72 protein-coding genes and 1 riboswitch (1 of these 73 only partly in view) are annotated in these 85,490 nt (G+C 70.6%); of the genes, 51 read left to right on the plus strand and 21 right to left on the minus strand.

The genetic code is table 11. From position 1 onward, the window contains the following. Together ctaD and ACFWHU_RS12210 are read left to right on the plus strand one after the other, a co-directional pair. Nucleotides 1-1,664, plus strand: partial view of a cytochrome c oxidase subunit I gene (gene ctaD, locus ACFWHU_RS12205; RefSeq protein WP_385803808.1) — the 3' portion only. Its footprint begins 106 nt before the window's first position; the window shows 1,664 of its 1,770 coding nt (coding positions 107-1,770); its start codon lies off the left edge, out of view; it ends in the stop codon at nucleotides 1,662-1,664. Further along, the gene (locus ACFWHU_RS12210) at nucleotides 1,661-2,011 is read left to right on the plus strand and encodes a hypothetical protein (RefSeq protein WP_387224769.1); all 351 of its coding nucleotides are present in this window, start codon (nucleotides 1,661-1,663) and stop codon (nucleotides 2,009-2,011) included. Before ctaD ends, ACFWHU_RS12210 begins: the two co-directional genes overlap by 4 nt. A 42-nt stretch (nucleotides 2,012-2,053) precedes the next feature. On the opposite strand, the gene ACFWHU_RS12215 is transcribed toward ACFWHU_RS12210, so the two are convergent. The 3 genes from ACFWHU_RS12215 to ACFWHU_RS12225 all read right to left on the minus strand — a co-directional run bounded on the left by ACFWHU_RS12215 (nucleotide 2,054) and on the right by ACFWHU_RS12225 (nucleotide 3,913). Next, nucleotides 2,054-2,560 (minus strand): DUF4396 domain-containing protein, encoded by a 507-nt coding sequence (locus tag ACFWHU_RS12215; protein WP_387224770.1) that lies wholly within the window; start codon nucleotides 2,558-2,560, stop codon nucleotides 2,054-2,056. Between the two features lie 118 nt (nucleotides 2,561-2,678). Then, entirely contained in the window at nucleotides 2,679-3,338 is a 660-nt protein-coding gene (locus ACFWHU_RS12220) for a DUF305 domain-containing protein (RefSeq protein WP_387224771.1), read from the minus strand. Nucleotides 3,339-3,409: 71 nt separating this feature from the next. Then, nucleotides 3,410-3,913 carry a DUF6153 family protein gene (locus tag ACFWHU_RS12225; RefSeq protein WP_387224773.1) on the minus strand — a complete coding sequence of 168 codons (504 nt, stop codon included), beginning with the start codon at nucleotides 3,911-3,913 and terminating at the stop codon, nucleotides 3,410-3,412. 195 nt (nucleotides 3,914-4,108) lie between these two features. Between ACFWHU_RS12225 and ACFWHU_RS12230 the strand changes: the two genes are divergently transcribed. Continuing rightward, entirely contained in the window at nucleotides 4,109-4,480 is a 372-nt protein-coding gene (locus tag ACFWHU_RS12230; protein WP_387224774.1) for a BlaI/MecI/CopY family transcriptional regulator, read from the plus strand. Then, complete coding sequence (locus ACFWHU_RS12235; RefSeq protein ID WP_387224775.1) at nucleotides 4,477-5,391, plus strand: M56 family metallopeptidase; 915 nt, start codon at nucleotides 4,477-4,479, stop codon at nucleotides 5,389-5,391. The genes ACFWHU_RS12230 and ACFWHU_RS12235 overlap by 4 nt, the downstream gene beginning before the upstream one ends. 17 nt (nucleotides 5,392-5,408) lie before the next feature. Here ACFWHU_RS12235 and ACFWHU_RS12240 read toward each other — a convergent pair whose 3' ends face one another. The 6 genes from ACFWHU_RS12240 to gcvT form a co-directional block, all read right to left on the minus strand. Continuing rightward, a complete protein-coding gene (locus tag ACFWHU_RS12240; protein ID WP_387224776.1) occupies nucleotides 5,409-5,801 on the minus strand; it encodes a type II toxin-antitoxin system VapC family toxin in 393 nt (130 codons plus the stop codon). Then, nucleotides 5,798-6,070, minus strand: a complete 273-nt coding sequence (locus tag ACFWHU_RS12245; RefSeq protein ID WP_387224778.1) for a hypothetical protein — start codon at nucleotides 6,068-6,070, stop codon at nucleotides 5,798-5,800. Before ACFWHU_RS12245 ends, ACFWHU_RS12240 begins: the two co-directional genes overlap by 4 nt. Before the next feature lie 132 nt (nucleotides 6,071-6,202). After that, complete coding sequence (locus tag ACFWHU_RS12250) at nucleotides 6,203-7,585, minus strand: L-serine ammonia-lyase (protein WP_385803824.1); 1,383 nt, start codon at nucleotides 7,583-7,585, stop codon at nucleotides 6,203-6,205. A gap of 131 nt (nucleotides 7,586-7,716) precedes the next feature. Continuing rightward, complete coding sequence (glyA, locus tag ACFWHU_RS12255; protein ID WP_385803826.1) at nucleotides 7,717-8,985, minus strand: serine hydroxymethyltransferase; 1,269 nt, start codon at nucleotides 8,983-8,985, stop codon at nucleotides 7,717-7,719. Nucleotides 8,986-9,001: 16 nt separating this feature from the next. Further along, complete coding sequence (gene gcvH / locus ACFWHU_RS12260) at nucleotides 9,002-9,379, minus strand: glycine cleavage system protein GcvH (RefSeq protein ID WP_078074962.1); 378 nt, start codon at nucleotides 9,377-9,379, stop codon at nucleotides 9,002-9,004. 79 nt (nucleotides 9,380-9,458) lie between these two features. After that, nucleotides 9,459-10,622: a glycine cleavage system aminomethyltransferase GcvT gene (gene gcvT, locus ACFWHU_RS12265; protein WP_385803828.1), complete on the minus strand. Its 1,164-nt coding sequence runs from the start codon at nucleotides 10,620-10,622 to the stop codon at nucleotides 9,459-9,461. A gap of 157 nt (nucleotides 10,623-10,779) precedes the next feature. Continuing rightward, nucleotides 10,780-10,877: riboswitch (glycine riboswitch) on the minus strand. A 228-nt stretch (nucleotides 10,878-11,105) separates the two neighbouring features. On the opposite strand from gcvT, the gene ACFWHU_RS12270 reads away from it, so the two are divergent. From ACFWHU_RS12270 to ACFWHU_RS12345, 16 genes are all read left to right on the plus strand, one after another. After that, nucleotides 11,106-11,780 (plus strand): AAA family ATPase, encoded by a 675-nt coding sequence (locus ACFWHU_RS12270; protein WP_387224779.1) that lies wholly within the window; start codon nucleotides 11,106-11,108, stop codon nucleotides 11,778-11,780. A gap of 282 nt (nucleotides 11,781-12,062) precedes the next feature. Next, nucleotides 12,063-12,812, plus strand: coding sequence for an enhanced serine sensitivity protein SseB (locus tag ACFWHU_RS12275; protein ID WP_385804753.1), 750 nt, complete (start codon nucleotides 12,063-12,065; stop codon nucleotides 12,810-12,812). Nucleotides 12,813-12,944: 132 nt separating this feature from the next. After that, complete coding sequence (locus ACFWHU_RS12280) at nucleotides 12,945-13,739, plus strand: enhanced serine sensitivity protein SseB C-terminal domain-containing protein (RefSeq protein ID WP_078074958.1); 795 nt, start codon at nucleotides 12,945-12,947, stop codon at nucleotides 13,737-13,739. A gap of 388 nt (nucleotides 13,740-14,127) precedes the next feature. After that, on the plus strand, nucleotides 14,128-15,126 hold the full coding sequence (locus ACFWHU_RS12285; RefSeq protein ID WP_023538500.1) for an ABC transporter permease: 999 nt from the start codon (nucleotides 14,128-14,130) through the stop codon (nucleotides 15,124-15,126). Nucleotides 15,127-15,208: 82 nt separating this feature from the next. Next, the gene (locus ACFWHU_RS12290) at nucleotides 15,209-16,966 is read left to right on the plus strand and encodes an ABC transporter substrate-binding protein (protein ID WP_385804750.1); all 1,758 of its coding nucleotides are present in this window, start codon (nucleotides 15,209-15,211) and stop codon (nucleotides 16,964-16,966) included. 108 nt (nucleotides 16,967-17,074) lie between these two features. After that, nucleotides 17,075-18,088 carry an ABC transporter permease gene (locus ACFWHU_RS12295; RefSeq protein ID WP_385802492.1) on the plus strand — a complete coding sequence of 338 codons (1,014 nt, stop codon included), beginning with the start codon at nucleotides 17,075-17,077 and terminating at the stop codon, nucleotides 18,086-18,088. Beyond that, nucleotides 18,085-19,218 carry an ABC transporter ATP-binding protein gene (locus ACFWHU_RS12300; protein WP_387224780.1) on the plus strand — a complete coding sequence of 378 codons (1,134 nt, stop codon included), beginning with the start codon at nucleotides 18,085-18,087 and terminating at the stop codon, nucleotides 19,216-19,218. The genes ACFWHU_RS12295 and ACFWHU_RS12300 overlap by 4 nt, the downstream gene beginning before the upstream one ends. 35 nt (nucleotides 19,219-19,253) lie before the next feature. After that, entirely contained in the window at nucleotides 19,254-20,495 is a 1,242-nt protein-coding gene (locus tag ACFWHU_RS12305) for an ABC transporter ATP-binding protein (protein ID WP_387224781.1), read from the plus strand. A 289-nt stretch (nucleotides 20,496-20,784) separates the two neighbouring features. Beyond that, nucleotides 20,785-22,455: an ABC transporter substrate-binding protein gene (locus ACFWHU_RS12310; protein ID WP_387224782.1), complete on the plus strand. Its 1,671-nt coding sequence runs from the start codon at nucleotides 20,785-20,787 to the stop codon at nucleotides 22,453-22,455. Between the two features lie 165 nt (nucleotides 22,456-22,620). After that, nucleotides 22,621-23,625 (plus strand): ABC transporter permease, encoded by a 1,005-nt coding sequence (locus tag ACFWHU_RS12315; protein WP_385802476.1) that lies wholly within the window; start codon nucleotides 22,621-22,623, stop codon nucleotides 23,623-23,625. Between the two features lie 19 nt (nucleotides 23,626-23,644). Continuing rightward, complete coding sequence (locus ACFWHU_RS12320; protein ID WP_385802490.1) at nucleotides 23,645-24,598, plus strand: ABC transporter permease; 954 nt, start codon at nucleotides 23,645-23,647, stop codon at nucleotides 24,596-24,598. A gap of 6 nt (nucleotides 24,599-24,604) precedes the next feature. Beyond that, on the plus strand, nucleotides 24,605-25,675 hold the full coding sequence (locus tag ACFWHU_RS12325) for an ABC transporter ATP-binding protein (RefSeq protein WP_385802474.1): 1,071 nt from the start codon (nucleotides 24,605-24,607) through the stop codon (nucleotides 25,673-25,675). Beyond that, the gene (locus ACFWHU_RS12330; RefSeq protein WP_385802472.1) at nucleotides 25,672-26,757 is read left to right on the plus strand and encodes an ABC transporter ATP-binding protein; all 1,086 of its coding nucleotides are present in this window, start codon (nucleotides 25,672-25,674) and stop codon (nucleotides 26,755-26,757) included. The genes ACFWHU_RS12325 and ACFWHU_RS12330 overlap by 4 nt, the downstream gene beginning before the upstream one ends. Before the next feature lie 117 nt (nucleotides 26,758-26,874). Then, entirely contained in the window at nucleotides 26,875-27,549 is a 675-nt protein-coding gene (locus ACFWHU_RS12335) for a trimeric intracellular cation channel family protein (protein WP_385802470.1), read from the plus strand. Nucleotides 27,550-27,587: 38 nt separating this feature from the next. Next, entirely contained in the window at nucleotides 27,588-28,454 is an 867-nt protein-coding gene (locus tag ACFWHU_RS12340; RefSeq protein ID WP_385802468.1) for a thioesterase family protein, read from the plus strand. Nucleotides 28,455-28,526: 72 nt separating this feature from the next. Then, the gene (locus tag ACFWHU_RS12345; protein WP_387224784.1) at nucleotides 28,527-29,507 is read left to right on the plus strand and encodes a helix-turn-helix transcriptional regulator; all 981 of its coding nucleotides are present in this window, start codon (nucleotides 28,527-28,529) and stop codon (nucleotides 29,505-29,507) included. Here the strand turns inward: ACFWHU_RS12345 and ACFWHU_RS12350 are convergent. Both ACFWHU_RS12350 and ACFWHU_RS12355 read right to left on the minus strand, forming a co-directional pair. Continuing rightward, nucleotides 29,467-30,300 carry an alpha/beta fold hydrolase gene (locus ACFWHU_RS12350; protein WP_387224785.1) on the minus strand — a complete coding sequence of 278 codons (834 nt, stop codon included), beginning with the start codon at nucleotides 30,298-30,300 and terminating at the stop codon, nucleotides 29,467-29,469. The two genes, ACFWHU_RS12345 and ACFWHU_RS12350, sit on opposite strands and share 41 nt — an antisense overlap. 256 nt (nucleotides 30,301-30,556) lie before the next feature. Beyond that, nucleotides 30,557-31,108 (minus strand): DinB family protein, encoded by a 552-nt coding sequence (locus ACFWHU_RS12355; RefSeq protein ID WP_387224787.1) that lies wholly within the window; start codon nucleotides 31,106-31,108, stop codon nucleotides 30,557-30,559. Nucleotides 31,109-31,316: 208 nt separating this feature from the next. Here ACFWHU_RS12355 and ACFWHU_RS12360 point away from each other — a divergent pair, with 208 nt between their 5' ends. After that, the gene (locus tag ACFWHU_RS12360) at nucleotides 31,317-32,480 is read left to right on the plus strand and encodes a cysteine desulfurase family protein (RefSeq protein WP_385802460.1); all 1,164 of its coding nucleotides are present in this window, start codon (nucleotides 31,317-31,319) and stop codon (nucleotides 32,478-32,480) included. 496 nt (nucleotides 32,481-32,976) lie between these two features. On the opposite strand, the gene ACFWHU_RS12365 is transcribed toward ACFWHU_RS12360, so the two are convergent. Then, complete coding sequence (locus ACFWHU_RS12365; protein WP_387224788.1) at nucleotides 32,977-33,738, minus strand: N-acetylmuramoyl-L-alanine amidase; 762 nt, start codon at nucleotides 33,736-33,738, stop codon at nucleotides 32,977-32,979. Nucleotides 33,739-33,798: 60 nt separating this feature from the next. Between ACFWHU_RS12365 and mnmA the strand changes: the two genes are divergently transcribed. From mnmA to ACFWHU_RS12380, 3 genes are all read left to right on the plus strand, one after another. Further along, a complete protein-coding gene (mnmA, locus tag ACFWHU_RS12370; protein WP_381905513.1) occupies nucleotides 33,799-34,929 on the plus strand; it encodes a tRNA 2-thiouridine(34) synthase MnmA in 1,131 nt (376 codons plus the stop codon). Nucleotides 34,930-35,215: 286 nt separating this feature from the next. After that, nucleotides 35,216-37,765, plus strand: coding sequence for a beta-galactosidase (locus ACFWHU_RS12375; RefSeq protein ID WP_387224789.1), 2,550 nt, complete (start codon nucleotides 35,216-35,218; stop codon nucleotides 37,763-37,765). 212 nt (nucleotides 37,766-37,977) lie between these two features. Then, the gene (locus tag ACFWHU_RS12380; protein ID WP_387224791.1) at nucleotides 37,978-38,901 is read left to right on the plus strand and encodes an acetamidase/formamidase family protein; all 924 of its coding nucleotides are present in this window, start codon (nucleotides 37,978-37,980) and stop codon (nucleotides 38,899-38,901) included. Nucleotides 38,902-38,991: 90 nt separating this feature from the next. Here ACFWHU_RS12380 and ACFWHU_RS12385 read toward each other — a convergent pair whose 3' ends face one another. Both ACFWHU_RS12385 and ACFWHU_RS12390 read right to left on the minus strand, forming a co-directional pair. Then, nucleotides 38,992-39,777 (minus strand): alpha/beta fold hydrolase, encoded by a 786-nt coding sequence (locus tag ACFWHU_RS12385; protein WP_387224840.1) that lies wholly within the window; start codon nucleotides 39,775-39,777, stop codon nucleotides 38,992-38,994. A gap of 121 nt (nucleotides 39,778-39,898) precedes the next feature. Next, complete coding sequence (locus ACFWHU_RS12390) at nucleotides 39,899-40,228, minus strand: DUF427 domain-containing protein (RefSeq protein ID WP_387224792.1); 330 nt, start codon at nucleotides 40,226-40,228, stop codon at nucleotides 39,899-39,901. 125 nt (nucleotides 40,229-40,353) lie between these two features. Between ACFWHU_RS12390 and ACFWHU_RS12395 the strand changes: the two genes are divergently transcribed. From ACFWHU_RS12395 to ACFWHU_RS12450, 12 genes are all read left to right on the plus strand, one after another. Then, the gene (locus ACFWHU_RS12395) at nucleotides 40,354-40,893 is read left to right on the plus strand and encodes a TIGR00730 family Rossman fold protein (RefSeq protein ID WP_385802450.1); all 540 of its coding nucleotides are present in this window, start codon (nucleotides 40,354-40,356) and stop codon (nucleotides 40,891-40,893) included. An 84-nt stretch (nucleotides 40,894-40,977) separates the two neighbouring features. Continuing rightward, the gene (locus ACFWHU_RS12400; protein WP_385802448.1) at nucleotides 40,978-41,667 is read left to right on the plus strand and encodes an SDR family oxidoreductase; all 690 of its coding nucleotides are present in this window, start codon (nucleotides 40,978-40,980) and stop codon (nucleotides 41,665-41,667) included. Nucleotides 41,668-41,753: 86 nt separating this feature from the next. Beyond that, nucleotides 41,754-42,707: a methionine synthase gene (locus ACFWHU_RS12405; protein WP_385802486.1), complete on the plus strand. Its 954-nt coding sequence runs from the start codon at nucleotides 41,754-41,756 to the stop codon at nucleotides 42,705-42,707. A gap of 70 nt (nucleotides 42,708-42,777) precedes the next feature. Then, the gene (gene ligA / locus ACFWHU_RS12410) at nucleotides 42,778-45,042 is read left to right on the plus strand and encodes an NAD-dependent DNA ligase LigA (RefSeq protein WP_385802484.1); all 2,265 of its coding nucleotides are present in this window, start codon (nucleotides 42,778-42,780) and stop codon (nucleotides 45,040-45,042) included. 235 nt (nucleotides 45,043-45,277) lie between these two features. Continuing rightward, a complete protein-coding gene (locus ACFWHU_RS12415; protein WP_385802446.1) occupies nucleotides 45,278-47,404 on the plus strand; it encodes a putative bifunctional diguanylate cyclase/phosphodiesterase in 2,127 nt (708 codons plus the stop codon). Between the two features lie 141 nt (nucleotides 47,405-47,545). Then, the gene (gatC, locus tag ACFWHU_RS12420; RefSeq protein WP_015036350.1) at nucleotides 47,546-47,842 is read left to right on the plus strand and encodes an Asp-tRNA(Asn)/Glu-tRNA(Gln) amidotransferase subunit GatC; all 297 of its coding nucleotides are present in this window, start codon (nucleotides 47,546-47,548) and stop codon (nucleotides 47,840-47,842) included. Nucleotides 47,843-47,847: 5 nt separating this feature from the next. Next, entirely contained in the window at nucleotides 47,848-49,353 is a 1,506-nt protein-coding gene (gene gatA, locus ACFWHU_RS12425) for an Asp-tRNA(Asn)/Glu-tRNA(Gln) amidotransferase subunit GatA (protein ID WP_385802444.1), read from the plus strand. Continuing rightward, entirely contained in the window at nucleotides 49,350-49,592 is a 243-nt protein-coding gene (locus ACFWHU_RS12430; RefSeq protein ID WP_147873715.1) for a hypothetical protein, read from the plus strand. The genes gatA and ACFWHU_RS12430 overlap by 4 nt, the downstream gene beginning before the upstream one ends. A 26-nt stretch (nucleotides 49,593-49,618) precedes the next feature. Beyond that, on the plus strand, nucleotides 49,619-51,136 hold the full coding sequence (gatB, locus tag ACFWHU_RS12435; protein WP_385802441.1) for an Asp-tRNA(Asn)/Glu-tRNA(Gln) amidotransferase subunit GatB: 1,518 nt from the start codon (nucleotides 49,619-49,621) through the stop codon (nucleotides 51,134-51,136). 463 nt (nucleotides 51,137-51,599) lie between these two features. Continuing rightward, on the plus strand, nucleotides 51,600-52,847 hold the full coding sequence (locus ACFWHU_RS12440; RefSeq protein ID WP_387224794.1) for an SLC13 family permease: 1,248 nt from the start codon (nucleotides 51,600-51,602) through the stop codon (nucleotides 52,845-52,847). After that, entirely contained in the window at nucleotides 52,844-53,308 is a 465-nt protein-coding gene (locus ACFWHU_RS12445) for a universal stress protein (protein WP_387224795.1), read from the plus strand. The genes ACFWHU_RS12440 and ACFWHU_RS12445 overlap by 4 nt, the downstream gene beginning before the upstream one ends. 38 nt (nucleotides 53,309-53,346) lie before the next feature. Continuing rightward, on the plus strand, nucleotides 53,347-53,892 hold the full coding sequence (locus ACFWHU_RS12450) for a tetratricopeptide repeat protein (protein WP_387224796.1): 546 nt from the start codon (nucleotides 53,347-53,349) through the stop codon (nucleotides 53,890-53,892). A 10-nt stretch (nucleotides 53,893-53,902) separates the two neighbouring features. Here ACFWHU_RS12450 and ACFWHU_RS12455 read toward each other — a convergent pair whose 3' ends face one another. Beyond that, nucleotides 53,903-54,520 (minus strand): NAD(P)-dependent oxidoreductase, encoded by a 618-nt coding sequence (locus ACFWHU_RS12455; RefSeq protein ID WP_387224799.1) that lies wholly within the window; start codon nucleotides 54,518-54,520, stop codon nucleotides 53,903-53,905. Between the two features lie 299 nt (nucleotides 54,521-54,819). Here ACFWHU_RS12455 and ACFWHU_RS12460 point away from each other — a divergent pair, with 299 nt between their 5' ends. From ACFWHU_RS12460 to ACFWHU_RS12485, 6 genes are all read left to right on the plus strand, one after another. After that, nucleotides 54,820-56,967: a phosphocholine-specific phospholipase C gene (locus ACFWHU_RS12460; protein ID WP_387224800.1), complete on the plus strand. Its 2,148-nt coding sequence runs from the start codon at nucleotides 54,820-54,822 to the stop codon at nucleotides 56,965-56,967. 172 nt (nucleotides 56,968-57,139) lie between these two features. After that, on the plus strand, nucleotides 57,140-59,422 hold the full coding sequence (locus ACFWHU_RS12465) for an MMPL family transporter (protein ID WP_387224801.1): 2,283 nt from the start codon (nucleotides 57,140-57,142) through the stop codon (nucleotides 59,420-59,422). Nucleotides 59,423-59,445: 23 nt separating this feature from the next. Beyond that, entirely contained in the window at nucleotides 59,446-60,006 is a 561-nt protein-coding gene (locus ACFWHU_RS12470) for a GNAT family N-acetyltransferase (protein WP_387224802.1), read from the plus strand. 46 nt (nucleotides 60,007-60,052) lie between these two features. Further along, complete coding sequence (locus ACFWHU_RS12475; RefSeq protein WP_385802425.1) at nucleotides 60,053-60,703, plus strand: hypothetical protein; 651 nt, start codon at nucleotides 60,053-60,055, stop codon at nucleotides 60,701-60,703. Nucleotides 60,704-61,061: 358 nt separating this feature from the next. Beyond that, entirely contained in the window at nucleotides 61,062-61,235 is a 174-nt protein-coding gene (locus ACFWHU_RS12480; protein WP_387224803.1) for a hypothetical protein, read from the plus strand. 124 nt (nucleotides 61,236-61,359) lie between these two features. After that, nucleotides 61,360-64,401 (plus strand): AAA family ATPase, encoded by a 3,042-nt coding sequence (locus tag ACFWHU_RS12485; RefSeq protein WP_387224804.1) that lies wholly within the window; start codon nucleotides 61,360-61,362, stop codon nucleotides 64,399-64,401. A gap of 105 nt (nucleotides 64,402-64,506) precedes the next feature. Here ACFWHU_RS12485 and ACFWHU_RS12490 read toward each other — a convergent pair whose 3' ends face one another. Both ACFWHU_RS12490 and ACFWHU_RS12495 read right to left on the minus strand, forming a co-directional pair. Next, nucleotides 64,507-65,715: a PQQ-dependent sugar dehydrogenase gene (locus ACFWHU_RS12490; RefSeq protein WP_387224805.1), complete on the minus strand. Its 1,209-nt coding sequence runs from the start codon at nucleotides 65,713-65,715 to the stop codon at nucleotides 64,507-64,509. Nucleotides 65,716-65,753: 38 nt separating this feature from the next. Further along, a complete protein-coding gene (locus tag ACFWHU_RS12495; RefSeq protein WP_385802417.1) occupies nucleotides 65,754-66,746 on the minus strand; it encodes an aldo/keto reductase in 993 nt (330 codons plus the stop codon). Nucleotides 66,747-66,905: 159 nt separating this feature from the next. Here ACFWHU_RS12495 and ACFWHU_RS12500 point away from each other — a divergent pair, with 159 nt between their 5' ends. The 6 genes from ACFWHU_RS12500 (at nucleotide 66,906) to serA (ending at nucleotide 76,872) form a co-directional block, all read left to right on the plus strand. Further along, nucleotides 66,906-67,844, plus strand: a complete 939-nt coding sequence (locus ACFWHU_RS12500; protein WP_387224806.1) for a 2-hydroxyacid dehydrogenase — start codon at nucleotides 66,906-66,908, stop codon at nucleotides 67,842-67,844. A gap of 378 nt (nucleotides 67,845-68,222) precedes the next feature. Then, nucleotides 68,223-71,138, plus strand: a complete 2,916-nt coding sequence (locus tag ACFWHU_RS12505) for a putative bifunctional diguanylate cyclase/phosphodiesterase (RefSeq protein WP_387224807.1) — start codon at nucleotides 68,223-68,225, stop codon at nucleotides 71,136-71,138. Nucleotides 71,139-71,349: 211 nt separating this feature from the next. Beyond that, entirely contained in the window at nucleotides 71,350-73,236 is a 1,887-nt protein-coding gene (locus tag ACFWHU_RS12510) for an acetolactate synthase large subunit (protein ID WP_385802411.1), read from the plus strand. 35 nt (nucleotides 73,237-73,271) lie between these two features. After that, complete coding sequence (ilvN, locus tag ACFWHU_RS12515) at nucleotides 73,272-73,799, plus strand: acetolactate synthase small subunit (RefSeq protein WP_078074922.1); 528 nt, start codon at nucleotides 73,272-73,274, stop codon at nucleotides 73,797-73,799. A gap of 152 nt (nucleotides 73,800-73,951) precedes the next feature. Next, nucleotides 73,952-74,953, plus strand: coding sequence for a ketol-acid reductoisomerase (ilvC, locus tag ACFWHU_RS12520; protein WP_355185896.1), 1,002 nt, complete (start codon nucleotides 73,952-73,954; stop codon nucleotides 74,951-74,953). Nucleotides 74,954-75,267: 314 nt separating this feature from the next. Then, nucleotides 75,268-76,872: a phosphoglycerate dehydrogenase gene (serA, locus tag ACFWHU_RS12525; protein WP_385802408.1), complete on the plus strand. Its 1,605-nt coding sequence runs from the start codon at nucleotides 75,268-75,270 to the stop codon at nucleotides 76,870-76,872. 301 nt (nucleotides 76,873-77,173) lie between these two features. Here serA and ACFWHU_RS12530 read toward each other — a convergent pair whose 3' ends face one another. The 3 genes from ACFWHU_RS12530 to ACFWHU_RS12540 all read right to left on the minus strand — a co-directional run bounded on the left by ACFWHU_RS12530 (nucleotide 77,174) and on the right by ACFWHU_RS12540 (nucleotide 80,591). Further along, complete coding sequence (locus ACFWHU_RS12530; protein WP_387224808.1) at nucleotides 77,174-78,424, minus strand: NAD(P)/FAD-dependent oxidoreductase; 1,251 nt, start codon at nucleotides 78,422-78,424, stop codon at nucleotides 77,174-77,176. Nucleotides 78,425-78,628: 204 nt separating this feature from the next. Next, the gene (tal, locus tag ACFWHU_RS12535; protein WP_385802404.1) at nucleotides 78,629-79,747 is read right to left on the minus strand and encodes a transaldolase; all 1,119 of its coding nucleotides are present in this window, start codon (nucleotides 79,745-79,747) and stop codon (nucleotides 78,629-78,631) included. A gap of 34 nt (nucleotides 79,748-79,781) precedes the next feature. Beyond that, nucleotides 79,782-80,591 carry a helix-turn-helix transcriptional regulator gene (locus ACFWHU_RS12540; protein ID WP_387224810.1) on the minus strand — a complete coding sequence of 270 codons (810 nt, stop codon included), beginning with the start codon at nucleotides 80,589-80,591 and terminating at the stop codon, nucleotides 79,782-79,784. Nucleotides 80,592-80,717: 126 nt separating this feature from the next. Between ACFWHU_RS12540 and folE the strand changes: the two genes are divergently transcribed. After that, on the plus strand, nucleotides 80,718-81,374 hold the full coding sequence (gene folE / locus ACFWHU_RS12545) for a GTP cyclohydrolase I FolE (protein WP_387224811.1): 657 nt from the start codon (nucleotides 80,718-80,720) through the stop codon (nucleotides 81,372-81,374). Between the two features lie 38 nt (nucleotides 81,375-81,412). On the opposite strand, the gene ACFWHU_RS12550 is transcribed toward folE, so the two are convergent. After that, on the minus strand, nucleotides 81,413-82,555 hold the full coding sequence (locus ACFWHU_RS12550) for a PucR family transcriptional regulator (RefSeq protein WP_387224812.1): 1,143 nt from the start codon (nucleotides 82,553-82,555) through the stop codon (nucleotides 81,413-81,415). A gap of 175 nt (nucleotides 82,556-82,730) precedes the next feature. Between ACFWHU_RS12550 and ACFWHU_RS12555 the strand changes: the two genes are divergently transcribed. Both ACFWHU_RS12555 and pruA read left to right on the plus strand, forming a co-directional pair. Beyond that, the gene (locus tag ACFWHU_RS12555) at nucleotides 82,731-83,657 is read left to right on the plus strand and encodes a proline dehydrogenase family protein (RefSeq protein WP_387224813.1); all 927 of its coding nucleotides are present in this window, start codon (nucleotides 82,731-82,733) and stop codon (nucleotides 83,655-83,657) included. A 77-nt stretch (nucleotides 83,658-83,734) separates the two neighbouring features. Beyond that, entirely contained in the window at nucleotides 83,735-85,366 is a 1,632-nt protein-coding gene (pruA, locus tag ACFWHU_RS12560; protein WP_385802393.1) for an L-glutamate gamma-semialdehyde dehydrogenase, read from the plus strand. Nucleotides 85,367-85,490: the final 124 nt, after the last annotated feature.

The following is an 85,490-nucleotide window of genomic DNA, read 5'->3' on the forward strand; positions in this document are numbered from 1 at the left end:
TCACGTGGCTGACCAGCACCGACCACAAGACGATCGGGACGCTCTATCTGGTCACGTCGTTCGCGTTCTTCGTGATCGGCGGAGTGATGGCGCTGGTCATGCGCGCCGAGCTGGCGCGTCCCGGACTTCAGATCGTGTCGAGCGAGCAGTTCAACCAGGCGTTCACGATGCACGGCACGATCATGCTGCTGATGTTCGCGACACCGCTGTTCGCCGGATTCACCAACTGGATCATGCCGCTCCAGCTCGGCGCGCCGGATGTGGCGTTCCCCCGGCTGAACATGTTCGCCTACTGGCTCTATCTGTTCGGCTCGACCATCGCGGTGGCCGGATTCATCACCCCGCAGGGCGCCGCCGACTTCGGCTGGTTCGCCTATTCGCCGCTGTCGGACGCGGTCCGTTCACCGGGCATCGGCGCCGACCTGTGGATCATGGGCCTGGCCTTCTCCGGATTCGGCACCATTCTCGGTTCGGTCAACTTCATCACCACGATCGTCTGTATGCGCGCACCCGGCATGACGATGTTCCGGATGCCGATCTTCTGCTGGAACGTGCTGCTGACCGCCGTACTGGTCCTGCTCGCCTTCCCCGTCCTCGCCGGTGCGCTGCTCGCGCTGGAGGCCGACCGGAAATTCGGGGCGCACATCTTCGACGCCGCCAACGGCGGGGCGCTGCTGTGGCAGCACCTGTTCTGGTTCTTCGGGCATCCGGAGGTGTACATCATCGCCCTGCCGTTTTTCGGAATCGTCACCGAGATCATTCCGGTGTTCAGCCGCAAGCCGATCTTCGGCTATATCGGGCTGGTCGGCGCGACGATCGCCATCGCGGGTCTCTCCGCCACGGTGTGGGCGCACCACATGTTCGTCACCGGCGGGGTGCTGCTGCCGTTCTTCTCGTTCATGACGTTCCTGATCGCGGTGCCGACCGGTGTGAAGTTCTTCAACTGGATCGGCACGATGTGGAAAGGCTCGCTGTCCTTCGAGACACCGATGCTCTGGTCGATCGGATTCCTCGTCACATTCCTTTTCGGTGGTCTGACGGGTGTCATCCTGGCGTCGCCGCCGATGGACTTCCATGTCTCCGACTCGTACTTCGTGGTCGCGCACTTCCATTACGTCGTCTTCGGCACGGTGGTGTTCGCGATGTTCGCCGGCTTCCACTTCTGGTGGCCGAAGATGACGGGCAAGATTCTCGACGAACGGCTCGGGAAGATCACCTTCTGGACGCTGTTCGTCGGTTTCCACGGCACGTTCCTGGTGCAGCACTGGCTCGGCGCCGAAGGTATGCCGCGCCGTTACGCCGACTATCTCGCCGCCGACGGTTTCACCACGCTGAACACCATCTCCTCGATCAGCTCGTTCCTACTCGGCCTCTCGATGCTGCCGTTCTTCTACAACGTCTGGAAGACCGCCAAGTACGGGAAGAAGGTCGAGGAGGACGACCCGTGGGGCTACGGCCGTTCGCTCGAATGGGCGACTTCGTGTCCGCCCCCGCGGCACAACTTCATCACGCTGCCCCGGATCCGCTCCGAATCCCCGGCGTTCGACCTGCACCACCCGGAGGTGTCCGCCCTCGACGAAGCGCACAACGAGGGCCGGCGGGATGTCGTGGAACCCAATAAGGGCGCGGCGGCTCCACTGGGAGACGACAAGGGCCGGTCGTGATCGGCGAGTCGGCGCCGTCGCCCGGCGAGGCGTCTTCCGGTATCCAGCAGTTGGAGGGCTACCTGCTGGCGCAGAGCAGGGTGCGGGAGGCCCGTACGCATGCCGTGATCTTCGCCGACCGCATGCCCTGGCTGACCAGCGCGCAGCACGAGGAAATCGTCAGCCTCTACACCCAGGACCACATCGCGATGTCCCGCCGGGCGCTGGAAGCGGTCGTGACGCGCGCGGGCGAGCTGAGGGCGGAGTACACGGCGCGCTACGAACTGCTCAAGCGACGGCTGCTGTGCGCCTACCTCGCCGCTCTGATCGGCCTCGGGTGCGTGTTCCTGTGGCACTTCCCGCGCTGACGGTCCGGCCGGTCCGACGCCCTGCGCCGGGGCGGCTCGTGGTCAGTGCAGTGAGTGGACCACCGCGTGGCCCTTGCCGCGGCCGATCATCCACTTGTTGACCGGAGTCGTGATCAGGAACGCGACGGCGAAGCCGCCGAGGAGCGCGTACCAGAACAGTCCGTCGGGCAGATGCGCGTCCATCGCTCCGGGAGTGAGGGCGATGATGCCGTTGTCGACGAGTTCCATGACGGCGATGGACACGGTGTCGGCGGCCAGCGCGATCTTGATGGCCGACCTCCAGTCGAGGCCGGCCCTGCGGACCGCGAACAGGGTGAAGGAGTAGCCGAAGACGAAGGCGAGGGAGATCGCCAGGGCCATGGTGGGGACGTTGCCCCACAGCAGGGCGGTGCCGATGACCATGCCGAGGATCTCGCCGATGGCGCAGCCGGTCAGACAGTGCAGCGTCGCCTTGACCGCCATGCCCCAGGACGCGCCGCCGGCGGAGCCCGTTCCGGCCGCCGCGTGTCCTGCGTGTCCCGCGTGGTCGCTGTGATCGCTGTGGTCCATGGGTCCCGACCTCTTTCCGGTTCCGTGGGGAGGCCCCGTCGTGGCCCGACACGGCCCGACTATATACCCCCCTGGGGTATCTTCAAAGTGATACCCCAGGGGGATTCGGTGGAAAGGATCAGAGTCGGTCGAGGATCGCGTTCAACTGCTCGACCTCGGCCGACTGGGCCTTGATCACATCGGCGGCGAGCTTCTTGGCCGTGGCGTTGTCACCCTTCTTCCGCTCGTCCCGGGCCATGGCGATCGCCCCGTTGTGGTGCTCGATCATCAGCCGGGCGAACTTCTCGTCGAAGTCGGCACCCTTGGCGGCGGTCAGCTCCCGCATGTCCTGGTCGGACATCATCCCGGCCGTATCGCCCGAGTCGGGCGTGCCGTCCGAGCCGTCCGTGTCGCCCGAGCCGTGGTCCATGCCGGGCATGCTCCCCTCGGCCGGCTCCGGCTCGCCCCACGCCTTGAGCCAGGAGCGCATCGTCGTGATCTCCGGGCCCTGAGCCTTCTCGATCTCCCCGGCCAGGGCCTTGATCTCCGCGCCGGACGCACGGTCGTCGGCCAGTTCGGCCATCTCGACGGCCTGCTGATGGTGCGGGATCATCCCCTGCGCGAAGGCGACGTCCGCGTCGTTGAACGCGGCGGGGGCGGACTCGCCCCCGTGGTCCATGCCGGCCATGTCGCCGTCGCTGCCGCACGCGGCGAACAGAAGGGCGGTGGCGGTGATCGCGCCCGCGACGGCGAGGCGGCGCTTCAGAGGGCGTCGGGGGGCGCGCTTGACGGAACTCATGTCGGTACACCTTGTGGTCGGTCTTACGGATGTGTGCGTACGCGGCTTCGGGTCCGTGAGGACGGCCCGGCCTATATCCGCAAAACTGACAGCGACGCCAAGTCCGGTGTACGGGGCGGGGAGTTGGACCGCGGCTCGACGGTGACCCCCGCGAGAGGGCCGGTGAACCGCCCCGGCCGCCGGGCGAACGCCGCCGGCTGCGGCGCCGCGAGTGCCCACGTACCGAGCACCGCCACGCAGAGCGAGGCCATGTCCATGCCCATGCCGTCCATGCCGCCCATGTCGTCCATGCCCATGACCTGCTCGGCCGCCGGGGCCGGGTGGGGGAGGGGCCGATCCGGTGGAGGCGCCGCTTCGGCGGAGGCATGGGTCATCGGACCCGGCCCCGAGCCGTAGGCCTCGTCGGGATGCCCGACCGTGTGCATGGCGAACACGCCGAGCGCGACCGCGACGACCAGCAGCAGGCGCGCGCTCGCCACCGAACCCGGTCTGTTCCGGGGCGAGTTCGGCTTCATCCGCGTAGCTCGTTCGCAGAGCTTGTCGGCCTGGACCTCGGAGCGGCGGTGGGACGCCACGCGCTCAACTCCTTCCGCCTCCTGTGCCCGCCACCTCCCTTCGGTGGCCGGCCGCCACGACGGGCGAGTCAGAGCGTAACTGCTAAGCAGTTTAGTGGCAACGCGAGACGGGGGAGGAGACATAGGATGGGCCGTCGCGGTCACCGACGACGGAGGGCCGTACGGCCGGCGGGCCGGGGCGAGGGGAGTGGGGCGTTGCGTCAACTCGGTGAGCTGGAGGCGGAGATCATGCATCGCCTGTGGTCCTGGGGTCGGCCCGCGACCGCGCGCGACGTGCTCACGGACATCAACACGCAGCGGCCCATCGCCTACAGCACCGTCAAGACCGTGGCCGACATCCTGTACCGCAAGGGCATGCTCCGGCGCGAGAAGGAGGGGCGGGCCTGGCTGTACGAGCCGACCTGCACGCGCCAGCAGTACACCGCGGCACTCATGCAGGAAGCACTCGGCTCCAACCCCGACCCCGCGGGCGCCCTCCTCAGCTTCGTCGAGCGGATCTCACCGGGCGAGGCCGACGCGCTCCGCGAAGCGCTGCGGGTGGCCAGGCGGCGCGGAGGCACGCGGTGACCACGGCCGCCGTGCTCACCGGCTACGCCCTCCTGACCGGGACCGCGGCCCCGTACCTCCTGGCGCGGGCCCGGTGGCCGCACCGCGCCCCGGCGGCCGCGATCACCGCCTGGCTGGGGCTGGCCGCGACGTTCGTCGTCTCCGGCGCGCTGGCCTGCTACCACCTGCTGCTGACCGGGCCGCATGTGCACGACGGTCTCGTGGGCCTGCTCACCGCGTGCGGCCTGGTGACGGGCGGCCCGACACGGGACACCCCGCCGACGCCGGGCGACCTCGCGGCGGTCCTGCTCCCGGCGGCCCTCGTGCTGCTCCCGGCCCTCTGTCTGACGCGGATCTCGTGGCGTGCGCACCGGACCCGGCGCCGCCAGCGCGACATGCTCGCCCTGGTCGGCACTCCCTCGCCCCGGTACGGCGCGACGATCGTGGAGCACGGGGTGCCCGCCGTCTACTGCCTGCCCGGCCGCGCCCCGCGCATCGTCATCACCAGCGGCGCGCTACAGGCCCTCTCCGACGAGCAACTGCGCGCCGTACTCGCGCACGAGGACGCCCACATCAAGGGGCGCCACCATCTGGTGCACGCCGCCGTGGCGGCCTTCGCGCGGTCCTTCCCGGGCCTGCCGCTCGCGCGGCTGGCCAAGGAACAGACGGCGCTGCTCCTGGAGATGGCGGCGGACGACCGGGCGCTGCGCTGCCACCCACGAGAAGCGCTCGCCGCGGCCATGTACGAGGTCGCGGCCGGCCAGACCCCGCACCTCGCGATGGGCGCGGGCGGCTCCGGCTCGCTCATCCGCATGCGCCGCGTCCTGGACCCGCCCCCGAAACCCCGCCGCGCGACAACCCCGGCGGTCGTCCTGGCCTCGGCCACCGCCCCTCTGCTCCCCCTGCTGATCGCCTGCGGCCCGATGCCCTGACCCCAGGGCGAGCCGCGTCAGACTTTGATCACGCGGACGCCGGGGCCGCACAACATGACGAGGTCCTCGGGGCCCGACGTCAGGACAGTCACGGGGGAGGGCGAGGCGAGCGCGGTTGCGGCCACGATCGCGTCGAGGGCGTACTTGTGACCGTGCAGGCCCGCCGCCGCGAGTAGTTTGCTGGCACGGCGTGCGACGGCTTCGGTGGGCGGGATGATGTTCACGCGGGAGACGGCGTGGTCGAAGCGGGCCTGGTTCGTCCTGGGGTCGCGTGCCTCGACAAGAGTCACCGAGCTGATGATGACGCGGATGTCCTCCGCTTCGGCCGCGGCCAGCCACTCGGTGAGGTCAGGTGTGCGTTGTACGAGAGCTGACAGGCCTTCGCAGTCCAGGACGAGTGTTCCGCTCACGCGGCATCCGCCGAGCCGATCGCGTCGCCCCGCAGGATCGCTCGTTTGGCGTCGACGGCGCTCTGGTCGGACGGTCCGTGTTCGGCTTCCGCGTCCTCGATGAGCTCTCGCAGCCGGTCCCGCTCCAGCTGTCGCTGGATGAGGGCTTCGACGTAGGCGGACATGCCTCGTTTGCCGGTCCGCGCTTTGAGAGCGGAGATGGTGCCTTCGTGGAGTGAGACGGAAACCGGGCGGACGGGGCCTTCGCCGGGAGCTGGGGGGCTAGCCATACGGCGAGTTTAACAAACTTATTGATATTGGGTGCGGGGAGTGTGCGCCGACGCCGTCACGGAAGTTCTGTCCGTCCAGCGACGTCCGAGGGGCATTCGACGTGACGAACACATCGATCAGGACGCGGTTCGTCAGCACTCGATGATGTTCACCGCGAGCCCGCCCCGTGCGGTCTCCTTGTACTTGACCGACATGTCGGCGCCGGTCTCCTTCATCGTCTTGATGACCTTGTCCAGGGACACCTTGTGGCTGCCGTCGCCGCGCAGCGCCATCTTCGCCGCCGTCACCGCCTTGACCGCCGCCATGCCGTTGCGTTCGATGCACGGGATCTGTACGAGGCCGCCGACCGGGTCGCAGGTCAGGCCGAGGTTGTGTTCCATGCCGATCTCGGCGGCGTTCTCGACCTGTTCGGGGCTGCCGCCCAGGACCTCCGCTAGGGCGCCCGCCGCCATCGAGCAGGCCGAGCCGACCTCGCCCTGGCAGCCGACCTCGGCGCCCGAGATGGAGGCGTTCTCCTTGAAGAGCATGCCGATCGCGCCCGCGGCGAGCAGGAAGCGGACGATGTCGTCGTCCTTCTCGGCGTCCGTGTGACCGGCCGCGGCGAAGTTCAGGTAGTAGTGCAGCACCGCCGGGATGATGCCCGCCGCGCCGTTGGTGGGGGCGGTGACGACCCGGCCGCCCGCCGCGTTCTCCTCGTTGACCGCCATCGCGTAGAGGGTGATCCACTCCATCGCGCGCGCCGCCGGGTCACCCTCGGCGCGCAGCTGCCGGGCCGAATTCGCCGCGCGGCGGCGGACCTTGAGGCCGCCGGGCAGGATGCCCTCGCGCGCCATGCCGCGCGACACGCACGCCCGCATGGCCCCCCAGATCTCCAGCAGACCCTCACGGATCTCGGTCTCCGTGCGCCACGCCTTCTCGTTCTCCATCATCAGCGCGGAGATCGAGAGCCCGGTCTCGCGGGCCAGCCGCAGCAGTTCGTCGCCGCTGCGGAAGCGGTACGTCAGCACCGTGTCGTCCAGCTTGATGCGGTCCTCGCCCACCGCGTCCTCGTCCACGACGAAGCCGCCGCCGACCGAGTAGTACGTCTTCTCCAGGAGGGTTCCGCCGTCGGAGTCGTAGGCGAAGACCGTCATGCCGTTCGCGTGGTACGGCAGCGCCTTGCGCCGGTGCAGGATCAGGTCCGCGTCGAAGTCGAAGGGGATCTCGTGCATCCCGAGCAGACTGATCCGGCCGTCGGTACGGATGGCCTCCACCCGGGCGTCGGCGGACTCGATGTCGACCGTACGGGGGGACTCGCCCGCCAGACCGAGCAGCACCGCCTTGGGTGTGCCGTGGCCGTGCCCGGTGGCGCCGAGCGAGCCGAACAGCTCGGCGCGTACGGAGGCGGTGTGGACCAGCAGGCCCTCGTTCTTCAGCCGCCGGGCGAAGAGGCCGGCGGCGCGCATGGGGCCCACGGTATGTGAGCTGGACGGGCCGATACCGATCGAGAACAGGTCGAAGACCGAGATGGCCACGGTGGAACTCCTTGCTGGTGGTAGACGCCGTTGTCTGCCGGGGTGGTGCGGAGAACGTACGTACGGGGTGGAACGGTGCGGGGCACCGCGCGCACCGGTCGGGTGCGCGCGGTGCCCCCTGGCCGGTGCGACTACAGGCCGGGGTACAGCGGGTGCTTCGCCGCCAGCGCCTTCACGCGCGCCGCCAGGGCGTCACGGTCGAACTCCGGCTTCAGCGCCGCCGCGATGACGTCCGCGACCTCGGTGAAGTCCTCGGTCGTGAAACCGCGGGTGGCGAGCGCCGGGGTGCCGATCCGCAGGCCGGAGGTGACCATCGGCGGGCGCGGGTCGTTCGGGACGGCGTTTCGGTTGACCGTGATGCCGATCTCGTGGAGCCGGTCCTCGGCCTGCTGGCCGTCCAGCTCCGAGTTCCGCAGGTCGACCAGGACCAGGTGCACGTCCGTACCGCCGGAGAGGACGGAGACGCCGACCTCGGTGACGTCGTCCTGGACCAGACGCTCGGCGAGGATACGGGCGCCGTCCAGCGTGAGCTGCTGGCGCTCCTTGAACTCGTCGGTCGCCGCGACCTTGAAGGACACCGCCTTCGCCGCGATCACATGCTCCAGCGGACCGCCCTGCTGTCCCGGGAAGACCGCGGAGTTGATCTTCTTCGCGAGCTCCTGGGTGGAGAGGATCACGCCGCCGCGCGGACCGCCGAGGGTCTTGTGCGTGGTGGTGGTGACGACGTGCGCGTGCGGCACCGGGTTCGGGTGCAGGCCCGCGGCGACCAGACCGGCGAAGTGCGCCATGTCGACCATCAGATAGGCGCCGACCTCGTCGGCGACCCGGCGGAACGCGGCGAAGTCGAGCTGACGCGGGTACGCGGACCAGCCGGCCACGATGAGCTTCGGGCGCGACTCCTTGGCCAGGCGCTCGACCTCGGCCATGTCGACCTGGCCGCTCTCGTCGTCGACGTGGTAGGCGACGACGTTGTAGAGCTTGCCGGAGAAGTTGATCTTCATGCCGTGCGTCAGGTGACCGCCGTGGGCGAGGTTCAGGCCCATGATCGTGTCGCCGGGCTTCAGCAGCGCGAACATCGCCGCGGCGTTGGCCTGCGCGCCGGAGTGCGGCTGCACGTTGGCGTGCTCGGCGCCGAACAGCGCCTTGACGCGGTCGATCGCGATGTTCTCGATCACGTCGACGTGCTCACAGCCGCCGTAGTAGCGGCGGCCCGGGTATCCCTCGGCGTACTTGTTGGTCAGGACGGAGCCCTGCGCCTCCATGACGGCGACCGGAGCGAAGTTCTCCGACGCGATCATTTCGAGCGTCGACTGCTGGCGGTCGAGTTCGGCGTCGACGGCGGCGGCGACGTCGGGGTCGAGCTCGTGGAGAGAGGAGTTGAGAAGCGACTTCGAAGACATCACAGTCCCTGGGGTCTCAGTTGCCGGAGAATTCCGTGTACTCGTCGGCGGAGAGCAGGTCCTTCGGCTCCTCCGCGACGCGTACCTTGAACAGCCAGCCGCCCTCGAAGGGTGCGGAGTTCACCAGCGAGGGGTCGTCCACGACGTCCTGGTTCGCCTCGGTGACCTCGCCCGTCACGGGGGAGTACAGGTCGCTGACCGACTTGGTCGACTCCAGCTCGCCGCAGGTCTCGCCCGCGGTCACCGTGTCACCGACCGCGGGGAGCTGGGCGTACACGACGTCGCCGAGGGCGTTCGCCGCGAACTCCGTGATACCGACCGTCGACACGCCGTCATCGGCGGTCGACAGCCACTCGTGCTCCTTGCTGTAGCGCAGCTGCTGGGGGTTGCTCATGTCGTGAATTCTCCTGTACGCGGGGGAGTGGTGGTGAACACGTGTCTTGCGGACTGAGATGCGGTGCGGTACCCGAGGGTCACTTCCGGCGCTTGTAGAAGGGCAGCGCCACGACCTCGTACGGCTCGATCGAGCCCCGGATGTCAACCCCGACGCCCGCCGTGCCCGCCGCGGCGTGCGACGCGTCCACGTAGGCCATCGCGATCGGCCGGCCGAGCGTCGGCGACGGCGCGCCGGAGGTGACGTGGCCCACCACCTGACCGTCGGCCACGACCGGGTAGCCGGCGCGCGGCACCCGGCGGCCCTCGGCGACGAGCCCGGTCAGCTTGCGCGGCGGCGCGCTCTCGGCGCGCTCGGCGGCCGCCTCCAGCGCCGTACGGCCCACGAAGTAGCCCTCCTTCTCGAACTTGACGACCCGGCCGAGGCCCGCGTCGAAGGGCGTGAGGCCGGTCGTCAGCTCCTGCCCGTACAGCGGCATACCGGCCTCCATACGGAGGGTGTCGCGGCACGAGAGGCCGGCCGGTACGAGTCCGGCGGACGCGCCCGCGGCCATCAGGGCCTGCCACAGCCCTTCCGCGTACCGGGGCTCCACGAACAGCTCGAAGCCGTCCTCACCCGTGTAGCCGGTACGGGCGATCAGCGCGGGCACCCCGGCGACCACGCCCGGCAGCCCGGCGTAGTACTTGAGCCCGGCCAGATCGGCGTCCGTGAGCTGGGCGAGGATGCCGGGCGAGTTGGGGCCCTGGACGGCCAGCAGCGCGTACGCGTCGCGGTCGTCCCGCACCTCGACGTCGAAGTCCGCGGCGCGGCCGGTCAGCTCGTCGAGCACCACCTGGGCGTTGGAGGCGTTCGCGACGACCATGAACTCGGGGGCGCCGTGGGTGTCGAGGCGGTACACGATCAGGTCGTCCAGGATCCCGCCGTCCTCCTGGCAGATCATGGTGTAGCGGGCGCGGCCCACGGCGAGGGAGCCGATGTTGCCGACCAGCGCGTAGTCCAGTGCCTCGGCCGCCTGCGAGCCGGTGACGGTGATCTCGCCCATGTGCGAGAGGTCGAAGAGCCCGGCCTTCGTACGGACGGCGAGGTGCTCCTCACGCTCGCTGGCGTAGCGCAGCGGCATGTCCCAGCCGGCGAAGTCGGTCATCGTGGCGCCCAGTGAGCGGTGCACGGCGTCGAGCGCGGTGAGGCGCGGGGCGTCGGGACCGGCCGCTTCGGGGGCGGGGGTGTGAGACGTATTGCTCATAGGTGTGGCTCCCAGGGCATGACAGAGAGGACAATCCTCCCCATCTGTCATCGGAACCTGAGAGGTTCATCACGACCGCACGTACACATACGCATACGGAGTCACGACTTGCACCTTGGGTGGAAGCGCCTGACGGCGATTCGCTTTTCAGATCTGCCTCGTCCGCGCGGTACTGGGCCTGAGAGATTCAAGGGAGGAACTTGCTCCTTCGGCGCCCGGCACCCACGGTGACCAGGACTCTCCCGCGCGGATTCGAACGGCCGGTATGGAGTTGGCGCGCACATCATCGCACGCGTCGGCCTCCGGAGGGAGGGAGGGCGGCGGGGACGCCGGCGAAGGCACCGCCGGGGACATCACCCCCGGTCGGGCGGACGGGGCCGACGGGGCCGTGATCAGCAAAACGCTTGTGCCGCATTACCAGGTCTTTACACTTCATGGGCAAGGGTCATCGGCGATGACGATGGACCCGACAGGGGGAGGGCGATGACGTTGCAGCGGTCCCGTGCAAGTGCCTACGCGACGACCGCGGAGGTGCCCGCCCAGCCGGAAGCGGTACGCCGCAAGGCCCTGGCGGCCGTCCCGCCGGTCGTCCGCGACCTGCGGGAGCGGGGGCGCCGGGGGCCCCGACGCCTGGTGTTCGGGGACGGCGACGTGGTCGTCGTCTCGGGCCTGCCGGGCAGCGGGAAGTCCACGCTGATCGGCCGGACGGCCGCCGGCCGGGGGATCGACTCGCAGGACACCCGCGACCGCTGGGCGAGGCGGCTGCCGGAGCGGCTGCCGTACGCCGTCTACCGGCCGCTCGTCCGCCTCGCGCACTACGCCGGGCTGCGGCGGGCGCTGCGCTCCGGCGAGAGCGTCGTCGTGCACGACTGCGGCACCCAGGCGTGGGTACGGCGCTGGCTGGCGCGCGAGGCGCGCAGACGCGGCAGACGGCTCCATCTCGTGCTGCTGGACGTGACCCCGAAGACCGCCCGCGCGGGCCAGCGCGAGCGCGGGCGCGGGGTTTCCGGGTACGCCTTCGCGCGCCACCGGCGGGCGGTGTCCCGGCTCGTCGCGGACGCGGAGACGGGCCGGCTCCCGGCGGGCTGCGCCTCGGCGGTCCTCCTGGACCGCGACGGCGCGGGCGCGCTGACGGGGATCGACTTCCCGGGCACCTGAGCAGCGAGGCCCGATACGGGCCGGCGCCTGGCAAGGCGCGGCAGCGGCATCGTCGGCCCTCGGGCCGGCGTTCTTCCTCGATCGCACGGACGGGCCGCACATGCGGCCCGTCCGTGCGATTGAGGACGAACCGCCCATCGGGGGGCGGGCTGCGGCGCACCGGCCGTTCCGGCCGCGGCAGGCGGCGGACCGCGGAGCCGCCGTCGGCGTCGCCCGGCCACGCCCCACCGGCGTTAGGGTTTCCGCGGCGCGCAGTACGCACGGGCGGACACGGGAGAGTCAGTGAACACAGCATGGCCGGGCAACGAGCTGGAAGAGGTGCTCGCCGCCTCGCTCGGGAACGCCTCGGCGGGCGGGCGGCTGGTCGAGGTCCTCGGCCGCAGTCAGCTCTGGGTGCCACTGCCCAACGGCGGCGGACCCGACAGCCCCGGACTCGATCTGCCGACCATGGAGATCGAGGGCGTGCCGTACGTCCCCGTCTTCAGCTCCGAACAGCAGTTCCTCCAGTGCGTCGGGGCGCACATGCCCTTCACCGTCGCCCCGGCCCGTGAGTTCGCCCGCGGTCTGCCCCCTCGCCTCGGTATCGCAGTGAACCCCGGCGGCATGGTCGGGGCGCCGCTGCCGCCGCTCGCCGTCGCGGAGCTGTGCCGGGTGGGCCGTACGCCGCTGGACGGCCCCGCCAGCGGTGGCCGGGTACGGCTGTTCGAGCCGGACTGGCAGGAGGACCCCGTCGACTTCCTCACGGCGGCGGCCGAGGAGTTCGAGGCGTCCGGCGTCGTCCTCACCGCGCGCCGCGGCCTCGCGAGCATCGAGGGCGAGTCCCCGGTGCTCTTCGTCGGTGTCCAGCTCTCCTCCTGGGAGGCCGCGGAACGCAACGCGCCCATGGACGCGCTCGGCAGGGCGCTCGGCCGGGTCCAGGTCGGCTGGCCGGTCAATCTCGTCCTGCTGGACGCCACCCAGGACCCCGTCGGCACCTGGATGCTGGAGCGGGTGCGGCCCTTCTACCAAAGGACGGCCGCGCCGCCCGCGTAACACGCCGTGGCACGTCAGCCCCGGAACCGGCAATGACCCACCGGACTAAGCTGGTTTGATGGCCTGGCCGGCACGGGCCCGAAGCGGGGGAGGCCGGTCCGGATGGTGGATCGACGAGGGGCGGGACCAAGAGTGAGCGCGTCAGGCACCGCGGCGACGGGGCAGGTCGAGCACATGCTGCGCCAGGTGACGCCAGGACGCTACGACGCCTACGAGGCGCTGCTCCAGGCACTCGCCGACAGCACCGCCGGCCAGGTGTGGATGCTGCTCTGGCACGGCCGCGCGGGCTCGCCCGACGCGCAGTACGGGAACATGGAGGTCGACGGCCTCGGCTACGCGCCGTGCGTCACCTCCGCGCAGGAGCTCTCCGTCAGTGGCTGGAACCGCGCGCACGAGGTCGTCACCGGCCGCGACATCGCCCGCGCCCTCTACCCCGAGCGCTGGGGAATCTGGCTCAACCCGCACGCGCCGGGCGGCGGCGTCGGCATCCCGTGGCTCGACCTGCGCCGGATCGCCACGGGTCTCGACCGGATGCCGGCGGGACCGCTGCGTCTGTCCGAACCGGCCGTGGAGATCCCGCAGTTCTACGCGCTGCTCACGCAAAACGCCCACCGCACCCCCGCCGTACGGTCGTTGCGCCGTGCGTGGGTCCACCCCGCGCTCGGCGCGCCGTATCTCACCATCGGTCTGGATCTGTACGACACGAGCCCGGCGTCCGTCGACGCCGTACGCGCGATGATGCAGCAGTCCATCGGCGCGGTCCCCGAAGGGCTGCCGGTGTCCACCGTCGCCATGTCCGACGAGTACGACCCGGTCACGATGTGGCTGCGAGCCAACTCGCGGCCGTTCTACGACCGGGAGGCCCACGGGGCGCCGCAGGCCGCTTCCGGTTACGGCTACCCGCCCGCCGCGCCGCGCGCCTACTGACCCGCCTCCCGGCGTACTGACCAGTACCGGCACCTCACGGCGGTACGTCCTCCGGACGGCGCGAGCCGTACCGAAACGTAGCGAAAACGGCCCTCCGTTCCGCTCACGCGATCACAACGTCCGGATAACGGTAGGTGTCTGACTCCATCACGTTTGGGCAAACATTCCCCTAGGTCACTGGCGGGTGATCACTACCGCCATGAAGACTCCCCGGCAGCGGGGACCGTCGGTCCTCTGTGCGAGCAGCCCAGCATCGCTCCACGGGAAGCCCTTTGACAGGATCTTCCGCGACACCAGCGCCGAAGCGTGCGCCAACTGATGCGAGACAGGCCGTTACAACGGCGGGTACGGGGCCGGCGAGCGCCGGCCAGGAGGGGTCGAAGACGTTGTGACCGCACCGATCGAGACCACCAAGTCGGCTGCCGAAGTGCAGCCGGAGGCAGTGCTCACGGGCGCCAAGCAGAGCCAGATCGAGGGTCGTTCGCTCGGACGAATAGCCTGGACGCGCTTCAAGCGCGACAAGGCCGCCGTGGCCGGCGGCATCGTTGTCATTCTTCTGGTCCTGCTCGCGATACTGGCCAAGCCCATCCAGGCCGTCTTCGGTCTCGACCCCAACGCGCTCAACCAGGACCTGGTGGACCCGCAGCTCCTCGCCCCCAAGGGCGCCTGGGGCGGCATGAGCTGGGACCACCCGCTCGGCGTGGAGCCCGGTCTCGGCCGTGACCTCCTCGCCCGCATCATCGAGGGCTCCTGGGTCTCGCTCCTCGTCGCCGCCGGAGCCACCCTGCTCTCCGTGGCCATCGGTACCCTCCTCGGCGTCATCGCCGGTTACTACGGAGGCTGGGTCGACGCCGTCGTCAGCCGGCTGATGGACACCTTCCTCGCCTTCCCGCTGCTGCTCTTCGCGATCTCGATTTCCGCCGCCCTCCAGGACGGCGCGTTCGGGCTCAGCGGACTTCCCCTGCGGATCGGTGTGCTGATCTTCGTGATCGGCTTCTTCAACTGGCCCTACATGGGCCGGATCGTGCGCGCGCAGACCATGAGCCTGCGGCGCCGCGAGTTCGTCGACGCGTCCCGGAGTCTGGGCGCCAGAGGGCCGTTCATCCTCTTCCGGGAACTGCTTCCGAACCTCGTCGCGCCGATCCTCGTCTACTCGACGCTGCTGATCCCCACCAACATCCTCTTCGAGGCCGGTCTCAGCTTCCTCGGAGTGGGTATCGCCCCGCCGCAAGCCTCGTGGGGCGGCATGCTCACCACCGCGGTGGACCTGTACGAGGTCGATCTGCACTACATGTTCGTGCCAGGCATGGCGATCTTCATCACCGTGCTGGCATTCAATCTGCTGGGTGACGGGCTGCGTGACGCACTCGACCCCCGCAGCAAGTGACCCCCGGTTCCACCCGGCACCATCCACAGCGGCCGACCTTGAGCTCCGTGCCGTATCCATTGATAGAGGGGCTTTCCTCAGGATGAAGACCAAGAAAGCGACAGCTGTCCTGGCGACAGCCATCGTGCTGGCGCTCAGCGCGTCGGCGTGCGGCGGCTCGGACAGCAAGGACAACGACAGCAAGGGCGGCGGGGCGGGCATCGACGCCGGTCTGACGTCGGTCGTCAACAAGTCCGACAAGAAGGGGGGCACCGTCACCTTCGAGCACTCGGACGTGCCGGACTCCCTGGACCCGGGCAACACCTACTACGGCTGGGTGCAGAACTTCTCCCGCCTGTACGGCCGTACGCTCACCACCTTCAAGCCGGCCGCCGGCAAGGAAGGCCTGGAGGTCGTCCCCGACCTCGCCGAGTCGCTGGGTGAGCCGAGCGCGGACGCCAAGACGTGGACGTACAAGCTCCGCAAGGGCGTCAAGTTCGACGACGGCAGCCCGGTCACGTCCAAGGACGTCAAGTACGCGATCGAGCGCAGCAACTTCGCGCCCGAGGCCCTCTCGCACGGTCCCACCTACTTCAAGGCCTACCTTGAGGGCGGCGACAAGTACAAGGGCCCGTACAAGGACAAGTCCGCCGAGGGTCTGAAGTCCATCGAGACCCCGGACGACCAGACGATCGTCTTCAAGCTCAACAAGCCGTTCGCCGACTTCGACTACCTGGCGACCTTCTCGCAGACGGCCCCCGTGCCGCAGGCGAAGGACAAGGGCGCCGAGTACGTCAAGGCGATCTCGTCGTCGGGCCCGTACAAGTTCGAGTCGTACAACGAGGGCCGCAGCGCGACCCTCGTGCGCAACCCGCACTGGGACAAGGCCACCGACCCGATCCGCCCGGCGCTCGCCGACAAGATCACCATCAAGTTCAAGGTCAACCCGACCACGGTCGACCAGCACCTGATGAGCGACAACATCACGGTGGACGCCGCGGGCACCGGCCTTCAGACGAAGACCCAGCCCAAGGTCCTCACCAAGCAGAGCGAGAAGGCGAAGACGGACAACTCGTACGCCGGCGCCACCTCGTACCTCGCGCTGTCGACGAAGGTGAAGCCCTTCGACAACGCCGACTGCCGCAAGGCCGTCCACTACGCGATCGACAAGGCGTCCGTCCAGGCCGCGCTCGGTGGCGACACCAAGGGCGACGTGGCGAGCACGCTGCTCCCGCCGACGGTCAACGGGTACCAGAAGTTCGACCTGTACCAGACCGAGGGCAACAAGGGCGACGTCGCGAAGGCCAAGGCCGCGCTCGCGGACTGCGGTCAGCCGAACGGGTTCAAGACCAACCTGACGGCCCGCTCCGACCGTCCCGACGAGGTGCAGATGGCGACCGCCATCCAGGCCTCGCTCAAGAAGGTCGGCATCGAGGCCGAGATCAAGCAGTACCCGTCGGGCAAGTACTTCGGTAACTTCGCCGGTGTCCCCAGCTACGTCCACGAGCACAAGCTCGGCATGATGATGATGGCGTGGGGCGCCGACTGGCCGACCGGCTTCGGCTTCCTCGACCAGATCGTCAACGGCTCCGCCATCAAGCCCTCGGGCGGCAACAACCTGATGGAGCTGGACGACCCGAAGATCAACAAGGCGCTGTCGGACGGTATCGCGCAGACCGACGACGCCGCCCGCACCAAGGCGTGGGGCGAGGTCGACAAGCTCGTCCTGGAGAACGCCTCGGCCGTGCCGCTGATCTACCGCAAGAACCTGCTGTACCGCCCGGACTCGGCGACCAACGTCACCGTGACCCAGGCGTACCTCGGTATGTACGACTACCTGCTGATCGGCTCCACCACCTAATCCAGCGGTAGAGCTTTCCCAACCCCCCGAAATGCCTGAAAGGCAGGTGAAGGCTTCGGGTCCGCCGGCCGGGTCAACCCCGGCCGGCGGACCCGGCGCCGATCGGCTGTGACTGCGTACATCATCCGACGCGTGATCGCCGCGGTAATGCTGTTGCTGGTGGTCAGCGCAGTCACCTTCGCGATCTTCTTCCTTGTTCCACGGCTCGGTGGGCAGACGATCGACCAGCTGGCAGTCCAGTACGTCGGTAAGGACGCCAACCCCGACTCCATCGCCGCCGTCAAGGCGAACCTGGGGCTCGACCAGCCCCTCTACACGCAGTACTACGACTTCATCAAGGGCATCTTCGTCGGCGCCGAGTACAACTTCGGCCCCGACCCGTCCATGTGCAACGCGCCCTGCTTCGGCTACTCGTTCAAGACGCACGTCGAGGTCTGGCCCGAGCTCATGGACCGGGTGCCGATCACGTTCTCCCTGGCCATCGGTGCCGCGGTGATCTGGCTGCTCTCCGGTGTGGCCATCGGCGTCCTCTCGGCGCTCAAGCGCGGTTCGATCTTCGACCGTCTCGCCATGACGCTGGCCCTCGCCGGCGTCTCGCTGCCGATCTTCTTCACCGGCATGCTCGGTCTGGCCCTGTTCACCGTCCAGTGGCCACTGTGGTCGGACGGCGTCAACTACGTCCCGTTCGCGGACAATCCGGCGGACTGGGCCTGGAACCTGATCATCCCCTGGTGCAGCCTCGCCTTCCTCTACTCCGCCCTGTACGCCAGGCTCACCCGGGCCGGCATGCTGGAAGTGATGGGGGAGGACTACATCCGTACGGCGCGGGCCAAGGGTCTGCGGGAGAGCACGGTCGTCGCCAAGCACGGACTGCGGTCCGCGCTGACGCCCATCGTCACGATCTTCGGTATGGACTTCGGCCTGCTGCTCGGCGGCGCCGTCATCACCGAGCAGGTCTTCTCCCTCCAGGGCATGGGCTCGTACGCGATCCAGTCGGTGAAGGACGCCGACCTGCCGATCGTGATGGGCGTGACCCTGTTCGCCGCATTCTTCATCGTCTTCTGCAATCTGCTGGTGGACCTGGTGTACGCCGCCATCGACCCCAGGGTGAGGTACTCGTGAGCGAGGTTTCCAAGGAGCAGTCCGCCGTACGGGTTCCGGGTCCCGCCTCCGCGCCGGGCGAGCCGGTGGTCTCCAAGGCCGCCGGGGCCCCCGGTTCCGGTGGCCTCGGCGAGCCCTTCCTCTCCGTACGCGACCTCCGTATCCACTTCAGCACCGATGACGGTCTGGTGAAGTCGGTCGACGGCGTCAGCTTCGACGTCCACGCCGGCAAAACCCTCGGCATCGTGGGTGAGTCGGGCTCCGGCAAGTCGGTCACCTCGCTCGGCGTGATGGGCCTGCACCGCTCCGCCAACGCCGCGATATCCGGCGAGGTCTGGCTGGACGGCGAGGAGCTGGTGGGGGCCGACCCCGACCATGTACGGCGGCTGCGCGGCCGGAAGATGGCCATGATCTTCCAGGACCCGCTGTCCGCGATGCACCCGTACTACCGCATCGGCGCGCAGATCGTGGAGGCGTACCGCGTCCACCACAAGGTCAGCAAGAAGGTCGCCCGCGCACGGGCGGTCGAGATGCTCGACCGGGTCGGCATCCCCGAGCCGCACAAGCGCGTGGACAGCTATCCGCACGAGTTCTCCGGCGGTATGCGCCAGCGCGCGATGATCGCGATGGCCCTGGTCAACAACCCCGAACTGCTCATCGCCGACGAGCCGACGACCGCCCTGGACGTGACCGTCCAGGCGCAGATCCTCGACCTCATCAGGGATCTGCAGAAGGAGTTCGGCTCCGCCGTCATCATGATCACCCATGACCTGGGCGTCGTCGCCGAGATGGCGGACGACCTGCTGGTCATGTACGGCGGCCGGTGCATCGAGCGCGGACCGGCCGAGAAGGTGTTCTACGAGCCGCAGCACCCCTACACCTGGGGTCTGCTCGGCTCGATGCCCCGGATCGACCGTGAGCAGACCGACCGGCTCATCCCCGTCAAGGGCCAGCCGCCGTCGCTCATCAACGTGCCTGAGGGCTGCGCCTTCAACCCGCGCTGCCCGTACGCGGATGTGCCCAAGGGCGGCATCACGCGCACGGAGCGCCCCGAGCTGAAGCAGGTCGGCACCGGGCACCACTCCGCCTGTCATATGTCGCAGGAGGAGCGGACCAAGATCTGGACCGAAGAGATTGCGCCGAAGCTGTGAGCGCCGACGCCGTGAGCAACGCAAAGGATCCCGCTGTGGCGGACAGGCCGGTAGAAGCGGTAAAGGACAAGGCGGGTGAGCCCCTGCTGAGGGTCGAGGGGCTGGTCAAGCACTTCCCCGTCAAGAAGGGGCTGTTGCAGCGCCAGGTCGGCGCCGTCAAGGCGGTCGACGGGCTGTCCTTCGACGTCCAGGCCGGTGAGACGCTCGGCATCGTCGGCGAGTCCGGGTGCGGCAAGTCGACCATGGGCCGGCTGATCACGCGGCTGGACGAACCGACCGCCGGGCGCATCGAGTTCCAGGGCCACGACATCACGCACATGTCGGCGGGCAAGATCCGTCCGCTCCGCCGTGACGTGCAGATGATCTTCCAGGACCCGTACTCGTCCCTGAACCCGCGCCACACGATCGGCACGATCGTCGGCGCGCCGTTCAAGCTCCAGAAGGTGGAGCCCGAGGGCGGGGTCAAGAAGGAGGTCCAGCGGCTGCTGGGCCTGGTGGGTCTGAGCCCCGAGCACTACAACCGCTATCCGCACGAGTTCTCCGGCGGCCAGCGCCAGCGCATCGGTATCGCGCGGGCCCTGGCGCTCAGCCCGAAGCTGGTCGTCGCCGACGAGCCCGTCTCGGCGCTGGACGTGTCGATCCAGGCGCAGGTGGTGAACCTGCTGGACGACCTCCAGGACGAGCTGGGGCTCACGTACGTGATCATCGCGCACGACCTCTCGGTCATCCGCCATGTCTCGGACCGGATCGCCGTGATGTACCTCGGCAAGATCGTCGAGCTGTCGGACCGCAAGTCGCTGTACGAGCGGCCGATGCACCCGTACACGAAGGCGCTGCTGTCCGCCGTGCCGGTGCCGGACCCGAAGCGGCGCGGGGTCAAGAGCGAGCGGATCCTGCTCAAGGGCGACGTGCCGTCGCCGATCTCGCCGCCCAGCGGCTGCCGGTTCCACACCCGTTGCTGGAAGGCGACGGAGGTGTGCCGGACGGTGGAGCCGCCGCTGATCCAGCTGGAGCCGGGCCACGAGGCGGCCTGTCACCACCCGGAGAACGCGCCGGACCAGATTCCGGACGACACGAACGTGCTCGCGTCGGCGCGCGAGGCGATCGCGCTCGTGGGGGACGCGGTGGCTACCGGGGCCGCCGCGGCTGCCGAGACCTCCGAGGCTCCCGCGTCGGGGGCCACCGCGTCGGGGACCTCCAAGGAGACCCCCGCGGGGAGCGCCCGGGCCACCTCCTCGGAGACCTCCGAGGCGCCCAAGGGGCTCGCCAAGGAGTAGCCCGCCCCGCACCGCACAGAGACGCACGCCCCCGGTCAGCATGGTCCACCATGCGGACCGGGGGCTTCTGCGTCGTACGAGAGGTTCACCCGGTTCGCCCACCCAACTGCGGCTCACCTGGCACGGCTTGACCCGTAGGGGTGAGATGTCCCGGAGTCGGGTCATTTGTCGAGTGTCCGGATCTCAGGTCTGCAACTCCGCATTGCGACCTGTTCATTTGGCACTTTCTTGACTGTAATGTTCGGCCGTCAAGACCGAGCCCTGACTCGTCGGACCCCTGGGGTGGACCATGCGAATAATCAAGTCCCGAGCCGCTGGAGCGATCGTTACGGCCCTGGCCGTCACGCTGATCGCCACCGGCTGCTCCAGCGAGCGCGACGGGGAAGGTGACTCGGGCGGCGCGAAGGACACCTTCGTCTTCGGCGGCCCCGGTGACCCCGGCTCGCTCGACCCGGCGCTCGCGAGCGACGGCGAGACCTTCCGGGTCACCCGTCAGGCCTTCGAGGCGCTGCTGGAGCACGAGTCGGGCGGCAGCGAACTGGCCCCCGGCCTCGCCGAGAAGTGGTCGAGCAACGAGGCCGGTACGGTCTGGACGTTCAACCTCCGCAAGGACGTGACCTTCCACGACGGCGAGAAGTTCAACGCCGCCGCCGTGTGCGCGAATTACGACTACTGGTTCAACTGGACGGGCACCTACCAGTCCAGCGCGGTCTCCTACTACTGGCAGACCATCATGGGCGGCTTCGCGAAGAACGAGGACCCGGAGACGCCGAAGGCGAACTACAAGTCCTGCACCGCGACTGACGACAGCACCGCCGTCATCGAGGTCAACGAGCCCTCCGCGAACCTGCCGGGCGGCTTCTCCCTCCAGGCGCTGGCGATCCACTCGCCGAAGGCCCTGAAGGAGTACGCGAAGCAGGAAGCCACCGCCAAGGGTGACGCGATCACGTACCCCAAGTACAGCCAGGTGGCCGGCACGGTCGCGGGCACCGGCCCGTACAAGATCAGCGAGTGGAACAAGGGCAACAAGGAAGTCTCGCTGCAGCGTTACGACGACTACTGGGGCACCAAGGCGAAGATCAAGAATCTGGTCTTCCGCACCATCGACACCGAGGACGGCCGCCGTCAGGCCCTCCAGGCCGGTGACATCGACGGCTACGACCTCGTCGCACCCGCCGATGTGAAGACGCTGGAGAACGGCAAGTTCCAGGTCCCCACGCGTGACGTCTTCAACATCTTCTACGTCGGCATGAGCCAGGGTAAGAACGCGGCGCTGAAGAAGCCCGAGGTCCGGCAGGCCATCGCGCACGCCATCGACCGCGAGAACCTGGTCAAGACCCAGCTGCCCGAAGGCGGAGTCGCCGCCACGCAGTTCATGCCCGACACGGTCGCCGGCTACTCGGACGCCGTGAAGACGTACCCCTTCGACACCGCCAAGGCGAAGTCGCTGCTCAAGGACGCCGGTGAGAGCGCCCTGAAGGTCGAGTTCTGCTACCCGACCGAGGTCACCCGCCCGTACATGCCCGCTCCGCAGGACATGTTCGAGCTGATGAAGGCCGACCTGGAGAAGGCCGGCATCACCGTCACCCCCAAGCCCATGAAGTGGGCCCCGGACTACCTGGACGCCACCGAGGCGGGCAGCTGTGCACTGCACATGCTCGGCTGGACCGGTGACTTCAACGACGGTTACAACTTCATCGGCACCTGGTTCGCCGAGTTCGACACGCAGTGGGGCTTCAAGGACAAGGGCGTCTTCGACGCGCTGAAGGCCGCGTCGATCGAGACCGACCCGGCCAAGCGGACGGACCTGTACAAGAAGGCCAACGAGACGATCATGGCGTACCTGCCGGGTGTGCCGATCTCCTCCTCGCCGCCGGCGATCGCGTTCGCCGCGAACGTCAACCCGCCGAAGGTCTCCCCGCTGACGCAGGAGTACTTCGCCGAGGTGTCCTTCAAGTAAGGACAGCGCGCACGCCGGGTCCGCCCGGTCGCGGAGCACGTCCCGACCGCGACCGGGCGGACCCGTCTCGCTGACGGCCCGTCCCACACACGGACGACCTGAACACAGACGGACGAACACAGATGAACAACGCCAGGAGTACGCAATGAGAAAGGGGCACGCGGGGTGCTGCGACTCGTCGCACGACGACTGCTACAGCTGATACCCACCCTGCTCGGTCTGTCGGTTCTGCTCTTCCTTTGGCTGAACCGGCTGCCCGGCGGACCCGCTTCGGCGATCCTGGGCGAGCGGGCGACCGATGCCGAAGTGGCCCGGATCAACCGGGCGCTGGGGCTCGACGAGCCGGTCTGGGTCCAGTACTGGCGGTTCATCAAACGGATCTTCGAACTGGACCTGGGCACCTCCACGCAGACCGGCCAGCCGGTGTGGGAGGAATTCACCCTGCGCTTCCCGGCGACCGTCGAACTCAGCGTCGCCGCGATACTCATCGCGGTCGTGGTCGGCGTCCCGCTGGGCTACTTCGCCGCCCGGCGCCGCGGCAGCTGGCTCGATGTGAGCGCGGTCTCGGGCTCGCTGCTCGGCATCTGTATCCCGGTCTTCTTCCTGGCGCTGCTCCTCAAGGGGCTGTTCGCCGTCAGCCTCGGGATCTTCCCGAGCTTCGGCCGGCTGTCGACCGGCATCGACGCGACGAAGGTCACCGGATTCGCCGTCCTGGACGGCCTGTTGACCGGCGAGTTCGACGCGTCCTGGGACGCGATCATGCATCTGGTGCTGCCCGCCGTCGCGCTCGCCTCCATCCCGCTCGCCGTCATCGTGCGGATGACCAGGGCCAGCGTGCTCGAAGTGCTGGGGGAGGACTACGTACGTACGGCGGAGTCCAAGGGCCTGGAGAAGCGTGTCGTACGCGGCCGGCACGTCCTGCGCAACGCGCTGCTGCCGGTGATCACCGCCGTCGGTCTGCTGACCGGCAGCCTGCTCTCCGGCGCCGTCCTCACCGAGTCGGTCTTCAGCTTCGGCGGGATCGGGCAGTTCATCCGTACCTCGATCGACGCCCGCGACTATCCCGTGCTCGTCGGGTTCATCCTCTTCATCGCGCTGGTGTACGTGCTGATCAATCTGCTGGTCGACGTGGCGTACAGCCTCATCGACCCGAGAGTGCGGGTGCACTGACGTGAACGCCATCCCGAACATGACGAAGAAGGCCGACAAGATCGACCGGCTCGCGCAGCTCACCGAGCGGACCGAGGCCACCTCGGGCGCCGGGCTGTGGCGCGAGGCCTTCCGGCGGCTGCGCACCAGCAAGACCGCGATCATCGGCGGCATCGTGATCGGCCTGTTCGTGCTGATCGCGATCGTCGGCCCGTGGCTCGCCCCGTACAGCCCCACCGCGCAGGACTGGCGCGGCGAGGTCTTCCCCAACCAGGGCCGCTTCGTCGGACCTCGCGGCGAGAACTGGTTCGGCCTGGACCATCTGGGCCGCGACGAGTTCTCCCGGATGCTCGTCGGTGCCCGCCAGACCCTGCTCGTCGGCGTCGTGTCGATGCTCATCGGCCTGGTGGCCGGCGCGATCGTCGGCGCCGTGTCGGGCGCGGCGGCAACGCTCGGCGGGGAGCCGGGCAAGCGCGTGGACACCGTCATCATGCGCGTCACCGACATGATGCTGGCGCTGCCCTCGCTGCTGCTGGCGGTCTCCGTCGCCGCCGTGCTCGGCCAGTCGCTGACCACGGTGATGATCGCGGTCGGCGTGGTCCAAGTGCCGGTGTTCGCACGGCTGCTGCGTGGCTCGATGCTCGCGCAGGGCAACTCGGACTATGTGCTGGCCGCCAAGGCGGTGGGCATCCGCAAGCGCCGTATCGTCCTGACCCAGATCCTGCCCAACTCGCTCAGCCCGGTGATCGTCCAGGCGACGCTCAGCCTCGCCACCGCGATCATCGAGGCCGCCGCCCTGTCCTACCTGGGCCTCGGCAGTCCGGACCCGGCGATCCCGGAGTGGGGCGTGATGCTGTCACAGGCACAGCGCTTCTTCGACAACGCGCCGATGATGTCGGTCTATCCGGCGGTCGGGATCATCGTCACCGCCCTCGGCTTCACGCTGCTCGGTGAGGCGATGCGGGAAGCTCTCGATCCGAAGCTGCGAGGCTGAAGTCCCATGTCACTTCTCTCAGTTGACGCACTGTCGGTCACCTTTGCCGGGCACGCGACGGGCCGGGGCACGGGACGCGACACCAGGGCCGTCGACGGCGTCTCCTTCGACGTCGCCGAGGGCCAGGTCGTGGGCCTGGTGGGCGAGTCGGGCTGCGGCAAGTCCGTGACCGCTCTCGCCCTGATGGGTCTGCTCCCGCGCAAGGGGGTGAGCGTCGGCGGGCGCGCCGAGTACGACGGCGCGGACCTGCTGTCCATGGACGAGAAGAAGATCCGCGACCTGCGCGGCAGCCGGATCGCGATGATCTTCCAGGACCCGCTCTCCTCGCTCAACCCGGTCGTCCCCATCGGCATCCAGGTCACCGAGATCCTGACCCGCCACCGAGGGCTGAAGGGCGAGCCCGCCCGTAAGGAGGCCGCCTCGCTGCTCGACCGCGTCGGCATCCCCGACCCGAACAGGCGGCTCAAGGAGTACCCGCACCAGCTCTCCGGCGGAATGCGGCAGCGCGCGCTCATCGCCATGGCGGTCGCGTGCGCGCCTCGCCTGCTGATCGCGGACGAGCCGACGACGGCGCTCGACGTCACCATCCAGGCCCAGATCCTCGAACTCCTCAAGGAGTTGGTGGACCAGGAGGGCACGGCGCTCCTGATGATCACTCATGACCTCGGCGTCGTCGCCGGGCTGTGCGACCAGGTGAACGTGCTCTACGCGGGGCGCGCGGTGGAGACGGCGGGCCGCCGTGAACTGTTCGCGCACCCCACCCATCCGTACGCGCACGGCCTGCTCGGCTCCATCCCGCGCCTCGACGCACCGCGCGGTGAGCCGCTCAGGCCGATCCGCGGCTCGATCAACGACAAGATCGCGTGGGCCGACGGCTGCGCGTTCGCGCCGCGGTGCGACTTCTACACGATGGAGTGCCTGACGGGCACCCCGGAACTCACCGAACCGCGTGCGCCCGGCCACCAGGTGCGCTGCGTCAACCCGGTCCTGCCGGCGGCACCCGCCGACGCGGCGGCCGGGGTGGCGGCGGCCGACCCGATCGATCCGGTCGAACCCACGGCGGAGGTCTCCTCATGAGTCTGCTCGAACTCGACGGCGTCAAGGTCCACTTCCCCGTCAAGAAGGGCGTCTTCTTCGACCGTACCGTCGGTCATGTGTACGCCGTCGACGGTATCTCGCTGAAGGTCGAGGCGGGCCAGACGTACGGCCTGGTGGGGGAGTCGGGCTGCGGCAAGACCACCCTCGGCCGCGCCGTCCTGCGCCTCGTCGACATCACCGAGGGCGAGGTCCTCTTCGACGGCACGGATCTGGCGAAGCTGCCCGAGGAGGAGATGCGCAAGATCCGGCACCGCCTCCAGATGGTCTTCCAGGACCCGCTCGGCAGCCTCAACCCCCGGCAGAACATCGAGTCGATCCTCTCCGAGGGCATGGCGGCGCACGGTATCGGCGCCGACCAGGAGGAGCGCCGCGAGCGGATCAAGAAGATCCTCGCCGAGGTCGGCCTGCCGACCAACGCGCTCTCCCGCTACCCGCACGAGTTCTCCGGCGGCCAGCGCCAGCGCATCGGCATCGCACGGGCGCTCGTCCTGGAACCGGACGTGATCATCTGCGACGAGCCGGTATCCGCGCTCGACGTCTCCATCCAGGCGCAGGTGATCAACCTCCTTGAGGAACTTCAGGAGTCCAAGGGTCTGACGTATCTCGTCATCGCCCACGACCTGGCCGTGGTCCGCCACATCTCGGACGTCATCGGGGTCATGTATCTGGGCTCCCTGGTCGAGGAGGCCCCGAGCGACGCGCTGTACGCCGAGCCGAGGCACCCGTACACGAAGGCGCTGATGTCGGCGGTACCGGTGCCCGACCCGGAGGTGGAGGACCACCGCGAACGGATCCTGCTCCGCGGCGACCTCCCCTCCCCGGCGGCGCCGCCGGCCGGCTGCCGCTTCCACACGCGCTGCCCGTGGAAGCAGGAGACCCGGTGCGCGACGGAGCGCCCGGAGCTGACGGTTCTGGGCGACGGCCACCGGGTGGCGTGCCACTTCGCCGCGGAGATCGAGGCGGGCACGGTGGAGCGTACGAGGGCGACGGGCATCGAGGCGGTGACGGACACCGGGGCCGGGGACGGAGCCGGGGCAGAGGCGGTGTCGGAGCCCGTCTGAGGCGGGCCCCGACGAACCGGTGACGGGGCGGGCCGGGCGCGGCCCCGCCCCGGCCGTCGCGGTCGCCCATCGGCAGGCGCCTGTCCGGCGTTCACCCGCCCCAGGTAGAACTGTCGGGTGTTCCAGGAACTGTTCAGCCCCTCCGTCCAGCACTCGCTCGACCTCGCCGGCATCTTCGTCTTCGCGATCTCCGGCGCCCTGCTCGCCGTCCGTAAGAACTTCGACGTCTTCGGCATCGCCGTGCTCGCCGAGGTCACCGGGCTGGGCGGTGGGCTGATCCGGGACCTGATCATCGGAGCCGTACCGCCGGCGGCCTTCACCGATCTCGGGTACTTCACCATGCCGCTGGTGGCCACCGTGCTGGTGTTCTTCCTGCATCCGCATGTCGAGCGCATCCAGGGCGCGGTCAACGTCTTCGACGCGGCGGGGCTCGGGCTGTTCTGTGTGACCGGCACGGTGAAAGCGCACGAGTACGGGCTCGGCCTCACCGCGTCCGCCGCGCTCGGGCTCGCCACGGCGGCGGGCGGCGGTGTCCTGCGCGACGTGCTCGCCAACGAGGTGCCGTCGCTGCTGCGCTGGGACCGTGATCTGTACGCCGTCCCCGCGATCGTCGGGGCGACGATGGTGGTCGTCTGTATCCGTTTCGACGCGCTGAACGGGCTGACGAGCGGACTCGCCGTCGTCACCGCGTTCGCGCTGCGGCTGCTGGCGATGCGCTTCCACTGGCGGGCGCCGCGCGCGTACAACCGCCGCTCGACGGCGGCCGAGGAGCCGACGGGACCGAACATATAAGCTACCGCTCAGTAATGCATTGTTGTACCGTGCTTCTCATGGCACAGGCAGCGCAGGCATCCACCGCGGACAGCGAGTTCGACCGCGACACCTCCGTCACCCTCCGCGAACCGGGTGTCTACGACGCGGACCTCTCCGAGGGCTGGGCGATCCTCTCCGCCGTCAACGGCGGCTATCTGCTGGCGATCGTGGCCCGCGCCCTGCGCGACGCCCTGCCGCACCCCGACCCCTTCACGGTCACCGCCCACTATCTGACCCCGTCCCGCCCCGGCCCGGCCGTCGTGCGGACCGAGACCGTACGGAGCGGACGCACCCTCGCCACCGGCCAGGCGTCGCTCTTCCAGTACGAGCCCGACGGCACGGAGGTCGAACGCGTCCGGGTCCTCGCGGCGTACGGCGCGCTGGACTCCCTCGACGACGACGTCCGCACCTCGGTGAAGCCGCCCACGCTGCCGCCGCCCGAGGAGTGCCTGGGTACGGAGGACGGCCCGGCCGCCTTCCCCGCCGACTCCGGCTTCACCCGGCGCGTGGTGGTCAAGCTGGCTCCCGAGACCACGGGTTGGGCGGTCGGTGAGCCGTCGGGGAAGGGCGAGGTGCGCGGCTGGTTCTCGCTGGCCGACCCGCGCGAGCCCGACCCGCTCTCCCTGCTGCTGACGGTGGACTCGTTCCCGCCGACCGCCTTCGACCTCGGCCTCACCGGCTGGACCCCGACGGTCGAACTGACCACGCACATCCGGTGCCGCCCGGCTCCCGGACCGCTGAGGGTCTTCGTGACCACGCGGAACCTGGCGGGCGGCTATCTGGAGGAGGACGCCGACGTCTGGGACAGCGCGGACCGGCTGGTTGCCCAGTCCCGCCAACTGGCCAGGGCACCACGGGCACCCAGGGTCCCCGGAGCGCGGTAGCCGGGCGCCGCGTATACGGGAGTCCGTACCCCGGCCCGCGCGGTCCGCGCCCCCGTGGGCGATCCTGGCCGGGTGAAGGCCGACCGACTCCTCTCGATCCTGCTGCTGCTCCAGACGCGAGGGCTCGTGCCGGCCACCGAGCTGGCCGAGCGCCTCGAGGTCTCCGTACGCACCGTCTACCGCGACGTCGAGGCGCTGTCGGCCGCGGGCATCCCCGTCTACGCCGAACGCGGCAGACACGGCGGCATCGCCCTGCTGCCCGGCTTCCGTACGGACGTCACCGGCCTGACCGCCGACGAGTCCCGCGCCCTGTTCGTCCTCGCCGCCGAGGGCGCCCACTCCGCCCTCGGTCTCGACCGGGCGCTCGGTTCGGCCCTGCGCAAGGTGATGGCCGCGCTGCCCGCCCCGTACCGCCCCGCGGCCGAACAGACCAGCCGCCGCATCATCGTCGACCCGGAGCGGTGGATGCGCGCCGGGCGGCCCGCCGTCGACCTGGACATCCTGAACACGGCGGTCTTCGCCGACCGCCGGCTGCGGCTGACCTACCGGCACAGCGGCACCACGGAAGCAAGGACGTACACGGTCGACCCGTACGGACTCGTCCTCAAGGCGGGCGTCTGGTACCTGATCGCCGACCACCGGGGCGTGCCCGGTCTCTACCGCGCCGACCGCGTGCGGCGCGCGACCCTGACCGATGCCGCCGTACTCCGCCGCGAGGGCGTGGAACTTGGCGACGTCTGGGAGGCGTTGCGCCGGAAGGTGGAGCTGCGCCCGACCGCCGTCGAGGTGACCGCCCGGGTCCGCGTCGCACGGCTGGACATGTTCCTCCGTATCCAGGCGGCCCAACTGACCGACGAGGAGCCGGTCATGGAGGCGTCGGGGGAGTGGGCACGGGTCACCCTCGCCTTCACCGAACTGCGGGCCGTCCGCGCGCTGCTCGCCTTCGGCGAGAACGTGGAGGTGCTGTCACCGCCCGAGGCCCGCGACGTACTCGCCGGGGCCGCGGCCGCTGTCACCGAGCTGTACGGAGGAAGTCGCCCAGCGCCAGGGTGAGTTCGGCGGGGGCGTCCTCCTGTACGAGATGGCCCGCGCCCGCGACGGGACGCAGCTCGGCACCGGGGATCAGCTCGGCGAGCTGCCGGCCCTTCGCCGGCGGGATCCAGGTGTCCTCCTCGCCCCAGCAGATCAGCACCGGCAGTTCCAACTCGCCGTAACGGCCCTCGATCTCGTCGGTGAAACGCTGGTCGTTCTGCGCGATCTGCCGGTAGAACGCGGCCTGCCCCGCCTCCGTGCACCACGGCTCCACCAGCGCGTCCAGGATGTCGGCGTGCAGCCCGGGGTGGCTGGCCGAGCCGACGTACTCCCGCAGGAGCGCGCGGTGCAGCTCGGTCGGCAACCGCGAGAAGACATCGCCGTGTTCGCCCAGCAGCCGGTACGTGGGCGAGCCCCAGGGCGCGAGCGCCACGGGATCCACCAGGGCCAGCCGTTCGTACGCCGCGCCGTGCAGCAGCGTCGCGCGCAGAGCGACGCATCCCCCGAAGTCGTGCGCGACGACGGCGGGCCGCTCCAGCCCCCAGTGCGCCAGCAGTTCGCCGAAGACGCGTGCCTGCGCGCCCAGCGACACGTCCTGCCCCTGCCGCATCTCCGACGCGCCGAACCCCGGCATGTCCCACACGTACACCCGGTGCCGCCCCGCGAGGGCGCGCGCGACGCCCCGCCACACGTACGACGAGAACGGCGTCCCGTGCAGCAGCACGACGGGCGGCCCGCCGACGGGCCCGAGGGCGGCCCACCGGACCTCACCGGCGGAGCTGTTGAACGTGCGGTCGAGAGTCCATCCATCCATGCGCGCCAGGCTAGGGCCTGTCGTTCGGATCTTGCCGGGCTCGCGGTCCCTGGCACGCGCGCCCGCCGCGTTGTCGTCGGTCGCCAACGCCCCGCGTTGTCTCCCTCCTCCGCCTTGCGACCGCACGCACCAACGCGGACATCAGCCGCCGGCGCGGCGGGCGCTCCCTGATCCGGCCTGATCCAAACGACAGGCCCTGATTCCCGGCTCGGACATCCCCCCGGAGCACGGACGCGGGACAGCGCCCCGCGACAGTTCACAGCCCCCGCGCCCCGTCGATCCGCTCGCGGAGCAGATCGGCGTGGCCGTTGTGCCGGGCGTACTCCTCGACCATGTGGACCAGCACCCAGCGCAGCGACACCGTGCCGCGCCACGCGTCCTCGCCCACGACGTCCAGGCCGGGCGCCGCCGCGACGAAGCGGTCTGCGAAGGCCACCTCCGCGCGCCAGGTCCGCCACGCGGCGGTGATCACGTCCGGATCGGGGACCGCGCCGTCGAAGTCCCCGTCCGGGTGCGCCGGGGAGGAGAACCGGGGCGGCGCGTCCTCCCCGGCCATGACGCACCGGAACCAGCGGCGCTCCACGTCCGCCAGATGCCGCACGAGGCCGAGCAGCGAGAGCGTCGACGGGCCTACGGCGCGCTGCGACAGCCTCAGGCCCAGGCCACCGCACTTCATCTCCAGCGTGGCCCGCTGGGCCCCGAGGAAGTCCCTGAGCATCGCGCGCTCGTCGCCGGTGGTCCGGGTGTCGGACCGCCGGTCCGGCCCGGTGGTGACGAACATCTCGGCTCTCCTGCTGCGACCGGTCATGCCGCCATCATTCCGGTGGCGGGTCCCGCCACCCGTACCGCCCCCATCAGGGACCGGACCGGGAGCCGGACCGGGACCGGGCCAGGGCCGGACCAGGGCCGGACCGGTACCGGACCGGGACCGCGAGCACCGTCCGGGGGGCCCGTGCCGCCGCCACCCCCGCCCACGGCGATCCCCACCCGGCACGGCTCGTAGAATCGTCAGCACCATGGCCTATCTCGACCACGCCGCGACCACCCCGATGCTTCCCGAGGCGATCGAGGCGATGACCGCTCGGTTCGCCGACGTCGGGAACGCGTCCTCGTTGCACGCCGCCGGGCGGCGGGCCCGGCGTACCGTCGAGGAGGCGCGCGAAGAGCTCGCCGAATCCCTCGGCGCGCGGCCCAGCGAGGTCGTCTTCACCTCCGGCGGTACGGAGGCCGACAACCTCGCCGTGAAGGGCCTCTACTGGTCCCGCCGCGACGCCGACCCGGCCAGGACGCGCGTGCTCGCCAGCCCCGTGGAACACCACGCCGTCCTCGACGCCGTCGACTGGCTCGGCGAGCACGAGGGCGCGAACGTCGAGTACCTGCCCGTCGACCGCTACGGCAGGGTCTCCCCGGGAACGTTGCGGGAGGCCATCGAGCGCAACCCCGACGACGTCGCGCTGGCCACCGTCATGTGGGCGAACAACGAGATCGGCACGATTCTCCCGGTACGCGAACTGGCCGAGGTGGCCGCCGAGTTCGGCGTCCCGCTGCACTCGGACGCCGTACAGGCCTTCGGCCAGACCGAGGTCGACTTCGCCGCGTCCGGACTCGCCGCGATGACCGTCACCGGTCACAAGATCGGCGGCCCCTACGGCGTCGGCGCGCTTCTCCTCGGCCGGGAGTACACCCCCGTCCCCGTCCTGCACGGCGGCGGCCAGGAACGCCATGTGCGTTCGGGCACCCTCGACGTCCCCGCGATCGCGGCGTTCGCCGTCGCGGGGCGGCTCGCCGCCGAACGACGGGGCGAGTTCACCCGCGACATCGGCGCCCTGCGCGACGAGTTGATCGCCTCCGTACTGAAGGCCGTGCCGGACGCGATCCTCGGAGGCGACCCCGTCGACCGCCTCCCCGCCAACGCCCACTTCAGTTTCCCCGGCTGCGAGGGCGACTCCCTGCTCCTGCTGCTGGACGCGCAGGGCATCGAGTGCTCGACCGGATCGGCCTGTACGGCGGGGGTCGCGCAGCCCAGCCACGTACTGCTGGCCACCGGCACCGACCCCGAACTGGCGCGCGGCACACTCCGCTTCTCCCTCGGCCACACCTCTACAGAGGCTGACGTCGAAGCGGTCGCCTCGGCGATCGGCCCGGCGGTGGAACGGGCGCGAACGGCCGGCCTGAGTTAGGGCCTGTCCGCGCCTGCGTCTGCGGGCCGTTGTGGCCTCAATCGCCGGCCGGGCTGGGGGTGGTTGCGGTTGTCGGTCGTGGGCGGGGTGCGGGGTCTCCGGACGGGTATGTCCGGACGGCGTGATTTACGGTGCGTGCCGCGTTCGTTGGATCTGCTGACCCGGCTTGTTCACGCGCCACAAATCAGCCCAAGTGTCCGAACACACCCCTCCTGCGACCCCGCCCCCCTCACGCCGGCGACCGCAACGGTCAGCGACTGCCGTCCCCCTCCTGCGGGTTGGAAGGGGGACGCGCAGGGGTCGTGGCCGGACACTTGGGTTGATTTGTGGTGCGTGGACAGCCCGGTTCCTCTGAGGCCAACGAGCGTTGCACGCGGCGTAAATCACGCCGTCCGGGCATGACCCCGGAGCGGCCCACGGCCCCCGGCCCGCGCCAATTAAGCCCGGCCGGCGATTGAGGCCGAAACGGCCCGCCGCCGCGGACGGCCCCGCGGGCTCACCCCGCCGCCTCCGCCGTCTCCAGCTCCGCCCGCGCCGCCCGCACCAGCTTCATGTAGCGGTCCCAGTCCCAGTGCGGCCCGGGATCCGTGTGGTCCGTCCCCGGCACCTCCACGTGCCCGATGATGTGCTTCCGGTCGACCGGTATCCCGTGCCGCTCACAGATGCCCGCGGTCAGCCGCGCCGACGAGCGGTACATCGCGTCCGTGAAGTCCTCCGGCCGGTCCACGAACCCCTCGTGCTCGATGCCGACACCGCGTTCGTTGTAGGCGCGGTTCCCCGCCTGGTACGCCACGTCCAGCTCACGGATCATCTGCGCCACGTGCCCGTCCTTGCGCACCACGTAGTGCGTGGCCGCCTGGTGCGCGGGGTCCTTGAAGACCTTGAGGGCCGTGCTGTAGCTGCCCTGCACGACATGGATGATCACCATGTCCACGGTGTAGTCGTCCGGCCGGTCCGCCCGGCGCCAGTTCGCCGACGACGCCGCCACCCACTCGGCGCCCGCGTGATCCAGCTCACCCGGCTTGCGCGGCTTCTCCACCCCCGGCACCCGGTACCAGAGCCGAGTCGCCTGGTCCTGCCCCGCCACGATCGCCGCCGCCCCGCCGCCCACCACCACGGCCGCGCCGCCGATCAGCAGCCTGCGCCGCCCGATCCCCGATCCGTCTCCGGCCGGTGCCCCGCCCGTGCCGGAGCTCTCCGCACCGGAGGTGTCACCGCCCGCACCGCTGCTCGCGGCGCCCCGCTTCCTCTTGCCCATGGACCGACAACGGATACTCGCGCGACTCTGGTTCCCCGGCACCCTTACGCTTGTGGGGCTATGACTCAGACACCCCAGCGCCCCCTCCGTGTGCTCGCCGCCATGTCCGGCGGTGTGGACTCCGCCGTCGCGGCCGCCCGCGCCGTAGAAGCCGGTCACGACGTCACCGGCGTCCACCTCGCTCTCTCCGCGAACCCGCAGTCGTTCCGTACGGGCGCGCGGGGCTGCTGCACCATCGAGGACTCGCGCGACGCGCGACGGGCCGCCGACGTCATCGGCATCCCCTTCTACGTATGGGACCTCGCCGAGCGCTTCCGTGAGGATGTCGTCGAGGACTTCATCGCCGAGTACGAGGCGGGCCGCACCCCGAACCCGTGCCTGCGCTGCAACGAGAAGATCAAGTTCGCGGCGCTGCTCGACAAGGCCGTCGCGCTGGGCTTCGACGCCGTCTGCACCGGCCATTACGCGACGGTCGTCACCGGCCCCGACGGGGCGCGTGAGCTGCACCGCGCGAGCGACATGGCCAAGGACCAGTCGTACGTACTGGGCGTGCTCGACGAGCGCCAGCTCGCGCACGCCATGTTCCCGCTCGGGGACACCCTCACCACGAAGGACGAGATCCGCGCGGAGGCGGAGCGCCGCGACCTGGCCGTCGCGAAGAAGCCCGACAGCCACGACATCTGCTTCATCGCCGACGGCGACACCCAGGGATTCCTCGCCGCCCGGTTGGGCAAGGCCGAGGGGGACATCGTGGACGAGTCGGGGTCCAAGGTCGGCACCCACGACGGCGCGCACGGCTTCACCATCGGCCAGCGCAAGGGCCTGCGGATCGGCCACCCGGCACCGGACGGCAAGCCGCGCTACGTGCTGGACATCTCGCCCGTCGACAACACCGTGACGGTCGGCCCCGCCGCCGCCCTCGACGTCGGTGCCCTGACGGCCATCAGGCCCCGCTGGTGCGGCGGCACGGCCCCGTCCGGGCCCGGCGCCTACACGGCGCAGCTGCGCGCCCACGGCGACGAGACGCCGGTCAGGGCCGAACTGGTCGACGGCACCCTGCACGTCGAGTTCGCCGAGCCGGTACGAGGCGTGGCTCCGGGCCAGGCGATCGTGCTCTACGACGGCACCCGCGTGGTCGGCTCGGCCACGATCGCGACGACGGAGCGCCGTACGGGAGCCCTCGCCGGCTGACGGGCCCGACCCGTCTCGCCGTCCCACCGACGCGATTCGCGTTGCCCGCTGATCGGCTGACCTGCCCCGTCGGCTCCTGGAGGGCCGCCTCCTGAGGAGAGTCGGCCGCGCCGCGCGGGGGCTTCGGCCTGTCACGCCCGTTACCCAAGCGTAATCAAGCGGACTCTTGTGGCCCGTGAGGGGCTGCTCCAGGGTGCATGTATGCGCATACAGACAGCGCATACATGACGCCCCCACTCCGTCGAGCCGCCCCCGTTCTGCTCTCCCCCCAAGGAAGTACGACGCCATGACGCATGCCCCCGCCCCACGCCGCCGCACCGTTCTGGGCGGGGCCGCCCTCGGTACGCTCGCCACCGCGGGCCTGTCCGTGCAGGAGGCCCAGGCCGCCCCGGCGGCCCCCGTCGCCCCTGCCCCGCCCGGCGACACCGCACCGGCCGGCGCGGTCTCGTACCGGAACAAGCAGATCCTCGTCGGCGGCAAGCCCGCGCTTGTACTCGCCGGAGAGATCCACTACTTCCGGCTGAAGAAGGCGGACTGGCAGTCCAGGCTCGACAAGGCCAAGGCCGCCGGCCTCAACACCATCGCCACGTACATCCCCTGGATGTGGCACGAACTGCCCGACGGCACCATCGACGTCACCGGCCGTACCCGCCCCGAGCGCGACCTCGGCGCCTTCATCGACCTCTGCCACCGCAACGGCTTCCTCTTCATAGCCCGCCCCGGCCCCTTCACCATGGCCGAGTTGAAGGGCGAGGGCGTCCCCGAGCGGGTGCGGAAGGACCACCCCGAGATCGTCTCCACCGGCTGGAACGACGCTCCCGCCACCACACCCACCGTCGACTACCTCGCGCCCGCGTTCCTCAAGGAGATGCGCCACTGGTACGCGGCGGTCATGCCGGTACTCGCGGAGCGGCTGCACGGCAGTGGCGGCCCCGTCATCTCCGTACAGCTCGACAACGAGATCGGGATGCTGGCCTGGGTCAGCAACTCACCCGACCTCACCGATCACTTGACGGCCGACTTCGACGGCTGGCTGCGCGAGGAGTACGGCGACGGTCTCGCCAAGCGCTACCCCTTCACCGGCGAGGACCTGGCCGGGCGGCGCAAGGCGATCCGTAACCCGGAAGAGGCGTACGGCGCGGCCCTGATGCACGATCTCGGCCGCTTCATGCGCGGCCGCTTCGCGCGCTACGTCACCGAACTGCGGTCGGCCGCAGAGGAGTACGGGATCACCGGCATCCCGTTCGTGATCAACATCCACGGCACCTCTGACAGCCGCGCCGAGCCGTTCCCCATCGGCATCAGCCAACTGATGGAAACCTACGGGGGGATCGAGGGGACGATCTCCGGCGCGGACTTCTACCTCGGCGACCTGACCCTGCGCAATGTCACCGACCTGTATCTCATCAACGCCTTCATGGACGCGACCAACGACAAGGACCAGCCGGTCACGGCGCTGGAGTTCGACGCCGGCCACGCCGACTACGGTCAGAACCTGGACAGCCAGACCAGCCCGTCGGGCGTCGATCTCAAGACCCGTCTGTGTATCGCGCAGGGCGCCAAAATGCTCAACTACTACCTGTTCGCGGGCGGGTTCAACCCCAAGCTCGACAAGCCGACGGGCGACGGGAACGACCGGATCGGCATCACGGGCGAGCGGCACGGCTTCGCCGCCCCGGTCGATCCGGAGGGCCGGCCGGGGGTCAGCTACGCGCCGACGCGGCAGACCGTGCGTGCGATGGGTGGTCTCGCCGATGTCCTCGCGCCGATGCGCGCGACGTACGACGACGTGGTGCTCGGCTTCGTACCCGATCACTATCTGACCGAGTACCACCCGCCGAAGCTCGCGTCCGTACAGCGCGTACTGGACGAAGCGGTGAACACGCGCGGCGCCGGCCCGCGCGGCTCCCTGGCCCGCGCGATGCTGCTCGGCGGCTTCCGCTACCGGAGCGTGAACCTCCAGGCGGGCGATCTCGACCCGAAGGCCGTACCGGTGCTCGCGCTGGCGACGGGAGAGCACCTGGGGGCCGAACTCCAGCGGCGCCTGGTCCGCTACACCGAGGCGGGCGGCAAGCTGCTGCTGTCCGGGAGGCTGCCGGTCAAGGACATGGCCGACAAGAGCTGCACCGTCCTCGCGGACGCGCTGGGCCTCAAGGCCGGCACCACGCTCACCGACGCGAACCGCTTCTGGCTCTCCGTCACCGCGCACGGCTGGGCGGCGCCGCTCCCCGAAGTACGGCTGTCACGCACCCAGTTGTGCGAGCCCTCGCGAGGCACGACCGTGCTGCGCGAGCTGTCCACGGGCAAGGGCTGCGGCTTCGACATCCCGCTCGGGCGGGGGCGGGCCGTCGTGATCACCACGGACTACCAGTGCGACCTGACCTTCTGGGACCGTGCCTTCCGCGCCCTGGACGCCGCCCCCGCCCTCCGGCACAGCGCGACCGATCCGGGAGTCTTCCTGCTGACGACGGCGGACGACGAGCGCGGACGGCTGCTGCACGCCTTCAACGTCTCCTCGGGCTACGACCAGGACTTCACCGTCACGGAGAACGGCAAGCCCCTCTTCGGCGGCGAGAAGCTGCACCTGCCCGGTCGTACGGCGGCGATCCTGCCGCTCGGCCTGACCGCGGGCGGCCTGCGCATCGCGTACGCGACGGCGGAACTCACCGGCGCCGCCGACGGCCGGGCGACGTTCCGCGCGCTCGGCGCTGCCGGCGGGGAATCGGTGGTCGTGGTGGAGGGCGCGGCGCGGTGCGACGGCGCGCGTACCTCTACCGAGGGCGGCCGGACCGTACTGCGCGTACGCCGAGCGGAGTTCACCGTACGCCGAGGCTGACGCGAGACCGCGCGGCCCGGGGGACTCCCAGCCCCCGGCCGCGCGGTGGCGTCCCGTGGGGGTTGTCACGGGCCGGAGCGCGGGGCGGACTACGGTGGCGGGACACCGGTCACGGGCGCCGTGCCCGCACCGTATGTACCCACCGCCCCGCGCCGCACGTACCGATCACCCCGTACCGACCGCGCCCGCCGCTCCGACGGAAGGAAGCCCCCGTGGCCGAGCACATCCTGGACTCCGTGCCCGGCACGGTGAGCGACGTCTTCTCGCGCGAACTGCCCCCGGTGCTGACCGTCGACCCCGGGGACACCCTCACCGTCCACACGCTCGACTGCACGGGCCATCTGGAGCGCCGGCGCACGGCGGACGAGAACGTGGCGCGCATGTTCGACGAGCGGCGCGGTCACTGCCTGGTGGGCCCGATCGCCGTACGCGGCGCCGAGCCGGGCATGGCCCTCTCCGTACGACTGGAGTCACTGCGCCCCGACGACTGGGGCTTCACCGCGGCGGCGACGTCCGACACCCCGCTCGCGCGCCGGCTGGGCATGACCGCCGAGGACGCGGAGTGGCTGCTGTGGGACCTCGACGCGAACAAGGGCACCGGGACCGACCAGTACGGTCACACGGTCTCCCTCGCGCCCTTCCTCGGCGTCATCGGCACACCCCCCGACGAACCGGGCGAGCACTCCACGACCCCGCCCCGCACCCTCGGCGGCGGGAACATCGACTGCCGCGAACTGGTCGCCGGATCAACCCTGTTCCTGCCGGTCACCGTGCCGGACGCGTTGCTCAGCATCGGTGACGGCCATGCCGCGCAGGGCGACGGCGAGGTATCCGGCACGGCGGTCGAATGCGGTATGACGACCCGCCTCACCGTCGGCCTCCAGACCTCCCCGCCGATCCCGACACCGCACGCGATCACCCCGGCGGGCCGGATCACCTTCGGTTTCGACGCGGACCTCAACGAGGCTTCGGCGCGGGCCCTGGACGCGATGCTGACGTGGATGACGTCGCTGTACGGGGTGAAGCGCGGGACGGCGCTGGCTCTGGCGAGTACGATGGTCGATCTGCGGGTGACGCAGGTGGCCAATCAGGTGTGGGGCGTGCACGCGGTGCTGCCGGACGGCGCGATCCGCTGAAGCCCACGCGCCCGTGCCGGTAGCGGGCGTGCGAGGCGAGCACGCCGCCGGTCACCGTTCTCGGCGTTGGCGGTCCCGGTGTCATCGTGCTCACGCCGCCGCGGCGAAGTACTCGGCGAGGACCGGCGCCAGCACATGCGGCGCCACCTCGTGCACCTGGCCCGTCAGGGTGCGGTGCCGCCCACGCGGCAGCGCGGCGGCCACCGCCCGCGCCGCCACCCGCATGGGCGGCGGGCTCGCGCCCCCGTCCACGACCATCACCCGCGCGGTGATCCGCGCGAGCCGCTCCGTCGGGACCGGGCCGGGACCCATCACGGCGTTGTCGTACGCGAGGGTGTGCGCCAGCGCCGTCATGCCCCGCCACATCGTCGCCCGGCGCATCCGCGCCACCACGTCGGGCGGCACCCCGACCATCGACAGGAACAGCTCCACGGCCTCGTCCCGCCGCCCCCGCACCAGCAGGTCGTCGAGCCGCGCCGTGTACGCCGCGCCGTCCGTGACATCCGCCGCGACGGTGTCGTACGGAGGCTCGTACACGGCGAGTTGGGTGATCGGCAGCCCCGCCGCAGCCGCCTCCAGCGCCAGGGCCGCGCCCGACGACATGCCGTACACCGAGGCGCTGCCGCCCGCCTCCGTAAGGAGGGCGGCGATGTCCTCGACCTCGCGCTCCACCGCGTAGGGCGCCGTGTCGCCGCTGCCGCCGCGCCCCCGCCGGTCGTAGGTGATCACACTGAAGCGCGGTGCGAGGAGCGCAGCCAGCGGTGCTTCCGCCTCCGCCGTGCTGAACGCCCCTCCCACCATGATCACCGGTGGTCCGTCGCCGCTCGTCCGCCGGTACGCGATGAGGGTGCCGTCACCCGACTCCGCCTTGCCCACTTGGTCCATACGCTTATGGACCGGCGGGCTCACCGGAACTCATCGCCGGTGAACGGAAATCGGAGAAGTTTTTTCCGGCCGGTCCTCCGGCACCGCCTCGCGGCCCGGCCGGGCCCGCCGCTCAGCCGCCGACGACCTCTGTCTCGTAGAAGCAGAAGTGGTCCTTGATCTGCGCCACTTCGTCCTTCGGCTCGGGATACGCCCAGACCAGGTCCGGCGCGCCGGGCAGCGACCAGTAGGAGGCGTCGCCCTTGAACGGGCAGTGGGTCGTGGTGTCCGACGCGCTCAGCAGCTCCGTACGCACGTCCTGCGGCGGCAGGTAGTAACGGACGGGCAGCCCGGTCTCGTGCAGCAGCAGCGGGCGGCGGCTCTCCGCGACGACCTGTCCGTCGCGTACCACCCGTACGCGCTCCGTGCCCTGCTCGACGGTGATGGTGTGGCCCTTGGCCATGGCGATCCGCTCCTTCGGTGAACTCGGTCCCTCTGTTGAGGCCGGTGTGACGCTGGTCCCTTCTACCGTCAGCAACGGCCGGGCACGCCCTCTTCCCAAGGAGGTCACCCGGATACCGTGGATCCATGAATATCTGCGTCTTCCTCTCCGCCGCCGACCTCGACGAGCGCTACACCGGCCCCGCCCGGGAATTCGCCGAACTCCTCGGCAAAGGTGGTCACACGCTCGTCTGGGGCGGTTCGGACGTCGGCCTGATGAAGGTCGTCGCCGACGGGGTGGAGGAGGCGGGCGGGCGGCTCGTCGGCGTCTCCGTCGGCTTCCTGGGCGCCTCGGTGCGGGAGCGGGCCGACGAGATGGTGATCGCCAAGGATCTCGCCGAGCGCAAGGCGCTGCTCCTCTCGAAGTCCGACGCCGTCGTGATCATGGTCGGCGGCACGGGCACGCTGGACGAGGCGACCGAGATCCTCGAACTGAAGAAGCACGGCATGCACGACAAGCCCGTGGTGCTGCTCAACACGGCTGGCTTCTACGACGGACTCAAGGAACAGTTCGTCCGTATGGACCGCGAGGGCTTCCTTCCCCTGCCCCTGACCGAGCTGGTCTTCTTCGCGGAGGAGGCGGTGGGCGCCCTCGCCTATCTGGAGGAGTCGGCCGGCGTCCGCTGACCGCCGACGGGGCCGCGACGGGGCCGCTGCGGGACGGGGGCGGGACCGTACGACCGCGCCATGGGGTGATGCGAACATGACCCCATGGCTACCCATCTGATCACCGGCGCGGGCTCCGGCATCGGCGCCGCCGTCGCGCGCCGGCTGCACGACCGCGGCGACGACCTGCTGCTCTTCGCCCGCGACGCCGGCCGGGGCAAGGAACTCGCCGCGGCCCACCCCGGCGCCGGTGTGCTCGTCGGCGACCTCACGAACCCCGAGCGGCTCTCCTGGGCGCTGTCGCACCAGACACTCCCCGACCGGCTGGACTCGTTCCTGCACATCGCGGGCATCGTCGACCTCGGCCCGGTCGGCGAGCTGACCCCCAAGGCGTGGACGACCCAGCTGAACGTGAATCTCGTCGCGCCCGCGGAGCTGACCCGCCTCTTCCTGCCCCAACTGCGCGCCTCGCAGGGCCAGGTGATCTTCGTGAACTCGGGCGCCGGGCTGATCGCCCACGCCGGATGGGCCGCGTACGGCGCCTCCAAGCACGGCCTGAAGGCGCTCGCCGACGCCCTCCGTCAGGAGGAGCGGCCGAACGGCATCCGCGTCGCCTCCGTCTATCCGGGCCGTACGGCCACGCCCATGCAGGTCAAGGTGCACGGACAGGAGGGCAAGGAGTACGACGCCTCCCGCTGGATCGACCCGGAGTCGGTCGCGACGACGATCCTCACGGCCCTGGACCTGCCGCGCGACGCGGAGATCAACGACCTGACGGTGCGGCCGGGACGATGAACGAGAACGACAGAGAGACCGACAACAGCAACGGGACCGGCGCCCCGGCGAAGGCCCTGTGGGGCGCCGCCACCGGTGTCGGGTCGATGCCCGGCGAGGACGCCCGCGAGACGGCCAAGGGCGTCACCGGTACCTTCGAGGACTTCCCGCACCTCGCCGAACTGCCCGCGCGCGGCCCCGGCGCCGACATGATCGGGCGGACCGCCGGCCTGCTCGTCGAGGTCTTCGCCCGCGTGGAGCCCAGCGGCTGGCGGATCGGTGACCGCCCCGGCCGCGACACCCGGCGGGCCCGCTCCTGGCTGGGCGAGGACCTGGACGCGCTCGAAGAGTTCAGCCAGGGGTACGAGGGCCCGCTCAAGGTCCAGGTGGTCGGCCCCTGGACGCTTGCCGCCGCGCTGGAACTGCGCAACGGCGAGTCGGCGCTCAGCGACCCCGGCGCCTGCCGCGACCTGGCCGGATCGCTGGTGGAGGGCCTGACGGCGCATCTCGCCGACGTACGGCGCAGGGTGCCCGGCGCCACGCCCGTGCTCCAACTCGACGAGCCGTCCCTCACCGCCGTACTGCGCGGGCAGGTCAGGACGGCCAGCGGCTACCGGACCCACCGGGCGGTGGACCGCCAGGTCGTCGAGGACGCGCTGCGCCAGGTGATGAGGGCGAACGACGGCCCCGCCGTCGTGCACTCCTGCGCCCCCGACGTGCCGTTCGCGCTGCTGCGCCGCGCGGAGGCGGCGGCCGTGTCGTTCGACTTCTCTCTGCTCACCGAGCGTGACGAGGAGCCGATCGGTGAGGCGGTGGAGGGCGGTGTGAAACTGCTCGCCGGGGTCGTGGCGGGCACCGACGCCCCATTGTCGGACCCGGGCGGTAGCGTCATGGGTATCAGAACGCTGTGGCGCAGGCTGGGGCTGGATCCGGGGACTCTCGCGGAGTCCGTGGTGATCACCCCGTCGTGCGGGCTCGCGGGCGCTTCGCCCGCGTATGCCCGTGCCGCCATGGCGCACTGTGTCAGGGCGGCGCGATCCCTCGCGGACAACCCTGAGTGACATCGGCAAGACATGGGTCGCGCTGATCGCGGTGCTCGCCGTGATCGCGGTGAAACGGGAGGACGAAACGGTGGCCGGCGAACAGCAGACGGCAGTGCCCGCGGAGGCGCGGGAGCGACACGCGCACCTCGCCGAGCAGGTCGAGGAGCACCGGTTCCGCTACTACGTGAAGGACCAGCCGGTCGTCAGCGACGGCGAGTTCGACAAGCTGCTGCGCGCGCTTGAGGCGCTGGAGGAGCAGTACGGGGAGCTGCGTACGCCCGACTCGCCGACCCAGAAGGTCGCGGGGGCGTACGAGACGGAGTTCACCGCGGTCGAGCACCGCGAGCGCATGCTCTCGCTGGACAACGCGTTCGACGACGAGGAGCTGGCAGCCTGGGCGGAGCGCGTGGCCCGCGACGTGGGCGCGCCGGGCTATCACTTCCTGTGCGAGCTGAAGGTGGACGGACTCGCCGTCAATCTGACGTACGAACAGGGCAGGCTGACGCGCGCCGCGACCCGCGGGGACGGCCGCACCGGCGAGGACATCACGCCCAACGTCCGTACGATCGCCGAGATCCCGCACCGACTGAAGGGCGACCGCGTCCCGGAGCTGGTCGAGATCCGCGGCGAGGTCTTCTTCCCGATGGACGGCTTCCAGGAGCTCAACGCCCGGCTGGTCGCGGCCGGTGACAAGCCGTTCGCCAACCCGCGCAACGCGGCGGCGGGTTCGCTGCGCCAGAAGGACCCGAAGGTCACGGCGTCGCGCCCGCTGCACATGGTGGTGCACGGCATCGGCGCGCGCGAGGGCTTCGACATCGACTGCCTGTCGCACGCCTACGAGCTGCTGGAGGAGTGGGGCCTGCCGACGGCCCAGCACAACAAGGTCGTCGAAGACCTCGCGGGAGTAAGGGAGTTCATCACCTACTTCGGTGAGAACCGGCACTCCGTCCAGCACGAGATCGACGGCGTCGTGGTCAAGCTGGACGAGATCTCCCTTCAGGGCAGGCTCGGTTCGACCTCCCGCGCCCCGCGCTGGGCGATCGCCTGGAAGTACGCGCCGGAGGAGGTCAACACCAAGCTGGTCGACATCCGGGTCGGCGTGGGACGCACCGGGCGGGTCACTCCGTACGCGGTGGTCGAGCCGGTCCATGTCGCGGGCTCCGAGGTCGAGTTCGCCACGCTCCACAACCAGGAGGTGGTGAAGGCCAAGGGCGTCCTCATCGGTGACACGGTCGTGCTGCGCAAGGCGGGCGACGTCATCCCGGAGATCCTCGGCCCGGTCGCCGATCTGCGGGACGGCAGCGAGCGCGAGTTCGAGATGCCGTCCGTCTGCCCCGACTGCGGCACGGAATTGCAGGCCATGAAGGAGGGCGACATCGACCTCCGCTGTCCCAACGCCCGTTCATGCCCCGCTCAGTTGCGCGAGCGGTTGTTCTATCTCGGTGGCCGCAAATGCCTGGACATCGAGAACTTCGGCTATGTCGCCGCCGCGGCGCTGACCAAGCCGTTGGAGCCGTCGACACCCCCGCTGCTCAACGAGGGCGACCTCTTCACCCTCACCGTGGACCAGTTGCTGCCCATCAAGGCGTATGTGCTCGACGCGGACAGCGGTCTGCCCAAACGCGACCCGGAGACCGGCGAGGAGAAGGTCGTCACCGTCTTCGCCAACCAGGAGGGCCAGCCGAAGAAGAACGCGCTGGCGATGCTGGAGCACATCGCGGCGGCCAAGGAGCGCCCGCTGGCGCGGATCATCGCGGGGCTGTCCATCCGGCACGTGGGACCGGTCGCCTCGGTCGCGCTGGCACGGGAGTTCCGGTCCGTCGACAGGATCGAGCAGGCCAGTGAGGAGGAGCTGGCGGCCGTCGAGGGCGTCGGTCCGACCATCGCGGCCTCGCTCAAGCAGTGGTTCGAGGTGGACTGGCACCGCGAGATCCTGCGCAAGTGGCGGGAGGCCGGGGTCCGGATGGAGGACGAGGGCGGCGGCGAGGACGAGGGTCCACGCCCGCTGGCGGGCCTCACCGTGGTCGTCACGGGCACATTGGAAAATCACACCAGGGATGGCGCGAAAGAGGCGCTCCAGACGCTCGGAGCGAAAGTCACCGGCGCCGTGTCGAAGAAGACCGCCTTCGTAGTGGTAGGTGAGAACCCCGGTTCCAAGTTCGACAAGGCGATGCAGCTGAAGGTGCCGGTGCTCGACGAGGCGGGGTTCGCCGTGCTGCTCGCCGACGGCCCCGAAGCGGCGCGAGAGGCCGCGGTACAGGCGCCCGAGGCCCCTGAGGGCGGTGCGCCGGAACCGGCCAAGGACGTCCCCCGGACGGCTGACGACACGTCTGCCGAAAGCGGGACCGGCTGACCGAACGGGCACAACAGGCCCTCGTAGGTCACCCGTTCGGACGCATACCAGATGGATACGGAAGGGCGGGTTGCATTCGGGCAACAGCGGTAGAGCGCTGCCCGCCGACGCCGTTCGCGGCCTACTGTTGAGGGGTACGCCTGTCGTGCACGGCTGCGTGTGGGAAATCAGCCGTGGTGGCATGACAACGTGCCATCGCGTGGTAACGGCACCGCCGGCTGTGAGAGGGACGGGAATGAAACCGACCGAGAGCGCCGCCCCGGTCTCACGCCCGCGTGGATTCGCGGGACTTGGAGGCATGTCGGCCAGAGTGCCCCTCGTCGTGGTGGGACTCGCCGCCGCCGTGCTGGCACTGGGCATCTCCCTGGATGTGCGGGACGGCCGGGCCCTCTTCCCGGACGGCGCCACGGGCTGGTCGCTCGCCGTGCTCACCGGCATCGTGGTCGGCCATCTCGTCGCGCTCGGCCGCGACCGCTGGTGGGGCGGCACGGGCTCCGGCGCCGCCCTCACCCTCGGGGTACTGCTCCTGTACGGCTGGGTGGCCGCCGGACTGGTCAGCCTCGCGGTCGTGGTGCTGGTCGGCATCGCCCGCAGACACCGCTGGCGCCAGGGCGCGCTGCACGGCGCCGCGGACATCCTCGGCATCGGGGCCGCGGCGCTGGTCCTGCTCGCCTTCGGCGACGTACCGACGGTCGCCGAGCCGGGGCGGCCCCTCCACTGGGGGATCGGCACCGTCCCCGAAATCGTCCTGGCGGCCGGGGCGTATCTGCTGGTGACCCGGCTGCTCCTGTGGTATTCGCAGACCTCGCAGGGCGGCGGCCTGCCGACCGTGGCCCGCACGGCGCTCCTGCGGCAGGGCCTGCTCGCCGTCGCGCTGCTCGGGATCACCCCGCTGATCTGTGTGGTCGCCGTGTCCCGGCCGGTGGTGCTGCCGCTGTTCGCCGTCCCGCTGATCGCCCTCGACTCCACGCTCTGGATCGCCAGGGCGCGAGCCGAGGAGCAGCTGCGCGACCCGCTGACCGGGCTGCCCAACCGGCAGTGGCTCCTCGAGCGGACGTGGACGGCGCTGGAGGAGGCCAAGACCCTCGGCGCGCGCTCCGCACTCGTCCTGATCGACCTCGACCGGTTCCGCTCGGTCAACGACACGCTCGGTCATCTCGCGGGCGACAGACTGCTGTTGCAGATAGCGGACCGGCTCAAGCTGGCCCTGCCGCGCGGGGCGGAGGCCGCGCGGCTCGGTGGCGACGAGTTCGCCGTACTGCTGCCGCTGGTCGACTCCACGACCAGCGCGCAGCGCGTGGCCCGCCATCTCGCGGCGGAGCTGTCCTCGCCACTCGATCTGGACGGGCTGACGCTCGTCCTGGAGGCGAGCGCCGGCGTCGCGGTCTACCCCGAGCACGCGGTGGACGCCGAAGGGCTGCTCCAGCGGGCCGACGTCGCGATGTACCAGGCCAAGCGGGACCGTACGGGCGTGGAGGTGTACGAGTCCAAGCGCGACTCCAACACCCCCGACCGGCTCGGCCTGTTGGGCGATCTGCGGCGCGCGCTCGACGCGGGCGACGTGGAGCTGCACTACCAGCCCAAGGTCCGCTTCGACGGCCAGGTCGTCGGCCTGGAGGCGCTCGTACGGTGGGTGCATCCGGACCGGGGGAGGGTGCCCCCGGACGAGTTCATCGCGATCGCCGAGTCCTCGGGTCTGATGCCGCATCTCACCGAGTACGTACTGGAATCGGCCCTCGGCCAGGTCGCCCGCTGGCGGTCCCAGGGCCTGTTCGTCCCGGTGGCCGTCAACGTCTCGCCGCGTGACGTCCACACACCGGGCTTCGCCGGCGCGGTCGCCGCGCGGCTCGCCCGGCACGGCGTCCCGGCCGGCTCGCTCCAACTGGAGATAACCGAGCACGTCCTGCTGGAGGACCCGCAGCGGGCCGCCGACACCCTGGCGGGCCTGACGGGCCACGGCGTGAAGATGTCCCTCGACGACTTCGGCACGGGCTACTCGTCGCTGGTCCATCTGCGCCGTCTCCCGGTGAGCGAGCTGAAGATCGACCGCTCGTTCGTGGCCCGCCTCGCCATCGACACCGAGGACGCGGAGATCGTCCGCTGCACCATCGACCTCGCCCACTCGCTGGGCCTGGTGGTCGTCGCCGAGGGCGTCGAGGACGACGAGACCTGGGAGCGACTGCGCGATCTGGGCTGCGACGCGGTCCAGGGCTGGCTCGTGGCCGCCGCGATGCCCCCGCACGAGGCGACGTCCTGGCTGCTCGCCCGCGGCGAGACGGGCTGGCACCGCCCGCCGCCCGCACCGGCCCTGGAGCCCCCGCGCACCGACGCCTCGGGCCCCTCCAGCCGCGTGGTCCAGTAGCCCGCGCGGCACCCCACCGGGGGCCGGGATCGAGACCCGGGCCGTAGCCGGGGCCCGGATACGGGAAACCGTTTCGTGGGCACGGTGCCGCGCCCCATAGGATTGGGTCAAAATCCCGACACTCACCCAGAGGAACGCTGCATGCCTGGCATCACGCGCGAGGAGGTCGCCCACCTCGCACGGCTGGCGCGTCTGGAGCTGAAGGGCGAAGAGCTCGATCACTTCGCCGGTCAGCTCGACGACATCATCGGCGCGGTCGCCCGCGTATCCGAGGTCGCCGACCAAGACGTTCCGCCGACCTCGCACCCGCTGCCGCTGACCAACGTCATGCGCGCGGACGAGGTACGCCCGTCGCTCACCCCCGAGCAGGCGCTCTCCGGCGCCCCGGCCCAGGAACAGCAGCGTTTCAAGGTGCCGCAGATCCTGGGGGAGGACTAACAGCCATGACGGACATCAAGACCGACATCATCCGGCTCACCGCCGCCGAGATCGCCGAGAAGGTCGCCTCCGGCGAGCTGACGGCCGTCGAGGTCACCGAGGCCCACCTCGCCCGTATCGAGGCCGTCGACGAGAAGGTCCACGCCTTCCTGCACGTCGACCGCGAAGGCGCCCTCGCGCAGGCCCGCGCCGTGGACGAGCAGAAGGCCAGGGGCGAGAAGCTCGGCCCGCTCGCAGGCGTCCCCCTCGCGCTGAAGGACATCTTCACCACCGAGGGCATCCCCACCACCGTCGGCTCCAAGATCCTCGAAGGCTGGATCCCGCCGTACGACGCGACGGTCACCCGGCGCCTCAAGGAAGCCGGCGTCGTCATCCTCGGCAAGACCAACATGGACGAGTTCGCCATGGGGTCCTCCACGGAGAACAGCGCGTACGGCCCCACGGGCAACCCCTGGGACCTCACCCGTATCCCCGGCGGCTCCGGCGGCGGCTCGTCGGCCTCCCTCGCGGCGTACGAGGCACCGCTCGCCATCGGCACGGACACCGGCGGCTCCATCCGCCAGCCCGCGTCCGTCACCGGCACGGTCGGCGTCAAGCCCACCTACGGCGGCGTCTCCCGCTACGGCATGGTCGCCTTCTCGTCCTCGCTCGACCAGGGCGGCCCGTGCGCCCGTACGGTCCTGGACGCCGCTCTGCTGCACGAGGTCATCGCCGGGCACGACCCGCTCGACTCGACCTCCATCGACGCCCCCGTGCCCCCGGTGGTCGAGGCCGCCCGCAACGGCACCGTCGCCGGTATGCGCGTCGGCGTCGTCCGGCAGTTCTCCGGCGAGCACTACCAGGCGGGCGTCATGCAGCGCTTCGCCGAGTCCGTCGACCTCCTGAAGGAGCTCGGCGCGGAAGTGGTCGAGCTGGACTGCCCGTCCTTCGACCTCGGCCTCTCGGCGTACTACCTGATCGCCCCCTCCGAGTGCTCCTCCAACCTCGCGCGCTTCGACGCGATGCGCTACGGCCTGCGCGTCGGCGACGACGGCACCCGTTCGGCCGAGGACGTCACCGCCCTCACCCGTGAGGCGGGCTTCGGCGACGAGGTCAAGCGACGCATCATGCTCGGTACGTACGCGCTCAGCTCCGGCTACTACGACGCGTACTACGGCTCCGCGCAGAAGGTCCGCACCCTCATCGTCAGGGACTTCGAGAAGGCCTTCGAGCAGGTCGACGTGATCGTCTCGCCGACCACGCCCACCACCGCCTTCGCGATCGGTGAACGCGCCGACGACCCGATGGCGATGTACCTTTCCGATCTGTGCACCATCCCGACCAACCTGGCCGGAAACGCCGCCATGTCGCTGCCCTGCGGACTGGCGCCGGAGGACGGTCTGCCGGTCGGGCTGCAGATCATCGCCCCCGCGATGAAGGACGACCGTCTCTACCGGGTAGGCGCTGCGGTCGAGGCGGCGTTCGTGGAACGCTGGGGACATCCGCTGTTGGAGGAGGCACCGTCGCTATGAGCGCAATGACCAAGAAGGCCAAGAGCTTCAAGAAGTCGAAGTCCGGCATGTACCTGTCGATCGGCACGACCGCTTTCGGTGCGGTCAGCGTCCTCAAGCAGGCCAAGCTGGCCCGCGAGGACAACGACACGCTGCGGCTGATCGACGCCGCCGTCTCCGCCGCCGCCATCGTCACCGGCATCGCTCTGCTCTACCGCGAGCTGAAGCGGCTGGGCGACGACGACGTCCTGTTGGGCTAGAGCCCGCAGAGAGGGAAAGTTTCACCGTGACCGTCACTGAACACGTGTCGCTCGTCCCGTACGAGGACGCTCTCGCGACGTACGACCCCGTCATGGGCCTGGAGGTCCATGTCGAGCTCGGCACCAGAACGAAGATGTTCTGCGGCTGCTCCACCGAGCTGGGCGCCGACCCCAACTCGCAGACCTGTCCCACCTGCCTCGGCATGCCGGGGGCGCTCCCGGTCGTCAACGCGATCGGCGTGGAGTCGGCCGTCAAGATCGGTCTCGCGCTGAACTGCGAGATCGCCGAGTGGTGCCGGTTCGCCCGGAAGAACTACTTCTACCCGGACATGCCGAAGAACTTCCAGACCTCCCAGTACGACGAGCCGATCGCCTACAACGGCTATCTGGACGTCCAGCTGGAGGACGGCGAGATCTTCCGTGTGGAGATCGAGCGCGCCCACATGGAGGAGGACACCGGCAAGTCGCTGCACGTCGGCGGCGCCACCGGCCGTATCCAGGGCGCGTCGCACTCCCTGCTGGACTACAACCGCGCCGGCATCCCGCTCATCGAGATCGTCACCAAGCCGATCGAGGGCGCCGGGGCGCGTGCGCCGGAGGTAGCGAAGGCGTACGTGGCGGAGCTGCGCGAGCTGATCAAGGCGCTGGACGTCTCCGAGGCCCGTATGGAACAGGGCCAGATGCGCTGCGACGTCAACCTGTCGCTGCGCCCGCACGGCCGGGAAAAGTTCGGCACCCGCTCGGAGACGAAGAACGTCAACTCGCTGCGCAGCGTGGAGCGGGCGGCGCGCTACGAGATCCAGCGGCACGCCGCGGTGCTCGACGGTGGCGGCACGATCATCCAGGAGACCCGCCACTTCCACGAGGAGGACGGTTCCACGACGTCCGGCCGTGTGAAGGAGGAGGCGGAGGACTACCGGTACTTCCCCGAGCCCGACCTCGTCCCGGTCGCGCCCGCGCGCGAGTGGGTGGAGGAACTGCGCGGCGGGCTGCCGGAGCTTCCTCGGCTGCGCCGTAAGCGGCTGCGCGAGGAGTGGGGCGTCTCGGAGCACGACATGCAGTCGATGCTCAACGCGGGCGCGGTCGAGCTGATCACCGCCACGATCGAGGCCGGCGCCCCCGCCGACCAGGCACGCAAGTGGTGGATGGGCGAGCTGGCGCGCAGCGCCAACGAGACGTCCACGGACCTCGCGGCGCTCCCGATCACCCCGGCGCAGGTCGCCCGGGTGGCGGAACTGGTCGCGGCGGGCGATCTGAACGACAAGCTGGCCCGCCAGGTCCTGGAAGGCGTCCTCGCGGGCGAGGGCGACCCGGACACCGTCGTCGACAAGCGCGGCCTGAAGGTCGTCTCCGACGAGGGCGCGCTGGGCACGGCGGTGGACGAGGCGATCGCGTCGAACCCGGCGATCGCGGACAAGATCCGCGCGGGCAAGGTCGCGGCGGCGGGCGCCCTGGTGGGAGCGGTCATGAAGGCCACCCGCGGCCAGGCGGACGCGGCACGGGTACGCGAACTGATCCTGGAACGCCTGGGCGCGCAGGGCTGACACGGGGCCGGTGACCGGCCTTCGATTCCGGGCGGGCCGCACATGCGGCCCGCCCGTCGTCTGCGGACAACCGCGGTCCGGGTGCCTGGTCCCGGTGGCCTGGCTCCGTGGGCGTTGCGGGCTGTTTTTGCGGCCGGTCCGGCGTTTGAGGACGGGCGCGGCCATGTGCCGGGTTATCCGGTCAACGCTCCTGGGCTCCCGGTGGCCTGGCTCCGTGGGCGTTGCGGGCTGTATTCGCAGCCCGTCCGGCGTTTGAGGACGAGCGCGGCCACGAGCCGCGCAACCCGGCCGACGATCCCGAGCCCCAGGCACCCGGCCTCTTAAAAGGAGCCCTGCGGGGGCGTCGCGCGCCAGACCCGCGCGAGGGTCGTAAGTTGGGCGGGCGTCGCGCCCCGGTGCGCCCGCGCGACCGCTCCGTCCGAACCACCCGCCCGCACCACGAGAAAGGCCCCCGGCGCCGCCCGTGAACAGCCTCGTCGCCGAGATCGTGTCCGTCGGGCTCCTCCTCGGCGTGCTCGTCTTCGCCGTCGCGCGGCCGAGGGGCCTGCCCGAGGCCCTCGTCGCCCTCCCCGCCGCCGCGCTCGTCGTCGTACTCGGCGCCGTCTCGCCCGCCGAGGCATGGGAACAGACCCACACCCTCCTGCCCGTCGTCGGGTTCCTCGCGGCGATTCTCGTACTGGCTCAACTCTGCGACGACGACGGCCTGTTCGCCGCGGCCGGCGACATCGTCGCCCGAATCTGCGGCGGGCACCCGCGCCGTCTGCTCGGCGGCGTCTTCGGCGTCGCCGCCGTCACCACCGCCGTACTCAGCCTCGACGCCACCGTCGTTCTCCTGACGCCCGTCATCTTCGTGACCGCGAGCCGGGTCGGAGCCCACCCCCGCCCGCACGTCTACGCCTGCACCCACCTCGCGAACTCCGCGTCGCTGCTGCTCCCCGTCTCCAATCTGACCAACCTCCTCGCGTTCACGGCCAGCGGTCTGTCCTTCACCCGCTTCGCCCTGCTCATGGCGCTCCCGTGGCTCGCGGCGATCGCCGTCGAGTACGTCGTACTGCGCCGCTTCTTCGCGGCCGACCTGGCCGTCTTGGCGCACCCTCCCAAGGAGGTCGAGCCGCGCGCCGTACCGACGTTCACGCTCGCCGTTCTCGGCCTGACACTCGTCGCGTTCGCAGCCACCTCCCTGATCGGCATCGAACCCCTCTGGGCCGCCTGCGCCGGTACGGCCGTGCTCGCAGTCCGAGCGCTACGGCGCCGACGCACCACGGTCCCCGCCCTCTTCCGTGCCGCGTCCCCGCTCTTCTGCCTCTTCGTGCTCGCCCTGGGCATCGTCGTCAAGGCCGTCGTCGACAACGGCCTCGACACCGGAATCGACCGGATCCTCCCGAACGGCGACTCCCTCACCACCCTGCTCGTGATCGCCGCCGTCGCCGCGCTCCTGGCCAACCTCATCAACAACCTGCCCGCGATCCTCGCCCTGCTGCCCGTCGTCGCTCCCGCGGGCCCCGGCCCCGTACTCGCCGCGCTCATCGGGGTGAACCTGGGACCCAACCTCACGTACGTCGGTTCCCTCGCCACCCTCCTGTGGCGCCGTGTCCTGCACGAACACGACTCCGCGCCCTCGTTGGGACAGTTCACCCGTCTCGGTCTGCTCACCGTTCCCGCGACGCTGATCGCTTCGACCGTTGCCCTGTGGGGCACGCTCCAGTTGTGAGTGACGTGAAGACAACCGCCCTCGTCTGGATCAGCCCGTCCACCTGGCCCGCGTGTGTCGACGCCGCGCGGGACAGAGCGCCGGACGACCACGTCGTACTGCTCCACGTGGGCGACGACCGGATCGCCGCCGAGGCGCACCGCGCGTACGCGGGACTTCTCGGCCGTGGGCACGGGCCCGAGCGCGACCCCGGCAGCCGTCTTCAGGCGCTGTCCGGCGTGGCGGGCGCCGACCTCCTTGAGGAGGCCGCGCACCGCCTGGGCCGGCCCTGCGAACTGCTCGACCGGCACGGCAGTCCGCAGGAGGAGGTCGTCCGCGCGGCGGCGGACGTGGACCTGCTGATCTGCGCGCGCGACGGCGACCCCGACAGACCGGGGCCGCACAGCCTCGGGCCCGAGTCCCGCTTCGTGGTGGACCACGCGCCGTGCCCGGTCCTGCTGGTGTGGCCGCACAGGAGCTGAGCGGTGGCAACGAACTGGCCCGGTGCGACAATCCCGGCGTGAACACAGACAACACAGACAACGCGGAGAACGCGGAGAGCAGGGCGAGCAGGGACGGGCTCCTGGCCGAAGCCGTCGCACTGCGCACCCGCGGCGAGGCGGAGCAGGCCCGGGAGCGGCTGGTGGCTCTCGCCGACCGGTACCCCGGCGATGCCGTGATCGCCTATCAGACCGCCTGGACCCACGACGCGCTGGGTCTGGAGGCGGAGGCCGTCGCCTACTACGAAACCGCGCTGGCCGGAACGGACTTGTCGGACGACGACCGACGCGGCGCGCTGGTCGGTCTCGGCAGTACGTTCCGGATCCTCGGCCGGTACGAGAAGGCCGTCGTGACCCTGCGCGGCGGGCTGGCGGAGTTCCCCGACGACGGCGCCCTGCGGACCTTCCTCGCGATGGCGCTGTTCAACACCGGGCAGCACGACGAGGCGATGCGGATCCTGCTGGAGTTGCTGGCCTCGACCAGTGACGACCCGGGGGTGCGCTCCTACCGCGCGGCCATCAGCCACTACGCCAAGGACCTGCGCGAGGTTGTCGAGGGCCCATGAGCGTGTCCGCTTACGGGTACAGGTCCCGGCCGTACGTCGCGGGGTCGTCCAGCGCGTCCAGGACGAGGTCGGCGAGGTCCGCGTAGGTCGTACGGGGCGCGAGGCCCCGGTGCGGCGTGAACGACCGGGGGCGGTTGCCGCGCGCGGGGCCGTGGTGCAGCACCCCGGACCGTACGACGGTCCAGTTCAGTCCGCTGGTGAGGATCACCGCGTCCTGCGCTTCCCGTTCCCGCAGGAGGGGGCGGGCCGTCGCCCGGTAGAGGGCGGCGATGGTACGGCCCGAGAGGCCGCGTACGTGCGAGCCGTAACCGGCCTCCGAGACGACGATCAGCCGCCGTACGCCCGGTTCGCGCATCGCCTCCACGATCAGTTCGGTGCCGCGTGAGTACAGAGGCGTCGTCCGGTTGCCCTTGAGGCCGAAGGCGATCACCGCGGCGTCGGCGCCGGTGAGGGCGTCGGCCACGGCGCTCTCGTCGAAGGGGCTGCCGGTCACCACCCGGTCGACGGGGGCGTCGCCGAGCCGAGCCGGGTCCCGCACCTGTGCGGTGGTGCGGTGCCCGGCGCGTGCGGCGGCGGCGAGGAAGGCTTGCCCGGTACGCCCGGTGGCGCCGAACACGGTGACATTCATGGGCTGGCTGTCCCTGTCGTCTTCATGGGTCTCGTTTTCATGGGTCTCATCATCGGCCCCCGCGCGCGGGAAGCCCGCGAGGGCTTCCTGGGGAGGCGCGGTCGGCGGACCCGCTCAGCTTGCGCCACGGGGCGTCCCGACCGCTACGGATCAGCCCGGACCCGGCGGCCGGAACGCGTGCGGCACGGCCCCGGCGGGGGCGACTCTCGGACGTTCATCGGCGGGCCGTCCGCGGGTCTTCCCGTCGCCACCTGCGGTGGCTAGCTTCCGGGCCGTAGTACCTGACTCGGGAGGATCTCTTGGCCACTGACATTTCACGGCGCCGGCTCTTCGCGCTCGGCGGTGGCGCCGTCGGTGCCGCCGCGGCGGGCTCCGTACTGCCGCCGTCCCTGCGGACCGCCATCGCCGCCGGGGCGCCTGCCGGGGGACTGGACGCCGTCAGACATGTCGTGGTGCTGATGCAGGAGAACCGGTCGTTCGACCACTACTTCGGCACGCTGCGGGGCGTACGCGGCTTCGGGGACCGCAACGCCGTGGAACTGCCCACCGGCCGCCCCGTGTTCGCCCAGCCGAGTACCGCGCCCACGGCGCGGGGCGACGACGACGCCACCGTCCTGCCCTTCCCCGTACGCGACGCGGCCGAGGCACAGCACAAGGACCTTCAGTACATAGGCGACCTCGACCACTCCTGGAACGGTGGCGCCAAGGCGTGGAACAACGGCTGGATGGACGGCTGGGTCTCCGCCAAGACCGCCGCCACCATGGCGTACTACGACCGCGCCGACATCCCGCTGCACCACGAGCTGGCGGACACCTTCACCGTCTGCGACGCCTACCACTCGTCGATCCACACCTCCACCAGCCCCAACCGCAACCATCTGTGGAGCGGTTGGACCGGCCATGAGGCCGACGGGCGGCGCGCGGTCGGGAACGACGCGTACGACGAGGGCAGGCACCCCGGCTACGCGTGGCCGACGTACGCGGAGCGGCTGGAGAAGGCCGGGCGGAGCTGGAAGACGTACACGGAGTGGGAGAACTTCACCGACAACAACATCGAGTTCTTCACCTCCTTCAAGAAGATCGCGCGCAAGGCGCTCGCCAAGGCTCGCGAGCTCGAAGGCGCCGGCGACTTCACGTACATGGAGTCCTTCTACGCCGCCGTGCGTGAGACGGACGACCCCGCCGTACGGACGCGGCTCCTCGCCGCGCTCGACGAGGGCGTCGCGTCCCTCACCACCCGAGAACGGTCGCTCTTCGAACGCGGGCTGCGGCGCGTCGAGTCGGGCACCCTCGCCGCGGCGTTCCGCGCCGACGTGGCCGCCGGGCGGCTGCCCGAGGTGTCGTACCTGGTGCCGTCGGCGGTCGACTCCGAGCACCCCGGCGCGTCCTCACCGGTCGCCAGCGCCGGTCTCGTCTACCAGGTGCTCGACGCGCTCGGCGCGCACCCGGAGGTCTGGCGGCACACGGTCGTGCTGATCAACTACGACGAGAACGACGGCTTCTTCGACCACGTCCCGCCCCCGGTGCCGCCCGTGGACGACCCCGACGAGCGCTGGGAGGGCCGCCCGACGGGGCTCGGCATCCGCGTACCGCTGCTCGTCGTCTCGCCCTGGACCGTGGGCGGTTACGTCTGCTCGCAGGTCTTCGACCACACGTCGGTCGTCCGCTTTTTGGAGACGTGGACCGGGGTGAAGGAGCCCAACATCACGCCGTGGCGGCGCACCGTCACCGGCGATCTGACGTCCGCCTTCGACTTCGGACGGGGCCGGGCACGCCCGGACGTCGAACAGCCGGGGCCCGTACCGCCGTTCACCGGGCGCTGGCGGCCCGTGCCGCCGACCGTGCAGCGGATGCCGGTGCAGGAGCCCGGCACGCGCCCCGCCAGGCCGCTGCCGTACCAGCCGGACGTCTACGGCCGCCTCGCGGCGGGCGACGCCGGGGCGCGCGTCCTGCGGCTCGAACTGCGCAACACGGGGCGGGCGAGCGCGCACTTGGCGCTCTATCCGTACGAGGGTGAGTTCGACGTCCCGCAGCACCGGGACGTGAGGGGCACGGCGCAGTGGACGGTGCCCCTCACCGGCGACGCCTACCGCTTCACGATCACCGGCCCCAACGGCTTCCGCCGTGAGTTCGCCGGCCCCGTCGCGGGCGGCGGCGCCGAGGTCACCTCGTCCGTCGACCATCACGACCGCGATCTGCATCTCACCCTCCGTAATGAGGGTGATCTGCCCATCACCTTCACGGTGCGCTCGCTCGGCTACGCCGACGAGGCCGATCTCGGCGACTGGAAGCGTGAGTTCACGGTCAAGCCGGGACGCCGCCGCAGCGTCGTGCACTCGGCCGCCGACGCGCACGGCTGGTACGACATCGAGGTGACGGCGGGCCGGGGCTTCCGGCGACGGCTGATGGGACACATCGAGAACGGGAAGCCGAGCGTCTCCGGCTGAACCGCGAGCCGACCGAAGAAGCCGGAAGCCGAACCGGAAACCGAAACGGAACTCTCGCCTCCTGTTGATCGAACACCAGGTCAACACTGTGTGAGGAACCCCACCAAACGGTCAAACGATCACGATTCGATGTCAGAATCGGGCTCTCCGATCCGCACAGGGGAGCAGAGCGTTGGCAGCAGTCGCGCGGTGGTGCGTCAGGCACCGGCTCCTGGTCGTACTTCTGTGGCTGCTGGCCCTCGGCTCCACCGCCGCCGGTGCCGTTGTCGCCGGGACCTCGTACTCCAACGACTACGAGGCACCCGGCACCGAGTCCGGCCACGCCGTCGAACTCCTGGAGAGCGGCTTCCCCGGCCGCGGCGGCGACAGCGACACCGTGGTCTGGCACACCGAACGCGGCTCCGTCCGCGCGCACGACGTCGAACTGCGCATGGGCGTCACGCTCGGTGAGATCGCCAAGCTGCCCGGCGTGGCCGCCGTGACGAGTCCCTACGCCCTCACGGACGGGTCCGGGACGCCGCCGTACACATCCGGCCCGGACGACGGCGAGGGCGCCCGTCAGATCAGCGAGGACGGCCGCACCGCGTTCGCCGTCGTCACCTTCGAGCAGCAGGTCGACGACATCCCCGCCGCCCAGGCCCGGGCTGTCGTCGACACGGCGAAGGAGGCGGCCACCGACGACCTCCAGGTGGAGCTCGGCGGCGGCGCCATCGCCCTCACCGAAGGCACCACCACGCACACGGCGGAGATCGTGGGCGTCGCCATGGCCGCCGTGGTCCTCTTCCTCGCCTTCGGCTCGCTCGCGGCGAGCCTGCTGCCCATCGCCACCGCGCTGGTGTCCGTCGGGACGGCGTACGCGGGCATCGCACTCCTCGGCCACCTCATGACGGTGGCCGACTTCGCGCCCATGCTCGGTCTGCTCGTCGGGCTCGGCGTCGGCATCGACTACGCCCTGTTCATCGTGACCAGACACCGCAAGGGCCTCAAACAGGGCCTCACGGTCACCCGGGCGGCCACGGAGGCCGTCGTCACCACGGGGCGCGCCGTCGTCTTCGCCGGGGCCACGGTCTGTATCGCGCTGCTCGGCATGCTGGTACTGCGGCTGAGCTTCCTCAACGGCGTCGCGATCGCCGCCTCGCTCACCGTCGCACTGACCGTGGCCGCGTCCGTCACCCTGCTGCCGGCCCTGCTCTCGTACACCGGCGGGCGCGCGCTGAGCCGTCGCGAACGCGCCCGGCTCGCCGAACACGGTCCGCTGCCCGAGCCGCCCACCGGCTTCGCCGCCCGCTGGTCCTCCTTCGTGGAGCGCCATCCCCGGCTGCTCGGCGCCGCCGCCGTGGTCGTGATGCTGGTGCTCGCCCTGCCCACGTTCTCGCTCCATCTGGGCACCTCCGACCAGGGCAACAACCCGGCGACCAGCACCACCCGGCAGGCCTACGACCGCCTCGCCGAGGGCTTCGGGCCCGGCGTCAACGGCCCGCTGACCCTCGTCGCCGAACTGGACGGTGCCGACGACCGGCTCGCGATGGACCAACTCCCGGACACGTTGCGCGAGTCGGAGGGCGTCGCCTCCGTCGGGCCGATCGTCTTCAACGGCAGCGGCGACACGGCCCTGCTCACCGTCGTCCCCGCATCGTCTCCGCAGTCGGAGCACACCAGCGACCTCGTCGACCGCCTCCGTAAGGATGTGCTGCCCCGTGCCGAGGAGGGCACCTCCCTGGAGGTGTCGGTCGGCGGAGTCACCGCGAGCTACGACGACTTCGCCGATGCCGTCGTCGGCAAACTCCCGCTCTTCGTGGGCGTCGTCGTGGCCCTCGGCTGTCTGCTGCTCCTTCTCGCCTTCCGCAGTGTCGGCATCCCACTGAAGGCGGCGGTGATGAACGTGGCCGCCGTCGCCTCGTCCTTCGGGATCGTCGTCGCGATCTTCCAGTGGGGCTGGGGGAGCGAACTCCTCGGCCTCGGCAGCGCGGGCCCGATCGAGCCGTTCCTGCCCGTGATCATGGTCTCGGTCCTCTTCGGCCTCTCCATGGACTACCAGGTCTTCCTGGTGAGCCGGATGTACGAGGAGTGGCTGGAGACCGGCGACAACAGACGGGCCGTGCGGGTCGGTCTCGCCGAGACCGGCCGCGTGATCAACTCGGCCGCCGTGATCATGATTTCGGTCTTCCTCGCCTTCGTCCTCACCGGGGACCGCGTCATCGCGATGTTCGGAATCGGGCTGGCCGCCGCGGTCGCGCTGGACGCCTTCGTACTCCGCACGCTGCTCGTGCCCGCCCTGATGCATCTGCTGGGCGGCGCCAACTGGTGGCTGCCGCGGACGCTGGACCGCTGGCTGCCGCGGATCAGCATCGAGGCGCCCGCCGCCGACCGCCGTACGTCTGGGAAGATCCCCGCACGGCGCGAGGAGCACGCGGAGCGTGTGGAGCACGTGCCGGGGCGTACGGGCCGTAACTGAGCCCACCGGACAGAAGGAGCGCGATGTTCGCGACATCACTGGGTGACAACGCGGAACTGAGACCGCTGGAGCCGTGGCAGGCCGAGGAGTTCCTCACGCACATGGACCGTGCGAGGGAGCTGGTGACCGAACACGTCGGGCTCGCCGACGTCGTCACCGACCTCGAATCGGCGCGGGCGTTCCTCACCTCGTACGCGCACAAGCAGGCCGCCGACGCCGGACGGATCTACGGGATCTGGCGCGACGACACCCTCGTCGGCGGAGTGCTCTTCCGGATCTTCGACGCGCCGGGTGGTAACTGCGAGGTCGGCTGCTGGCTCGAACCGGGGGCCACGGGGAGCGGTCTGGTGACCCGCGCGATAACGGTGCTCATCGACTGGGCGGTGGACCGGCGCGGCATCCACCGCGTGGAGTGGGTGGCCTCGTCGGCCAACCTCGCGAGCGTCAAGGTCGCCGAGCGGCTCGGGCTGCGACTCGACGGGATTCTGCGCGAGAGCAACCTCCACCACGGCCGCCGGCAGGACCAGGAGGTCTGGTCCGTACTGGCTCCCGAGTGGCGTGAGCTGCGGCGGAACACCCCCTGAGGAAACTCTCATAGATCTCTCATACGGGCCGCCTACCGTGCGGCGCATGAACCCCACGACCAAGCCAGAAGAGCCCGCCGACGAAAGCCGCGACAACGAGGCGGAGCGCGCCGTTCCGGCTGCTGCCGACAAGAACGACGCACCGGGCCCGAGCCTGGCCAAGGACTCGGGGGAGAGCCCTGGGGCGGGCGGCGCGGAGGGCGCCCACCGTGCCGACGGCGCCGGCACCGATTCGGACGACGGTGACGACGGCGACCTGCTCGCCGACGACCTGGACGGCGAGTACACCCCGCCGCCCTCCAGCGGGCTGGCCGCCGCGTCCACGGCGCTCATCTCCGTCCTGCTCTCACTCGTCGCACTCATCGGCACCTGGTCCGGCAAGGTGATCGCCGAACGCGAGACGCTCGTGGGCCAGATCGAGCTCGGCCAGACCGGCACGGCGGAGCAGCAGATCTCCGAGATCTACGGCGACGCCTGGCACGCCACCGCGCTGACCAACGGCGTCTTCGCCGTGCTGGCGCTCATCGTCGGCCTCGCGGCGCTCGGCCTGCCGCAGCGCAAGAGCTGGGTACGGCCGTTCGCCGTCGCCGGTATCGCGCTCGGCGCGCTCGCCCTGCTGATCTCGATCGGTATGTACTTCGACGTCTTCGTCTCCCTGCCCGAGCCGCCCCCGGCCGCCCCGCCGACCACCGGCTGACGCGACTCCGCCGGGTCCGCCGGGTCCGCCGGGTCCGCCGGGTCCGCCGGGTCCGCCGGGGGCCCTCATGGACCGCCGCGAGCCACTGTCCTCACGCGCCGCACGGGCATCCGCCCGGCCGGCGCGTGAGGCATTTCCGAGGCACTTCGGACACGTCTGAGGCGCTGCCTGAGGTGCCTTCCGAGGGACTTCCCGAGGCACTAGGCAGGGCCTTAGGCCGGTGTCTGGCCCTCCACCCGTGCGCCTAAGGCCCGGGCGCCGCGAAGATGCGGCACTCGCCCGATGCGGGCGCACCCCCTGGGAGACGAATGTTGAGGCATCGCAAGACGCCGAAGCGGTTCGTGACAGGGGAGTCGAGATGTTCGAGTACGAGATGCAGCAGATGCGGGCGGCCGAGCTGATCCGTGAGGCCGACAACCGGCGGGTGGTCCGCCAGGTCCGCAAGGCCCGCAAGGAGGCCGCGCGCAACGCCGGTAACGAGGGCGAGAGGCGGGTGGGATCGCACCGGGGCCGGTTCGTGAGCGCGGCGTGACGGGCGTACGGAGATGGCCGTCCGCCCCGACCTCCTGAGGATGCCGGATCCGCGGTCGCCGCACCTGCCACCGGTGGACGCGGCGACCGCGATAACGAGTGCCGCACTGTCGTACCCCTGTGCGATGCTCGGAACCGTGGAGACCAAGTCAGTCAGTCCCGTGTTCGTCGGCCGCGACGGGGAGCTGACCGCACTCACCGAAGCGCTCGCCCGCGCCGCCGCGGGCGAGCCGCAGGCGCTGCTCGTCGGCGGTGAGGCGGGGGTCGGCAAGACCAGGCTCATCGAGGAGCTGATCTCGGTGGCCTGCCGTGACGGCGCCGTCGTCGCGGTCGGCGGCTGCGTGGAGATCGGCGGCGACGGTCTGCCGTTCGCACCCTTCTCCGCGGCCCTGCGCGGCCTGCGGCGCCTGCTGCCCGAGGAGATCGCCGCCGCCGCCGACGGTCAGGAAGGCGAACTGGCCAGGATCCTGCCCGAGTTGGGTCCCTCGGCGAGCGACGCACTGGGTGAACACGGCACGGCGAGCCTCTTCGAACTGACCGTCCGGCTGCTGGAGCGCGTCGCCGCCGACCGCACGGTCGTCCTCATCCTGGAGGACCTGCACTGGGCCGACGCCTCCACCCGCCATCTGCTCGCCTATCTCTTCCGTACGCTGCGCCGCGGCCGGCTCCTCGTCATCGCCACCTACCGCGCCGACGACATCCACCGCCGGCACCCGCTTCGCCCGCTCCTCGCGGAGCTGGACCGGCTGCGGACGGTCAGCAGGATCGAACTCTCCCGCTTCAGCCGCGCCGAGGTCCGGCGGCAACTGCACGGCATCTTCGGGGACGAGCCTGCGCCGCAGCTCGTGGACGAGATCTTCGGACGCTCCGACGGCAACGCTTTCTTCGTGGAAGAACTGGCCGTCGCCACCGAGACGGGCTGCCGCTCCGGACTCACCGACTCCCTGCGCGATCTGCTGCTCGTCCGCGTCGAGACGCTGCCCGAGAACGCCCAGCGGGTGGCCCGGATCGTCGCCGAGGGCGGCGCCACCGTCGAGTTCCCCCTGCTGCTTGCCGTCGCGCAGCTCTCCGAGGACGACCTGATCGACGCGCTGCGGGCCGCCGTCGGCGCGAGCATCCTCCTCCCGGTGGACGGCGACGGGTACCGCTTCCGACACTCGCTCGTACGCGAGGCCATCAGCGACGACCTGCTCCCCGGCGAACGCTCCCGGCTCAACCGCCGCCTCGCCGAAGCCCTGGAGGCCGACCCCTCCCTCGTACGGGGCGACGAGAGCACCACCCGCCTCGCCGGTTACTGGTACCACGCGCACGACGCGGCGAAAGCCCTGCCCGTCGTCCTGCTCGCCTCCGTCGAGGCCCGCCGGCGCTACGCCCACGCCGAGCAACTGCGGCTGCTGGAGCGCGCCATGGAGCTGTGGGACGCCGCGCCCGAGGACATACGGGCCTGCCTCAGACCCCCGGACGACACCGAGGTCTACCCGCCCACCGCCGAAGGGGCGAGCGCCCCGCTGCGCTATCTCGACCTGCTGGCCGAGGCGACCGTCGCGGCCCGCTCCGGCGGCGAACGCGAGCGGGCCCTGGCGCTGTCCAAGAAGGCCATGCGGGTCCTGGAGAGCGTGGACGACCCGCTGCGCGCCGCCTGGTTCTGGACACAGCGCTCACGGCTGGTCCAGGACCTCACACGCGGCGACGGCTGGGACGAACTGGCCACCGCCCAGGACCTGGTGCGCGGTCTGCCGCCGTCCGCCGTGCACGCCTCGGTCCTCTCCGACGTCGCGAGCTGGGGCGCCCTGCACCGGCCGGGCCCCAACAGCCTGGCCGCCGCCGACCGCGCCGTGGAGTACGCGCGCCTCGTCGGCGCGGAGCACATCGAACTGAACGCCAGACACACGCGCGGCTGGCTCACCACCGAGTCGGGATCCATCGAGGAGGGACTCTCCGAGATGTACGCGGTCCGGGACCGTGTCTTCGAACTCGGCAACCTCGGCACGCTCGGCATCCTGGGCCGCATCAGCATCAACCTGCCGTCCACGCTGGAGAGCGTGGGACGCTCGGAGGAGGCGGTCGCCGCCGCCGAACTCGGCATCACCCTCTGCCATCAGCGGGGCCTGTCCGACAAGGAGGCCTGGGTCCGGGTCAATCTGAGCGAATCGCTGTTCTCGCTCGGCCGCTGGAACGAGTCCCGGGCGGCGATCGACGATGCGGCCCAGATCGCGCACGCCCCCAAGGCCCGCGCCCTGGTGGCCGTACGGCGCGCGCTGCTCGCCCTCGGGCGCGGCGACGCCGCTGAGGCGGAGAGCCAAGTGACGCTGGCCCGCGCGGTCTTCGGTCCGCACGATCCGCAGCCGCAGCACGTCATCGCACCGGCCAGGCTGGCGATGGTCAGCGCCGCGCGGCAGGGCCGGCTCGCCGACGCCCGCGCCGAGTTCGAACAGGTCGCCGCGCAGGGCTTCCCGCCGGGCATGCAGCGGTACGCGCTGCCGCTGCTCTGCTCGGCCGCCGCGATGGAGGCGGACGCGCGCGGACTGCCGGAGGCCGACGCGGGGCGGGAGGCGATCCTGGCGATCGTCCGCGACCACGCGAAGCGACTGCCCGCCGTCGTCCCGATCTGGCGGGCGTACGACCTGCTGCTCGAAGCCGAACTCGCCCGCGCGGACGGCATCGTCGCCCCGAAGCTGTGGGCCCGCGCCGTGGCCGCCTTCGAGGCGCTGGCACGGCCGTACGAACTCGCCGAAGCCCGCCACCGCTGGGCGGCGGACCTCCTCGCCGCGTCGTCGGACCGGGAACAGGTCACCGCGCTCCTGATCCAGGCCCACACCACGGCGAAGCGGCTCGGCGCGCGGCATCTGGTCGAGGAGACGGAACTCCTCGCGGGCCGGGCACGGATCAGCCTCTCCACCACCCCGCGGCCGGCCCCGGTGCCCGGCCCGGAGGCCGACGCCGTCAGCTCACTGGGCCTGACCCCCCGTGAACAGGACGTCCTGCGCCGGGTCGCCGAGGGCCTCAGCAACCGCCAGATCGCCGAGGAGCTGTACATCTCGCCCAAGACGGCGAGCGTGCACGTCTCCAACATCCTGGCCAAGCTCGGGGTCTCTGGCCGCACGGAGGCGGCGGCGATGACCCACCGCCTCCACCTCTTCACCGACCTGGAGCCGACACACACCTAGGTCCTGTCGTTCGGATCTTGCCGGGCTCGCGGTCCCTCCCTGATCCGGCCTGATCCGAACCACAGGCCCTAGGGTCCGCCTTGCTCTCCAGGGTCGGCGCCCGCGTCACGTCACGTCCACCCGAAGGATCTTGTCGTCTCCCGGCTTCGGAGTGCCCCGGCCGTCCGTGTTGCTCGTCATCAGCCAGAGCGCCCCGTCACCCGTCGCCACCACCGTGCGCAGCCGGCCGTACTCGCCCTCGAAGAAGGCCTGGGCGGCGGCCGACGGCTTCACGCCCGCCAGGGGGATCCGCCACAGACGCTCACCGCGCAGCGCCGCCATCCAGATGGACCCCTCGGCGAAGGCGATACCGCTCGGTGAGGCGTCGCTCGTCCGCCACTCCTCCACCGGATCGACGAAGCCCGACTTCCCGGCCTTGCCCTCGGCCTCCGGCCAGCCGTAGTTCTTCCCCGGCTCGATCAGATTGAGCTCGTCCCAGGTGTTCTGGCCGAACTCCGACGCCCACAGCCGCTTGTCGGAGTCCCAGGCGAGACCCTGCACATTGCGGTGCCCGTACGTGTACACGACCGAATCCGCCTCCGGATTGCCGTGCGCCGGCTGGCCGTCCGGAGTCATCCGCAGGATCTTCCCGCCCAGGGACTTCTTGTCCTGCGCGAGGCCCGTCTCACCCGTCTCACCCGTGCCCGCGTAGAGCATCTTGTCCGGACCGAAGGCGATCCGGCCGCCGTTGTGGATGTTGCCCTTCGGGATGCCCCGCAGGATGGTGTCGGGCGCGCCCAACTGCTGGCCCACCGGCCTCTTCGGGTCGTACAGCATCCGGGCGATGCGGTTGTCCGATTCCGTCGTGAAATAGGCGTACACATAGGTGTCCGACGCGAACGACGGGGAGATCGCGAGGCCCAGCAGACCCCCCTCGCCGCCGGGAGCGACGCCGGGCACCGCGCCCACGTCCGTCTTGTCGCCCGTCTCCGAGTCGACCCGAGTGATCGTCCCCTCGTCGCGCGAGGAGACCAGCAGATCGCCCTCGGGCAGCGCCGCCAGACCCCACGGCGACTTGAGGCCCTCCGTCAGCGTGGACACCACCTTCGCCGAGCCCTTCGCGGGCGGCGCCGACGGCTTCGCCGCGCCGTCCGGGGGAGTCGACCCGTCGGACACCGACGAGGACGGGGAACCCGACGGGCTTCCCGGACTCGCCGTGTCGTCGGAGGACGAGCACGCGGTCACCACGAATAGCGCCGCTGCGGCCAACACGGCCGTCACTGGAGCACGTTGCACGGTCTTGATCCCTTCGACGGCTGCGTCTCTACGTTTCATACACCGCGGCCCGCGTCCAGGTTCCCATCCGGCCGGTATCAGTGCCACGACCCCCACGCCGGGGGCAGCGCGGCGATCTCCGCCAGATCCGCCGCCGACAGCTCCAGCCCGGCCGCCGAAGCGTTCTCCACCGCCCACCGCTCCCGCTTCGCCCCCGGAACAGGCACCACCTGAGGTCCGCGCGCCAGCACCCACGCCAGCGCCACCTGCGCCGGTGTCGCCCCGTGCCGCTCGGCGACCCGCCGCAGCCCCGCCACCACCGGCTGGTTCGACGCCATCATCTCGGCGGTGAAGCGCGGATGCCTGGCCCGTACGTCGTCCGGCTCGAAGCCCTGCCCGGGGGTGAGCGTGCCGGTCAGATAGCCGCTTCCCAGCGGCATCGCCGCCAGGAGCCCGACGCCCCGCGCCGCGCACCACGGCAGCAGCCGCTCCGTCGCCTCCGGCGCCCACACCGACAGCTCCGCCTCCACCGCGCTCACCGGAAACACCTGCTGCACCCGCTCCAGCAGGGCGATCGTCGCCCCGTAACGGTCCGTGCCGGTACGGCGCGACGCGCGGGCGTCCACCGCGCACAGCCCCAGGGCCCGTACCTTCCCCGCCGCCACCAGCTCCGCCATCGCGCCCCAGGTCTCCTCGACCGGCACCTCCGGATCGGCCCGGTGCAACTGGTAGAGGTCGATCACCTCCGTCCGCAACCGCCGCAGCGACGCGTCGCACGCCCGGCGCACATAGCCGGGGCGGCCGTTGGCGACGATGTGCTGATCGCCCACCAGCAGACCGCACTTGGTGGACACGAACGCGTCGTCGCGCCGCTGCGCGAGCACCCGCCCCAGCAGCAGTTCATTGGTGAAGGGGCCGTACATGTCGGCCGTGTCGAGCAGCGTCGTACCGGCGTCGAGCGCCGCGTGCACGGTCCGCGACGAACGGTCACCCCGCTGCTCGGACGTGCTGTAGGCCCAGCTCATCGGCATACAGCCGAGTCCGACGGCGCCCACCGTGAGTGCTGCCGCACCGATCGCCCTGCGCTCCAACTGCCCAGCCCCTCCCGCTTCCTTGCGTGCCCGCTCCCGCCGGACACACTCCAGCTAACCTCATGGGCCGATCGGCGCCGCTCCACCCCGGCGCCGGCCCGTACCGGTCCGTGGAACGCCCCTTCATCGACCCCATGGGCTTCGCATAGCCTCCTGACCATGACTTCAGACGTATGGCTGCCGATACCGGCCGACGAGATCGAAGGGCTCCCCGCCGGCCTGGACTACGTCCACTGGGACGGAGCCCCCGACTTCCCCGCCGACCCGGCCGACTGCGCCTTCTACGTGGTCCCGTACATGAAGGGCATGGACGTCGCGCTCCGGCCGCTCGCCGCGATGACCTCCGTACGCGTCGTACAGACCCTCTCCGCAGGCATCGACCACGTGGCCCCCGGACTCGGCTCGCTGCCCCCCGGCGTACGCCTGTGCAACGCCAAGGGCGTCCACGAGGCCAGCACCGCCGAACTCACCGTCGCGCTCGTCCTCGCCTCGCTGCGCGGCATCCCCGGCTTCGTCCGGGGCCAGGACGCCGAGGAGTGGCGCTCCGGCTTCTACCCGGCGCTCGCCGACAAGTCCGTGCTGATCGTCGGTTACGGCTCGATCGGCGCCGCCATCGAGGACCGGCTCGCGCCCTTCGAGTGCGCGCGGGTGGCGCGCGTGGCGCGCTCCGCGCGTGCCACAGAGCGCGGCCCCGTGCACGCACTCGCCGATCTGCCGGACCTGCTGCCCGAAGCCGACGTCGTGATCGTGTCGACGCCGCTCACCGAGGAGACGAAGGGCCTGGCGGGCGCCGAGTTCCTGGCCCGTATGAAGGACGGCGCGCTGTTCGTTAACGTCGCGCGCGGCCAGGTGGCCGACACCAAGGCGCTCCTCGCCGAGCTGGAGAGCGGACGGATCAAGGCGGCGCTCGACGTCACCGATCCGGAACCACTCCCGCCGGGCCATCCCCTCTGGCATGCTCCGGGTGTTGTCATCAGCCCTCACGTGGGCGGATCCACCTCTGCATTCATGCCGCGCGCCAAGCGTCTGCTCGCCGACCAACTCACCCGCTATGCCGCGGGGGACGCTCTGCGCAACGAGGTGCTCACCACCGGCTGAGCCATCGACGGTCCGCACTCGGGAACGACAACTCCCCTGCTCGTCACGGAGAGTAGAAGAACTATGTCCCTGAGTGACGAGTCTGGTGTATCGTCCCGATCTGGGGGCCGCGTCGCGCGAGGGGCGACGTGGCGGAGCGATCAGAATCCGAGGGGGGCGACGGGCGATGTACTGCCGATGCACGAACGATCCGACGCGGAAGGGCCGTCCACGGCGGCCTTCGGACCCACCGACCCAAGGCCGGGTGCCGACCCCGGCCCCGACGAAGTGCAGCTCACCGAAGCGCACCTCACCGACGCGGACCTCACCCGAGCGCCCTTACACGGCGCGAGGACCCGGCGCGTCGGCGGTGACGGCGACACCCCCCGAGGTGGCCCCGTGAGCCCCCCCGGGGCGCTCCTCGGCCCCCGCGCCGCCCCGGAGGACGGCTGCGGCCCCGACAGCGGCGCCGACACCGGCGGAGGCGGCACCGGCCTCCTCGCGCAACTCCTCCTCGCCCTCATCTGCGGGGGCTACGCCACCGGCGCGGCACTCGGCTGGGGTTCCCCCGAAGTGGCCCTGTTCATGGGCGACTTCGGCCTCAGCATCGCCGCCCTCATCGCCTCGGTCTCCTGCTTCCTCTACGCCCGCGGCAACGACAGCCGCTTCCGCCCCGCCTGGCTGCTCTTCTCGCTCTCCTCCCTGATGGCCGCCGGCGGGAACGCGGTCTGGGGCTGGTACGAGGTTGTGCTCGACCGCCCCGTGCCGAGCCCCTCCCTCGCCGACCTGTTCTTCCTCTGCTTCGCGCCGCCCGCCATCGTCGGCCTGCTCGTCCTCGCCAAACGCCCCGTCAGCAAGGCCGGCTGGGTGTGCCTGTGCCTCGACGCCTGGCTGATCGGCGGCTCGCTGCTCACGCTCTCCTGGAGCCTGGCCCTCGCGCACACCACGCACTTCGACGGCGAGACCGTCGCTCACGCGGCGCTCTCCCTCGCCTATCCGCTGCTGGACATCGTGCTCGTCAGCATGGTGCTCGCCCTGCACTTCCGGCGCTCGACCGGCAGCCGTACGGCCATCAACTCCGCCATCGCCGCCCTCGCCCTCACGGTCCTGTGCGACGCCCTGTTCACCTCGCCGCTGCTCCGGGAGAACTACCGCTCGGGCCAACTGCTCGACGCGGGCTGGTTCGCCGGGTCCCTGCTGCTCGCGTACGCGCCCTGGGGCGTCCGCAAGGCCGCCGAGAGCGTGCCCGAGCCGGTGCGGCCGCCCCGCGCCCCCCGGCAGCCCGGCAGACCGATCGCGGGCTCCCTGGCCGCGCTGACGCCGTATCTCGCCGCAGCCGTGTGCACCCTGGGGATCCTGTACAACGTCATCGAGGGCCGCCGGGTCGACCGCGTCGTGGTGCTCACCGGCTGCACGGTTGTCCTCGCCCTGGTCGTACGGCAGGGCATCATGCTCGTCGACAACATCGCGCTCACCCATGAACTGGCCCAGAAGGAGAACCACTTCCGCTCCCTGGTCCAGGGATCGAGCGACGTCATCATGATCGCCGGACCCGAGGGCACCCTGGACTACGTGAGCCCCGCGGCGGCCGGCGTCTACGGACGCGAGGCGGACGGCCTCGTCGGAGCCGCACTGGAATCGATCATCCACCCCGACGACCGGGGCCGGGTCAAACGCGAAGTGCGCCGCTTCCTGGCCGCTCCTCCTACGGAAGAGCCCACCACCCGCATCGAATGCCGCTTCAAGTCCGGCTCCGGCGACTGGCTGAACGTGGAATCCACGGTCAACCGGCACCAGGGCGGCCTGATCCTCAACAGCCGCGACGTCACCGAACGTGTCAGGCTCCAGGCTCAGTTGCAGCACAACGCCGAGCACGACCCGCTCACCGACCTGCCGAACCGCGCCCTGTTCACCGAGCGGGTCCGCCAGGCCCTCTCCGGGCGCCGCGCGGGCGACCCCGGCACGGCCGTCCTGTTCATCGACCTCGACGGCTTCAAAGGCGTCAACGACCGCCTCGGCCACCAGGTCGGCGACGAGCTGCTGATCAACGCGGCCCGCCGTCTCCAGGAGTCGGTACGGGCCGGGGACACCGCCGCCCGCCTCGGCGGGGACGAGTTCGCCGCGCTCATCCTCGGCGACGGCACCGACGACCAGACCGCACGGGAGTACCAGGTCCACGAGATCGCCGACCGGTTGCGACTGAAGCTGTCGCAGCCGTACCGCATCGAAGGCAACGATGTCCGCGTCGCCGCCTCCATCGGAGTCGCCTTCGCCGAACCCGGGATAACCCCCACCCACCTCATGCGCAACGCGGACCTCGCCATGTACCGCGCCAAGGCCGGCGGCAAGGACCGCGTCGAGCTGTACGCCCCCCAGATGCAGGCGGACGTGGTCCGCAGGACCGAACTGGCCGCCAGGCTCCGCACGGCCCTGCGCGACGGCGAATTCGCCCTGCTGCACCAGCCCGTGGTGGACCTGTCCACCGGACAGGTCTCCGCCGTCGCCGCCCAGGCCCGCTGGCGCTCCGCCCAGGGCATCCTCTTCACACCCGCCGAGTTCTTACGGGTCGCCGACGACAACGACCGCACCGCCGAGTTAGGGCGCTGGCTGCTCGAGAAAGCCGTCGAGCAGGCCGCCGAGCGCGGCAGGACGGGCCACCTCGTACCGGTGACCGTCCGCCTCTCCGCCCGCAGACTGCTCGACCGGTCCATGCCACTCGGCTCGATCGAAGCCCTCCTGACCCGCCACGGGCTCCCCTCGGGCGCCCTGCTGATCGAGCTGGCCGACAGCGACCCGCGCACGTCCTTGGACGAGCTGGAGCACCGCCTGCTCGCGCTGCGCCGTCTGGGCGTACGGATCGCCCTCGACGGCTTCGGCAGCGGTTACGCGGCGATCAACGCGCTGCGCCGGCTCCCCGTCGACGTACTGAAACTGGACCGCGGACTGGTCGAGGGCGTCGTCGAGTCGGCCAGACTGCACAAGATCACTGCGGGGCTGCTCCGGATCGCCGGCGATCTCGGCATGGTCTCGGTGGCCGACGGCGTCGACGTACCGGAACAGGTTCTCGCGCTCCGCGCCATGGGCTGCACCCACGGCCAGGGCATGGCCTTCTCCGGCCCCCTCGACGAGTACCGGCTGCGCCGCGCGCTGATCCGCGGCGAATTCCCCCTCCCCGGGGCGACCCCGCTGCCCGTGCTGAGCGGCGGCTCGCTGCCCGTCCGCCGGACGCGGGCGGCCACCCCGGACATGATCCCCCGACCGATCACCCGACCCTCCGTCCGCTCAAATGTTGAGACGCCAGTCCCACCCACTTGACAGTGGTAGCGCGTCGGAGGGAGGGTCAATGCCATGCGCACCCGAATTCTCGTACTTGGACAGCGCGTCGGCTGAAGCAGTGCCCCTCATCGGCTCTGTAGACCGCACCGACGCGCTCCCCTCGCCTGCCTCCCGGCACGAGGGGTTTTTTGTTGTACAGGCACAGCCCAAACCCCCGCAAAAACCCTCAGCTCTCGAGAAGAGAATGACGATGACCGAGCAGGCCACCGGGGCCCACCCGACGCCGCGCGCCCGTAACGGCGGACCCTCGTCCGCCACCGTTGAGCACGTCACGGGCGCGCAGTCCCTCATCCGCTCTCTTGAGGAAGTGGGGGCCGAGACGGTATTCGGCATCCCCGGCGGCGCCATCCTTCCGGCCTACGACCCGATGATGGACTCCACCCGGGTCCGCCACATCCTGGTCCGCCACGAGCAGGGCGCCGGCCACGCGGCCACCGGCTACGCGCAGGCCACCGGCAAGGTGGGCGTCTGCATGGCCACCTCGGGCCCCGGCGCCACCAACCTGGTCACCCCGATCGCCGACGCGCACATGGACTCCGTGCCGCTCGTCGCGATCACCGGCCAGGTCGCCAGCAAGGCGATCGGCACGGACGCCTTCCAGGAGGCGGACATCTGCGGCATCACGATGCCGATCACCAAGCACAACTTCCTGGTCACCAAGGCCGAGGACATCCCGCGCACCATCGCCGAGGCGTTCCACATCGCCGCCACCGGCCGCCCGGGGCCCGTGCTCGTCGACATCGCCAAGGACGCCCTCCAGGCGAAGACCACCTTCAGCTGGCCGCCCACCCAGGAACTGCCCGGCTACCGCCCGGTCACCAAGCCGCACGCCAAGCAGATCCGCGAGGCGGCGAAGCTGATCACCCAGGCCAAGCGGCCGGTGCTGTACGTCGGCGGCGGCGTCATCAAAGCCGGTGCCACCGCCGAACTGCGCGTTCTCGCCGAACTGACCAACGCCCCCGTCACCACCACCCTGATGGCGCTGGGCGCGTTCCCCGACAGCCACCCGCTGCACGTGGGAATGCCGGGCATGCACGGTGCGGTCACCGCCGTCACCGCGCTGCAGAAGGCCGACCTGATCGTCGCCCTCGGAGCCCGCTTCGACGACCGCGTCACCGGCAAACTGGACAGCTTCGCCCCGTACGCGAAGATCGTCCACGCCGATGTCGACCCGGCGGAGATCGGCAAGAACCGCGCCGCCGACGTGCCGATCGTCGGCGACGCCCGCGAGGTCCTCGCCGACCTCGTCCAGGCGGTCCAGGCCGAGCACACCGAGGGCAACGTCGGTGACTACAGCGCCTGGTGGCGCGACCTCAGCCGCTGGCGCGAGACGTACCCCCTCGGCTTCGACCAGCCGGCCGACGGCAGTCTCTCCCCGCAGCACGTCATCCAGCGCATCGGCCAACTCGCCCCGGACGACACGATCTACGCGGCGGGCGTCGGCCAGCACCAGATGTGGGCCGCCCACTTCATCGACTACGAGCGGCCCGCCACCTGGCTCAACTCCGGCGGCGCGGGCACGATGGGCTACGCCGTCCCGGCCGCGATGGGCGCGAAGGCCGGACAGCCGGACCGCACCGTGTGGGCGATCGACGGCGACGGCTGCTTCCAGATGACCAATCAGGAACTGGTCACCTGCGCGCTCAACAACATCCCCATCAAGGTCGCGATCATCAACAACGGCGCGCTGGGCATGGTCCGCCAGTGGCAGACCCTCTTCTACAACCAGCGCTACTCCAACACCGTCCTCCACAGCGGCCCCGACGTGGCCGGCGGCGGGTCGTTCGAGGGCTCGGGCCGCGCGGACGACGCGAAGCCCAACGGCGGCACCCGTATCCCGGACTTCGTGAAGCTGTCCGAGGCGATGGGCTGCGTCTCGATGCGCTGCGAGTCCCCGGACGAGCTGGACGCCGTGATCGCCAAGGCCAACTCCATCAACGACCGCCCCGTGGTGGTCGACTTCATCGTCCACGAGGACGCCCAGGTCTGGCCGATGGTCGCCGCGGGCACCTCCAACGACGAGGTCCTGGCCGCCCGGGGTGTGCGCCCCGACTTCGGCGACAGCCTGGACGACTGAGCCGGATGCCGAGAGCGAGAGAAAGAACGACGAAAATGTCTTCCAAGCACACCCTCTCCGTCCTGGTGGAGAACACCCCCGGCATCCTGGCCAGGATCGCCGCGCTGTTCTCCCGGCGCGGTTTCAACATCGACTCACTCGCGGTGGGCGTCACCGAACACCCCGACATCTCCCGCATCACCATCGTGGTCAACGTCGAGGACCTGCCGCTCGAGCAGGTGACCAAGCAGCTCAACAAGCTGATCAACGTCCTGAAGATCGTCGAACTCGAGCCCGGCGCCGCGATCCAGCGCGAGCTCGTCCTGGTGAAGGTCCGCGCCGACAACGAGACCCGCTCCCAGATCGTCGAGATCGTGCAGCTCTTCCGCGCCAAGACCGTGGACGTCTCACCCGAGGCCGTCACCATCGAGGCCACCGGATCGAGTGACAAGCTCGACGCGATGCTGAAGATGCTGGAGCAGTTCGGCATCAAGGAGCTGGTCCAGTCCGGCACGATCGCCATAGGGCGCGGCGCGCGGTCCATCACGGACCGCAGCCTGCGGGCGCTCGACCGCAGCGCGTAGCTTCCGCTCCGACGGCGCGCGGAGCCCGCGCCGTCGGAGCCGTACGGCACCCCGGTTCGCATGCCGAGACCGTGAGACTCCCTTTACCCGCTCCGCCGTACGGTGGGGCTCACACCGCGACACCCCAGTTTGCACACCAAGGAGAAGACCCAGTGGCCGAGCTGTTCTACGACGACGATGCCGACCTGTCCATCATCCAGAGCCGCAAGGTCGCGGTCATCGGCTACGGCAGCCAGGGCCACGCCCACGCGCTGTCGCTCCGTGACTCGGGTGTCGACGTCCGGGTCGGCCTGCACGAGGGTTCCAAGTCCAAGGCGAAGGCCGAGGAGCAGGGCCTGCGCGTGGTGACGCCCGCCGCGGCGGCCGCCGAGGCCGACGTCATCATGATCCTGGTGCCGGACCCGATCCAGGGACAGGTCTACGAGGAGTCCATCAAGGACAACCTCAAGGACGGCGACGCGCTCTTCTTCGGACACGGCCTCAACATCCGCTTCGGCTTCATCAAGCCGCCCGCCGGTGTCGACGTCGCCATGGTCGCCCCGAAGGGCCCCGGCCACCTGGTCCGCCGTCAGTACGAGGAGGGCCGCGGCGTTCCGTGTATCGCGGCCGTCGAGCAGGACGCCACCGGCAAGGGCTTCGAGCTGGCGCTGAGCTACGCGAAGGGCATCGGCGGCACGCGCGCCGGCGTCATCAAGACGACCTTCAGCGAGGAGACCGAGACCGACCTCTTCGGTGAGCAGGTCGTCCTCTGCGGCGGTACCTCCGCGCTCGTCAAGGCGGGCTTCGAGACGCTGGTCGAGGCCGGTTACCAGCCGGAGATCGCGTACTTCGAGTGCCTCCACGAGCTGAAGCTGATCGTGGACCTGATGTACGAGGGCGGCCTGGACAAGATGCGCTGGTCGGTCTCCGAGACCGCCGAGTGGGGCGACTACGTCACCGGCCCGCGGATCATCACGGACCAGACCAAGGCCGAGATGAAGAAGGTCCTCGCCGAGATCCAGGACGGCACGTTCGCCCAGAACTGGATGGACGAGTACCACGGCGGTCTGAAGAAGTACAACGAGTACAAGAAGGCCGACAGCGACTCGCTGCTGGAGAGCACGGGCCGCGAGCTGCGCAAGCTGATGAGCTGGGTCGACAACGACGACGCCTGAGGCGTTCACGGTGCCGGGCCCCGAGCGCGGGCCCGGCACCGGGCCGGCCGTCGAACGGGTCGCTGTCAGGCCCTCGGCGAGGTGGCCGGACGGCTGTCGGTAAGCGCTTGCGGCGGGGTCCGTCCACGTACGGGTGATCTGCCCGCCGAGGCGGGAAACCCCCGCCGCCGACACCACTACACTGCTGCATACATCCGCGTCAGGCCCACAATGTCGTGCGTCTTCCACGCGATCAGGCCCGGACCAGGGCCTGGCACCCTCCGCCGCCTGCGGCCGTCGGGACGGCCGTCCGCAATGGACTTGTGAGGACCCACGTGAGCTCGCGTTCCAACCAAAAGCCGGTTGTACTCATCGCCGAAGAGCTGTCGCCCGCCACTGTCGACGCGCTCGGCCCGGACTTCGAGATCAGGCACTGCAACGGCGCCGACCGCGCCGAACTGCTGCCCGCCATCGCCGACGTGGACGCGATCCTCGTCCGCTCCGCGACCAAGGTCGACGCCGAGGCCGTGGCCGCGGCGAAGAAGCTGAGGGTCGTCGCCCGCGCGGGTGTCGGTCTCGACAACGTAGACGTCTCCGCCGCCACCAAGGCCGGCGTCATGGTCGTCAACGCGCCCACCTCCAACATCATCACCGCCGCCGAGCTGGCCTGCGGCCTGCTGGTCGCCACGGCGCGCAACATCCCGCAGGCCAACACCGCCCTGAAGAACGGCGAGTGGAAGCGCAGCAAGTACACGGGCGTCGAGCTGAGCGAGAAGACGCTCGGCGTCGTCGGCCTCGGCCGCATCGGCGTACTGGTCGCGCAGCGCATGTCCGCGTTCGGGATGAAGATCGTCGCGTACGACCCGTACGTACAGCCCGCGCGAGCCGCGCAGATGGGCGTCAAGTTGCTCTCCCTGGACGAGCTGCTGGAGGTGTCGGACTTCATCACCGTGCACCTGCCGAAGACCCCCGAGACCCTGGGCCTGATCGGGGACGAGGCGCTGCACAAGGTCAAGCCGACGGTGCGGATCGTCAACGCCGCGCGCGGCGGGATCGTGGACGAGGAGGCGCTGGCCTCCGCGCTCAAGGAGGGCCGCGTCGCGGGCGCCGGTCTGGACGTCTACGCGAAGGAGCCCTGCACGGACTCCCCGCTCTTCCAGTTCGACCAGGTCGTCTGCACCCCGCACCTCGGCGCGTCGACGGACGAGGCGCAGGAGAAGGCGGGCGTGTCGGTCGCCAGGTCGGTGCGCCTCGCGCTCGCCGGTGAGCTGGTGCCCGACGCGGTCAACGTCCAGGGCGGGGTCATCGCCGAGGACGTACGGCCGGGTCTGCCGCTCGCCGAGAAGCTGGGCCGGATCTTCACCGCGCTGGCGGGCGAGGTCGCCGTACGCCTCGATGTCGAGGTCTACGGCGAGATCACGCAGCACGATGTGAAGGTGCTCGAACTGTCCGCGCTGAAGGGCGTGTTCGAGGACGTCGTCGACGAGACGGTGTCGTACGTGAACGCGCCGCTGTTCGCGCAGGAGCGCGGCGTCGAGGTGCGTCTCACGACGTCGAGCGAGTCGCCCGACCACCGCAACGTGGTCACCGTGCGGGGCACGCTCTCCGGGGGCGAGGACGTGTCGGTCTCCGGCACGCTCGCCGGTCCGAAGCACCTGCAGAAGATCGTCGCGATCGGTGAGTACGACGTCGACGTGTCCCTGGCCGACCACATGGTCGTCCTGCGGTACGAGGACCGTCCGGGTGTCGTCGGCACCGTCGGCCGGATCCTCGGCGAGGCGGGGCTGAACATCGCGGGGATGCAGGTCTCGCGCGCGGAGGAGGGCGGCGAGGCGCTGGTCGTCCTGTCCGTCGACGACAACGTGCCGCCGGCGGTGCTGGCCGAGATCTCCGACGAGATCGGTGCGAACTCGGCGCGCTCGGTGGATCTGACCGACTGATCCGCCGCGCTTGACCGTTGAACACGGCGAGGGGCCCGGGATTCTCTCCCGGGCCCTTCCCCGTGTCCGTTGCCGCGCCGCGCGGACCACCGCTCTGCGGGCGGGGCGCTCTGTCGGTGGCGACCGGCGTCAGCGTCGCCCCGCCGACTCGGCCGGATCGGCGAGGGCGCTCGCCCGGCGCGGCGAGTCGCGTCCCGTGCGCTTCCGTGCGCCGACTCGGCAAGACGGTGCGGGAGTTGACCGGCGCCCAGGGCTCGCGCCGCTCATGCCCCGCGGCCCCGCGAGGGGCGCCGTCGACGGATCAGCCGGTCTCGGCGGGGCGCCCGAGAAGGTCCGTCAGGGGGACGTCCGTATCGGCTAGTTCGTTTGCGTCGACCGCCCGGCCGGAGGTGACGAGGTCGCGGATCGGGTCGGTGACGTCCCAGACGTTGACGTTCATCCCGGCCAGGACACGGCCCTCGGCCAGCCAGAACGCGATGAACTCCCGCGTGTCCGTCGAGCCGCGGAAGACGACCTGGTCGTACGTGCCTGGTTCGGCGTAGCCGGTGTACTCCATGCCCAAGTCGTACTGATCGGTGAAGAAGTACGGAACACGGTCGTACGTCACGTCCTGCCCGAGCATCGCCTTCGCCGCGGTCCGGGGCTGGTTGAGGGCGTTGGCCCAGTGCTCGACGCGGATGTGCTTGCCCAGCAGCGGGTGGAAGGCGTTGGCGACGTCCCCGGCGGCGTGGATGTCGGGCTGGGACGTGCGCAGAGAAGCGTCGACGCGGATGCCGTTGTCGATCTCCAGGCCGGCCGCCGCGGCGAGCTGGCTGTTGGGGGTGATGCCGACGCCGACGATCACCGCGTCGGTGTCGAGGCGGCTGCCGTCGGCCAGCAGCACACCGGTCGCCCGGCCGTCGGTGCCGGTGATCTCCGAGACCTTGACGCCGCAGCGCAGCTCGACCCCGTTATCGGTGTGCAGGCGGGCGAAGATCCGGGCGGCTTCACGGCCCAGCACCTGGAGCAGCGGGAGTTCCGCCGTCTCCAGGACCGTGACCTCGAGTCCGGCCGCCCGGGCGGCGGCAGCCGTCTCCAGCCCGATCCAGCCCGCGCCGATCACCACGACCCGCGACGCGGACTCGAACGTCTCCTTGATGCGGTCGCTGTCGGCGAACCGGCGCAGATGGAGCACCCCGTCGAGGTCGGCTCCGGGCAGCGGCAGACGGCGGGGCGAGGAACCGGTGGTCAGGAGCAGCTTCGCGTAGCCGACACGGCTGCCGTCGGCGAGCGCGACCTCATGGGCGGCCGGGTCGATCGCGGTGACCGTGGTTCCCATTCGCAGATCGACGTCGTGCTCGGCGTACCACCCGGAAGGGTGGACGAAGGCCGTCTCGCGTTCCTCCTTGCCCTGTAGATAGCCCTTGGAGAGCGGCGGCCGCTCGTAGGGGCGCTCGCTCTCCTCTCCGAGCAGCGCGATCGGGCCGTCGAAGCCCTCTTCACGGAGGGTCTCCGCTGCCTTCGCTCCGGCCAGGCCGGCTCCGACGATCACGAATGCTGGGTTGGCGGCCATGCTCTCTCCTCTGCTGCGTCGGCACTGCCCGCAGGTCGATGGTGGCGCGCTCGGCGATCCGGTCCCCGTCGGCGGCGCGCGCGGCGAGGTCATCGTCGTTCATGGCGGTGGCCCACGGGGCGGTTGGCTGTTCACCGGTGTGTCTGATCGCGGCCATGCCCGTGGCCACGGGGGTCGGTGACCGGCGACCGGTGACCGGCGGCGTCAGGCGGCGGCCGGGTGCGTGGCGTGCAGTTCCGAGTCCAGTTGCCCGAACAGCTCGTCACCGGAGGCGGTGAACTTGCTGACGCCCTCGTCCTCCAGTACCCGCACCACGTCGTCGTAGGACACTCCGACGGTCTCCAGATCGTCCAGCAGCCGCCGGGATGCCTCATATGTGCCGTGGATGGTGTCGCCGCTGATGCGGCCGTGGTCGGCGACCGCGCGCAACGTCTGCTCCGGCATCGTGTTGACCACCATGGGCGCCACCAGTTCGTCGACGTAGCGGGTGTCGGCGTAGGCGGGATCCTTCACCCCGGTCGAGGCCCACAACGGCCGCTGGGGGCGCATCCCGGCCGCGGCCAACTCCCGCCATTCGTCGGACGCGGCGGCCCGCTCGAAGTGCTCATAGGCCAGGCGGGCGTTGGCGATCGCGGCCCGTCCGCGCAGGGCCCGCGCCTCGGGGGTACCGATCCTGTCCAGCCGGCCGTCGACCTCGGTGTCCACCCGGCTGACGAAGAAGGAGGCCACCGACGCGATGGACGCCAGGTCGTGCCCCGCCGCGCGTGCTCGGGTCATGCCGTCGAGGAAGGCGCGCCGCACCTGGTCGTAGCGGTCGAGGGAGAAGATCAGTGTCACGTTGATGCTGATGCCCTCCGCGAGCGCGGTGCTGATCGCCTCCAGGCCGGCCTCGGTGGCGGGGATCTTCACGAACATGTTCGGCCTGTCCACGAGCCACCACAGGGCCCGTGCCTCGGCGATCGTCGCCGCCGTGTCGTGGGCGACATGCGGGTCCACCTCCAGTGACACCCGTCCGTCCGCCCCGTCGCCGGCCTCGTACACCGGTCGCAGTACGTCGCAGGCCCAGCGCACGTCGAACGCGGTCAGCGACCTGACGGCTTCCTCGACCCGTACGCCGCGCCGGGCCAGATCACCGACCTGTGCGTGGTAGCGGGATCCGGAGCGGATCGCCTTGGCGAAGATCGTCGGATTGCTGGTGATTCCCACGACCCGCTGTTCGCGCACCAGGTCGGCCAGTTCCCCGGCGGCGAGCCGCTCCCGGTTCAGGTCGTCGAGCCAGATCGCCACGCCTTCGGCGCTCAGCCGGTCCAGGTTGGCACTCATGATCTTCTCCCTGCGTCGTTTCGCGGGATGCCGTCTATGTGACGCCCGGATCCGCCGCGGTCCGGGTGTCGATCTCCTTCGCGCACGCCTCGGTGGCGGTACGGGGCGCGCTCGCACCGTCGGCCGCGGCCCGCAGTTCCACGCAGCACCGTCCGGGACGGGGCGCGAGGACCGCGTCGATCCCGCCGGCCCCGAGACCGGTGAGGAAGCCGCCGAGGAAGGCGTGGTTGATCCCGCACACCAGCTCCGGCGACCGGGCGGCCAGTGGGTGGAACGGACAGTTCAGCAGCCGCAGTTCGGTCGGGGCCTGTCGGTGGGGCTCGAACCCTCGCTCCTCCAGCACGGACTCGGAGAGCGTGAGAGAACGCTCGGGCCCCAGGCGGCCCGGCCGGCCGCCGACGCGCGTCACGGCGCCGAGGTCCCGCCCCCGGTCGCGGGCCGTGCGCAGCGCCGCCGATCGGGCGTCCTCGCCCTGCCGTTGATCGAGCACCGCGTCGACAAGGATCTCGGCGAGGACGTCGGGGCGCCGCTCGGGGATGCTGACGCGGATGTCGCCGTCGGCCGGCTCGTAGACCTTGGGCTTGCGGCCGACCCTGCGGATGCCGTCCGGGTTGTCGTAACGGGAGATCAGCAGCCCGGCCGCGACGAGCTTGTCCAGGTGGAAGGCGGCCAGTTTGGCCGAGATCCCGATACGGCCCGCCGCTTCCTCACGGGTCACGGGCCGCTGGGCGCGCCGGGTGTAGGCGTACAGCCCTCTGCGTACCTCGTCCGCGAGCACCGCTACGGCTGCCACCCCCGTGGCGTCGGAGGCCCGAGGGAGAGCCGCGGGCGGGTCAGAACTCATGTATCCACGATAACGCCAATTCGTGTGGATTTAACCGGTCATTCGCGTATCAGGCCCCTGGTAGCTTGGGCGCTTCAGAATAAAACCAATGATGATTAGTGAAACTCTCCGAGGAGACGATGTGACATGACCCAGCGACTCCACTCCGCAGGGCCCAGCACCCCCACTCCCTCCGAGGAGCCGATACGGGTGGCGCCCGCCGCCCTGCGCGTCGTCCACGACGTGGCAGGGGTGGATCTGACGGCCGCCGAACTCGCGGCGAGGCAGTTTCTCCAGGCGCTGGGCATCGACACCGATTCCGAGAGCCTGCGCGGCACCCCCGGCCGTATGACCCGCGCCTACGCCGAACTGTTCAGCCCCCGCCCCTTCGACCTGACCACATTCCCCAACGACGAGGGGTACGACGAACTCGTTCTCGCCCGGAGCATCCCGCTCCGCAGCGTCTGCGAGCATCACCTTCTGCCGTTCGTCGGGACCGCCCACATCGGCTATCTGCCCGGGCACCGGATCCTGGGCCTGTCCAAACTCGCCCGGATCCTGGAGCACTTCGCCTGCCGGCCCCAGGTGCAGGAGCGACTCACCAAGCAGGTCGCCGACTGGCTCCAGACCCAACTGGAGCCCAAAGGCGTCGGCGTCGTCATCCAGGCCGAGCACACCTGTATGACGCTGCGCGGCGTCCGGGCCACCGGGGCGACGACCATCACCTCCACGCTCCACGGTCTGCTGCGCAGCGACGCCCGTTCCCGCGCCGAGTTCCTCGCCCTGACCGGCCTGCCCGACTGACCGCGCGAAAGGGGAACTCGGGGCCAGGGCCTCAGGGCTCACGACCTCATACGGGCGGACTTCAAGCGGGCGGACTTCAGCGCCATGTGCAGCAGCAGCCGGTCCTCGCCGTCGGCCAGGTCCAGGCCCGTCAGCTGTTCGATGCGCGACAGCCGGTAGTAGAGGGTCTGGCGGTGGATGCCCAACTCCGACGCCGTACGGCCCGCCTGGCCCGCGTGGTCGAGGTAGACCTCCGCCGTGTGCGTCAGGTCCGTGTGCGCGGGCGTCAGCAGCGGGCGCACCGCCGGGTCGGTGACCGTAGGCAGCGACGTCAGCAGCCGGTACGGGCCGATCTCCGACCACTGGGCGACGGGGCCGTAGCGGGGCTGCGCCGCCGTGGCGTGGGCCGCCGAGACCGCTTCGTGCCAGGCGTCGGGGAGTTCGGCCAGGCCGCGGCGCGGCGTCGCCGCACCGGCGGTGGCTTCCGGGCCCGCGGCGTCGCGCAGCCGCTCCGTCGCCGCCAGCGCGGGGCCCAGGGCGTCGCCCGAGCGGAGCCGTACGAGCAGGGCCAGCGACAGATCCGGCAGCGTGCACAGCGCCGCCGTGCCCGCCACCGCGCGCACCGTCGGGTCCGCGCCCCGCCACGGCGTGACGCACAGCACCACGTGCGGCCCGTCCCCGCCCGGCCCCAGGGCCGTACGCAGCGCCTCCACCGCCATGTCGCGCTGCCAGCCGCGCTCCGCCGTCAGTACGGCACGGAACTCACGCGCCAGGTCCGCGCCCGCCCGCACCTCCTCGGCGAGCAGTGCCCCGATCCGCCCCGTCACCTCCATGGCCGCCGCCAATCGGTCGTCCGTGAGGCCCCGGCCGGTGTCGTCGAGCAGCCACACGTAGCCGAGCACCGTGCCCCGGTGCCGTACGGGCAGACAGATCCGCCCCCGGAAGACCCCGGCGTCCGGCGCGGCGGGGATACGGACGGGGCCGGTCGCGCGGGTGATGCCGAAGCCCTCGAACCAGTCGCGCACGGCGGGGGTGGACTTCCGCGTCAGGATCGACCGCGTCCTGACGGGATCCATCACGCCCTCGTCGTCGCTGTCGTGCACCCCGAAGGCGATCAGCCCGAAGTCCCGGTTCTCCAGCGTGAGCGGCATGCCGAGCAGCGCCGAGATCTCGTCGACCAGCTCCTGGTAATCGTCCTTCATCCGGACATTCTCGCACCGCCTTCAGACATATGTCTGAGATCCCGGCCACGGATGCGTGACAGGTGTCGATGGCAGAGGATCGGAGCGGTCCCTAGATTTCACAGTGGTTCTCCGTGCCGTCGCCGGGCGTTCGCGCCCCGTACGGCCTGCTCGTTCTCTTTCGTGGAGGTGCCCTGTGCTGGGTCCCGTGATTCTCGCCGCGTCGCGCAGCGACACGATGCGGCGCGTCGTCTCGGCCGCGCCGGTCACCAGGCCCGTCGTGGACCGGTTCATCGCCGGCGAGACCGTCGACGGTACGACGCCGGTCATCCAGGACATGGCCGACAGCGGCCTCGAAGTGACCATGGACGTCCTCGGCGAGGACATCACCGACCCGGCCGAGGCACTGCACGCCCGCGACGCCTACCTGAAGCTGATCGAGGCCCTCGCGCCGCTGGGTCTCGGCGCCCGCGCCGAGATGTCGGTGAAGCTCTCCTCCTTCGGACAGGCCCTGCGCGGCGGCCACGACCTGGCGCTGCGCAACATCACCACCGTCGTCGAGGCCGCCACCGAGATCGGCACCACCGTTACGCTGGACATGGAGGATCACACGACCGTCGACTCGACGCTCGCCATCCACTCCACGCTGCGTGAGCGCTTCCCCGAGACCGGCGCCGTCGTCCAGTCGTACCTCTTCCGTACGGAGGACGACTGCCGCGCGCTCGCGGCGGCGGGCTCGCGCGTACGGCTCGTCAAGGGCGCCTACAGGGAGCCCGCGCGCGTCGCGCACCAGGACAAGGGCGAGGTCGACAAGGCGTACGTGCGCTGCCTCAAAACCCTGATGGCCGGCGAAGGACACCCGATGATCGGGACGCACGACCCGCGTCTGATCGCGATCGCGCAGGAGCTCGCGATTCGGGCCGGACGCAGGCCCGACGCGTACGAGTTCCAGATGCTCTACGGCATCCGGGAGGCCGAGCAGCGCCGTCTCGCCGCCGAGGGCCACCGGGTGCGTGTCTACATCGCGTACGGCACCGACTGGTACGGCTACTTCATGCGCCGGCTGGCGGAGCGGCCCGCCAACCTCGCCTTCTTCCTGCGCTCGCTCGCCACCCGCGGCTGAGCACCGTCACGACGGCGCCACCGCCGCCCACGACCGTCGACCGTAAACCGTCTACTGATCAAGGAGATTCGGCAACCATGGACGCTGTGACCCAGGTCCCCACGCCGGTCAACGAGCCGGTGCACGGCTACGCCCCCGGCTCCCCGGAGCGCACCCGCCTCGAAGCCAAGCTCAAGGAGCTGGCCGACCACCCCGTCGACCTGCCGATGACCATCGGGGGCGAGAAGCGGATGGGCGGCGGCGAGCGTTTCGACGTCGTACAGCCGCACAACCACCAGGCCGTTCTCGGTACGTTCGGCAACGCCACCGAGCAGGACGCCCAGGACGCCGTGGACGCCGCCCTCGCCGCCGCGCCGGGCTGGCGCGCGATGGCCTTCGACGACCGCGCCGCGATCATCCTGCGCGCCGCCGAACTGCTCTCCGGGCCGTGGCGCGAGACGCTGGCCGCCTCGACGATGCTCGGCCAGTCGAAGACCATCCAGCAGGCCGAGATCGACACTCCGTGCGAGCTGATCGACTTCTGGCGCTTCAACGTCGCCTACGCGCGCGAGATCCTCGCCGAGCAGCCGCGAGCCAACTCGACCGGCGTGTGGAACCGGCTCGACCACCGGCCGCTCGAAGGCTTCGTCTACGCGATCACGCCCTTCAACTTCACCGCCATCGCCGGCAATCTGCCGACCGCGCCCGCGCTGATGGGCAACGTCGTCGTCTGGAAGCCGTCGCCTACGCAGACGCACGCCGCCGTGCTGCTGATGAGCCTTCTTGAAGAGGCGGGGCTGCCCAAGGGCGTCATCAACCTGGTGACCGGCGACGGACTGGCCGTGTCCGAGGTGGCGCTCAACCACCCCGAGCTCGCGGGCATCCACTTCACCGGCTCCACGAAGACCTTCCAGCACCTGTGGAAGACCGTCGGCGGCAACATCGAGAAGTACCGCTCCTACCCGCGCATCGTCGGCGAGACCGGCGGCAAGGACTTCGTCGTCGCCCACCCGAGCGCCGACCGCGGTGTCCTCAAGACGGCGCTGACCCGTGGGTCGTTCGAGTTCCAGGGCCAGAAGTGCTCGGCGTCCTCGCGCGCGTACGTCCCGGCCTCGATCTGGAACGACGGCTTCAAGGAGGAGTTCGGGGCGGAGGTCGACGCCATCGCCATGGGCGACGTCACCGACCTGTCGAACTTCATCGGCGCCGTCATCGACGAGCGTGCCTTCGCGAAGAACAAGGCCGCGATCGACCGCGCCGCCGCCGACCCGACGTGCACCATCGTCGCCGGTGGCACCTATGACGACTCCGTCGGATACTTCGTGCGCCCCACGGTCATCGCCTGCACCGACCCGGCCAACGAGGTCTTCACGACCGAGTACTTCGGCCCCATCCTCGCCGTCCACGTCTACGAGGACGCGGACTACGACGCGATGCTGGCGCAGATGGAGTCCGTCTCCGCGTACGCGCTGACCGGCGCCGTCATCGCCGGTGACCGCGCGGCGGCGGCCGACACGATGGCCAAGCTCCGCTACGCCGCGGGCAACTTCTACATCAACGACAAGTCGACCGGCGCCGTGGTCGGCCAGCAGCCCTTCGGCGGCGGCCGTGCCTCCGGCACCAACGACAAGGCGGGCGCCCCGCAGAACCTGATGCGGTGGACCCTGACCCGTGCGATCAAGGAATCGCTCGTGTCCCCGACGGACTACCGCTACCCGCACATGGGCTGAGCCGCACGGGCCCGTCGGCCCCACAACCCCCGCCCCCGTGCCGGCCCCAACACCGGTTCGGGGGCGGTGTCTTCTTCCTGAAGAGGTCGTGCCGCCGCCCTCACCTCCGTACGGAGGTGAGGGC

It is taken from the genome of Streptomyces sp. NPDC060366 (assembly GCF_042725135.1).
Lineage (GTDB): Bacteria > Actinomycetota > Actinomycetes > Streptomycetales > Streptomycetaceae > Streptomyces.

What these genes read in the sequence shown, in the direction of transcription:
- ACFWHU_RS12550 (WP_387224812.1), bottom strand. Translation starts at nt 82,555, where the DNA reads ATGAAGGACGATTACCAGGAGCTGGTCGACGAGATCTCGGCGCTGCTC.
- ACFWHU_RS12390 (WP_387224792.1), bottom strand. Translation starts at nt 40,228, where the DNA reads ATGGCCAAGGGCCACACCATCACCGTCGAGCAGGGCACGGAGCGCGTA.
- ACFWHU_RS12310 (WP_387224782.1), top strand. Translation starts at nt 20,785, where the DNA reads ATGCGAATAATCAAGTCCCGAGCCGCTGGAGCGATCGTTACGGCCCTG.
- ACFWHU_RS12325 (WP_385802474.1), top strand. Translation starts at nt 24,605, where the DNA reads ATGTCACTTCTCTCAGTTGACGCACTGTCGGTCACCTTTGCCGGGCAC.
- ACFWHU_RS12400 (WP_385802448.1), top strand. Translation starts at nt 40,978, where the DNA reads ATGGCTACCCATCTGATCACCGGCGCGGGCTCCGGCATCGGCGCCGCC.
- ACFWHU_RS12485 (WP_387224804.1), top strand. Translation starts at nt 61,360, where the DNA reads ATGCTCGGAACCGTGGAGACCAAGTCAGTCAGTCCCGTGTTCGTCGGC.
- ACFWHU_RS12480 (WP_387224803.1), top strand. Translation starts at nt 61,062, where the DNA reads ATGTTCGAGTACGAGATGCAGCAGATGCGGGCGGCCGAGCTGATCCGT.
- ACFWHU_RS12500 (WP_387224806.1), top strand. Translation starts at nt 66,906, where the DNA reads ATGACTTCAGACGTATGGCTGCCGATACCGGCCGACGAGATCGAAGGG.
- glyA (WP_385803826.1), bottom strand. Translation starts at nt 8,985, where the DNA reads ATGTCTTCGAAGTCGCTTCTCAACTCCTCTCTCCACGAGCTCGACCCC.
- ACFWHU_RS12470 (WP_387224802.1), top strand. Translation starts at nt 59,446, where the DNA reads ATGTTCGCGACATCACTGGGTGACAACGCGGAACTGAGACCGCTGGAG.
- ACFWHU_RS12360 (WP_385802460.1), top strand. Translation starts at nt 31,317, where the DNA reads ATGGCCTATCTCGACCACGCCGCGACCACCCCGATGCTTCCCGAGGCG.
- tal (WP_385802404.1), bottom strand. Translation starts at nt 79,747, where the DNA reads ATGAGTGCCAACCTGGACCGGCTGAGCGCCGAAGGCGTGGCGATCTGG.
- ACFWHU_RS12350 (WP_387224785.1), bottom strand. Translation starts at nt 30,300, where the DNA reads ATGGATGGATGGACTCTCGACCGCACGTTCAACAGCTCCGCCGGTGAG.
- ACFWHU_RS12510 (WP_385802411.1), top strand. Translation starts at nt 71,350, where the DNA reads ATGACCGAGCAGGCCACCGGGGCCCACCCGACGCCGCGCGCCCGTAAC.
- gcvT (WP_385803828.1), bottom strand. Translation starts at nt 10,622, where the DNA reads ATGAGCAATACGTCTCACACCCCCGCCCCCGAAGCGGCCGGTCCCGAC.
- ACFWHU_RS12340 (WP_385802468.1), top strand. Translation starts at nt 27,588, where the DNA reads ATGGCACAGGCAGCGCAGGCATCCACCGCGGACAGCGAGTTCGACCGC.
- folE (WP_387224811.1), top strand. Translation starts at nt 80,718, where the DNA reads ATGACCCAGCGACTCCACTCCGCAGGGCCCAGCACCCCCACTCCCTCC.
- ACFWHU_RS12405 (WP_385802486.1), top strand. Translation starts at nt 41,754, where the DNA reads ATGCCCGGCGAGGACGCCCGCGAGACGGCCAAGGGCGTCACCGGTACC.
- ACFWHU_RS12415 (WP_385802446.1), top strand. Translation starts at nt 45,278, where the DNA reads ATGAAACCGACCGAGAGCGCCGCCCCGGTCTCACGCCCGCGTGGATTC.
- ACFWHU_RS12355 (WP_387224787.1), bottom strand. Translation starts at nt 31,108, where the DNA reads ATGACCGGTCGCAGCAGGAGAGCCGAGATGTTCGTCACCACCGGGCCG.
- ACFWHU_RS12290 (WP_385804750.1), top strand. Translation starts at nt 15,209, where the DNA reads ATGAAGACCAAGAAAGCGACAGCTGTCCTGGCGACAGCCATCGTGCTG.
- ACFWHU_RS12455 (WP_387224799.1), bottom strand. Translation starts at nt 54,520, where the DNA reads ATGAATGTCACCGTGTTCGGCGCCACCGGGCGTACCGGGCAAGCCTTC.
- ACFWHU_RS12365 (WP_387224788.1), bottom strand. Translation starts at nt 33,738, where the DNA reads ATGGGCAAGAGGAAGCGGGGCGCCGCGAGCAGCGGTGCGGGCGGTGAC.
- ACFWHU_RS12245 (WP_387224778.1), bottom strand. Translation starts at nt 6,070, where the DNA reads ATGGCTAGCCCCCCAGCTCCCGGCGAAGGCCCCGTCCGCCCGGTTTCC.
- gatA (WP_385802444.1), top strand. Translation starts at nt 47,848, where the DNA reads ATGACGGACATCAAGACCGACATCATCCGGCTCACCGCCGCCGAGATC.
- ACFWHU_RS12475 (WP_385802425.1), top strand. Translation starts at nt 60,053, where the DNA reads ATGAACCCCACGACCAAGCCAGAAGAGCCCGCCGACGAAAGCCGCGAC.
- ACFWHU_RS12220 (WP_387224771.1), bottom strand. Translation starts at nt 3,338, where the DNA reads ATGAGTTCCGTCAAGCGCGCCCCCCGACGCCCTCTGAAGCGCCGCCTC.
- mnmA (WP_381905513.1), top strand. Translation starts at nt 33,799, where the DNA reads ATGACTCAGACACCCCAGCGCCCCCTCCGTGTGCTCGCCGCCATGTCC.
- ilvN (WP_078074922.1), top strand. Translation starts at nt 73,272, where the DNA reads ATGTCTTCCAAGCACACCCTCTCCGTCCTGGTGGAGAACACCCCCGGC.
- ACFWHU_RS12540 (WP_387224810.1), bottom strand. Translation starts at nt 80,591, where the DNA reads ATGAGTTCTGACCCGCCCGCGGCTCTCCCTCGGGCCTCCGACGCCACG.
- ACFWHU_RS12330 (WP_385802472.1), top strand. Translation starts at nt 25,672, where the DNA reads ATGAGTCTGCTCGAACTCGACGGCGTCAAGGTCCACTTCCCCGTCAAG.
- gcvH (WP_078074962.1), bottom strand. Translation starts at nt 9,379, where the DNA reads ATGAGCAACCCCCAGCAGCTGCGCTACAGCAAGGAGCACGAGTGGCTG.
- ACFWHU_RS12490 (WP_387224805.1), bottom strand. Translation starts at nt 65,715, where the DNA reads ATGAAACGTAGAGACGCAGCCGTCGAAGGGATCAAGACCGTGCAACGT.
- ACFWHU_RS12430 (WP_147873715.1), top strand. Translation starts at nt 49,350, where the DNA reads ATGAGCGCAATGACCAAGAAGGCCAAGAGCTTCAAGAAGTCGAAGTCC.
- ACFWHU_RS12215 (WP_387224770.1), bottom strand. Translation starts at nt 2,560, where the DNA reads ATGGACCACAGCGATCACAGCGACCACGCGGGACACGCAGGACACGCG.
- ACFWHU_RS12320 (WP_385802490.1), top strand. Translation starts at nt 23,645, where the DNA reads ATGACGAAGAAGGCCGACAAGATCGACCGGCTCGCGCAGCTCACCGAG.
- ACFWHU_RS12375 (WP_387224789.1), top strand. Translation starts at nt 35,216, where the DNA reads ATGACGCATGCCCCCGCCCCACGCCGCCGCACCGTTCTGGGCGGGGCC.
- pruA (WP_385802393.1), top strand. Translation starts at nt 83,735, where the DNA reads ATGGACGCTGTGACCCAGGTCCCCACGCCGGTCAACGAGCCGGTGCAC.
- ACFWHU_RS12395 (WP_385802450.1), top strand. Translation starts at nt 40,354, where the DNA reads ATGAATATCTGCGTCTTCCTCTCCGCCGCCGACCTCGACGAGCGCTAC.
- ACFWHU_RS12530 (WP_387224808.1), bottom strand. Translation starts at nt 78,424, where the DNA reads ATGGCCGCCAACCCAGCATTCGTGATCGTCGGAGCCGGCCTGGCCGGA.
- gatC (WP_015036350.1), top strand. Translation starts at nt 47,546, where the DNA reads ATGCCTGGCATCACGCGCGAGGAGGTCGCCCACCTCGCACGGCTGGCG.
- ACFWHU_RS12270 (WP_387224779.1), top strand. Translation starts at nt 11,106, where the DNA reads ATGACGTTGCAGCGGTCCCGTGCAAGTGCCTACGCGACGACCGCGGAG.